The 112660-nt window shown below is 64.3% G+C and carries 105 protein-coding genes, 1 tRNA gene, 3 pseudogenes and 1 riboswitch (2 of these 110 running past the window's edge); of the genes and pseudogenes, 79 read left to right on the top strand and 30 right to left on the bottom strand.

The window, feature by feature from the left end; all coding sequences use genetic code 11:
* The 3 genes in view from AC56LW_RS01810 to AC56LW_RS01800 are tightly spaced (each overlapping or abutting the next) and all read left to right on the top strand, a layout consistent with a single transcriptional unit that may run on beyond the window.
* Positions 1 to 792, top strand: the 3' portion of a protein-coding gene (locus AC56LW_RS01810; protein ID WP_499631052.1) for an ATP-binding SpoIIE family protein phosphatase. It extends 237 nt beyond the left edge of the window; 792 of the gene's 1029 nt are visible here — the last part of the coding sequence; its start codon lies off the left edge, out of view; its stop codon occupies positions 790 to 792.
* A complete protein-coding gene (locus AC56LW_RS01805; protein ID WP_499631050.1) occupies positions 789 to 2165 on the top strand; it encodes an ATP-binding protein in 1377 nt (458 codons plus the stop codon). Before AC56LW_RS01810 ends, AC56LW_RS01805 begins: the two co-directional genes overlap by 4 nt.
* Positions 2162 to 4057 (top strand): ATP-binding response regulator, encoded by a 1896-nt coding sequence (locus AC56LW_RS01800; protein WP_499631048.1) that lies wholly within the window; start codon positions 2162 to 2164, stop codon positions 4055 to 4057. The genes AC56LW_RS01805 and AC56LW_RS01800 overlap by 4 nt, the downstream gene beginning before the upstream one ends.
* Before the next feature lie 12 nt (positions 4058 to 4069).
* Here AC56LW_RS01800 and modC read toward each other — a convergent pair whose 3' ends face one another.
* From modC to modA, 3 genes are read right to left on the bottom strand one after another with little or no spacing between them, the layout of a single operon-like run.
* Positions 4070 to 5146, bottom strand: coding sequence for a molybdenum ABC transporter ATP-binding protein (modC, locus tag AC56LW_RS01795; RefSeq protein ID WP_499631045.1), 1077 nt, complete (start codon positions 5144 to 5146; stop codon positions 4070 to 4072).
* Positions 5143 to 5826, bottom strand: a complete 684-nt coding sequence (modB, locus tag AC56LW_RS01790) for a molybdate ABC transporter permease subunit (RefSeq protein ID WP_258834921.1) — start codon at positions 5824 to 5826, stop codon at positions 5143 to 5145. Before modB ends, modC begins: the two co-directional genes overlap by 4 nt.
* Positions 5827 to 5830: 4 nt before the next feature.
* On the bottom strand, positions 5831 to 6574 hold the full coding sequence (gene modA, locus AC56LW_RS01785; protein ID WP_499631042.1) for a molybdate ABC transporter substrate-binding protein: 744 nt from the start codon (positions 6572 to 6574) through the stop codon (positions 5831 to 5833).
* A gap of 61 nt (positions 6575 to 6635) precedes the next feature.
* Between modA and AC56LW_RS01780 the strand changes: the two genes are divergently transcribed.
* From AC56LW_RS01780 to AC56LW_RS01725, 12 genes are all read left to right on the top strand, one after another.
* The gene (locus AC56LW_RS01780; RefSeq protein WP_499631039.1) at positions 6636 to 7442 is read left to right on the top strand and encodes a TOBE domain-containing protein; all 807 of its coding nucleotides are present in this window, start codon (positions 6636 to 6638) and stop codon (positions 7440 to 7442) included.
* 43 nt (positions 7443 to 7485) lie between these two features.
* Positions 7486 to 8094, top strand: a complete 609-nt coding sequence (locus AC56LW_RS01775) for a PH domain-containing protein (RefSeq protein ID WP_499631036.1) — start codon at positions 7486 to 7488, stop codon at positions 8092 to 8094.
* 477 nt (positions 8095 to 8571) lie between these two features.
* Complete coding sequence (locus tag AC56LW_RS01770; RefSeq protein WP_499631033.1) at positions 8572 to 8703, top strand: hypothetical protein; 132 nt, start codon at positions 8572 to 8574, stop codon at positions 8701 to 8703.
* A gap of 294 nt (positions 8704 to 8997) precedes the next feature.
* Positions 8998 to 9366, top strand: coding sequence for a DNA-binding transcriptional response regulator (locus AC56LW_RS01765; protein ID WP_332531020.1), 369 nt, complete (start codon positions 8998 to 9000; stop codon positions 9364 to 9366).
* A gap of 117 nt (positions 9367 to 9483) precedes the next feature.
* Entirely contained in the window at positions 9484 to 10725 is a 1242-nt protein-coding gene (locus tag AC56LW_RS01760) for a Gfo/Idh/MocA family protein (RefSeq protein WP_499631030.1), read from the top strand.
* 97 nt (positions 10726 to 10822) lie between these two features.
* Positions 10823 to 11083 carry a hypothetical protein gene (locus AC56LW_RS01755; protein ID WP_332531022.1) on the top strand — a complete coding sequence of 87 codons (261 nt, stop codon included), beginning with the start codon at positions 10823 to 10825 and terminating at the stop codon, positions 11081 to 11083.
* Between the two features lie 91 nt (positions 11084 to 11174).
* Complete coding sequence (locus AC56LW_RS01750; RefSeq protein WP_499631027.1) at positions 11175 to 12524, top strand: amidohydrolase; 1350 nt, start codon at positions 11175 to 11177, stop codon at positions 12522 to 12524.
* 22 nt (positions 12525 to 12546) lie between these two features.
* Positions 12547 to 13704 carry a branched-chain amino acid ABC transporter substrate-binding protein gene (locus AC56LW_RS01745; RefSeq protein WP_499631024.1) on the top strand — a complete coding sequence of 386 codons (1158 nt, stop codon included), beginning with the start codon at positions 12547 to 12549 and terminating at the stop codon, positions 13702 to 13704.
* Between the two features lie 170 nt (positions 13705 to 13874).
* Positions 13875 to 14126 (top strand): hypothetical protein, encoded by a 252-nt coding sequence (locus AC56LW_RS01740; RefSeq protein WP_499631021.1) that lies wholly within the window; start codon positions 13875 to 13877, stop codon positions 14124 to 14126.
* Positions 14127 to 14488: 362 nt separating this feature from the next.
* On the top strand, positions 14489 to 14842 hold the full coding sequence (locus tag AC56LW_RS01735; protein ID WP_499631017.1) for a hypothetical protein: 354 nt from the start codon (positions 14489 to 14491) through the stop codon (positions 14840 to 14842).
* A gap of 129 nt (positions 14843 to 14971) precedes the next feature.
* A complete protein-coding gene (locus tag AC56LW_RS01730; RefSeq protein ID WP_183557602.1) occupies positions 14972 to 15199 on the top strand; it encodes a hypothetical protein in 228 nt (75 codons plus the stop codon).
* A gap of 5 nt (positions 15200 to 15204) precedes the next feature.
* Positions 15205 to 15564: a translation initiation factor Sui1 gene (locus AC56LW_RS01725; RefSeq protein WP_499631015.1), complete on the top strand. Its 360-nt coding sequence runs from the start codon at positions 15205 to 15207 to the stop codon at positions 15562 to 15564.
* A gap of 16 nt (positions 15565 to 15580) precedes the next feature.
* Here the strand turns inward: AC56LW_RS01725 and AC56LW_RS01720 are convergent, their stop codons facing one another.
* Positions 15581 to 16057 (bottom strand): hypothetical protein, encoded by a 477-nt coding sequence (locus tag AC56LW_RS01720; RefSeq protein WP_332531028.1) that lies wholly within the window; start codon positions 16055 to 16057, stop codon positions 15581 to 15583.
* Positions 16058 to 16170: 113 nt separating this feature from the next.
* Positions 16171 to 16527: a cupin domain-containing protein gene (locus AC56LW_RS01715; RefSeq protein WP_499631012.1), complete on the bottom strand. Its 357-nt coding sequence runs from the start codon at positions 16525 to 16527 to the stop codon at positions 16171 to 16173.
* Positions 16528 to 16602: 75 nt separating this feature from the next.
* On the opposite strand from AC56LW_RS01715, the gene AC56LW_RS01710 reads away from it, so the two are divergent.
* Complete coding sequence (locus AC56LW_RS01710) at positions 16603 to 17448, top strand: AraC family transcriptional regulator (RefSeq protein WP_499631009.1); 846 nt, start codon at positions 16603 to 16605, stop codon at positions 17446 to 17448.
* On the opposite strand, the gene AC56LW_RS01705 is transcribed toward AC56LW_RS01710, so the two are convergent.
* Positions 17419 to 18381: a LysR family transcriptional regulator gene (locus AC56LW_RS01705; protein ID WP_499631006.1), complete on the bottom strand. Its 963-nt coding sequence runs from the start codon at positions 18379 to 18381 to the stop codon at positions 17419 to 17421. The genes AC56LW_RS01710 and AC56LW_RS01705 overlap by 30 nt on opposite strands.
* Positions 18382 to 18489: 108 nt before the next feature.
* On the opposite strand from AC56LW_RS01705, the gene AC56LW_RS01700 reads away from it, so the two are divergent.
* The 4 genes from AC56LW_RS01700 to AC56LW_RS01685 all read left to right on the top strand — a co-directional run bounded on the left by AC56LW_RS01700 (position 18490) and on the right by AC56LW_RS01685 (position 21997).
* Entirely contained in the window at positions 18490 to 19698 is a 1209-nt protein-coding gene (locus AC56LW_RS01700; RefSeq protein WP_499631003.1) for an MFS transporter, read from the top strand.
* A 5-nt stretch (positions 19699 to 19703) separates the two neighbouring features.
* Complete coding sequence (locus tag AC56LW_RS01695) at positions 19704 to 20684, top strand: LLM class oxidoreductase (RefSeq protein ID WP_499631000.1); 981 nt, start codon at positions 19704 to 19706, stop codon at positions 20682 to 20684.
* Positions 20685 to 20729: 45 nt separating this feature from the next.
* Complete coding sequence (locus tag AC56LW_RS01690) at positions 20730 to 21728, top strand: EthD domain-containing protein (protein ID WP_332531033.1); 999 nt, start codon at positions 20730 to 20732, stop codon at positions 21726 to 21728.
* 68 nt (positions 21729 to 21796) lie between these two features.
* Positions 21797 to 21997: a globin family protein gene (locus tag AC56LW_RS01685; protein ID WP_183557631.1), complete on the top strand. Its 201-nt coding sequence runs from the start codon at positions 21797 to 21799 to the stop codon at positions 21995 to 21997.
* A 76-nt stretch (positions 21998 to 22073) separates the two neighbouring features.
* Here the strand turns inward: AC56LW_RS01685 and AC56LW_RS01680 are convergent, their stop codons facing one another.
* The 4 genes and pseudogenes from AC56LW_RS01680 to AC56LW_RS01665 all read right to left on the bottom strand — a co-directional run bounded on the left by AC56LW_RS01680 (position 22074) and on the right by AC56LW_RS01665 (position 25614).
* A complete protein-coding gene (locus tag AC56LW_RS01680; protein ID WP_499630998.1) occupies positions 22074 to 22256 on the bottom strand; it encodes a hypothetical protein in 183 nt (60 codons plus the stop codon).
* A gap of 21 nt (positions 22257 to 22277) precedes the next feature.
* Positions 22278 to 22472, bottom strand: a pseudogene (locus AC56LW_RS01675) (helix-turn-helix domain-containing protein); the annotation flags it as partial.
* 318 nt (positions 22473 to 22790) lie between these two features.
* A complete protein-coding gene (locus tag AC56LW_RS01670) occupies positions 22791 to 24197 on the bottom strand; it encodes a M16 family metallopeptidase (RefSeq protein WP_499503086.1) in 1407 nt (468 codons plus the stop codon).
* A 10-nt stretch (positions 24198 to 24207) separates the two neighbouring features.
* Positions 24208 to 25614: a M16 family metallopeptidase gene (locus tag AC56LW_RS01665; RefSeq protein ID WP_499630995.1), complete on the bottom strand. Its 1407-nt coding sequence runs from the start codon at positions 25612 to 25614 to the stop codon at positions 24208 to 24210.
* 311 nt (positions 25615 to 25925) lie between these two features.
* Here AC56LW_RS01665 and AC56LW_RS01660 point away from each other — a divergent pair, with 311 nt between their 5' ends.
* From AC56LW_RS01660 to AC56LW_RS01510, 31 genes are all read left to right on the top strand, one after another.
* On the top strand, positions 25926 to 26702 hold the full coding sequence (locus tag AC56LW_RS01660; RefSeq protein WP_332531036.1) for a GIN domain-containing protein: 777 nt from the start codon (positions 25926 to 25928) through the stop codon (positions 26700 to 26702).
* Between the two features lie 74 nt (positions 26703 to 26776).
* On the top strand, positions 26777 to 27400 hold the full coding sequence (locus AC56LW_RS01655) for a tetratricopeptide repeat protein (protein ID WP_499630992.1): 624 nt from the start codon (positions 26777 to 26779) through the stop codon (positions 27398 to 27400).
* Between the two features lie 116 nt (positions 27401 to 27516).
* Complete coding sequence (locus AC56LW_RS01650) at positions 27517 to 28020, top strand: Rv1443c family protein (RefSeq protein ID WP_499630989.1); 504 nt, start codon at positions 27517 to 27519, stop codon at positions 28018 to 28020.
* Positions 28021 to 28114: 94 nt separating this feature from the next.
* Positions 28115 to 29083: an MYG1 family protein gene (locus tag AC56LW_RS01645; protein WP_183557657.1), complete on the top strand. Its 969-nt coding sequence runs from the start codon at positions 28115 to 28117 to the stop codon at positions 29081 to 29083.
* A gap of 94 nt (positions 29084 to 29177) precedes the next feature.
* Complete coding sequence (locus AC56LW_RS01640) at positions 29178 to 30164, top strand: NAD(P)H-quinone oxidoreductase (protein ID WP_499630986.1); 987 nt, start codon at positions 29178 to 29180, stop codon at positions 30162 to 30164.
* A gap of 147 nt (positions 30165 to 30311) precedes the next feature.
* A complete protein-coding gene (gene tpiA, locus AC56LW_RS01635) occupies positions 30312 to 31073 on the top strand; it encodes a triose-phosphate isomerase (protein ID WP_499503082.1) in 762 nt (253 codons plus the stop codon).
* A gap of 86 nt (positions 31074 to 31159) precedes the next feature.
* A complete protein-coding gene (gene secG, locus AC56LW_RS01630; protein ID WP_332531042.1) occupies positions 31160 to 31603 on the top strand; it encodes a preprotein translocase subunit SecG in 444 nt (147 codons plus the stop codon).
* 301 nt (positions 31604 to 31904) lie between these two features.
* Positions 31905 to 31989 (top strand) — tRNA-Leu (locus AC56LW_RS01625).
* Between the two features lie 172 nt (positions 31990 to 32161).
* Positions 32162 to 32521 (top strand): NADH-quinone oxidoreductase subunit A, encoded by a 360-nt coding sequence (locus AC56LW_RS01620; protein WP_183557670.1) that lies wholly within the window; start codon positions 32162 to 32164, stop codon positions 32519 to 32521.
* A 3-nt stretch (positions 32522 to 32524) separates the two neighbouring features.
* Positions 32525 to 33001 carry a NuoB/complex I 20 kDa subunit family protein gene (locus AC56LW_RS01615; RefSeq protein WP_147933132.1) on the top strand — a complete coding sequence of 159 codons (477 nt, stop codon included), beginning with the start codon at positions 32525 to 32527 and terminating at the stop codon, positions 32999 to 33001.
* An 18-nt stretch (positions 33002 to 33019) separates the two neighbouring features.
* Positions 33020 to 33613, top strand: coding sequence for an NADH-quinone oxidoreductase subunit C (locus tag AC56LW_RS01610; protein WP_258834892.1), 594 nt, complete (start codon positions 33020 to 33022; stop codon positions 33611 to 33613).
* On the top strand, positions 33613 to 34866 hold the full coding sequence (locus AC56LW_RS01605) for an NADH-quinone oxidoreductase subunit D (protein WP_183557677.1): 1254 nt from the start codon (positions 33613 to 33615) through the stop codon (positions 34864 to 34866). The genes AC56LW_RS01610 and AC56LW_RS01605 overlap by 1 nt, the downstream gene beginning before the upstream one ends.
* A gap of 20 nt (positions 34867 to 34886) precedes the next feature.
* Complete coding sequence (gene nuoE / locus AC56LW_RS01600) at positions 34887 to 35363, top strand: NADH-quinone oxidoreductase subunit NuoE (RefSeq protein WP_183557680.1); 477 nt, start codon at positions 34887 to 34889, stop codon at positions 35361 to 35363.
* Positions 35360 to 36655: an NADH-quinone oxidoreductase subunit NuoF gene (gene nuoF / locus AC56LW_RS01595; RefSeq protein ID WP_332531043.1), complete on the top strand. Its 1296-nt coding sequence runs from the start codon at positions 35360 to 35362 to the stop codon at positions 36653 to 36655. Before nuoE ends, nuoF begins: the two co-directional genes overlap by 4 nt.
* 21 nt (positions 36656 to 36676) lie before the next feature.
* Complete coding sequence (gene nuoG / locus AC56LW_RS01590; protein WP_499630980.1) at positions 36677 to 39019, top strand: NADH-quinone oxidoreductase subunit NuoG; 2343 nt, start codon at positions 36677 to 36679, stop codon at positions 39017 to 39019.
* A complete protein-coding gene (gene nuoH / locus AC56LW_RS01585) occupies positions 39019 to 40110 on the top strand; it encodes an NADH-quinone oxidoreductase subunit NuoH (protein ID WP_332531045.1) in 1092 nt (363 codons plus the stop codon). The genes nuoG and nuoH overlap by 1 nt, the downstream gene beginning before the upstream one ends.
* Positions 40111 to 40120: 10 nt before the next feature.
* On the top strand, positions 40121 to 40609 hold the full coding sequence (gene nuoI / locus AC56LW_RS01580) for an NADH-quinone oxidoreductase subunit NuoI (RefSeq protein WP_183557692.1): 489 nt from the start codon (positions 40121 to 40123) through the stop codon (positions 40607 to 40609).
* Positions 40610 to 40640: 31 nt separating this feature from the next.
* Entirely contained in the window at positions 40641 to 41324 is a 684-nt protein-coding gene (locus AC56LW_RS01575) for an NADH-quinone oxidoreductase subunit J (protein WP_258834888.1), read from the top strand.
* Entirely contained in the window at positions 41321 to 41629 is a 309-nt protein-coding gene (gene nuoK / locus AC56LW_RS01570) for an NADH-quinone oxidoreductase subunit NuoK (RefSeq protein WP_183557698.1), read from the top strand. Before AC56LW_RS01575 ends, nuoK begins: the two co-directional genes overlap by 4 nt.
* A gap of 39 nt (positions 41630 to 41668) precedes the next feature.
* Positions 41669 to 43783 (top strand): NADH-quinone oxidoreductase subunit L, encoded by a 2115-nt coding sequence (gene nuoL / locus AC56LW_RS01565; protein ID WP_258834887.1) that lies wholly within the window; start codon positions 41669 to 41671, stop codon positions 43781 to 43783.
* A gap of 22 nt (positions 43784 to 43805) precedes the next feature.
* On the top strand, positions 43806 to 45308 hold the full coding sequence (locus AC56LW_RS01560; RefSeq protein ID WP_332531048.1) for an NADH-quinone oxidoreductase subunit M: 1503 nt from the start codon (positions 43806 to 43808) through the stop codon (positions 45306 to 45308).
* A 15-nt stretch (positions 45309 to 45323) separates the two neighbouring features.
* Positions 45324 to 46829, top strand: a complete 1506-nt coding sequence (gene nuoN / locus AC56LW_RS01555) for an NADH-quinone oxidoreductase subunit NuoN (protein ID WP_499630977.1) — start codon at positions 45324 to 45326, stop codon at positions 46827 to 46829.
* Positions 46830 to 46832: 3 nt separating this feature from the next.
* Positions 46833 to 47159 carry a DUF2818 family protein gene (locus tag AC56LW_RS01550; RefSeq protein ID WP_499557171.1) on the top strand — a complete coding sequence of 109 codons (327 nt, stop codon included), beginning with the start codon at positions 46833 to 46835 and terminating at the stop codon, positions 47157 to 47159.
* 56 nt (positions 47160 to 47215) lie between these two features.
* A complete protein-coding gene (locus AC56LW_RS01545; RefSeq protein WP_499632851.1) occupies positions 47216 to 47773 on the top strand; it encodes an NUDIX domain-containing protein in 558 nt (185 codons plus the stop codon).
* Between the two features lie 17 nt (positions 47774 to 47790).
* A complete protein-coding gene (locus tag AC56LW_RS01540; protein WP_499630974.1) occupies positions 47791 to 48474 on the top strand; it encodes a hypothetical protein in 684 nt (227 codons plus the stop codon).
* The gene (ispD, locus tag AC56LW_RS01535; protein ID WP_499630972.1) at positions 48467 to 49213 is read left to right on the top strand and encodes a 2-C-methyl-D-erythritol 4-phosphate cytidylyltransferase; all 747 of its coding nucleotides are present in this window, start codon (positions 48467 to 48469) and stop codon (positions 49211 to 49213) included. Before AC56LW_RS01540 ends, ispD begins: the two co-directional genes overlap by 8 nt.
* 21 nt (positions 49214 to 49234) lie before the next feature.
* Positions 49235 to 49750: a 2-C-methyl-D-erythritol 2,4-cyclodiphosphate synthase gene (ispF, locus tag AC56LW_RS01530; RefSeq protein WP_258834881.1), complete on the top strand. Its 516-nt coding sequence runs from the start codon at positions 49235 to 49237 to the stop codon at positions 49748 to 49750.
* A 52-nt stretch (positions 49751 to 49802) separates the two neighbouring features.
* Positions 49803 to 51059 carry an MFS transporter gene (locus tag AC56LW_RS01525; protein ID WP_499630969.1) on the top strand — a complete coding sequence of 419 codons (1257 nt, stop codon included), beginning with the start codon at positions 49803 to 49805 and terminating at the stop codon, positions 51057 to 51059.
* Positions 51060 to 51061: 2 nt separating this feature from the next.
* Positions 51062 to 51367 carry a hypothetical protein gene (locus AC56LW_RS01520; protein WP_332531054.1) on the top strand — a complete coding sequence of 102 codons (306 nt, stop codon included), beginning with the start codon at positions 51062 to 51064 and terminating at the stop codon, positions 51365 to 51367.
* 72 nt (positions 51368 to 51439) lie between these two features.
* Positions 51440 to 51994 (top strand): NADPH-dependent FMN reductase, encoded by a 555-nt coding sequence (locus AC56LW_RS01515; protein ID WP_499630966.1) that lies wholly within the window; start codon positions 51440 to 51442, stop codon positions 51992 to 51994.
* On the top strand, positions 51991 to 52890 hold the full coding sequence (locus AC56LW_RS01510) for an ion transporter (protein ID WP_499630962.1): 900 nt from the start codon (positions 51991 to 51993) through the stop codon (positions 52888 to 52890). Before AC56LW_RS01515 ends, AC56LW_RS01510 begins: the two co-directional genes overlap by 4 nt.
* Before the next feature lie 10 nt (positions 52891 to 52900).
* Here the strand turns inward: AC56LW_RS01510 and AC56LW_RS01505 are convergent, their stop codons facing one another.
* Complete coding sequence (locus tag AC56LW_RS01505) at positions 52901 to 53875, bottom strand: Bug family tripartite tricarboxylate transporter substrate binding protein (RefSeq protein ID WP_499632848.1); 975 nt, start codon at positions 53873 to 53875, stop codon at positions 52901 to 52903.
* A 264-nt stretch (positions 53876 to 54139) separates the two neighbouring features.
* Here AC56LW_RS01505 and leuC point away from each other — a divergent pair, with 264 nt between their 5' ends.
* The 4 genes from leuC (at position 54140) to AC56LW_RS01485 (ending at position 57854) form a co-directional block, all read left to right on the top strand.
* Positions 54140 to 55567: a 3-isopropylmalate dehydratase large subunit gene (gene leuC, locus AC56LW_RS01500; RefSeq protein WP_499630959.1), complete on the top strand. Its 1428-nt coding sequence runs from the start codon at positions 54140 to 54142 to the stop codon at positions 55565 to 55567.
* The gene (gene leuD / locus AC56LW_RS01495; protein ID WP_499630956.1) at positions 55567 to 56205 is read left to right on the top strand and encodes a 3-isopropylmalate dehydratase small subunit; all 639 of its coding nucleotides are present in this window, start codon (positions 55567 to 55569) and stop codon (positions 56203 to 56205) included. Before leuC ends, leuD begins: the two co-directional genes overlap by 1 nt.
* 77 nt (positions 56206 to 56282) lie before the next feature.
* Positions 56283 to 57200: a LysR substrate-binding domain-containing protein gene (locus AC56LW_RS01490; protein WP_332531060.1), complete on the top strand. Its 918-nt coding sequence runs from the start codon at positions 56283 to 56285 to the stop codon at positions 57198 to 57200.
* A gap of 39 nt (positions 57201 to 57239) precedes the next feature.
* Positions 57240 to 57854 (top strand): flavin reductase family protein, encoded by a 615-nt coding sequence (locus AC56LW_RS01485; RefSeq protein WP_499630952.1) that lies wholly within the window; start codon positions 57240 to 57242, stop codon positions 57852 to 57854.
* A gap of 50 nt (positions 57855 to 57904) precedes the next feature.
* Here the strand turns inward: AC56LW_RS01485 and AC56LW_RS01480 are convergent, their stop codons facing one another.
* From AC56LW_RS01480 to AC56LW_RS01465, 4 genes are all read right to left on the bottom strand, one after another.
* Positions 57905 to 58702 (bottom strand): hypothetical protein, encoded by a 798-nt coding sequence (locus tag AC56LW_RS01480; RefSeq protein ID WP_499630949.1) that lies wholly within the window; start codon positions 58700 to 58702, stop codon positions 57905 to 57907.
* Positions 58703 to 58821: 119 nt separating this feature from the next.
* Entirely contained in the window at positions 58822 to 60039 is a 1218-nt protein-coding gene (locus AC56LW_RS01475; RefSeq protein ID WP_499630946.1) for an acyltransferase family protein, read from the bottom strand.
* 79 nt (positions 60040 to 60118) lie between these two features.
* Positions 60119 to 60847: a LytR/AlgR family response regulator transcription factor gene (locus AC56LW_RS01470; RefSeq protein ID WP_499630943.1), complete on the bottom strand. Its 729-nt coding sequence runs from the start codon at positions 60845 to 60847 to the stop codon at positions 60119 to 60121.
* Complete coding sequence (locus tag AC56LW_RS01465; protein ID WP_499630940.1) at positions 60835 to 61899, bottom strand: sensor histidine kinase; 1065 nt, start codon at positions 61897 to 61899, stop codon at positions 60835 to 60837. Before AC56LW_RS01465 ends, AC56LW_RS01470 begins: the two co-directional genes overlap by 13 nt.
* A 65-nt stretch (positions 61900 to 61964) precedes the next feature.
* Here AC56LW_RS01465 and AC56LW_RS01460 point away from each other — a divergent pair.
* Together AC56LW_RS01460 and AC56LW_RS01455 are read left to right on the top strand one after the other, a co-directional pair.
* Positions 61965 to 63220 (top strand): annotated as a pseudogene (locus AC56LW_RS01460) (sensor histidine kinase); the annotation flags it as partial.
* A gap of 144 nt (positions 63221 to 63364) precedes the next feature.
* On the top strand, positions 63365 to 63706 hold the full coding sequence (locus tag AC56LW_RS01455; protein ID WP_499632845.1) for a response regulator: 342 nt from the start codon (positions 63365 to 63367) through the stop codon (positions 63704 to 63706).
* A gap of 9 nt (positions 63707 to 63715) precedes the next feature.
* Here the strand turns inward: AC56LW_RS01455 and AC56LW_RS01450 are convergent, their stop codons facing one another.
* The 3 genes from AC56LW_RS01450 to ribA form a co-directional block, all read right to left on the bottom strand.
* Positions 63716 to 64663: an FHA domain-containing protein gene (locus AC56LW_RS01450; protein WP_499630937.1), complete on the bottom strand. Its 948-nt coding sequence runs from the start codon at positions 64661 to 64663 to the stop codon at positions 63716 to 63718.
* Entirely contained in the window at positions 64660 to 66126 is a 1467-nt protein-coding gene (locus AC56LW_RS01445) for a S1 family peptidase (RefSeq protein WP_499503057.1), read from the bottom strand. Before AC56LW_RS01445 ends, AC56LW_RS01450 begins: the two co-directional genes overlap by 4 nt.
* Before the next feature lie 78 nt (positions 66127 to 66204).
* A complete protein-coding gene (gene ribA / locus AC56LW_RS01440; RefSeq protein ID WP_499630934.1) occupies positions 66205 to 66888 on the bottom strand; it encodes a GTP cyclohydrolase II in 684 nt (227 codons plus the stop codon).
* Between the two features lie 254 nt (positions 66889 to 67142).
* On the opposite strand from ribA, the gene AC56LW_RS01435 reads away from it, so the two are divergent.
* Positions 67143 to 69434: an ATP-binding protein gene (locus AC56LW_RS01435; RefSeq protein ID WP_499630931.1), complete on the top strand. Its 2292-nt coding sequence runs from the start codon at positions 67143 to 67145 to the stop codon at positions 69432 to 69434.
* Between the two features lie 7 nt (positions 69435 to 69441).
* On the opposite strand, the gene AC56LW_RS01430 is transcribed toward AC56LW_RS01435, so the two are convergent.
* From AC56LW_RS01430 to AC56LW_RS01420, 3 genes and pseudogenes are all read right to left on the bottom strand, one after another.
* Positions 69442 to 71145, bottom strand: coding sequence for a hypothetical protein (locus AC56LW_RS01430; protein WP_499630929.1), 1704 nt, complete (start codon positions 71143 to 71145; stop codon positions 69442 to 69444).
* 50 nt (positions 71146 to 71195) lie between these two features.
* Positions 71196 to 71597 (bottom strand): response regulator transcription factor, encoded by a 402-nt coding sequence (locus tag AC56LW_RS01425; RefSeq protein WP_332531072.1) that lies wholly within the window; start codon positions 71595 to 71597, stop codon positions 71196 to 71198.
* A 101-nt stretch (positions 71598 to 71698) separates the two neighbouring features.
* Positions 71699 to 71902: pseudogene (locus tag AC56LW_RS01420) on the bottom strand (DUF3820 family protein); the annotation flags it as partial.
* Between the two features lie 43 nt (positions 71903 to 71945).
* Between AC56LW_RS01420 and AC56LW_RS01415 the strand changes: the two are divergent.
* Positions 71946 to 72383 carry a DUF1810 domain-containing protein gene (locus tag AC56LW_RS01415; RefSeq protein ID WP_499630926.1) on the top strand — a complete coding sequence of 146 codons (438 nt, stop codon included), beginning with the start codon at positions 71946 to 71948 and terminating at the stop codon, positions 72381 to 72383.
* An 18-nt stretch (positions 72384 to 72401) separates the two neighbouring features.
* On the opposite strand, the gene AC56LW_RS01410 is transcribed toward AC56LW_RS01415, so the two are convergent.
* A complete protein-coding gene (locus tag AC56LW_RS01410; RefSeq protein ID WP_499630924.1) occupies positions 72402 to 72824 on the bottom strand; it encodes a DUF7684 family protein in 423 nt (140 codons plus the stop codon).
* Positions 72825 to 72897: 73 nt separating this feature from the next.
* Positions 72898 to 73287 carry a MerR family transcriptional regulator gene (locus tag AC56LW_RS01405; protein ID WP_499630921.1) on the bottom strand — a complete coding sequence of 130 codons (390 nt, stop codon included), beginning with the start codon at positions 73285 to 73287 and terminating at the stop codon, positions 72898 to 72900.
* Between the two features lie 64 nt (positions 73288 to 73351).
* On the opposite strand from AC56LW_RS01405, the gene AC56LW_RS01400 reads away from it, so the two are divergent.
* Entirely contained in the window at positions 73352 to 74281 is a 930-nt protein-coding gene (locus AC56LW_RS01400) for an alpha/beta fold hydrolase (RefSeq protein WP_499630919.1), read from the top strand.
* On the opposite strand, the gene AC56LW_RS01395 is transcribed toward AC56LW_RS01400, so the two are convergent.
* Both AC56LW_RS01395 and curA read right to left on the bottom strand, forming a co-directional pair.
* Positions 74254 to 76185, bottom strand: coding sequence for a PAS domain-containing hybrid sensor histidine kinase/response regulator (locus AC56LW_RS01395; RefSeq protein ID WP_499630916.1), 1932 nt, complete (start codon positions 76183 to 76185; stop codon positions 74254 to 74256). The genes AC56LW_RS01400 and AC56LW_RS01395 overlap by 28 nt on opposite strands.
* A gap of 93 nt (positions 76186 to 76278) precedes the next feature.
* Positions 76279 to 77289 (bottom strand): NADPH-dependent curcumin/dihydrocurcumin reductase, encoded by a 1011-nt coding sequence (gene curA / locus AC56LW_RS01390; protein ID WP_499630913.1) that lies wholly within the window; start codon positions 77287 to 77289, stop codon positions 76279 to 76281.
* A gap of 177 nt (positions 77290 to 77466) precedes the next feature.
* Between curA and AC56LW_RS01385 the strand changes: the two genes are divergently transcribed.
* From AC56LW_RS01385 to AC56LW_RS01345, 9 genes are all read left to right on the top strand, one after another.
* A complete protein-coding gene (locus AC56LW_RS01385; protein WP_499630910.1) occupies positions 77467 to 79089 on the top strand; it encodes an NYN domain-containing protein in 1623 nt (540 codons plus the stop codon).
* A 96-nt stretch (positions 79090 to 79185) separates the two neighbouring features.
* Positions 79186 to 79617 (top strand): hypothetical protein, encoded by a 432-nt coding sequence (locus tag AC56LW_RS01380; RefSeq protein WP_499630907.1) that lies wholly within the window; start codon positions 79186 to 79188, stop codon positions 79615 to 79617.
* A 56-nt stretch (positions 79618 to 79673) separates the two neighbouring features.
* Positions 79674 to 81143, top strand: coding sequence for a sodium:solute symporter (locus AC56LW_RS01375; protein WP_332531082.1), 1470 nt, complete (start codon positions 79674 to 79676; stop codon positions 81141 to 81143).
* Between the two features lie 43 nt (positions 81144 to 81186).
* Positions 81187 to 83043, top strand: coding sequence for a signal peptide peptidase SppA (sppA, locus tag AC56LW_RS01370; protein ID WP_499630904.1), 1857 nt, complete (start codon positions 81187 to 81189; stop codon positions 83041 to 83043).
* A 289-nt stretch (positions 83044 to 83332) separates the two neighbouring features.
* Positions 83333 to 84655, top strand: coding sequence for an efflux RND transporter periplasmic adaptor subunit (locus AC56LW_RS01365; RefSeq protein WP_499630901.1), 1323 nt, complete (start codon positions 83333 to 83335; stop codon positions 84653 to 84655).
* A 31-nt stretch (positions 84656 to 84686) separates the two neighbouring features.
* Positions 84687 to 87782, top strand: coding sequence for an efflux RND transporter permease subunit (locus AC56LW_RS01360; protein WP_499630898.1), 3096 nt, complete (start codon positions 84687 to 84689; stop codon positions 87780 to 87782).
* Positions 87779 to 91060 (top strand): efflux RND transporter permease subunit, encoded by a 3282-nt coding sequence (locus AC56LW_RS01355; protein ID WP_499630894.1) that lies wholly within the window; start codon positions 87779 to 87781, stop codon positions 91058 to 91060. Before AC56LW_RS01360 ends, AC56LW_RS01355 begins: the two co-directional genes overlap by 4 nt.
* Positions 91061 to 91065: 5 nt before the next feature.
* Positions 91066 to 92520, top strand: coding sequence for an efflux transporter outer membrane subunit (locus AC56LW_RS01350; protein WP_499630891.1), 1455 nt, complete (start codon positions 91066 to 91068; stop codon positions 92518 to 92520).
* 46 nt (positions 92521 to 92566) lie between these two features.
* Positions 92567 to 93529, top strand: coding sequence for an HDOD domain-containing protein (locus AC56LW_RS01345; RefSeq protein ID WP_499630888.1), 963 nt, complete (start codon positions 92567 to 92569; stop codon positions 93527 to 93529).
* On the opposite strand, the gene AC56LW_RS01340 is transcribed toward AC56LW_RS01345, so the two are convergent.
* Positions 93526 to 94833 (bottom strand): GGDEF domain-containing protein, encoded by a 1308-nt coding sequence (locus tag AC56LW_RS01340; RefSeq protein ID WP_499630885.1) that lies wholly within the window; start codon positions 94831 to 94833, stop codon positions 93526 to 93528. The genes AC56LW_RS01345 and AC56LW_RS01340 overlap by 4 nt on opposite strands.
* Before the next feature lie 175 nt (positions 94834 to 95008).
* On the opposite strand from AC56LW_RS01340, the gene AC56LW_RS01335 reads away from it, so the two are divergent.
* From AC56LW_RS01335 to AC56LW_RS01310, 6 genes are all read left to right on the top strand, one after another.
* Entirely contained in the window at positions 95009 to 97147 is a 2139-nt protein-coding gene (locus tag AC56LW_RS01335) for a S46 family peptidase (protein ID WP_499630881.1), read from the top strand.
* A gap of 15 nt (positions 97148 to 97162) precedes the next feature.
* Positions 97163 to 97756, top strand: a complete 594-nt coding sequence (gene pnuC / locus AC56LW_RS01330) for a nicotinamide riboside transporter PnuC (RefSeq protein ID WP_332531091.1) — start codon at positions 97163 to 97165, stop codon at positions 97754 to 97756.
* Complete coding sequence (locus AC56LW_RS01325) at positions 97753 to 98283, top strand: AAA family ATPase (RefSeq protein WP_499630878.1); 531 nt, start codon at positions 97753 to 97755, stop codon at positions 98281 to 98283. Before pnuC ends, AC56LW_RS01325 begins: the two co-directional genes overlap by 4 nt.
* 172 nt (positions 98284 to 98455) lie before the next feature.
* Entirely contained in the window at positions 98456 to 99424 is a 969-nt protein-coding gene (locus AC56LW_RS01320) for an HDOD domain-containing protein (RefSeq protein ID WP_499630876.1), read from the top strand.
* A 598-nt stretch (positions 99425 to 100022) separates the two neighbouring features.
* Entirely contained in the window at positions 100023 to 101327 is a 1305-nt protein-coding gene (locus AC56LW_RS01315; RefSeq protein ID WP_499630874.1) for a DUF6630 family protein, read from the top strand.
* Between the two features lie 73 nt (positions 101328 to 101400).
* On the top strand, positions 101401 to 102708 hold the full coding sequence (locus AC56LW_RS01310; RefSeq protein WP_499630871.1) for a DUF6630 family protein: 1308 nt from the start codon (positions 101401 to 101403) through the stop codon (positions 102706 to 102708).
* 137 nt (positions 102709 to 102845) lie between these two features.
* Here AC56LW_RS01310 and AC56LW_RS01305 read toward each other — a convergent pair whose 3' ends face one another.
* Both AC56LW_RS01305 and AC56LW_RS01300 read right to left on the bottom strand, forming a co-directional pair.
* The gene (locus tag AC56LW_RS01305) at positions 102846 to 104975 is read right to left on the bottom strand and encodes a TonB-dependent siderophore receptor (protein ID WP_499630868.1); all 2130 of its coding nucleotides are present in this window, start codon (positions 104973 to 104975) and stop codon (positions 102846 to 102848) included.
* 82 nt (positions 104976 to 105057) lie between these two features.
* Positions 105058 to 105155, bottom strand: a riboswitch (TPP riboswitch).
* Positions 105156 to 105210: 55 nt separating this feature from the next.
* Complete coding sequence (locus AC56LW_RS01300) at positions 105211 to 105984, bottom strand: DUF535 family protein (protein ID WP_499630865.1); 774 nt, start codon at positions 105982 to 105984, stop codon at positions 105211 to 105213.
* 306 nt (positions 105985 to 106290) lie between these two features.
* Between AC56LW_RS01300 and AC56LW_RS01295 the strand changes: the two genes are divergently transcribed.
* The gene (locus tag AC56LW_RS01295) at positions 106291 to 106599 is read left to right on the top strand and encodes a hypothetical protein (protein ID WP_499630861.1); all 309 of its coding nucleotides are present in this window, start codon (positions 106291 to 106293) and stop codon (positions 106597 to 106599) included.
* A 94-nt stretch (positions 106600 to 106693) separates the two neighbouring features.
* Positions 106694 to 107407 carry a glutathione S-transferase gene (locus tag AC56LW_RS01290; RefSeq protein ID WP_332531101.1) on the top strand — a complete coding sequence of 238 codons (714 nt, stop codon included), beginning with the start codon at positions 106694 to 106696 and terminating at the stop codon, positions 107405 to 107407.
* A gap of 5 nt (positions 107408 to 107412) precedes the next feature.
* Here the strand turns inward: AC56LW_RS01290 and AC56LW_RS01285 are convergent, their stop codons facing one another.
* On the bottom strand, positions 107413 to 108618 hold the full coding sequence (locus AC56LW_RS01285) for an MFS transporter (protein ID WP_499630858.1): 1206 nt from the start codon (positions 108616 to 108618) through the stop codon (positions 107413 to 107415).
* 98 nt (positions 108619 to 108716) lie between these two features.
* On the opposite strand from AC56LW_RS01285, the gene AC56LW_RS01280 reads away from it, so the two are divergent.
* Complete coding sequence (locus AC56LW_RS01280; protein ID WP_499630855.1) at positions 108717 to 109613, top strand: LysR family transcriptional regulator; 897 nt, start codon at positions 108717 to 108719, stop codon at positions 109611 to 109613.
* A 1-nt stretch (position 109614) separates the two neighbouring features.
* Here AC56LW_RS01280 and AC56LW_RS01275 read toward each other — a convergent pair whose 3' ends face one another.
* A complete protein-coding gene (locus AC56LW_RS01275) occupies positions 109615 to 112107 on the bottom strand; it encodes a TonB-dependent receptor plug domain-containing protein (protein WP_332531104.1) in 2493 nt (830 codons plus the stop codon).
* A gap of 259 nt (positions 112108 to 112366) precedes the next feature.
* On the opposite strand from AC56LW_RS01275, the gene AC56LW_RS01270 reads away from it, so the two are divergent.
* Positions 112367 to 112660, top strand: the 5' end (the start) of a protein-coding gene (locus tag AC56LW_RS01270) for an alpha/beta fold hydrolase (protein ID WP_499630851.1). 600 nt of this gene lie beyond the right edge of the window; 294 of the gene's 894 nt are visible here — the first part of the coding sequence; its start codon is at positions 112367 to 112369; its stop codon lies off the right edge, out of view.

The following is a 112660-nucleotide window of genomic DNA, read 5'->3' as shown; positions in this document are numbered from 1 at the left end:
GACGTGCTGGCGCTCGACAAGGGCCCCGGCATCGCCGACATCGACAACTGCCTGCTCGATGGGGTTTCGAGCGCCGGCACCGCCGGCACCGGCCTGGGCGCGCTTTTGCGCCTGTCCGATGAATTCGACGTCTACACGCGGCGCGGCGAGGGCACGGCGTTCTTCATGCGCCTGTGGCGCGACGAACCGGCGCCGCATCCGAGCGGCGTGGAAGTGGGCGCGCTGTGGGCGCCGATCGCCGGCGAAGATGAATGCGGCGACGGCTGGGCCGTCTCGTGCGGCGACGATGGCGCCACCATCCTGGCGTGCGATGGCCTGGGCCACGGCCCGAATGCAGCGGCGGCCACGAATGCGGCGATCGATGCGCTGGCCAAGTGCGGTCCGGTTGGTGCCGGCGAGATGGTGCACGTGGCGCACGACGCATTGCGCGGCACGCGCGGCGCGGCCCTCGCGGCGGCGCGCATCGATTTCTACAAGGACGAACTGAGTTTCGCCGGCGTGGGCAATATCGCCGGCGTCGTGATCGACGACGACCGGCGCGCGCTGGTCTCGCACAATGGCATCGTCGGCGCCAATATGCGCAAGGTACAGGAGTTCGCGGTGCCGTTTCCGGCCGGGGCGCTGTGCATCCTGTGCTCGGACGGCATCCAGACCCAGTGGGATCTGCACAAGTATCCGGGCCTGCACGGGCGCGCGCCGGCGCTGATCGCCGCGGTGCTGATGCGCGACTTCATTCGCGGCCGTGACGACGCGATGGTCGTTGTCGTGCGCCGGGCAGCGAGCCTCCCATGACATCCCTGCGCATCCTCAGCGTTGGCCTGGACAGCGAGCAGGATGTGGTACTGGTGCGCCAGCGTGCGCGCCAGATCTCGGCCATGCTGGGATTGTCGCAGCAGGACCAGGTGCGGGTTGGCACGGCGGTGTCCGAAGTAGCGCGCGGCGCCAGCTACCAGGGCCCCGGCGGGCGCGCCGTGTTCCAGCTGTGTGAACGCGACGGGCGCCAGCATCTCGAAGTCCTGGTCAGCGCCGGGCGGCCCCGCAATGGCCGTGCAGGCGACGCCACGTTTGGCGAAATTGGCCCCGAGTCGCTGCGCGAACTGGCGATCGTCACCGCCCATCGCCTGATGGACGCGTGCGAAGTCGATCCCGGTGAAACCGGCGCGGCCAACGTCACGGTGCGCAAGGCGCTGCCGGCGCACGAGCGCATCACGCCGGCGCGGCTGGCTGAAATCGGCGCGCGCCTGGCCGACAGCCCGGATGCCACCCCGCTGCACGAGCTGCAGATGCAGAACCAGGAGCTGCTGTCGACACTGGCCGAGCTGCGCGAACGCCAGGAAGACCTGATGTCGCTCACGCGCGAGCTGGAAGACACCAACCGCGGCATCGTGGCGCTGTACGCCGAGATCGAGGACAAGGCCGAGCGCCTGCGCCGCGCCGACGAAATGAAGTCGCGCTTCCTGTCCAACACGAGCCACGAACTGCGCACGCCGCTGTCGTCGATCCGCGCGCTGGCCCAGTTGCTGCTCAACCGGATGGACGGCGACCTGACCGAGGAACAGGAGCGCCAGGTGAGCTTCATCGCCACCGCGGCCAACGACTTGTCCGAGCTGGTGAATGACCTGCTCGACCTGGCCAAGATTGAAGCGGGGCGGGTGCAGGTACAGGTCGAGCCAGTGGTGGTCGAGAACCTGTTCCGCGCGCTCAAGGGGATGCTGCGTCCGCTGGTGGACGAGGCGCGCGTCGAACTGGTGTTCGAGCCGTCCGGCGTGAGCGAGCCCCTGTATTCGGACGAAGGCAAGATTTCGCAGATCCTGCGCAACTTCATTTCGAACGCGCTGAAATTCACCGAGCAGGGCTCGGTGCTGGTGTTTGCCGCGCACGATCCCGAGGCGGACACCATTGCATTTGCCGTGGCCGATACCGGCATCGGCATCAGCCACGACAACCTGCAACTCATTTTTGAAGAATTCAGCCAGATCGAGCATCCGCTGCAACGGCGCAGCAAGGGCACCGGTCTCGGTCTGCCCCTGTGCCGCAAGCTGGCCGAACTGCTCGGCGGGCGGGTCGACGTGGCCAGCACCGTCGGTGTCGGTTCGACCTTCACGCTGACCCTGCCGCGCAGCCTGGCGCCGACGCCATCAGCATTTGACACCACAGGATCATGAACTCCCATCCGACCCAGATTCTCAACGTTGACGACAACGACGGCGCGCGCTACGCCAAGACCCGCATCCTGCAAAGCGCCGGCTTCGAGGTGCTGGAAGCGGCCAATGGCACCGACGCGCTGGAAATCGTGCGCAACACGTTGCCGGCGCTGGTGCTGCTCGACGTGAAACTGCCCGACATCAACGGCATCGAAGTGTGCCGCCGCATCAAGGCCGAATCGGACAGCAGCACGGTGCTGGTGCTGCAGACGTCGGCCGCGCTGACGGGCCGCGCCGACAAGATCCGCGGCCTGGAAGGCGGCGCCGACAACTACCTGGCCGCGCCGATCGAGGCCGATGAACTGATCGCCAACGTCAATGCGCTGCTGCGCATGCGCCAGATCCAGGTTGACCTGCGCGACAGTGAAGAGCGCTTCCGCCAGCTGACCGACAATATCGACGACGTGTTCTGGATGTTCTCGGTGCCGGCGCGCGAGGTGGTGTATGTCAGCCCGGCGTATGCCACCGTGTGGGGCCGCAGCGCCGAGGCGCTGGGCGAGCAGCCCGACGACTGGCTCGCGGCCGTGCACCAGGAAGACCGCGCGCGCATGGCGGCGCGCTGGGAACGCGTGGCATTCGAAGCGCATTACGACGACGAGTTCCGCATCGCCGGTGCCGACGGCCAGGTGCGCTGGGTGCGCGACCGCGTGTTCCCGGTGCGCGATGCACGCGGCCAGGTGGTGCGGGTGGCGCGCGTGACCAGCGACATCACGGGCCGGCGCGAGATGGAGGCGCTGCTGCGCGCCGCCGACAGCAACAAAAACCAGTTTTTGGCGACGCTGGCGCACGAGCTGCGCAATCCACTGAGCCCGATCCGCAACGCGGCCGCGCTGCTGGGCGCCATCGGTGAAGGGGCGGCCGAGCGCCAGGCGCATGCACGCGACGTGATCACGCGCCAGGTCGATCACCTGGCGCACCTGGTGGATGACCTGCTGGATGTGGCCCGCATCTCCGAGGGCAAGATCGTGCTGCGCAATGAAGAAGTCGACATCAACGGTGTGATCGCCCAGGCCATCGAGACGGCTGCGCCTTTGATTAACGCGCGCGGGCACCACTTGAGCGTCGAGCAGCCGGACCACCAGATCTGGGTCTCGGGCGACCCGGTGCGCCTGGCCCAGTCGGTCGGCAACCTGCTGCACAACGCCGCCAAGTTCACGCCCACCGGTGGCCAAATTCACCTGGCCGTGCGCGTCACCGACAGTGCGCGCGTGTGCATTTCGGTGCGCGACAACGGTATCGGCATCGCCAAGGACAACCTGCCACGCATCTTCGGCATGTTCACCCAGGTCGAGGTGCCGCCCGACCGCGCGCCGGAGGGCCTGGGTATCGGCCTGTCGCTGGTGTCGCACCTGCTTGAACTGCATGGCGGCCATCTGTCGGCTACCAGCGAGGGCATTGGCCTTGGCAGCACGTTCATGGTCGACCTGCCGCTGCTGCATGTCGGCGCCGGCGCAGACGATGCGACGGCAACGCAACCAACTCCCGAGTCGCAGAGCGGCGGCATGCGCGTGCTGCTGGTGGACGACAACGTCGATGCGATGGAGATGATGGGCTTTTTGCTGGCCGAGATGGGCTACGAGGCGCACACCACGGCCGACGCCAACGAGATCGAAGAGTTGGCCGCGCGCCACGAGCCGCACGTGATCGTGCTCGATATCGGCTTGCCGGGCGTGGATGGCTACCAGGTGGCGCGCCGCATCAAGAGCAATCCGCAACTGGCGCATATCCGCCTGGTGGCGCATACCGGCTACGGCTCGCCGGAAGACCGCCGCCGCGCGCAGGAGGCCGGATTCGATGCGCATCTGGTCAAGCCGGCCGAGTTGTCCGATCTGGAAGCGGCGCTGCGGGGATAACCCGGTTCAGTTTCAGGCCAGCAGCGCCACGGCCTTCACCTGTGCCCATACCGCACAGCCCGGCGCGATCGCCAGTTCGCGCCGCGAACGCTCGGTGATCCGCGCCAGCAGCGCCGTGTCACCGACCAGCAGGCGCACCAGCACCTGGCCGGGCGTGCCGCTCGGGCCCACCGCATCGACCCGCGCCGGCAGGATGTTCGTGATGCTGCTGCCGCGTGGCCGTTCCAGCGCCAGGCTCACATCGCGTGCATGGATGCGGCAGCGCACGCGGGTGCCGACGGCGACGTCGCGCTGGCCCACCAGCAGCACGCCGCCGGCAAATGCCAGGTGCGACAAGCCATCGGCGTCGTGCGTCTGCAGCGTCGTTTCCAGCATCACACCGGCGTCGTCCTGAAAATTTGCCGCCAGGTCCAGCCGCGCAAGCGTCGCGGCCAACGGGCCGCTGGCCAGCACCCGGCCTTCTTCCAGCACCACCAGATGATCGGCCAGGCGTGCCACTTCGTCGGCCGCATGGCTGACGTACACGACCGGCAGCGCCAGTTCGTCGTGCAGGCGTTCGAGGTAGGGCAGGATCTCGAGTTTGCGCCGCATGTCGAGCGCAGCGAGCGGCTCGTCCATCAACAGCAGGCGGGGCGAGGCAAGCAGCGTGCGCGCAATGGCCGCGCGCTGGCGCTCGCCGCCCGACAGCGTGGCGGGACTGGCATCGAGCAGGCGTTCGATGCCGAGCAGTTCGGCCACCGCCAGCAGGTCGAAGCGGCGCTCGGCGGGTTTGAGGCGTTTGCGTCCGAACTCGAGATTGGCGCGCACGGAGAGATGCGGGAACAGGCTCGCTTCCTGGAACACGTAGCCAATACCGCGTTCGTGGGTCGGCACGAATAGCTTGCGCGCATCGTCCTGCCACACCTCGTCGCCCAGCGCGACGCGGGCGCCGGCCACGCGCTCCAGGCCCGCCAGCACGCGCAGCAGCGTGGTCTTGCCGGAGCCGGAGTGGCCGAACAGCGCGGTCACGCCGCGCCCGGGCAGGGTCAGGTCGACATCGAGATCGAACGTGCCGCGGTCGATCCGGCATGCGAGCGAGATGGGCTTCATCGCTGCGTTCCCCGCATCGACTGCGGATACAGCGTGTACAAGGTGAGCAGCACGACAAAGCTGAACACTAGCATGCCGCCGGCCAGCCAGTGGGCCTGCGCATATTCCATCGCTTCGACGTGGTCGTAGATTTGCGTGGAGACGACGCGCGTCTTGTCGGGGATGTTCCCGCCGATCATGAGCACGACACCGAATTCGCCGATCGTGTGCGCAAAGCCCAGGATCGCGCCGGTGACGAAGCCGGGGCGCGCCAGCGGCACGACCACCGACCAGAAGGTGTCCCACGGCCCGGCGCGCAGCGTGGCGGCCACTTCGAGCGGGCGTTCACCGATGGCCTCGAACGCGTTCTGCAACGGCTGCACGACGAACGGCAGCGAATAGAACACCGAGGCGATCACGAGGCCCGTGAAGGTAAAGGCAAGGGTGCCCAGGCCCAGCGCGCCGGTGAGTTGCCCGAGCGGGCCGTTCGGCCCCATCGCCAGCAGCAGATAAAAGCCGATCACGGTCGGCGGCAGTACGAGGGGCAGGGCGACGAGCGCGCCGACCACGCGCTTGGCGCGTGAGCGGGTGCGCGCAAGCCACCAAGCCAGCGGCGTGCCAAACAGCAGCAACAGCAGCGTGACGAGGGTCGCGAGCTTGAGCGTCAGCCAGATCGCGGCGAAGTCGGACGCGTCCAGCATGTGCCTAGACTTCGTAGCCGTAGGCGCGGATCAGCGCCTTGGCCTTGTCGGTGCGCAGATAGTCCAGCAGTGCCTGCGCAGCCGGATTCTTCGCGCCGCGGGTCAGCAGCGCGGCATCCTGGCGGATCGGCGCGTGCATCGTCGCGGGGACGATCCAGCCCGAACCGGCCGTGAATTTGCCGTCGCGCCAGACCTGTGCTTGCGCCACGAAACCCAGTTCGGCGTTGCCCGTGCTGGCAAACTGGAAGGCTTGCGCGATGTTTTCGCCCTGGACGAGGCGTGGTTGCAAACGCGCGGTCAAGCCCAGCTTGTCGATGACGGCGACGGCCGCCGCGCCGTACGGGGCCGTCTTTGGATTGGCGACGGCCAGGTGTTTGAAGTCGCCCGTCTTGAGCACGGCGCCGGTTGCATCGACGTAGTTGGCCTTGGCTGACCACAGCACGAGGCGGCCGACCGCGTAGGTGAAGCGGCTCCTGGCGACGGCATGGCCTTCGGCTTCCAGCCGCGCCGGCGTTTCATCATCGGCCGAGAGCAGCACCTCGAACGGCGCGCCGTTGCGGATCTGCGCATAGAATTTGCCAGTCGCGCCGCTGGCGACGACGGCCTTGTGGCCCGTGTCTTTCTGAAATTGCTCGGCCAGCTTTTCCATCGGGCCGGCAAAGTTGGCGGCCACCGCCACCTGGACTTCGCCAGCGTGGGCCGTTCCCAGGCAAGTCACCACGGCGAGCACACTGGCAAGGTATTTCATGTCGTTCCTCAGTCGTAAAAAGCGCTATAGTCGCAAGTATATAACGGATTCTGGAGCGCACATGGATGACAGGCACATCGCTCTCGGGGGCACCGTCTGGATGACGGTCGGTGGCGAGCAGCTCGGCGGCACGAACCGCGTCGGCTTGCTGGCGGCGCTGGCGCAATGCGGTTCGATCACCGCAGCCGCGAAACAGGTTGGCCTGAGCTACAAGGCGGCGTGGGAGGCGATCGACACGATGAACAACCTGGCCGGCGAACCGCTCGTGCAGCGCTCGACGGGCGGCAAGGGTGGCGGCGGCACGCGCCTGACGGCGCGCGGCGCGCAGCTGGTCGAGAACTTCGCCATGATCGAGCAACTGCACCATGATTTTCTGGAGCGGCTTAATCGACAGGCAGAGGGCGTGGCCGACGATGTTTCACTATTTTCGAGGTTCAGGATGCGAACGAGCGCACGCAATCAGTTCTTTGGCACCGTGACGCGCGTTACGGCGGGCGCGGTCAATGACGAGATCGAACTCGCCATCGCCGGCGGACACAGGATTGTCGCCATCGTCACGCGCGAGAGCGCTGACAACCTGGCGCTGGCGCCGGGCCGGCAAGTGTTTGCGCTGATCAAGTCGTCGTCCGTGATCGTCATGACGGCGGGCGAGGGCGTGCGGCTGTCGGCGCGCAACCAGCTGGCCGGCACCGTCACGCGCCTGACGCGCGGCGCCGTCAATGCCGAGGTCGTGATTGCGCTTGGCGGCGGCGGCACGGTTGCCGCGACCGTGACCAACGAGAGTGTCGATACGCTGGCGCTGGCCGAGGGCACAGCTGCAACCGCCGTGTTCAAGGCGTCGAGCGTCATTCTTGGGGGGCCCGAATAAACGGTGGTAATGTATCTTTTTTCCCCACCTCTGAAAGGCGATCATGTTCAAGCGTATGGCGGCAGAAGCACTCGGCATCAGCGATATCGGCGTCATTGTCGGCCCGGCCGACTACGGCAATGTCGATGCGGATGACTACCTGTTCACCGAAGACGGAGAACAGATCTTCTTTCTCATCAAAAGCAAGAAGGACGAATACTGCTTTACCAATCTTGGCCTGATCCATGTGGATGGCGACTCGGCCATTTCGTCGAAGCGCGCGATCAAACGCTACGATTACGCGTCGCACCAGATCAGTGGCGTGACCATCGAAACGGCTGGCACGCTCGATATGGATATCGAACTGAAATTCAATCTGGACGACACGAAGTTCTCCATCGACGTCAAGAAAGCGTTCATCGAACAGCTCAAGGACATCTATAAAGCCTTGATCTCGATCGGCAAGCGCCAGCAGCGCGATGCAATATGCCGCAACAACGCGCTGCGTACGCTGGACGCTACTGCATCGGTGCACAAGCTCAATATCGCACCGGGCGCCGGTGGTCTCGTCAGTCAGTTCGATGAATTGCTGACGGCGTTGAATACCGCGATGCTCGATACCTATACCAAGCGCGATTTCAGCGACGTGTACACCAAGTACATTCACAACTGATCAGGGGGTGGTGGCGGGCCTGAAAGGCTCGCTACTGAACCATGGCGTACCCCACGGTGACAAGGGCCGCAGGTTCATAGCCGTTGTGCTGCGCAGAACTGATGTCGGCTGTGGCAATAGTCTGTGACTTTTCCGTACTGTCAGCCTGATACACTAAACCAAGCTTTCAAGGGGTACAGATTTGAATATTGAAAAGAAATGGTGGTTCGTTGGCATGGTCTCTTTTGTCACTGCGCTTACGTCAATTCCCTTGTTGATTGGCGCTGGCACGTGGCCTGTCACAGGATTCGCTCAGGGGGTGGTCTCCCTCATGTGTTTTTTCACCCTCAATCGCCTCTTTTCCGCTATGGGGCGGGTTATTGTGGTGTCCGCATTCCAATCAAAAAATGGCAATAGCTGAGCGATCATCAGCTTCGGATTGGCAGACGTAGGCGAACAACCCACTCAGTCACTGCTGAAGAGACCAAAGGAAGAAGTATGCTGGCTGACCTGATCTTGAATATCCTCGGTCCAATCAGTGCGAAACGGTATCCAGTCGTGCGGATCGCGTTGTGGTTGATCGTTGCTGTCTTTTTAATCCTCCTGATTTATGGTGCATTTGCCCGTTGAACCTCGTCAGGGCCCGGCCCGACACGGGAGCGATGCTGAACGTGCGTATATAAAATCCTCCTTGTCTGCAAAGATTCTGTGTTCACGATGAATGGGCAGGGTCAGGCCTGACATTTGGACGAGGGCTCTTGCTTAGTACCTTCACTTGGGCATGCATGGACAGAGCTTTTGTTGAGCTCGTGTCTGAATGTCAGACCTGACCCCCGCTTGTTTTTCTGTTGATATGTTGAGAACGGCCGCATTTTGCGCGCCATGAGAGTAAGCTCGACCACCAGTCATCAAGAAAGCCGATCCATGCGATGCTATGTCTTGATAGTCGAACGAGACCTTCTCATTCGCGAGACCATTCTCGATCTGTTGACGGCACTGGGTCACTCTGGTCTGGGCGCATCGTCACCCGTTCGCGGCCTCAAAATGCTTGAGGTGATGGTGTTTGACGCAATGATGATTAGCCCGGGCGCCACATTGCTTGGCGAGCCGAGCTATGCGATCGATGCAAAAAAGATCCAGCCGCACTTGAAAGTGATCATGGCCGCCGCAGTCGAGCTGCCCGAGTATTCGGCGCCGCCAATCGATGCGTTCATTCAAAAACCATTTTCACTGCTGTCACTGGAAGCGACATTGCAAAAGATATTCATCGTGGGCGCGCCACCTGCTGATTGACGTCGGTGTGCGCTGACACCATACATCGAGGCGTGAGCGGTTTTCTGCCCGGCAAGCGAGCGCTGCTGTTCCGAGTCGCATGCGAGGATCCATTCCCCCTACGCGAAAGGAATCCTCATGAAGCACGATCAGCCGCCGCGCCGCGATTTTCTGCGCTATGTCGGTACCGTGGCCGCCCTGTCCACGCCAGCGCTGCAGGCCGCGGCCAGCGAACAAAACCGGGTCAGCTTCCCGCCCATCTTCGACAAGTCCGAAAAGCCCGAGAAGACCGAGCCGCCGGGTGACTCGTGGGATGAGCGGGTGGGCATCGCCGTGGTCGGCCTGGGCCGCATCGCCATCGACGAGATGCTGCCTGCCTTCCAGCGAAGCAAGCATGCGAAGGTCGTGGCGCTGGTCACGGGGGACCGCGAAAAGGGCCTGAAGGTTGCGCGCCAGTACAACATCCCGGAAAGCGCGGTGCTCGACTACAAGGATTACGACAAGCTGGCCCAGATGGCGGACGTGAAAAGCGTCTACATCGCGCTGCCCAACAACATGCACCTGGAGTACACCGTGCGTGCGGCGCGCGCTGGCAAGCATGTGCTGTGCGAAAAGCCGATGGCCAACAGCGCCGCCGAGTGCCGCCAGATGATCGACGCGTGCCGCAAGGGCGGGCGCCAGTTGATGATCGCCTATCGCAGCCAGTACGAAGCGCTCGATCGCACCCTGGTGAACATGATTCGCGAGAAAAAGCTGGGCGCGCTGAAGGAATTCAACTCGGTTAACTCGCAGAATATGGGCGACCCGCAGCACTGGCGCCTCAAGAAAGCGCTGGCGGGTGGCGGCGCGCTGCCGGACATCGGTATCTATTGCATCAATGCCGCGCGCTTTCTCAGCGGCGAAGAACCGACCGAGGTATTCGGCAGCATCTGGTCGACGCCAGGCGATGCGCGTTTTCGCGAAGTCGAGGAATCGTGTCAGTTCGTCCTGCGCTTTCCCAGCGGCTTTTCGGCTACCTGCAGCACCAGCTATTCGGCGCACAAGTCGCAGATGTTCCGCCTGAATGGGTTTGAAGCCTGGGCCGACATGGATCCTGCCTACGCCTATCACGGTAACAAGCTGCGGATCACGCGCGTGGTCGACGGCAAGGACCTGACCACCGAGATCCCGGCCGGCAAGACCAACCAGTTCACGCTGATGATCGATCACTTCGCCAGCTGCATCCAGCAAAACAAGGACGTTCACACGCCGGGCGAGGAGGGGTTGCAGGACCAGCGCATCATGGATGCGATCTACGAATCGGCGCGCAGCGGCCGGGTGGTCAAGCTCAAGCCGCCGGCGGGCAAGACGCGCGGGCCGGAGCCTGACAGCGCAGATTGAACACCGCTGCCGCCTGCTGCACCGCATTCAGTGGAAAATCGTGGCTGCGGCGTTCATGTTATGTTGAAAACTCATTCCCTTCGAGATAAAAAACACCATGAAATTCAACCTGCAATTTCTTGAACACGATGTATCGATCGACCAGGATACCTGGACTGCATTGGCCACCACGGGCAGTGATGTGTCGCTTGAAAACGTTCGGGCCGCCATTCTGGGCGTACTGGAACGCGGCGGGGTATTCACGGTTGACGACAGCAATGACCAGGTCGTGCGACGCATCGAGACGTCTGCCGAGTTCGAAGGCTATATGCAGGAAATCGGGACCCAGCGCACCCAGTTCCAGCAGGAACAAGCCTGAGTTCGGTGGCGCGCCGCCAGCCTCGTGCGCGCCAGCGCGCAGTCAGAATGAATTTGGAACTGCCTCTTCCCAACTCTTGAAGCGAGTCACGATGTCATTTTCACGCACCATCCGCAGCACCTTCCGTCACACCATCCTCGCCGCCAGCCTGCTCGCTGGCCTGTCCCAGGTTGGCGCGCACGCCGCGTCGCTTCCGGCGCCATTCGACACCCAGCTGGCCGCCGACTTTCCCAAGCTCGAAGCCTTCTACCGTGATCTGCACGCCAATCCCGAGCTCGGCTTTGCGGAACACAAGACTGCGGCCAAGCTGGCCGAACGGGCCAAGGCGCTTGGTTTCGAGGTGACCACCGGCGTCGGTGGCACTGGCGTCGTGGCGATCCTCAAGAATGGTCCGGGGCCGACCGTGATGCTGCGCACCGAGATGGATGCACTGCCGGTGCTGGAGAAGACCGGCCTGCCGTTTGCCAGCAAGGTCACGACAAAAAATGCCGCCGGCGACACCGTCCCGGTGGCGCATGCCTGCGGCCACGACCTGCACATGGCTGCCTGGTATGGCACCGCAAAGCTGATGGCAGAGAACCGCAAGGCCTGGAGCGGTACGCTGATGCTGATCGGCCAGCCGTCCGAAGAAGCGTTAACGGGCGCCGCCGCCATGCTCAAGGACGGCTTGTTTACGCGCTTCCCGAAACCGGATTACGCGCTGTCGATGCATGACGACGCGTCGATGGCATCGGGCACGGTCATGTGGCACGCCGGGCCATTTCGCGCCTCGGCCGACACCGTCACCATCACGATGTTCGGGCAGGGCGGCCATGGCGCCGTGCCGCATGAAACGCGCGACCCGGTGGTGATGGCGGCGCGCCTGGTCATGGCGTTGCAAACGCTGATCTCGCGCGAAAACAATCCGCTCGATCCGGTCGTGATCACGGTCGGCAGCATCCAGGGCGGCACCCAGGCCAATATCGTGCCGGATCAGGTCAAGCTGGCGCTCACGGTGCGTACCTTCCGGCCCGAAGTGCGCCAGCGCGTGCTGGCCAGCATCGCGCGTGAAGCCAAGGGTGAGGCGCTCGCTGCCGGCGCGCCGAAGGAGCCGCTGGTGGAAGTCAAGACGGGCACCGACTCGGTCGTCAACGATCCGCAGTTGGTGGCGCGCGCCGTCAAGGCGGTCGAGCAGGCCGTCGGGCCCGATTTTGCGAAAGAAATGCCGGCCAAGATGACGTCTGAAGACTTCGCCATGTACGGCCAGCAGCCCGGCGTCAAGGCGTTGCTGCTGCACGTGGGCGCGGTCGATGCCGGTCGTCTCGAGGCAGCGAAGAAAGCAGGCAAACCCTTGCCGGGCACCCATTCGCCACAATGGGCGCCGGATCTGAAGCCGACGCTGACCAATACCATCAAGGCCGAGACGGCGATTCTGCTCGACCTGATGGCACCACAGCGCTAGGCGCACCATCATAAGGCCCGTCATGCATTTTCTTGTCCTCGCCGCTGCGTCCTCGCTCGTCCTTGCCACCGTACCGCTTGCCCAGGCCCAGCCTGCAGGCAAGGTTGTGCAAGTCAAGATCGGTACGGTATCTCCGCTGTCCGGCCCCAGCGCCCATGCGGGCAAGGACATTGAAAACGGCGCCCGCATGGCGATTGATGACCTCAACGTGAAAGGGATCGTGCTTGGCGGCAGCAAGGTCCAATGGGTCTTGCAGCCTGAGGACGACGGCGCCGATCCCCGCACCGGCACGACGGTCGCGCAAAAGCTGGTCGATGCGAAAGTGGCGGCCGTTGTGGGGCACCTCAATTCAGGCACGACCGTGCCGGCTTCGAAAATCTATGCCAACGCCGGCATTCCGCAGATTTCGCCAGCGGCCACGACGCCCGTCTACACCAACCAGGGTTTCAAGACGGCGTTTCGTGTCGTCGCCAATGACAACCTGATCGGCCGCACGCTGGCCACGTATACGCTCGGCACCCTGAAGGCCAAGAAGATTGCCGTGATCGACGACCGCACCGCCTTCGGCCAGGGGCTGGCGGACGAATTCGTCAAGGGCGTCAAGAAGGCGGGGGCCGGCACAAGCGTCGTCAGCCGCCAGTTCACCAGTGACAAGGCAACCGATTTCAGCGCCATCCTGACCCAGATCCGCGCGCGCGATCCGGACGTGATTTTTTATGGCGGCATGGATGCGGTGGCCGGCCCAATGCTCAAGCAGATGAAGGCGCTCGGGCTGCGTGCCAAGCTCATTTCGGGCGACGGCGTCTGCTCGGAAAAAATGCCGCTGCTGGCCGGCGATGCGCTGGTCGACGACAAGGTGTATTGCGTCGTAGCAGGCGGCGTTGGTGCCGCGCAGGAAGCGGGCCTGAACGCCTTCACGCAGCGTTACCAGCAGCGCTACAAGCTCCCGGTGCAGACGTATGCGCCGTATGCCTACGATGCGGTAATGGTATTCGCGAAAGCGATGCAGGCAGCAAATTCGAGCGATCCAGTCAGGTTCCTGCCGGCGTTGGCCGCTGTCAGGCACGAGGGCGTTACTGGCAGTATCGCCTTCGATCAGAAGGGCGATTTGCGCGACGCGGCGATGACGATTTATACCTTCCGCAAAGGCAAGAAGGTCAGGCTGGCCGTGCTGCGCTAACGCGGAGAATTCAAACGACAGCCATGCCGATAATGGCTGGCCGGCCATTTCCCAACGCGACCAGCAATTCGCTGGTGATATATCGACATTTTGATCCAGCGCCAAAGGTAGTCATTGTGACATTCTGTGACTTATGGAACTTGTGTGTCTGCTATGCTGGATAAAGTCGGATGACGCTAGCGCTCATCTCTGAAAAAAAAACAACGCAGATTCAGTATGGAAAACAGGGCATGAATATTACAAAAAAATTGATTTTCCAGAGCGTGCTTGCTGGATTGCTTGTAGCTCTGCTTGTTCTCATCTACGAGTATGTCGTTGGACCGATATCTGCCAATTTTTTGGTGCGAGGTATTGGTATAGGAATACTTTGCGGTTTTGCATCGGTCACCTTTTTATTACTTGGGAATCGAAAAAGATCTTGAATATCTGCTCTCGGTAGATTACTGACTTCACGTCAAGATGACTTTTGCAAACGATGAAAAACTTTTTCTTTAATGCGTCAGGAGTTGCCGTTGGCACACTTCTTTACACCGGTTTCCTGAGCAGTACAGACGAACTCGATTGGGGCCGTGCTGCATTCGTGGGGATTTTCTGTGGAATATGCTTGGCTATATGGCCTGGCAAAAACAGAAAAAAGTAAGCCAACAGACGCAGTGTCAGTGAATTTCCCAGCGCATCACCTGCTTTTCTGTCTGTGTTGCCAGCTGGCCGGCTGCGCTACCGGCAGCTATTCGGAAACCGTCTGAACCCGGCAACGTTGAGCAACGAGCCGTCAGGCAATCTCGTGGCCCTGTTCGACGCCGCCAGCCTGGCCGCTAACGACAACCCGGTATCGTCAGCAGTCGACGACATGCTACAGGCTGACCCCGAACTCCAGCGGCGTTTGCAACAGGTACATCTCATGTTGGTCACTGCCCCCAACGCACCCATCGACACGCATCTGATCAGCGAGTGGAACGGCGTCAATCCGTCGATGGCAATCCACGCGCCGTATAGTGCCGCGCAATGGGAGGGCATCGACGTGACAGGCATACCGTCCTTTTATCTGCTCAGGAACGGCAAGGTCGTCGACCGGCGCACCGGCTGGTCAGACACCGGCAAGGCGGATCTCCTCAAATTGATCGATGCCGCCGAATAAGTCGATTGCCATGCGACGAGGATCCATCGACGTTCAGGCAGCGTGCCTGCGATGCGTCATGCATGGCGAGGTTACGCGACGGTGACCGGTGGTAGGATGCTGATTTCGTTCAGAAGTCCAGAGGAAGCAATGACCATATTCGCCATGTCCGTCTTCGATGCAACCGTGATCTACGACGGCAAGGAACTCTTCAAGGGGCAGGGCGCCGCCACTGGCTGGGCCGAGAAGCTTGCGAAGGAAATCGAGAGCCGCGTCACCGTCGAAAAAATCGGCACCGGCTGGGCGCTGGTCGGCCGGGTCGACGGCGTGGACTGCCGTTGGGGCATCATGGGGCAGCGCCTCAAGCGGCTGGACTGATCGTCATGCGTAGTTCGAACGGCGGTCTCGTCTATTCCACGGAAACGGGCCGCATGTGTCCCACCTGTCGCCAGCCTGCGGCGCAGTGCACGTGCAAGGCGGGCGCCAGTGCTGCGCCGGTCGGCGATGGGAATGTGCGCGTGTCGTTGCAGAGCAAGGGGAGGGGCGGCAAAAGCGTCACGCTCGTCAAGGGCGTGGTGCTCGATCCGATGGCCCTGGCCGTGCTCGGCAAGCAATTGCGCACGGCCTGCGGCGCCGGCGGGACCGTCAAGGACGGTGTGATCGAAGTGCAGGGCGATCATTGCGACACCGTTCTGCAGGCACTGACCAAACTCGGGCACCGGGGGAAGCGGGCCGGCGGCTGATGCCGGCCCAGGTATATCAGTAGTCGCGTGCAGCGCGCGTTGCCAGCGCTACCACGGCAATGCCTGCCGTGACAATCAGGGCATCTTCGATCAGGCCGCTGCGGGTCTGGCCCATCTTGGCCATCGCCTGTTTGCGGGCGGCCAGCGTCGCATACGCCAACGGCACGGCGGTCGCGACGGCGACTGCGGCGCCTGCCTTTTCACGACCCTCTGGCGCCAGCGCCGCACCGGCAATGCCCGCGCTGGCGATGCGCGCCAGCAGGCCCAGGAACACGGTGCGGTCCGGCGCCGACTTCATCTTGTCGCCGTACAGTTCACCGGCGCCCATGGCCAGTGCGCCGTACTTGAACAGGGGGCGGTCCAGTAGCATGAGGTTGCCAGATGTGTGACGGCCGGCAAGGCGTGCGGCGGCAAGCGTGGCCATCGGCGTCATCGAGCGGGCGCTGGCGACAGCGCCAATCAGGGCGGAAGAGAGCAGGCTGGTAGATTTCATCGTAAGTCCTAAGGAAATAGTGTTGTTCGATACGTTGTTCAACTGAATACAAGATTGATTCAGTTGCCTTATTTTTAACACAAAATCGAAAATCAGCCTGTTCTGTAAGGACGCTAGATGACCCGGCGCGGGGCCGCCGTGGCTAGGTCGCCGCTGTTGGGCGTGCCAGTGCGCTCGATCAGCATGATCTGCGCTTCGTGGGGCGCGCGGGGCCGGTGCCGCATGCCTTGCGGCACGACATAGAGCTGACCCTGTCCCAGCGTCACGGTCGTGCCGTCGTCAAGGTCGATCTCGAGACTGCCGGCCAGCACCAGGAAAAAATCGTCCGAATCGTCGTGCACATGCCAGTGGTATTCGCCACGCAATTTGGCGACCATGACGTCGTGGCCGTTGAACAGGCTGACCGTGCGCGGCTGCCAGGCTTCGTTGAATGTGGCCAGTTTGCCGGCCAGATCGATTGCAGCGTTCATGGGTTCTCCTTGAGTGAAAAAGTGAAAACGTCATGGTGCGCCTTTGGGTGGCCAGGGGTCTTGTACAATTGTTGCATGCACCCCGCACCCGCCCGGCCAGTCAACGATGCCACCTTTTCGGCGCTGACCGGCGGCGTCACGCTGATGCAGGCAAGCTTCACCGATCACGCGTTCGAGCGTCACAGCCACGATGGTTTCGCGATCGGCGTGACCACCGCCGGCGTGCAGCGGTTTCGCTGCAAGGGCGCGCAGTACGACAGCCAGGTAGGCGACCTGGTCCTGTTCAATCCGGATGAAGACCATGACGGCAGCGCCGGCACGGCCGACGGTTTCCGCTATGCGATCTGGTATGTACCGGATGCGTTCGTGGCAAGCTGCATCGCGCCCGAGGGCGAGCGCGCCGATGGCCGGTATTTCGCCCGGCCATGCGTGACTGATCACCGGATGGCGGCGACGTTTGCGCGGCTGTCCAGCAGTTTGCTGGCAACGCCAGCCGAGTCGTTGCGCGCGGAAACGATGCTGCGTGCGTTTCTCGGAACGATGCTGGCGCGCCATGGCGAGCGGCCCGGGGCGCACCTCGAACGGGCGGGTACCTATGCCGCCGATGCGCGCATGGCGCAGATCAGGGACTATATCCGCATGTACTTCCAGCGCGATATCACGGTGGCCGACCTGGCCGCCGTGGCCGGGATGTCGCGCACGCATCTCACGCGCGCGTTCAGCGCGGCGTATCACACGCCGCCGCACGTGTACCTCAATTCGGTGCGCGTCGCCCATGCCTGCACGCTGATCCGGGGCGGGATGCCGCTCGCGGCGGTGGCGATCGAATGCGGCTTTGCCGACCAGAGTCACCTGACCCGGCGCTTCAAGGGTTGTGTCGGCGTGACCCCGTCAGGCTGGCGCGACAGGCTGCGACGCTAGCGCGCCCCGCTCGTCGGCCGCTGCAGGCCGGATCGTCAGCGTCTGCGCAAAGTGCGCAATCAGCGCCGTCACCTTGGGCGCGTGCTGGCGGCTGCGCTGCCACACCAGATACAGCGGCAGGCCGGACGTCGCCAGCTCGGGCAGGATTTTCACCAGGCTGCCGTCGCGCAGTTGCTGCTCGACGAGCCAGGTCGCCAGTTGCGCGATTCCCAATCCCATTTCCACCGCCGTGACCTGCGCCTCGGCCTGCCCCAGCACGATGCGGCTCTTCACGTGCTGGCGCGCCAGTGGCAACTCGCCATCCTTGATCAGCCATGGACTCGTGCTGCCGTCCGCGCGACCGTACAGAATGGCGTCGTGGCCCAGTAACGCCTCCAGCGTCGCCGGTGCACCGTGGCGCGCCACATAGGCGGGCGACGCACAGAAGACGAGTTCTTCGTCACCCAGGTGCTGGTAGCACAGCGCCGCCGGCCAGGTGTCCGAGCCGCCGATGCGCACCACCACGTCCAGGCCATCCTCGACCGGGTCGACAAAGCGGTCGGTGAACGACGCATGGGGCTGCACCTGCGGATATTGCTCGGCAAACGCCAGCAATGACCGCACGGCGTGCATGCGGCCGAAGGTGGCCGGCATGTCCACGCGCAATCGGCCCGACGGGGCGATATGGTCGTGCGCCAGCAGGCGCTCGGCCGCTTCGAGTTCGTCCAGCACCCGCACGCAGACCTTGTAGAAGACGTTGCCGGCGTCCGTCATCTCGAGCTTGCGCGTGGTGCGGTCGAACAGTGGCCGTTTCAATCGCCCTTCCAGTCGGGCGATGGCCTTGCCGACGGCGGAATTGGTCAGGTTGAGCCGGTCAGCGGCCGCCGTAAAACTGCCGGCGTCGGCGACGACAACGAAGGTTTCAAGGCCTTTCAGGCGTTCTGCGGGTGTCATTGACTTGCTCCTGGAATTTTATTCCACATGATGCGGGAATTCTTATCCAACACGAGAATTTTTATCTTTTATATCATGTTAGATAACTGTCCACAGGAGTTTTTTGCAATGCCCAATTCATCTACTACGACCGTCGACGCGATGGCCGACAAGCCCCAGGCCACCGGCGGCGCGCTATCGATCACGATTCTTGCCATCGCCGCGTTTGTGATCGTGACCACCGAGTTCCTGATCGTGGGCCTGCTGCCGGCACTGGCACGTGACCTGTCCATCACGGTGGCCACGGCCGGCCAGCTGGTCACGCTGTTTGCCGTGGTCGTCATGGTATGCGGCCCGTTCCTGACGGCGTGGCTGGCCAACGTCGACCGCAAGAAGTTGTTCATCGCCGTGCTGGTGCTGTTCGCGGCAACCAATGCGCTGGCGGCTGTCGCGCAAAACATCTGGGTGCTGGCACTGGCGCGCCTGCTGCCGGCGCTGGCGCTGCCCGTGTTCTGGGGTACCGCGAGCGACACCGCAGCCCAGATCGCTGGCCCGGAAAAAGCCGGTCGCGCCGTCTCGACCGTGTATCTCGGCATCTCGGCCGCGATGCTGTTTGGTATTCCGCTCGGCACGCTGGCGGCAGACGCGATCGGCTGGCGCGGCGCGTTCGGCCTGCTGGCCGCGCTGTCGCTGCTGGTGGCCGTGCTGATGTTCTTCAGCATGCCGACGGTGCGTGCGTCGCAACCGGTTGCCATGCGTGAACAGGCCAAGATCCTGAAAAGTCCGTTCTTCATGGCCAACGTGGCGTTGTCGATCCTGGTGTTCACCGCCATGTTCACCGGCTACACCTACCTGGCCGAGATGCTGGAGAAATCGGCTGGCGTGGCGCCGGCGCAGGTGGGCTGGTGGCTGATGGGCTTCGGCGCGGTTGGCCTGATCGGTAACTGGCTGGGTGGTCTCTGGGTTGACCAGAAACCATTGGCCACCACCGCCATCTTCAGCCTCGTGCTGGCAGCCGGCATGGCCGCGTCGATGCTGTTCGCCGGTCTGAGCATTGGGTTCGCCATCGCGCTGGGCGTGTGGGGCATTGCCAATACGGCGCTGTATCCAATTTGCCAGATCCGTGTGATGAAGGCGGCAACCGGCGCCCAGGCGCTGGCCGGCACCATCAATGTGTCGGCAGCCAACGGTGGCATCGCGCTGGGCGCCGTGATCGGTGGCCTTGCGGTGGCCAACTGGGGCGCTGGCAATGTCGGTTATGTGGCTGCGGGCATCGCCGTCCTGGCGGCACTGGCGACTGGCCTGGTCGCGCGTATGACCCCTGCAGTCAAGGCGTAACGATCATGACGATTGCACCCATTGGCCCGTTGCCGGCCGAACTGGCAAACCACGCCGGCTACCAGCGTATCTTCAAGCCGGGCAAGCTGACCTTCGGCTTCATCATGCCGCTCGAAGGCTATCCGGATTCGCCGTTTCCGACGCTGGCCAATCACCAGACGATGGCGCGCATGGCCGACGAGGCCGGTTTCTCGACCCTGTGGCTGCGCGACGTGCCGTTTTACGATCCCAATTTCGGCGACACCGGCCAGGTGCTCGATCCGATGGTGTACATGGGCTTTCTGGCAGCGCACACGAGCCGCATCGCGCTGGGCACCGCCGGCATCGTGGCGACGCTGCGCGAGCCGTTGATCGTGGCCAAGCAGGCGGTGTCGGTCGACCAGTTGCTGGGCGGGCGCCTGGTGCTGGGCCTGTCGACCGGCGACCGGCCCGTCGAGTATCCGGCGTTTGGTCTGGATTTCGACAACCGCGGCGAGCGTTTTCGCGAAGCGTTCGGCCTGATCAAGACCGTCACCGAACAGGACTTTCCGCATGCGCGCACGGCGCACTACGGCAACCTCGACGGGAACATCGATCTGGTGCCCAAGCCGGCGGCGCCGCGCCTGCCGATGATCGTCGTCGGCCGGGCGCGCCAGGACATGGCGTGGATCGCCCGTCACAGCGACGGCTGGATCTGGCACCTGAGCGACTTTACCCGCCTGCCGCAACTGATCGAGGCATGGCGCGCCAGCCACGAGCCGGGGCAGTGGGTGCGCCCGTACGGTTACGGCACGATGTTCGACCTGGCCGAAGACCCGCATGAGCCGATGCGCTTCGTGCGCAATGGCATTCGTAGCGGCCGCCATGCATTGATCGAGCTGTTTTACCATCAGCAGGAACAAGGCGTGAGCCACGTGGCGCTGAACCTGAAGCCGCTGCGCCGGCCGGCGCAGGATGCGCTGGCCGAACTCGCGGAGCACGTGCTGCCGCTGTTTAAGGCGGACTAATTTTTATCATTGTCTTTTAATGCACGATCAAGAAAAAGGAATGTCATGACCATTGATTTCGACCGTAGCGACAACCTGCAGCGCCCACCGATGGGCCAGACCCGCGATCCGATTACGCATCCACTGATCGTCACGGCGACCTTCGTCAGCCGTGTAGACAGCACGCCGCGCAGCGAGCGTCCGCAAGATGCGGGGTCGGCCAAAAGCAAGCACGGCAATGAGGTGCATCTGCCGAACTGGCGTCCCGGCGCGCTGGCGCTGGAAGGCAATGAAAACCTGGCGTTCGAGCACTGGGACGAATACTGGCGCAAGGTGCACGGCCCGAAATTCGCGTGGGACGAGCCGGGCAGTTCGTCCGAACGCGTGCTGCGCTACGACCAGGTGCACCGTATCGCATCGGGCCCGTCGTCGTTCTTCCCGCCACCGTACCGCGCGATGATCGGCGAGGACGGCAAGCTGCCGGCCGAGCCAGAAAAGTGCGTGCCGCCGTACGGGCGTCCGCGCTGGGATGGCCTGGCCTACATCACGTATGCCGAGCAGGACGATATCGAGCGCGTGCTGGGCCAGGAGAAATTTGCCGAGCGGATCATCGCCGATGAGCAGGTGGCGTTCCGCATGGTCACGCGTGAAATCACGCGCGAATACATCCTGATCCCGAGCGCGCGTCACCGCGATCCGGTCAGCCTGGTCAAGATCCACATGCGCAACCCGGACCTGTCGCGCGAAGAATTCCAGCGCCGCCTGCTGGACGAGCACGCGCCGCTGGTCATGGGCCAGTCTGCGACGACCGAGTTCGTGAAGCGCTACGCGGTGCTGCTCAATATCGGCTCGACCCAGAAAGACCCGGAGGGCAGCAAGATCGACGCGGTTTCGATCCTGTCGTTCGCGTCACTGAACGATGTCGAGGATTACCTGGTCAGCAGCGACCACGAGGCGATCGCGCAATCCGAAGCGGCGCTGACCGGCGAAGGCTCGGAGTGGTGGACGGCGATTAACTACAGCGTCATGAACCGGCTCATGCCGGAAGTGGCCACCGAGCGCTGACCGGCTACGGTAGAATCACGCCAACGCCGGTCGCGCCGACCGGCGGTAACGTGATACGGGGATTTGCCATGGCCAAGAAGGAAGAAGAACTCGACGAAGAAACGCTGGCGTTCGTCAACTGGTGTATCGAGGTCGAGGGGTTTTTAGTCGCGGGCGGTGCTACCGTACGGCAGGCGCAAGACCATATCGAGGAAGAAATCGAATGGTTCACCGACCAGTTCTACGATTCGCTCACGCCTGAAGAGGCGGCCAAGGAAGCACTGGCGTAACGACAGTACTACCAATGAAGACAGGCCTGCACCGCGTCACCGCGGTGCAGGCCTGTTTGCTTGTGCCCGTGGCTGTTCAGACGCGGGCGCCCGTGCGGCGGCGACGCACATCGACGGGCACGTCCGGTCCCATAATATTGCTGACGCCGGACTGTTCGACAACGGCGATGTCATTGGTGGTACTGAGGAACAAGGTATCGGCAGTCAGGAACGACAGTGCCGCCCAATAGCCAGTCCTTGAAGCGCTGGTGATAGGCATTCACGTTCTGTACGTGGACGTCTCGTCAGCCTCGACGATGCCATTCAGGGATGCGGGCCGGTCGAACTTGACCCAATCGAGGAAGCGGTGGCGCCACCGGAAGGCGGTATTCCGGTACACGCCAACCCGGTCTGCAGCCTTGCGCACCGACAGTGAGTCGAGCAGCACCTGGGAATACGCAAGCCACTTCGCCTTGAGCCTGAGCCGTGCCCGTGGCAGCGCCCATTGCCGCAGCGGGGACAGCAACGGCCAGGCGCTCTGGCCTGGGCGATCAGCGCCACCACCTGGGCGAGGCCGGCCACAGGATGCAAGGCGTCGGGCACGTGCCGGCGCTGCGGATGATTCAGCGATGGCAGCCTGGCGAACCAGCTCTTGAAACGTGGCGCTTTCATGATCGACTCCTGGCTTGGGGGCAGGGGTTGGACCACCGGGCTGCTCATCAGTTCAAAGCTCGCCTCTATTTAACGTTGACTGCGCCCGAAAAAAATGCCCCGTGAGTGACACGGGGCATGCATGGGTACTGCGCTGGTCGGGTTACTTGTCCTGCACCGTAAACTCGCCATACGGCGCCAGCTGCGCATCGAGCTTGGAAGGATCGCCGACGATCACGATCGACTGGTTCTCGGGCGCAAAATATTTCTGCGCTACCGTGCGCACCTGCTGCGGCGTGACCTTGCGGATCAGTGGCACGTAGTCGCCCAGGAATTCAGGCGGCAAACCCACCAGCCAGTTCGCGGCCAGCGTGTTGGCCACCGAGCGCTGCAACTGGTTATTCAGCAGGTAGCCGCCTGCGACGTAGCGCTTGTTCATGTCCATCTCGGCTGTCGTGACCAGCTCGCTTCCCAGGCGCTTGTACTCCTTGAAGTATTCGGCCAGCGCTGCGCCCGTCACCTCGTTGCGCACGTCGGCGCCGCCGACCATCATGCCGCCCGCGCGGCTCATGCGCGCCCCGGCCGAGGCGCCATAGGTGTAGCCTTTTTCTTCGCGCAGATTGGTGTTGATCCGGCTCGAGAAGCCGCCGCCGATGATGGTGCTGGTCAGGCGCAGCGGGATCTGGTCGGCGGCGCTGGCCGCGATGCCGGGGCTGCCCACGCGCAGCGTCGATTGCACGCTGCCGTCGCGCTTGAGCAGGATGCGCGCCGGCTTCACGTTCGTGGCGACGGCCGGGGTGTCCGGCAATGCGGCGCCGCTGGCCTTCCAGTCGCCAAACGCAGCTTGCGCCAGCTTCATTGCTTCGGCTTCGGTAATGCGGCCGGTGATGACCAGCAGCGCGCGGTCCGGACGGAAGCGTTTCGCGTGTTCGGTGCGCAGCAGCGCGGCATTCACGGCATTGATCGACTCGACCGTCGGATCGGTGCGGCTGTAAGGGTGATCGAGGTAGACGGCTTTCTTGATCGCACGCTCGGCGCGGAAACCCGGCTGGGTTTCGGCCACGCGCAGCGCCTGCAGCGCATTGGCTTTCGCCAGCGCCACTTCGTTCTCGGGGAACGATGGCTGGCGCGCGATCTCGGCCATCAAATCCAGCATGCCGCCCGCCTGCGAGGCGACGGCGTTGGCCGACAGGATGATGCCGTCGGAAGCCGGACTGGCGGCCACTTCACCGCCCATGCCTTGCGCCGCTTCGGCAATCGCGCGCGAATCGCGCTTGGCCGTGCCTTCGTTGAGCATCCCGGCGAGCATCGCCGCGAAGCCGCCCTGGGCCGGGGCGTCGGCAGCGAAGCCGGCGCCGCGCAGCGCCAGCACGAAGTCCACGCGGGGCAAGCCCTGGCGCGGCACGACCCAGACGGTCAAGCCGTTGGCCAGCGTCTGCTTGGCGATCTTCGGTGCGGGAATCGATTTTTCCTGGCCATAGGCAGGCATGCCGTTTGGCGCCTTGGTTTGTGCATGCAGTGGCGGCGCGAACGCCAGCGAAACGGCAAGCGCGAGCATCAATTTGTTCATGATGCGCTCCTTATTTGTTCGCGCCGGCAGGCGCAGTGGTGGCGGTGGCGGCGGTCTTTGCGGCCTCGATCATCGCAGCCGGTTTGCGGTCGATGACGGTGCGGTTGGTCGGCACGAGATACGTCTTGACGACGCGCTGGATGTCGCTCGAGGTCACGCCATCGATCCAGCCCGGAATCTTGTTGACGACATTGGCGTCGCCCCACAGCACCTGCAGCTTGGCCATCGTGTCGGCGCGGTTGACGAAGCTTTCCAGCTTGTTGTTCCAGTCGGCCAGCATGCGCGTCTTGACGCGCTTGAGGGTGGCGTCGTCGACGCCGTCTTTTGCCACCTTGGCGATCTCTTCATCCATGGCCTTGAGGATGGCGTCCGCGCTGCTGTCGGGCTTGTACAGCGCATGCACGGTCATCAGGGTAGGGCCGTTGTATTCCCACGGGCTGGTCAGGCCAAACAGGATGTCGACGTTCAGCGCGATCTCGCGGCCCTTGACCAGGCCCTGGTAGAACAGCGACGCATCGCCGCCGCCCAGCAGTTCGGCCAGCACGGCGACCGGCGCCTGGTCGCGGCTGCCGCGCTCGGGCACCTTCCAGGCCGCCGCGATCGCCGGCACCTGGGCCAGCGCATCGCTTTGCTGCAGGCGCTTTTCGGCCGTGTTGAGGGGCTCGCTGAAATCGGTTCCTTTCGGTACCGGCCGCGCGGGGATGGCGCCGAAGTATTTCTGGGCCAGTGCGAAGCCCTGCTGCGGCGTGATGTCGCCGGCAATGGCCAGCACCGCATTGTTCGGGCCATAGTAATCGCGGTGGAATGCGCGCACGTCGTCCAGGCTGGCGTTTTCCAGGTCTTCGAAGCTGCCGTAGCCGTCGTGGTTGTTTTCCCATTTCTGGAAAGCGTGCTGGCTGATGTCGATCCACATGAAGCCGCCATACGGCTGGTTCTTCACGTTGACGCGGATTTCTTCCTTGACGACGTCCTGCTGGTTCTTCAGCGTGGTTGCGCTGAAGTCGAGTGTCTTCATGCGGTCTGCTTCCAGCCACAGGATCGGCTCAAGTGCCGAGCTTGGCACGGTCTCGATGTAGTTGGTGAAGTCAGGGCGGGTCGAGCCGTTGTTCCAGCCACCGCCGCCCGTGATCGTCGTGTCGAAGATGCCTTTCGGTGCATTCGGCGTGCCCTGGAACATCAGGTGTTCGAACAGGTGCGCAAAGCCGGTGCGGTTCTTCGGCTCGAGGCGCATGCCGACGTGGTAGACGACCGAGACGCCGACGGTGGGCGAGGTGCGGTCTTCCGACACGATCACGGTCAGGCCGTTGTCGAGTTTTTTCATGGTGACCGGCAAGGTCCACCCGTCGGCCGGTGCGGCAAATGCCGACATCGACAGGGTGAACCCGGCCAGCAGGGCGGGGTAGTGGCGCATGCGCATGGGGACCTCGAAATGGATCGCAATGAAATGAATGTGACCGGGGCGGGGTGCGCCACCGGCGAAACATCTTAGCGCAATGGCATGCTTTAAAAGAATGTTTTTGTTGTTGCAGCGCAGGACAATGTGCGTGCATGCGTGCTGCATGGCCCCCCCCCCCCCTCGTTCTGATGCAAACCGCCACCGCCGCGCAGCTCGGATGCCGTTTTTTGCAGTTCATCGCACGCATTGCGGCGGGGCTTGACTTTCGGGCTATAGTTTCATCATGACAAGTCCCGGCATTGGCCCGGGCCGCAACACACTGGAGAACCTCGATGAATCACCTTTTCAAGCTGGGCGCCGTGGCTGCCTTGTTGGGCGCTACGGCCGGCCTCGTGCGCGCCGCGCCGGACGCGGCCAGCGAGACGCGGCCCGTCGATGCCCAAGTCGTGCGCGTGACGCTCGAAGGGGTCGGGGATCTGGTGATCCGCCAGGGCGCGACGGCCACGCTGGTGCTGACGGGCGACGCGCGCCTGCTGTCGCGCACCACGACCACGCAGCGCGGCGACACGCTCAATATCGAGACCGAAGGCCGCCGCGGGGGCTTCAACTTCGGGCGTTCATCGGGCATCCAGGCCGAACTCGTGCTGCCGAACCTGCGCGCCGTATCGTCCGAAAGTATCGGCGCCACCACGGTCAGCGGCTTTGCCGGCCAGTCACTGGACATCAATCTCGATGGCGCCGGGTCAATGTCGGTATCATCATCGAATTATCGTTTTATTACCGCCAACCTGGGCGGCGTGGGCAACCTCAAGATCCACGGGATCGACAGCGAGGGCATCGATTTGAACCTGGGCGGCGCCGGCTTCGTGACACTGACCGGCCGCAGCAAACGCCTGAAGGCCGAGCTGGGCGGCCTGGGCGGGCTCGATGCGCAGGGCTGCAGCGTCGACTCGGTCGCGCTCGATCTGTCGGGGCTGGGCAATGCCACCGTGAATGTGCGCCAGAGCATCAATGTATCGCTGTCGGGCATGGGATCGGTGACGGTACTGGGCAAGCCGGTCAACCGCAAGGTGGCGCTCGACGGGCTGGGCAAGGTCAACTGGAAATGACGGACACGCGACAACCACGCTGGCCGGGGACACCCCGGCGGCACCGGCAACGATCTGGATTCTGTGTGCGAACCATGAAGACACCATTCTTTGCAGTTCTCCTGGCGCTGTGCCTGCAGTTCGGCCTGCATGGCAGCGCCCACGCCGGTTTTCCCGAATGCGCCAGTGCCTACAATGCCCGCAACTATGCGCTTGCGCTGAAGGAAGTCACGCCGTTGGCCAAGGCCGGCCACGCCGAAGCGCAGCATCTGCTGGGGCTCATGTACTACATGGGGCGGGGCGTGGCGCGCGACTACAAGCAGGCATTTGCCTGGCACCAGAAGGCCGCGCTGCAGGGCAAGGCCGATGCGCAGTACGTCGTCGGCGCCATGTATTACACCGGCAACTCGGTGCCGCAAGACCAGAAGCACGCCGTGACCTGGTTCCGCAAGGCCGCCGAGCAGGGCCATGCCGAGGCACAGAATGCCCTCGGGCTGATGTACCGCTACCATGTGGCCGGGGTGCCGCAGGATGTCGTGCTGGCCTACATGCTCTACAACCTGGCCGCGGCCGGCGGCAACCGCAACGCCGTCGACCAGCGCGCTGCCATTGCCAAACGCATGACGCAGGAGCAGATCGAAGAAGCGCAGGCGCTGTCGCGTACCTGGAAACCTGGCACGCCGCTGCCGACGACGTCGAAAACGGGCGGTGACGCATAACGCGCCAGCGCGGCCGGCACAATCGCCTGGCAATCGTCCTGTTATGCGGGTTGGCGAACCGAACCGGGGTGCAGGGCAAGCCATGATGGTGTGAACACACTGTCAAGGAGCCCCCGATGGCCAAGGTAACACTGACGATGACGACCCACGTACCGGTCTCGACCGGCGAAGCCTGGGCCTGGTCGACATCGCTCGAAGGCGTGCGCACCGAAATGCGCCCGTTGCTCAAGGTCGTCTTTCCCAAGGCAATGACGCATATCGGCCCCGATACCGCGCTCAACACGGTCCTGGGCCGCTGCCAGTTTTTGCTGTTTGGTTTGTTTCCCATCGACATGTCCAAACTGCGCTTTACCGAGATGGAACCGGGCCATCGCTTCGTCGAGGAATCCGATCTGCTGTCGATGCGTTCCTGGCGCCATGAGCGTGTGATCACGCCGTCGGGCGATGGCCGGGGCGCCCAGGTCACCGACCATCTGGCGTTCACGCCACGCCTGGCTACGCCGGTGGTGCGCTACCTGGTCAAGCTGTTTTTCGCGCACCGTCACAAGAAGCTGGCGCAGGCGCTGGGTGTCCGTGGAGCTACCGTCGCAGCCCGCGGCGCAGCCGGCAGAGCACGCTGAGACAGGCTGAGATACGTCCCCGCATGGTAGGCTTCGGCTTTGACTCATTCGCGCGCCCGATTGCATCGCGGCGTTGCAGCAATTTGGAGCTTGTATGTTGATTGCCACTCACGGCGGAAAATTCCACGCAGATGATGCGTGGGCCGTCGCCGTCCTGAAGGTGCTGTTCCCCGATGCCGACGTGATTCGCACCCGCGAGCAGGCCCGGATCGATGCCGCCGACTTCGCGATCGACGTTGGCGGGGTCTGGGACCCGGCCACCGGCCGGTTCGACCACCATCAGAAGGAATTCAATGCCACCCGGCCGTCCGGCGTGCCGTATGCCAGCGCCGGCCTCGTCTGGCGTGACCACGGCGCGCGCTGTGTTGCTGCGCTGGCGCTGCGGCACACGGGCGAGACCTTGTCCGACGATACCGCCCAGCAGATCGCGTACGCCATCGACGTCGATATCGTCCAGTATCTCGATCTGTCGGACGTCGGCGTGGCCAAGAACGCGCCGGGCAGCTACGGCTTGTCGGCCGTGGTCTCGGGCTTCAATCCGGGCTGGCTCGACGAGCAGCGCCTGGGCTATGGCGAAGCGGTCGACGTGTATCGGATGGGTCAGTTCATGCGCGCCGTGGAGTTTCTCACCGACATCATGGGCAACGCCGTGCGCTACCGCGTGGGCGCCATGCTGGCTGTCACGCAAGTGCGCCAGGCCGAGGTGCTCGAGGGCGGCAAGCTGCTGTTCCTGAAGAATGCGGCGCTGCCGTGGAGCAGCATCGTGCGCAAGGAAATGCCGAAGATCCTGTTCGTCATCAGCCACAGCCTGACCGAGAACCGCTACATCCTGCACACGGTGTCGGTCGACACCGAAAGCTTCGATGCACGCGCCGACCTGCCCGAAACCTGGGCGGGCCTGCGCGAAGCGGACCTGGCCGCTGTGACGGGCGTGCCGGACGCCGTGTTCTGCCACACGGGCCGCTTCATCGCCGCCGCGCGCAGCTACGACGGCATTCGCACCATGGCGCGCCAGGCGCTCGATGCGGTGGAGCAGGGCGTGACCGTTACGACGTATTCGTAGGCATGGTATTTACGGCGCGCACGATCGCCGGGGTGGCCGGCAAGCCACCGCCGACTCCCGTACAATTGCGGTTTTGCTAATGCGGGAGCTTTCCATGCGCGCCATCGAGATCACCAAGCCGGGCCAGCCCGACGTCTTGCAACTGTGTGAACGGCCATTGCCGGTCCTGAAAACCGGCGAAGTCCTGATCAAGGTCCATGCTGCCGGTATCAACCGCCCTGACGTGTTTCAGCGCCTGGGCAAGTACCCGGTGCCGCCGGGCGCCTCTGACCTGCCGGGCCTCGAAGTAGCCGGCGAGATCGTCGACGGCGACATGAAAGACAGCGGTTTTGCCAAGGGCGACCTCGTCTGCGCCCTGGTGCAGGGCGGCGGTTACGCCGAATACTGCGCCGCGCCACTCGAGCAATGCCTGCCTGTACCAGAAGGGCTGACCCCACTGGAAGCAGCCACCTTGCCGGAAACCTATTTCACGGTCTGGAGCAATGTCTTTGACCGTGCCCGCCTGAGCGAAGGCGAGAGCCTGCTGGTGCAGGGCGGCAGCTCGGGCATCGGCGTGACCGCTACCCAGGTCGCCAGCGCGCTGGGCCACCGTGTGTTCATCACCGCCGGCAGCGACGACAAGTGCCGCGCCGTCGAAGCGCTCGGCGCCGAGCGGGGCATCAATTACCGCGATGAGGATTTTGTCGCCGTGGTCAAGGAACTCACGGACGGCCGTGGTGTCGATGTGATTCTGGACATGGTTGCGGGCGACTATGTGGCGCGCGAGATCGAGTGCCTGGCCGACGATGGTCGCCTGGTCGTCATCGCGCTGCTGGGTGGGCCGCAGGCCAACCTGGACATGAACCATGTACTGCGCCGCCGCCTGACGATTACCGGTTCGACGCTGCGTCCGCGTCCGGTTACGTTCAAGGCGGCCATTGCGCGCCAGTTGCGCGAGCAGGTCTGGCCGCTGTTTGCGCAGAAAAAGATCAAGCCGGTGATCCACCACGTGTTCCCGCTCGAAGAAGCCGCGGCAGCGCACACGATGATGGAATCGAGCACCCACGTGGGCAAGATCGTCCTGCAAGTGCTGGCCGACTGACCATAAAAACAACAGGCGCGCCGGTGGGGCCGACAGGCCCTGCGCGGTGCATCCACGAGCGGCTTCAAGCAGCTTGGCACTCCCAGCCATTGTTTGACCGCCACAATATCGACCGCTAGAATAGCGGGTTATTTGACATGGGGTAGTATGCGTCCCACACTCGTAGTAGGTAACTGGAAAATGAACGGCAGCCGGGCAGTCAATGCCGAGCTGCTGCAAGGCATTCTCGCTGGTCTCGACGCTGATGCTGGCGCTGGCACGCAGGCGTCGTGCGCGGTGTGCGTCCCCGCGCCGTACCTGTTCCAGTGCGAGCAATTGTTGGCCGGTAGCAGCGTGGCCTGGGGCGCGCAGGATGTCGCGACCGAGCCGTGCGGCGCCTTCACCGGCGAAGTGTGCGTCTCGATGCTGCAGGATTTCGGTTGCCGTTACGTGATCGTCGGCCACTCCGAGCGCCGCGGCTATCACGGCGAGTCGAACGAGCTGGTCGCGCGCAAGGCGAAAGCGGCGCTGGACGCCGGCCTGACCCCGATCGTCTGCATCGGCGAAACACTGGAGCAGCGCGAAGCGGGCGAGACCAACGACGTCGTCGGTGGCCAGCTGCACGCAGTGCTGGAACTGGTAGGGTTTGAAGATGTCGCGCGTCTGGTGCTCGCTTACGAGCCGGTGTGGGCAATCGGTACCGGCAAGACGGCCACGCCCGAGATGGCGCAGCAAGTTCACGCCGACATGCGCGCGTTAGTGCGCAAGTGCAACGTTGATGCCGCAGAAACCGTACAAATCCTTTACGGCGGCAGCATGAAGCCGGAGAATGCACGCGAGCTGCTGGCGCAACCGGACATCGATGGCGGCCTGATCGGCGGGGCGGCGCTGAAAGCGGCCGATTTCCTCGCCATTCTGCGCGCCGCATAACGACATAATCTCGCGCATATAGTTTTGCGAAGATTTTGGAATTACAAAAAATTTGAAACGCTGTTAAACCTTGGAATGGAATTGCAATGATCTGGTCTAATCTTATTATCGTCGTGCAGGTTATCTCGGCCCTGTCCATTATTGGCCTGGTCCTGATGCAGCATGGCAAGGGCGCTGATATGGGTGCGGCCTTCGGTTCCGGCGCCTCTGGCAGCCTGTTCGGTGCATCCGGATCGTCGAACTTCCTGTCCAAGGCAACTGCAGTGGCCGCCGCCGTGTTCTTCGGCACCACGCTGACGCTGGCCTATATCGGCAACGATCGCAGCGGCGGCGACAACGCCGGCGTGATGGGTCGTGCCCAGGCGCCTGCAGCCGGTATCCCGGTCACGGCCCCGGTGCAGACGGCGCCAGCCGACGTGCCGACGCTGCCAGCGGGCAGCGCCGTTCCGGCAGCACCGGCAGCGGGTGTCCCGGCTGTTCCGGCAACCCCGGCGCCAGCCCCGGCAGCCCCGGCACCAGCCACGAACTAAGCCACGCAGTCCCGGCGCCATGCGCGCCATTGCTGTTCCAAAACAATGCGCCTTTTTATCGGGCGCATTGTCGTTTTTAGGCGTAGAATACTGCGGCGCGTGACAGGGTTGAACAACCGGTCTGTGCAGCCTCGCAATATTGACGGTCGTGTCGCAACGAACTTTGTCATGCTCATGTCAGTAAAAGAGCGTCCAATAGATTGTTCGGCGATATGATTCAAATAAATGGCAAATATCTTTGTGATTGCGCAATTTGAGCATTGAAAGATAGTGCTAAAGCAGGTTAAAATACTGTTCTCCAGCCGACGTGGTGAAATTGGTAGACACGCTATCTTGAGGGGGTAGTGGCGCAAGCTGTGCGAGTTCGAGTCTCGCCGTCGGCACCAAAATTTAGAAAGAAAGCCAGCAAGGGCGCACGAGTTTTTACCTCATGCCTGAGCTGGCTTTTTTACGAGGATCTGTCGTACGATCCTGGCGGCAGGCTCGAGGCCAGGTTCGCACGATTCGGTGCTGCATCTCTGCAGCGTTCCATTAACCGATCGTTCAGAAGGCTTCATCGTGAACCTCGAAAGTTATCTCCCCGTTCTTCTCTTTATCCTGGTTGGCATCGGTGTCGGTGTCGCCCCTCAGGTGCTTGGTCGCCTGCTCGGGCCGCACAAACCCGACGATGCCAAACTGTCCCCGTATGAATGCGGCTTCGAAGCCTTCGAAGACGCGCGCATGAAGTTCGACGTCCGGTACTACCTGGTCGCGATCCTGTTTATTTTGTTTGATCTTGAAACGGCATTCTTCTTCCCATGGGGCGTCTCGATGCGCGAACTGGGGTTCACCGGTTTCATCACGATGATGGTGTTCATCGCCGAATTCGTCGTGGGCTTCTGGTACATCTGGAAGAAAGGTGCCCTTGATTGGGAATAAGCCATGGCTATTGAAGGCGTACTAAACGAAGGTTTCATCACCACCACAGCCGACAAGCTGGTCAACTGGGCACGTACCGGGTCGATGTTCCCGATGACGTTCGGTCTGGCCTGCTGCGCGGTCGAGATGATGCACGTGGGCGCGGCCCGCTACGACATGGACCGTTTCGGTATCGTGTTCCGTCCGTCGCCACGCCAGTCCGACGTCATGATCGTTGCCGGCACGCTGTGCAACAAGATGGCGCCGGCGCTGCGCAAGGTCTACGACCAGATGGCCGAGCCGCGCTGGGTCATCTCGATGGGCTCCTGTGCCAACGGTGGCGGCTACTACCATTATTCGTATTCCGTCGTCCGTGGCTGCGATCGCATCGTCCCGGTCGATGTCTACGTGCCAGGCTGTCCACCGACCGCCGAAGCTCTGCTGTACGGCATCATGCAGCTCCAGAACAAGATCAAGCGCACCAATACCATCGCGCGCTAAAAACGGACGGCGTACTCCATGACGACAAAACTCGAAACCCTTCAACTCGCCCTGCAGACTGCATTGGGCGAGGGCGCCGCGATTTCGGCGGCGCTGGGTGAAGTCACGGTGGTGGTCAAGGCCGCCGACTACATCCGCTCGATGACGGCCCTGCGCGATACCCCTGCGCTGGCCTTCGAGCAGATGATCGACCTGTGCGGCGTCGACTATTCGGAATATGGCGAAGGCACCTACGAAGGACCGCGCTTTGCGGTCGTCGTGCACCTGCTGTCGCTGACCCACAACTGGCGCGTGCGCGTGCGGGTGTTCTGCCCGGACGACGACATGCCGCTGGTCGAATCGATTACCCCGATCTGGCGCGCCGCCAACTGGTTCGAGCGCGAAGCGTTCGATCTGTTCGGCATCCTGTTCGACGGCCACGGCGACCTGCGCCGCATCCTGACCGACTACGGTTTCATCGGCCACCCGTTCCGCAAGGACTTCCCGATCTCGGGTTATGTCGAGATGCGCTACGACCCCGAGCAGAAACGCGTGATCTATCAACCCGTCACGATCGAACCGCGCGAGAACATTCCCCGCGTGATTCGCGAAGAGACTTACGGGACGAAATAATGGCTGAGCTTAAGAACTACACCCTGAACTTTGGTCCGCAGCACCCGGCAGCGCACGGCGTGCTGCGCCTCGTGCTCGAACTCGACGGCGAGGTGATCCAGCGCGCCGACCCGCACATCGGCCTGCTGCACCGCGGCACCGAGAAGCTGGCCGAAACCCGCACCTACCTGCAATCGGTGCCGTACATGGACCGTCTCGACTACGTGTCGATGATGTGCAATGAACACGGCTACGTGCTGGCCATAGAAAAGCTGCTTGGCATCCAGGCGCCGATCCGCGCCCAGTACATCCGCACGATGTTCGACGAAGTCACCCGCATCCTGAACCACCTGATGTGGCTCGGCGCGCACGCGCTGGACATCGGCGCCATGGGCCCGTTCCTGTACTGCTTCCGCGACCGCGAAGACCTGTTCGACGTCTACGAAGCGGTATCCGGCGCGCGCATGCACGCGGCCTACTACCGCCCGGGCGGCGTGTACCGCGACCTGCCGGACACGATGCCACAGCACAAGGCTTCGCCGATCCGCAGCGCCAAGGCGATCGACGCACTGAACGAACACCGCCAGGGCTCCGTGCTCGACTTCCTTGACGCGTTCACGAAGCGCTTCGACGGCTATGTCGACGAATACGAAACCCTGCTGACCGATAACCGTATCTGGAAACAGCGTACCGTTGGCATCGGCGTGGTCACGCCGGAAGACGCGAAAGCCATGGGTTTCACGGGCGCCATGCTGCGCGGCTCGGGCATCGCCTGGGATCTGCGCAAGACGCAGCCGTATGCAGCGTACGACAAGGTCGAGTTCGACATCCCGGTCGGCACCAACGGCGACTCGTACGACCGCTACCTGGTGCGCGTGGAAGAGATGCGCCAGTCGAACCGCATCATCAAGCAATGCATCACCTGGCTGCGCGCCAATCCGGGCCCGGTCATGATCGACAATAACAAGATTGCGCCGCCGAACCGGATGGACATGAAGTCCAATATGGAATCGCTGATTCACCACTTCAAGCTGTTCACCGAAGGCTTCCACGTCCCAGAGGGCGAGGCATACGCTGCGGTCGAGCATCCGAAGGGCGAGTTCGGCATCTATATCGTCTCCGACGGCGCCAACAAGCCATACCGCCTGAAAATCCGCACGCCGGACTATGTCCACCTGCAGAGCCTCGACGAAATGGCACGCGGACACATGATCGCTGATGCCGTCGCCATCATCGGTACGCAAGACATCGTGTTCGGCAGTATTGATCGCTAGTCCGAAAGGCAGAGAAGAATATGTTATCCCCGCAGTGCTATCAAAAAATCGATCGGGAGCTGGCCAAGTACCCAGCCGATCAACGCCAGTCGGCCGTGATGGCCTCGCTCGCCCACGCCCAGGTCGAACTGGGCTGGCTGTCGCCAGAGACGATGCAGGAACTCGCCGATTACATCCAGATGCCGGCCATTGCCGTGCAAGAGGTGGCGACTTTCTACAATATGTTCAACGTCAAGCCGGTTGGCCAGCACAAGATCACCGTGTGCACCAACCTGCCATGCGCATTGTCGGGCGGCGAACGCGCAGCCCAGCGCATCAAGGACGCCCTGAACATCGACTTCCGTGACACCACGGCGGACGGCAAGTTCACGCTGATGGAAGGCGAGTGCATGGGCGCCTGCGGCGACGCACCCGTCATGCTGGTGAACAACCACCGCATGTGTTCGTTCATGAGCGACGCCAAGATCGACGCCCTGCTTGAGGAACTGAACAAATGACCAGCCTGCACGATCGTCACATCAAGCCGCTGATCCTGAAGGATCTGAACGGCACCAACTGGCACCTGACCGACTACGTCAACCGTGGCGGTTATTCGGCGCTGCGCCGCATCATCGAAGAAAAGATCACGCCCGAGCAGATCATCGCCGACATGAAGGCGTCGGGCCTGCGCGGCCGCGGCGGCGCCGGTTTCCCGACCGGCCTGAAGTGGAGCTTCATGCCGCGCCAGTTCCCGGGCCAGAAATACCTCGTCTGCAACACCGACGAAGGCGAGCCAGGCACGTTCAAGGACCGCGACATCATTCGCTACAACCCGCATGCGCTGATCGAAGGCATGGCCATCGGTGCCTACGCGATGGGCATCACCGTGGGTTACAACTACATCCACGGCGAGATCTTCGAAGACTACCTGCGCTTTGAAGAAGCGCTGGAAGAAGCGCGCGCCGCGGGCTTCCTGGGTGACAACATCCTGGGCAGCACGTTCTCGTTCCAGCTGCACGCGCACCACGGTTATGGCGCCTACATCTGCGGCGAAGAAACCGCGCTGCTCGAGTCGCTCGAAGGCAAGAAGGGCCAGCCGCGCTTCAAGCCGCCGTTCCCGGCCTCGTTCGGCCTGTACGGCAAGCCGACGACGATCAACAACACCGAGACCTTCGCTGCGGTCCCGTTCATCCTGAACATCGGCGCCGAGAACTACATGGCGCTGGGCAAGCCGAACAACGGCGGCACCAAGATCTTCTCGATCTCGGGCGACGTCGAGCGGCCAGGCAACTACGAAGTCCCGCTGGGTACGCCATTTGCGACCCTGATGGAACTGGCGGGCGGCATGCGCGGTGGCAAGAAGATCAAGGCCGTGATTCCAGGCGGTTCGTCGGCGCCAGTGGTGCCGGGCGAGCAAATGATGCAAACCGATCTCGACTACGATTCGATCGCCAAGGCTGGCTCGATGCTGGGTTCGGGCGCCGTGATCGTGATGGACGAGACGCGCTGCATGGTCAAGTCGCTGCTGCGCCTGTCGTACTTCTATTACGAAGAATCGTGCGGCCAGTGCACGCCATGCCGCGAAGGCACGGGCTGGATGTACCGCATGGTTCACCGCATCGAGCATGGCCAGGGCCGACCGGACGACATGGATCTGCTGAACAACATCGCTGACAACATCAAGGGCCGCACGATTTGCGCGCTCGGCGATGCGGCCGCGATGCCAGTGCAGGCCATGATCAAGCACTTCCGCGAAGAATTTGAATATCACATTGAGCACAAGCACTGCCTCGTGCCCTCATACCTTTAAACCAGGTCAGGTAACGATCCCATGGTTGAAATTGAATTAGACGGCAAGAAAGTTGAAGTCCCACCGGGTTCGATGGTGATGGACGCCGCAAACAAGCTCGGAACGTACATTCCGCACTTCTGCTATCACAAGAAATTGTCGATCGCTGCGAACTGCCGCATGTGCCTCGTCGAAGTGGAAAAGGCGCCGAAGCCTTTGCCAGCGTGCGCGACCCCGGTCTCGCCGGGCATGATCGTGCGCAGCCACAGCGACAAGGCCGTGCAGGCCCAGAAGTCGGTGATGGAATTTTTGCTCATCAACCATCCGCTCGACTGCCCGATCTGCGATCAGGGCGGCGAATGCCAGTTGCAGGATCTGGCCGTGGGCTATGGCAAGAGCGGTTCGCGCTACGAAGAAGAAAAGCGCGTGGTGGCCCCGAAGGAAGCGGGCCCGCTGATCTCGATGGAAGAGATGTCGCGTTGCATCCAGTGCACCCGTTGCGTGCGTTTCGGCCAGGAAGTGGCCGGCGTCATGGAATTCGGCATGCTGGGCCGCGGCGAGCATTCCGAGATCACGACGTTCGTCGGCAAGACCGTCGACTCGGAAGTCTCGGGCAACATGATCGACCTGTGCCCGGTCGGCGCGCTCACGAGCAAGCCATTCCGTTATTCGGCACGTCCATGGGAACTGCAGCGCCGCAAGTCGGTCTCGCCGCACGATTCGCTGGGCGCGAACCTGATCGTTCAGGTCAAGGGCGGCCGCGTCATGCGCGTGCTGCCGCTCGAAAACGAAGCGGTCAACGAATGCTGGCTGTCGGACAAAGAGCGTTTCTCGTACGAAGCGCTGAACAACACCGACCGCCTGACCAAGCCGATGATCAAGCAGGGCGGCATGTGGCAGGAAGCCGAGTGGCAGACTGCCCTTGAATACGTCGCTCACGGCCTGCGCAATATTCGTCACGAACACGGCGCCGATGCGATCGCTGCTGTCGCGACTGCGCATTCGACCGTTGAAGAACTGCACCTGCTGAACAAGGCCGTGCGCGGCATGGGCTCGGACAACGTCGAGTTCCGCCTGCGCCAGAGCGATTTTTCGCTCGACGGCCAGGTCACGCCATGGCTCGGCATGCCGATCGCCCAGCTGAGCACGCTCAAGCGCGCACTGGTCATCGGTTCGTTCCTGCGCAAGGATCACCCTTTGGCCTCGACGCGTCTGCGCGCCGCCACCAAGTCGGGCCTGCGCCTGTCGCTGGTCGCTGGCGCAGACGACGAACTCTTGATGAAGGTCGCGCACAAACTGATCGCTGCACCGAGCGACTGGCTCGTCGCGCTGTCGGAAATCGTCGTTGCCATCGCTGCCGACAAGGGCATCGCGGCGCCAGCCGGTTTCGAACAGATCGAAGCATCGGACATCGCCAAAGCGATTGCCGCATCGCTGGTCGTCGTTGGCGACGTTGAACTGCCAGGCGCGATCCTGCTGGGCAACGCTGCTGCGCAACATCCGCAAGCATCGAAAATCCACGCCGCCGCGCAGTGGATCGCCGAGCAGACCGGTTGCTCGTTCGGTTACCTGGTCGAGTCGGCCAACACGATCGGCGGCCACCTGGTGGGCGCCACGTCGGGCAAGAACGAAGCACCGTTCGCCACGCCGAAAAAGGCTTATGTGCTGCTGAACGCCGAGCCGCAACTGGACGCTGCCAATCCGCAGCAAGCCAGTGCGGCCCTGGCCGGCGCCGAGATGGTCGTCGTCATGTCGGCCTTCAAGCATGGCCTGGACTACGCCGACGTGCTGCTGCCAATCGCGCCGTTCTCGGAAACTTCGGGCACGTTCGTCAATTGCGAAGGCCGCGCACAGAGCTTCAACGGCACCGTGCGTCCGCTGGGTGACACGCGTCCCGCCTGGAAAGTGCTGCGCGTGCTGGGTAACCTGCTGGGCCTGCAGGGCTTCGACTACGACACGTCGGAATCGATCCGCGACGAGCTGTTCGGCAAGGGTGTGACCGATCTGTCGGGCAAGCTGAACAACAAAGCCACGCTGGCACCGACCGTTGGCGCCTATGCGCCAGCCGGCCAGCTGGAACGCGTGACCGACGTGCCGGTGTACTTCACCGATGCGCTGGCACGCCGCGCCGAGCCGCTGCAGCGCACCGCCGACGCGAACGCGCCGCTGGTCACGCTGTCGAAAGCGGTGGCTGAATCGATCGGCGTCAAGGCCGGCGACAGCGTCACCGTCACGCAGGGCGCTGGTTCGGCCGTGCTGGTGGCCGATGTCGACGCCACGCTGCCATCGAACGCAGTGCGTGTCGCCGCGGGCCATCCGGCCGTGGCAGGCCTGGGCGCCATGTTCGGTTCCATCCAAGTTGCAAAAGCAGGGGAGAGCAAGTAATGGCCGCGCCCGGTTACATTGATTCATTCAACGCCGGCGGTGCAGACCTGCTCGGCCCGGTCTGGCCGATTGTCTGGACCCTGATCAAGATCATCGCGGTGCTGGCACCGCTGATGATCGCGATCGCCTACGCCACGCTGTGGGAACGCAAGTTCATCGGCTGGATCCAGATCCGCGTGGGTCCAAACCGCGTCGGTCCTGGCGGCCTGCTGCAGCCAATGGCCGACGGCCTGAAGCTCCTGATCAAAGAGATCGTGATCCCGGCCAAGGCGAGCAAGAGCCTGTTCGTGATCGGTCCGGTCATGACGATCATGCCGGCACTGGCTGCCTGGTCGGTCATTCCATTCGGTCCGCAATTTGCGCTGGCCAACGTGAACGCCGGCGTGCTGCTGCTGATGGCGATCACCTCGGTCGAGGTCTACGGCATCATCATCGCCGGCTGGGCGTCGAACTCGAAGTACTCGTTCATGGGCGCCATGCGCGCATCGGCCCAGATGATCTCGTACGAAATCCCGATGGGCTTCGTGCTGGTGGTCGTGCTGATGGTCACGGGCAGCCTGAACCTGTCGGACATCGTTGCCGGTCAGCAGATGGGCACGTTCGCCGGCTGGGGTGTCAACTTCCTGTCGTGGAACTGGCTGCCGCTGTTCCCGTTGTTCATCATCTATCTGGTGTCGGGCCTGGCCGAGTGCGGCCGTCACCCGTTCGACGTGATCGAAGGTGAATCCGAGATCGTTGCCGGTCACATGGTCGAATACTCGGGCATGTCGTACGCGATGTTCATGCTGGCCGAATACGGCAACATGATCCTGATCGCCTGCCTGGCGTCGCTGTTCTTCCTCGGCGGCTGGTCGGCACCATTCAGCTTTCTCGAAGTGGGCGGCACCCTGGGCGGCTTCATCGGCTTCTTCTGGCTGTTCCTGAAAACGTTCTGCCTGGTCACGTTCTTCATCTGGGTGCGCGGTACGTTCCCACGTTACCGTTACGACCAGATCATGCGTCTGGGCTGGAAAGTGTTCATTCCGATCACGCTGATCTGGCTGGTGTTCATCGCCGCCTGGATGCAGACGTCGTGGAATATTTGGAAGTAAGGGGACGCACATGTCACGTATGAAAGAAATCCTCGGCAGCCTGATGCTGACCGAGTTGATCAAGGGCCTGGCCCTGACCGGCCGCTACGCTCTGTCGCGCTCGATCACGGTCCAGTACCCGGAAGAAAAGACCCCGATGTCGAACCGCTTCCGCGGTCTGCATGCGCTGCGTCGCTACCCCAATGGGGAAGAGCGCTGCATCGCCTGCAAACTGTGCGAAGCAGTCTGCCCGGCCATGGCGATCACGATCGAGTCGACCCAGCGCGAAGACGGCACCCGCCGCACCTCGCGCTACGACATCGACCTGACCAAGTGCATCTTCTGCGGCTTCTGCGAAGAATCGTGCCCGGTCGATTCGATCGTCGAAACGCACGTGCTGGAATATCACGGCGAAAAACGCGGCGACCTCTATTACACCAAAGAGATGCTGCTGGCCGTGGGTGACCGCTACGAAACCGAGATTGCCGCTGCCCGCGAGGCGGACGCCAAGTTCCGCTAAGTGTTAATTACAAGAGGCTCCTGGGTTAGTCATGACATTTACTGATATTTTGTTCTACGTGTTCGCGGCCGTGATGGTGCTGGCAGGCCTGCGCGTCATCACCGCCAAGAACCCGGTTCACGCCGCGCTGTTCCTGGTGCTGGCTTTCTTTAACGCCGCCGGTATCTGGCTGCTGCTGAAGGCCGAATTCCTCGCCATCGTGCTGGTGCTGGTCTATGTCGGCGCCGTCATGGTGCTGTTCCTGTTCGTCGTCATGATGCTCGATATTAATATCGACCGCATGCGCGAAGGCTTCTGGGGCTTCCTGCCACTGGCCGCCGGCGTCGGCGCCCTGATCGTGCTCGAAATGGGCGCGGTGCTGTGGCACGGCTACAGCAACTTCCAGCAAACGCCGGAAGCGGCTGCCCTGAACATCGGCGGCACCAAGGAACTGGGCCTGCAGATCTACACCCGCTATATCTACGGCTTTGAAATTGCCGCCGTGGTGCTGCTGGTGGCGATCATCGCTGCTGTCGCCCTGACGCTGCGCCGCCGCAAGGACAGCAAGGCCATCGATCCAGCCGACGCCGTGCGTGTGAAACGCAACGACCGCCTGAAGATCATCAAGGTCGCGACCGTGAACCAGCCGGCGATCGATGCCGCGAACGTGGCCAAGGCCGCTGCAGCCGCTGCTGCTGCCGCGCCAGCTGCTGCCGAACCGAAGGAAAGCAAATGACCGTCTCCCTCGCACACTATCTGATCCTGGGCGCGATCCTGTTCGCGATCTCGGTGGTCGGTATCTTCCTGAACCGGAAGAACATCATCATCTTGCTGATGGCCATCGAATTGATGCTGCTGGCGGTGAACCTGAACTTCATCGCGTTTTCCCACTACCTGGGCGACGCGGCGGGGCAGATCTTCGTGTTCTTCATTTTGACCGTCGCGGCCGCCGAAAGTGCAATCGGCCTGGCGATCCTGGTGGTCCTGTTCCGCAATCTGGACACGATCAACGTGGAAGACCTCGACAGCCTCAAGGGCTGATCGGTCTCGCTCGATAACTTATAACGAATAAGGTTCAACATGGCGGGGCAAATTTCAACCTCACTCTTACTGGCAGTGCCACTGGCACCGCTCGCAGGCTCGGCAATTGCCGGTCTGCTGGGTACCAAGTTCCTGGGCAATGTCGTCGGCCGCAAGGTGTCGCATACCGCGACCATCCTCGGCGTGGCGATCGCGCTGGTCATCTCGGTCATGACCCTGATGGCCGCGCTCGACGGCTTCACGCTCAACCAGGACCTGTACACCTGGATGACCGTCGGCACGCTCAAGCTGGCCGTCGGCTTCCAGATCGACACCCTGACTGCGATGATGATGTGCGTCGTCACGTCGGTGTCGCTGATGGTCCACATCTACACGATCGGCTACATGGCCGAGGATGACGGCTACAACCGCTTCTTCTCGTACATCTCGCTGTTCACGTTCGCCATGCTGATGCTGGTCATGTCCAACAACTTCCTGCAGCTGTTCTTTGGCTGGGAAGCAGTGGGCCTGGTCTCGTACCTGCTGATCGGCTTCTGGTACACGCGTCCAACGGCGATCTTCGCCAACATGAAGGCGTTCCTGGTCAACCGCGTCGGCGACTTCGGCTTCATCCTCGGTATCGGCCTGATCCTGGCCGCTGCCGGCACGATGAACTACGCCGAAGTGTTCGCGCAGGCCGACCAGCTGGCACTGATGACCGTGCCGGGCACCGACTGGCCGCTGCTGACCGCCGCCTGTATCTGCCTGTTCATCGGCGCGATGGGCAAGTCGGCGCAGTTCCCGCTGCACGTCTGGCTGCCTGACTCGATGGAAGGCCCGACCCCGATCTCGGCACTGATCCACGCCGCAACGATGGTTACCGCCGGCATCTTCATGGTGTCGCGCATGTCGCCGCTGTTCGAACTGTCCGATGGCGCGCTGTCGTTCATCATCGTCATCGGTTCGATCACCGCGCTGTTCATGGGTTTCCTGGGCATCATCCAGAACGACATCAAGCGCGTGGTTGCTTACTCGACGCTGTCGCAGCTTGGCTACATGACCGTCGCACTGGGCGTGTCGGCCTACTCGGTCGCCGCATTCCACCTGATGACGCACGCGTTCTTCAAGGCGCTGCTGTTCCTTGGCGCCGGCTCGGTCATCATGGGCATGCACCACGACCAGGACATGCGCAACATGGGCGGCCTGCGCAAGTACATGCCGATCACCTGGATCACTTCGCTGATCGGTTCGCTGGCCCTGATCGGTACGCCGTTCTTCTCGGGCTTCTACTCGAAGGATTCGATCATCGAAGCAGTGCACGCAAGTAACCTGCCAGGTACCGGCTTCGCGAACTTCGCAGTGCTGGCCGGCGTGTTCGTCACGGCGTTCTACTCGTTCCGTATGTACTTCCTCGTGTTCCACGGCGAAGAGCGTTTCGGCAAAGCGCATGCGCATGATCATCATGACGATCACGCACATCACAAGGCAGCTGCCAACGATCATTCGGATCCGCATGCACTGCACGATTCGGGTTCGCACCACGAAGAAGACGCGCACGACGACCATGGCCACCACGGCCTGGCCCCGGGCCAGAAGCCGCACGAGTCCCCATGGGTCGTGACGGTGCCGCTGGTCCTGCTGGCAATCCCATCGATGCTGATCGGTTTCTTCACGATCCAGCCGATGCTGCATGGCACGTTCTTCGATGGCGTCATCACCGTGAACCCGAACCACCCGGCCATGGCCGAACTGGGCGAGATGTTCCACGGCGCTGCCGCGATGGCCCTGCACGGTCTGCAGACCGCACCGTTCTGGCTGGCACTGGCTGGCGTCGTTGCCGCCTACTACTGCTACATGATCAACCCACGCGTGCCGGCCTGGTTCTATGCCAAGTTCAAGCCGCTGCACACCCTGCTGGACAACAAGTACTACATGGATGCGTTCAACCAGAAAGTCTTCGCCGGCGGCTCGCTGCTGCTGGGCGGCGGCCTGTGGAAAGTGGGCGACCGCGGCCTGATCGACGGCCTGGTCGTCAACGGCAGCGCCAAGGCAGTCGGCTGGTTCTCGACCATCACCCGTAAAGCACAGACCGGTTACATCTACCACTATGCGTTCGTGATGATCGTTGGCGTGCTGGCGGCCATGCTGTACTTCTTCCCGTTCTGGCGCGGTTAATCACAGGCAGAGATAACGAAAAATGATGCAGTCTACAATTTCAACATTTCCACCGTACCTGAGCCTGGCCATCTGGCTCCCGATCCTGTTCGGCGTGCTGGTCCTGGCCGTCGGCCGCGACAAGAACGCCGGCATGGTACGCATGCTCTCGCTCGTGGGCGCCATCGTCAGCCTGTTGCCGACGATTCCCCTGATCACGAACTTCGACAACGCCGCCCACGGCATGCAGTTCTTTGAAGAAGCGGCCTGGATCGATCGCTTCAACATCTTCTACCGCCTGGGTGTCGATGGCCTGTCGCTGTGGTTCGTGCCGCTGACCGCCTTCATCACGATCATCGTCGTGCTGGCGGCCTGGGAAGTGATCCAGGAACGTGTCGCCCAGTACATGGGTTCGTTCCTGATCCTGTCGGGTCTGATGATCGGCGTGTTCTGCGCGCTGGACGGCCTGCTGTTCTACTTCTTCTTCGAAGCGACGCTGATCCCGATGTTCATCATCATCGGCGTGTTCGGTGGCCCGAATCGCGTGTACGCGGCGTTCAAGTTCTTCCTGTACACGTTCTTCGGTTCGCTGCTGACGCTGGTCGCGATCATCTATCTGTACAACGCCTCGGGCTCGTTCAACATCCTCGAATGGCACCTGCTGCCACTGACGATGAAAGAGCAGATCCTGATCTTCTGCGCGTTCTTCATGGCGTTTGCCGTCAAGGTCCCGATGTGGCCAGTGCACACGTGGCTGCCGGATGCCCACGTCGAAGCGCCAACCGGCGGTTCGGTCGTGCTGGCTGCGATCATGCTGAAGCTGGGCGCCTACGGTTTCCTGCGCTTCTCGCTGCCGATCACCCCGGACGCAAGCCAGTACCTGGCGCCGGTCGTCATCGTGCTGTCGCTGATCGCCGTGATCTACATCGGTCTGGTTGCACTGGTCCAGAAGGACATGAAGAAACTGGTGGCGTACTCGTCGATTGCTCACATGGGCTTCGTCACGCTGGGCTTCTTCATGTTCAACGACCTGGGCGTGCAGGGCGGTCTGATGCAGGCAATCTCGCACGGCTTCGTGTCGGGCGCGATGTTCCTGTGTATCGGCGTGCTGTATGACCGTGTCCACTCGCGTGAAATCGCTGCCTACGGCGGTGTCGTCAACACGATGCCGAAGTTCGCTGCCTTCGCAGTGCTGTTCTCGATGGCCAATGCCGGCCTGCCGGCGACGTCGGGCTTCATCGGCGAGTTCATGGTCATCCTGGGCGCGGTCGAGTTCAACTTCTGGACGGGTCTTGCTTCGGGCACCGCGCTGATCCTGGGCGCCGCCTATTCGCTGTGGATGGTCAAGCGCGTCATCTTTGGCCCGGTCGCCAACAAGCATGTCGCCGAACTGGTCGACCTGAACGGCCGCGAGTTCGCCATCCTGTCGGTGCTGGCCATCGCCACCCTGGCCATGGGCCTGTACCCGGCGCCGATCGCCGAGACCCTGCAGGTGTCGGTCACCGATCTCCTGCAACATGTCGCAGTCAGCAAAGTGCCTCAATAAAACGCCATGAACGAGATGAACACAACCCTGTTATCGGCGGTCGACACCAATCTGGTGCCGGTCTACGCCGAGATCTTCCTCCTGATCGCCACCTCGGCGATCCTGCTGATCGACATGTACCTGAAGGCCGGCAAGCGCAACCTGACGTATGCGCTGTCGCTGCTGGCAATCGCCGGTTGCGCCGTGTTCTCCTTCGTCGATTTCAATGCCGGCACGACCGTCTTCACCTTCAACGGGATGTACGTGTCCGACCCGATGTCGAACCTGCTCAAGCTGTTCACGTACGCAGCCACGGCCATGACCCTGGTCTACTCGCGCCAGTACATTGGCGAGCGCGACATGATGTCGGGTAATCTGGGCGGCGAGTTCTATGTGCTCGCGCTGTTCGCGATGCTGGGCCAGATGATCATGATCTCCGGTAACAGCATGCTGTCGATCTACCTCGGCCTGGAACTGATGTCGCTGTCGACCTACGCCCTCGTGGCCCTGCGCCGCGATCACGCGATCTCGACCGAAGCGGCGATGAAGTACTTCGTCCTCGGCGCACTGGCCTCGGGCTTCCTGCTGTACGGCATGTCGATGATCTACGGTGCAACCGGTTCGCTGGACATCACCACGATCGGCCAGGTCACCAGCACCGGCGAAGCCGATCCGATGATCCTGGTCTTCGGCCTGGTATTCCTGGTGGCTGGCCTGGCGTTCAAGCTCGGCGTCGTGCCATTCCACATGTGGGTACCGGACGTGGTGCAGGGCGCCCCGACGGCTGTCACGATCCTGCTGGGCGGCGCGCCGAAGCTGGCGACGTTCGCCATCATCATCCGCCTGCTGGTCGAAGCGCTGCCATCGATGGCCTTTGACTGGCAGCAGATGCTGATGGTCGTGGCCGTGCTGTCGCTGGCCTTCGGTAACATCACCGCGATCGCGCAGACCAATCTCAAGCGCATGCTGGCCTACTCGACCATTGCCCAGATGGGCTTTGTCGTGCTGGCCCTGGTGGTGGGCAATATCGGTGGCGATACGACCGATGCCGCTGCTGCCTACAGCGCCGGTATGTACTACACGATCATCTATGTGCTCACGACGGTCGGTACCTTTGGCCTGATCATGATGCTGGCGCGCGCCGGCCATGAAGCCGAGCTGATCAGCGACTTTAAGGGTCTCGGCAAGCGCAGCCCATGGTTCGCGATTGTCATGACCATCCTGATGTTCTCGCTGGCTGGCGTGCCGCCGATGGTGGGCTTCATCGCCAAGTACGCGGTGCTGCAGGCCGTGGCCAATGCCGGCATGGTGTGGCTGGCTGTCGTTGCGGTGATGTTCTCGCTGATCGGTGCGTTCTACTACCTGCGCATCGTCAAGACCATCTGGTTCGACGAAGCAATCGACACCTCGGCCATCTCGACCCCGCTGGACATGCGCATCATCATGTCGCTCAACGGTGTGGCGATCGTGGTGATGGGCGTGATTCCAGGCAGCCTGCTGGCCGTCTGCTACAGCGCCATGCAAGCCACGCTGGCCAAGTAAGGCGTGGATCTGAACCTGGCCGCCTGGCTGGTGGTGCTGCTTGCACTGGCCGCCGCCAATCTGCCGTTCATCAACGAGCGCCTTTTCGGGCTCGTGACGCTCCCCAGCCGCAAGCCGGCCGGGGAGCGCCGCACCAAGCCGTTCCCGGTGCGGTTGCTCGAGCTGATCGTCCTGTACTTCGTGGTGGGCTTCATTGCCCGCCTGCTCGAATCGCGCATCGGGTCGGTGGCCGTGCAGACCTGGGAGTTTCATGCCGTGACCGGGTGCCTGTTCCTGGTACTGGCGTTTCCCGGCTTCGTGATGCGGTATCTGCACAAGCCACGCAGGTAGAGATCGGGCGGTTCGCTTATGATGCTTCGTATCGCAGCCTCAACGATAAGGAGCACATAGTGTCGGAACTGAAAGAAACCCGCCTCGATGGCGGCGTCGTCTACGATGGTCACTTCCTGAAGGTCGAACGCGACCGCATTCGTCTGCCGGATGGCAAGGAAAGCCACCGCGAATTCATCCGCCACCCCGGCGCCGTTGTCATCCTCCCGCTACTGCCCGATGGGCGCATCCTGCTGGAACGCCAGTTCCGCTACCCGAACGGCAAGGTCTTCATCGAATTCCCGGCCGGTAAAATCGATCCGGGCGAAGACCACCTCGATTGCGCCAAACGTGAACTGGTCGAAGAGACCGGCTACACGGCTGCCAAGTGGCGCTTCGTCTGCACCATCCACAATGCCATCGCCTACTCGGACGAGCACCTCGAGATCTTCCTGGCCGAAGACCTGACGCACGGCGAGCAACGGCTCGACGCCGGCGAATTCCTCGAACTGTTCAGTGTCACGTTGCCCGAACTGCTCGAACTCGTGCGCCGTGGCGAGATCACCGACGTCAAGACGATCATCGGCACGTTCTGGCTCGAGAAGATCCTGGCCGGCGACTGGACCCCCGCCTGAACACGATGCAGCCCTGGTTGTTTTCAGCAGTACTAATCCTGTTGGCCTCGTCGGTGTCGGCGCAAACCCGCACGCCGCTGCAGGCGCGCTGCGAAGACACGATCGGCGAGAGCATCTCGGTGCTGTCGACGCGCGAGCAGGGCTTTCGCATCGACAACACGCGCTCGTATCATGACCTCACGCGCCTGATGCCCAGCGTGCGGCGCGGCTCGTGGGTGCTTGGCCTGACCCACACCGAAGCACGCGTGCGCATCAAGGTCGACGGGCGCATGCTGATCGACGCGGCGACGGGCTATGAATGCGTGGCGCCGCGCATTGACGTCAGTCTCGATTACGCGCCCATCGTTGTGTATGTGAGCCGTGAATTCCCGCCCGCATCGTGCGCCTACCGCGAAGTGCTGGCCCACGAAATGCGCCACCTGACGACCTACCAGACCTTCATGCCGAAAGCCGAAGCCACCGTGCGCGCCCGACTGGCGGCGCGCTTTGCCGGCAAGCCGCTGTACGCGCCCATCGGCCAGGCGCGGGGTCTGCTGCAGCGCGAGATCGACCGCAGCTGGATGCCCTACATTAAGGGTGAGATGGCGAAAGTGGAAGTGCTGCAGGGCGCGATCGATACGCCGCAGGAGTACGCCCGCCTGGGCAAGGTTTGTGCAGGTGAGGTACAGTCGTTGTTGAGACCTGCACGTCGTAATGGATGACAACCAGCTGTTGATGACAATGAACGAACAACCCGACGTAACCCGCCACGTGGCCCTGATTCCGGCCGCCGGTGTCGGCGCCCGCATGGCTGCCGGCAGTCCCAAGCAATACCTGCCGATCGGCGCCAAGCCCATGCTGCGCCACACGGTCGACGCCTTTCTATCCAGCCCGCTGATTGCGCACACCTATGTGGTTGTCAGCGCGGACGACCCGTTCATCGACACCGTGCTGCCGGACGCCAGCGATGACTCGAGCCGCGTGACGGTCCTTCGCTGCGGCGGCGCGACGCGCATGGAATCGATCCGCAACGGCTTGCACGCCGTGCGCGCCGCGCTGGCCGATACCGACCACGTTCTCGTGCACGACGCCGCGCGCCCCGGCCTGAACGCGGCGCTGATCGAACGCCTGATCACCGAGACAGGCGACCATCCGGCCGGCGGCCTGCTGGCCCTGCCGGTGGTGGATACCGTCAAGCGCAGGGGCGACGGCGGCCTTGCCACCGTCGATCGTGCCAACCTGTGGCTCGCCCAGACCCCGCAAATGTTTACCTACGCGCTGCTGTGCCGCGCGCTCGACGCGGCGACCGACCCTGCCGCGATCACCGACGACGCCAGCGCCGTGGAAGCTCTCGGCCTGGCCCCCAGGCTGGTCGAAGGGCACCCGCGCAATCTCAAAGTCACGCTGCCATCGGACATCCGCATCGCCGAGATGTACCTGGCCGCCGACGCCTCCATTTGACCAAGACAAGAAACGACCATCATGGCACTCGCATCCTACAATCCCACTCCACCGTTTCGCATCGGTACCGGCTATGACAACCACGCGCTCGTCGAAGGGCGCAAGCTCATCGTCGGCGGCGTGACGATCCCGCACCGCCTGGGCCTGCAAGGCCATTCGGATGCCGACGTGCTGCTGCACGCGATCATCGATTCGCTGCTGGGCGCGGCCGCGCTGGGCGACATCGGCAAGCACTTCCCGGACACCGACCCGATGTTCGCCGGCGCCGATTCGCGCACGCTGCTGCGCGAAGTGGGGCACCGCGTGCTGCAGTCCGGCTACACGATCGGCAATATCGACGCGACCATCATCGCGCAGCAACCGAAGATGGCACCGCACATCCCGCTGATGGTCTCGCGCATTGCCGAAGACCTGGGCGTCTCGCCGCAGCAGGTCAACATCAAGGCCAAGACCAACGAGAAGCTGGGCTATCTCGGACGCGAAGAAGGCATGGCTGCGCAATCGACCGCCTTGCTGATCCGCGCGCCAGCCGACTGATCCCCCGACGGATGGTTGCCCATGGCAGGGGTGGTGGCTCTATAATTGCCAAATGACAAACGCCTCCGCCCACCTGTCGCCGCGCGCGGCCTGGACCCTGATCCTGGTGGCCAGCGCCGTCATGATGATCACGACGGGGACGCGTCTCACGAGCGGCCTGTTCCTGTCGCCGCTGAACACGGCCACCGGCCTGGGCGTGGCCACGATCAGCTTCGTGATGGCGGTGGCGCAGCTGATGTGGGGCGTGGCGCAGCCGGTCTTTGGCGCCGTGGCCGACAAGTATGGTCCGGGCCGCGTCATCGCGCTGGGCGGCGTGATGCTGGCGGTCGGCACGGCCGCCACGCCGTTCGTCGGGTCCGAATGGGCGCTGCTGCTGACAATGGGTTTCCTGTCGGCGGCCGGAGCAGGGGCGGGCAGCTTCTCGATCCTGATCGGCGCCACGGCCCAGCGCCTGCCGCCCGAGCGCCGCGCGTTCGCGTCCGGCTTCATCAATGCCGGTGGCTCGTTCGGCCAGTTCGCGCTGGCCCCGCTGATGGGCGCGATCATCGCCGGCGCTGGCTGGATCGTGGCGATGCTCACGCTGGCGGCCACCGCGTTGCTGACCATTCCGCTGGCCTGGCCGCTGCGCCGCAAGCGCGCCGCCGTTGCGCCAGCATTGCCGACGGCAGCACCGGCAGCACCGGCAGCATCCACCATTGCCCTCGGCCAGCAACTGCGCCAGGCACTGCGCGACCGCAGCTACCTGTGCCTGCATGCAGGCTTCTTCACCTGCGGCTTTCACATCGCCTTTCTCGTCACCCACCTGCCAGGCGAAGTCGCCATGTGCGGCTTGCCGACGACCGTGTCGGCCACGGCGCTTGCGCTGATCGGGCTGTTCAACATCGCCGGCAGCCTGTCGGCTGGCATGCTGGGCTCGCGTTACCGGATGAAGTCGCTGCTATTCTGGATCTATGCGAGCCGCGTCGTCATCGTCGGCCTGTATCTGCTGGCGCCAAAGACGGCCTGGACCTTTTACATCTTCGCCGGCGCGCTGGGCTTTACCTGGCTGGCCACGGTGCCGCCAACCGCAGGGCTGGTGGGCAAGCTGTTTGGTGTGCGCTACCTGGCCACGCTGTTCGGCATGACCTTGCTGTCGCACCAGATCGGCGGCTTCTTCGGCGCCTGGCTGGGCGGACTGGCCGTCGTGCACACGGGTGACTACAGCTGGATGTGGTACGCCGACATGGCCCTGGCGGCGGCTGCCGCACTGATCAATCTGCCGATCCGCGAGGCGCATGTGGTGCGCGCACCCGCGCTGGCGAAGGCGTAACGATGGCGCGCGATGCATGGGCATACCGCGAGGTGGCGGTGGAGTCAAGGCTGGACTGGCGCGGCCGGCCGTGCATTTCGCCTGTCTCGGGGCAGGCGTTTTCAACGGGCATGCGGGTGCAATGTTCGCGCCGCCTGCTCGACCTGGCGCAGTACCCGCTTGGCACGGCGTTCCTGCTGTCGGTGCGCATCAGCGACCGCCAGGGCGGCGCGCCGTTCCTGTATGCCTGGCATGGCGACCCGGTGGTGGTCCTGACCAAGGCAGGGCGCAAGCGCTTCCTGCAGATGTACCGGCGCCTGCGCCTGTAACGGCCCAGCGTCGCAGTGAAAATGGGTATCATGAGAGATCGATAACACATCATGCATAATCAAAGGATCCCCATGACCACCAAGAAAATCGCCGTCCTCGTCGGCAGCCTGCGCAAGGAATCGTTCACCCGCCGCGTTGCCAACAGCCTCATCGCGGTGGCCCCGGACGGCTTTGAACTGACGATCGTCGAATTGCGCGACCTGCCGCTGTACAACGAGGACGACGAAACCGACACGCCGCCGCCGGCATTCACGGTGTTCCGCGAGGCGATTCAAAGCGCCGACGCCATCCTGTTCTGCACGCCCGAATACAACCGCTCGGTGCCAGGTTCGCTCAAGAACGCGATCGACGTCGGCTCGCGCCCGTATGGCAAGGCGGCGTTCGCCGACAAGCCATGCGCCGTGGTCAGCGTCTCGCCCGGCGCCCTGGGCGGCTTCGGCGCCAACCACCACCTGCGCCAGATGCTGCCGTTCCTGAACATGCCGACGATGCCGGCGCCAGAGGCCTATATCGGCGGCGTCGCCAGCAAGTACGAGGGCGACCGGCTGGTCGACGACAGCGCGCGCGCCTTCTTTGAAAAATTCATGGCCCCATTTGGCGCCTGGGTCACGCAGCACGCCCGATGAGCCGGGCGACTGACAGCCACGCCGTACCGACCGCGCCGCGCGATATGCCAACCCTGCTGGGCCGCCCGCCCGGCGGCTGGCGCGCGCGCATGTTCGACGTCATCTTCGGCACCGACACGCCGGCCGGGCGCCGCTTCGACCTCGCGCTGGTGGCGATCATCCTGCTCAGCATCCTCACCGTGGTGCTCGACAGCGTGCCTGCCATCGGCCGGCGCTACGCGGCGCAGATGTCGGTGCTCGAATGGACGTTCACGATCTTCTTCACGCTCGAGTACATCGCGCGTCTGGTCTGCGTCCAGCGCCCGATGCGCTATGCGCGCAGCTTCTATGGCGTGATCGATCTGGTCTCGGTGCTGCCGACCTGGATTTCACTGCTGGTCCCGGGCAGCCAGGTCTTTCTCGACGTGCGCATCCTGCGGCTGCTGCGCATCTTCCGCATCCTCAAGCTCACGCGTTATGTCGACGAGTACACGCGCCTGGGCGAGGCGCTGGTGGCCAGCAAGCGCAAGATCATGGTGTTCCTGTCGGTCGTGCTGATGCTGATCCTGATTCTCGGCACCGTGATGTACGTGGTCGAGGGCCCCGAAAGCGGCTTCACCAGCATCCCGATGGCGATGTACTGGGCCACCGTGACGATCACGACGGTCGGCTATGGCGACATCACGCCGCACACGCATCTGGGCAAGGCAATCGCGTCGTTCATGATGCTGCTCGGCTGGGGCATCCTGGCGGTGCCGACCGGGATCGTCAGCGCCGAGATGACGTCGCAGAAACTGGCGCGTCACGCGCCGCGCGGCGAACCCCGCAGCTGCAGCGCCTGCGGCAGCACGGGACACGATCCGCGCGCGCAGTTCTGCAAGGATTGCGGCGCCGGCCTGGCGGCAGACCAGGCCTGACGGCAGCGCATCAATCGAGCGTGATGTTCGCCTTCTTGATGACTTTGTTCCAGTAATCGAGCTCGCCCGTCACGAGGCTGGCGACGGCAGGCGGATTCAGGTAATGGATCTCGACGCCCTGTGCATCCGCCTGCTTTTTCGCTTCCGGCGTGTCCAGCGCGCCCTTCACGCCATTGGTCAATTGCGTGACGAGAGCGGGCGGTGTGCCCGCCGGCGCGAACAGGCCTACCCAGGCTTCGAGCGTGAACTCGGGATAGCCGGCTTCGGCCGTCGTCGGTATCTGCGGCAGCATCGGATGACGCGCCTTGCCGGCGATGGCCAGCGCCTTCAGTTTGCCGGACTGGACATGCTGCATCACCGACGGTGGCGTCGTGATGAACACGTGCACGCGCCCTGACAGCACGTCCGCGATTGCCTGGCCGGAACCCTTGTACGGGACGTGCAGCATATTCGTGCCGGTCTGCTGCTTGAACAGCTCGGTGCCGATATGCGACAGCGAACCGTTGCCCTGCGACGCGTAGCTGAATTTGCCGGGATTCTTTTTCAGGTACGCCACCAGTTCACCCAGCGTGTTGACCGGCAGGGACGGGTGCACGGCCACGACATTGGTCGCGGTGACCAGCAGCGCGACGGGCGTGAAATCCTTCGGTGCCCATGGCAGCTTCGTCATCAGGGACGGATTGGCAGTGTGATACGCCGAATACGACACCAGCAGCGTGGCGCCGTCCGGCGCCGAGCGGGCCACCGTCTGGTAGGCGATATTGCCGCTGCCGCCAGGCCGGTTGTCGACGACGACCGTGTGCTTGAGCAGCTGCCCGAGCGGTTGCGCGACCACGCGCGCGGCCGTGTCGACGACGCCACCGGGCGGGTTGGGAACGATCAGCGTGATCGGCTTGGATGGCAGCGATTGGGCAAGGGCTGTGGCTGAAGCGAGCAGCAGCAGGCTGCCGGCAAAGGTGCGAAGCATCGTACGTCTCCTGTGAATGTGTCTGTCATGACCCGCTCTCGGGGGCGGGCTTTGGGTGCAGCAAGGTACAAGCCAATGTACTGACTTATCGCCGGGCTGGCATTCGTATTATCGGTCGTGCAGTCTTCGCATTCCGCGAAGCCTTCGTCATCCGCGAAACGGGAATTGCCGATTCAGGGATTCCCTGGTCATCGCAATCCGGGCCACACTCGGTCCACCGGCAACGCCGCCGCAGAGCGGGCAGTGCCGGCAATCGAACGATCGCGATGGAGACGACTGATCATGGCAGACAAGCCAGGCGACACGCTATACGACACGCTGTATGACAAATTATGGGCACGGCACGAAGTGCATGTCGAGGACGACGGCACGACGCTGCTGTACGTCGACCGCCATCTGCTCAATGAAGTCATGAGCCCGCAGGCCTTCGAAGGCCTGCGCACGCACGGGCGCAAGGTCTGGCGCATCGCGTCGAACCTGGCCGTGGCCGACCACAATATTCCCACCACCGACCGCGCGGCCGGCATCGACGATCCCGTCTCGCGCCTGCAGGTGGAGACACTGACGAAAAATTGCGGCGAATTCGGGATCGACGAAATCGGCATGACGGACCGGCGCCAGGGCATCGTCCATGTGATCGGGCCGGAGCAGGGCGTCACGCTGCCGGGCCTCTCCGTCGTCTGTGGCGACAGCCACACGAGCACGCACGGCGCGTTTGCCTGCCTGGCATTCGGCATCGGTACGTCCGAGGTCGAACATGTGCTGGCGACCCAGTGCCTGCTCGGCAAGAAGTCGAAGAACCTGCTGGTGCGCTACGACGGCGTGCTGCCGCCCGGCGTGACGGCCAAGGACATGGCGCTGGCCATGATCGGCAAGATCGGCACCGCAGGCGCAACGGGCTATGCGATCGAGTATGCCGGCGCGGCAGTCACCGGCTTGTCGATGGAAGGTCGCATGACCTTGTGCAATATGACGGTGGAGGCAGGCGCGCGCTGCGGCATGATCGCAGTGGACGACAAGACGCTCGCCTACCTGGAGGGCCGGCCGGAAGCGCCGCGCGGTGCGCAATGGGAACGTGCCGTCGCGTACTGGCGTACCCTCGTGAGCGACCCTGGCGCCGTGTTCGATGCGGTGGTGACGATCGACGTGGCCACGATCAAGCCCCAGGTGACGTGGGGCACGTCGCCCGAGATGGTCACGACCGTCGACGGCGTGGTGCCCGATCCCGCGCACGAGCCGGACCCGACCCGGCGCGCCGGGATCGTGCACGCGCTGTCATACATGGGCCTGGCGCCCGGTACGCGCATCACCGACATCCATGTCGATGTCGTTTTCATCGGCTCGTGCACCAACTCGCGGATCGAGGATTTGCGCGCTGCCGCTGCCATCGTGCGCGGCCGGCAGGTCGCGCACAACGTGCAACTGGCGATGGTGGTGCCGGGCTCGGGGCTGGTCAAGCAGCAAGCCGAGAAAGAAGGGCTGGACGCCGTGTTCCGTCAGGCCGGCTTCGAATGGCGCGAGCCGGGCTGCTCGATGTGCCTGGGCATGAACGCCGACCAGCTGCAGCCCGGCCAGCGCGCGGCCTCGACCTCGAACCGCAATTTCGAAGGGCGGCAGGGCGCGGGCGGTCGCACGCACCTGGTCAGTCCGGAAATGGCAGCGGCCGCTGCCGTCATGGGGCATTTCGTTGATATCCGGGAGTGGTGCTGATGGAACAATTTACCGTACACGAAGGACTGGTCGTGCCGCTCGATCGCGGCAATGTCGATACCGACGCCATCGTCCCCAAACAGTTTCTGAAGTCGATCCGCCGCGCCGGTTTCGGTGTGAACCTGTTCGATGCCTGGCGCTATCTCGATACCGGCGAACCCGACCAGGACTGCAGCGGCCGGCCGCTCAACCCGGATTTCGTGCTGAACCAGCCGCGCTACCAGGGCGCCAGCATCCTGCTGGCGCGCCACAACTTTGGCTGCGGCAGTTCGCGCGAGCATGCGCCGTGGGCGCTGGCCGACTTTGGCATTCGCGTACTCATCGCACCGTCGTTTGCCGAGATTTTTTATAACAACTGCTTCAAGAACGGCTTGCTGCCGATCGTGCTCGCGGACCACGAGGTCGATGCGCTATTCACGGCATGTGATGCCACGCCCGGATTTTCGCTGAAGGTCGACCTGCCGGCGCAGACCGTCACCTGGCCGGGCGAAGCACGCGTCAGCCGGTTCGAGGTGGACCCGGCGCGCAAGGATCGCCTGCTGCATGGCCTCGACGATATCGCGCTGACGATCGGCCACGCCGACAAGATCAAGGCCTACGAGGCATGGCGCAGGAAGGAAGAAGACTGGGTGTTCTGAAGCGGCGCGCAACGACGCCGCCTGCTTGTGGCAAGATGCACGCTGTCCACCATGTCGGCCATCCAAGGAGAGTGCTGTTGAACTACGCGCGTTTTGATCTGGTCACGCTCAACTTGTTCATCGAGATTGCGCGCACCGGCAGCATCACGCGCGGCGCCCAGCAATCCAATCTCGCCGTCGCCGCAGCGAGCAAGCGTGTATCCGACCTGGAGGCGCATCTGGGCACCCGGCTGCTGTACCGCCACGCCAATGGCGTTACGCTGACCGAGGCGGGCCGCTCGTGTTTCCAGCATGCGCTCGGTATCCTGCAGGATGTCGACCGGATGTCGGGCGACCTGTCCGACTTTGCCGCGGGCGGCCGGGGCCAGGTGCGCATCTGGGCCAACACCTCCGCGGTCACGCAGTTCCTGCCGGACGACCTGACGCGTTTTCGGCGCGAGCATCCGGGCATCCGCGTCAGCCTGGAAGAGCGCAACAGCGGCGACGTGGTGGCGGCAGTGCGCGAGAACCGCGCCGACATCGGCCTGTTCGCTGACCGCACCGCCGTCGGCGATATCGACGTCTTCGATTACCGGCAGGACCGGCTGGTCCTGATCGTGTCGCACGATCATCCGCTGGCCACGTACGACAGCGTACGGCTGGCCGATGCGCTGGACTATGAATTCGTCAGCCTGTCCGAAGCGACGTCGCTGGCCGAGCGGCTGCGCACCGAATGCAGCCGCCTTGAAAAGCCATTGAAGCTCAGTATCCAGGTGCGCAGCTTCGACGCCGTCTGCCGCATGGTGATGGTGGGCCTGGGCATCGGCGTGCTGCCGCGCCTGGCCGCCGAACCCCACGTGCGCTCGATGGGCCTGAAGCTGATCACGCTGACCGACGACTGGGCCGAGCGCACGCTGCTGCTTGCGCTGCGCAGCACGCTGGCGCTGCCGGCCCCGGTCAGGTTGCTGGCCAGCTGTCTGAGCGCCGATGCGGCCCGCGCCATCAACGCGCCCTGAACGCACACCATTTCAATCCATTCACGAAAAAACCAACCCATGTCGATCCATTTCTATGAACCCCGTCAGGGCCACGGGCTGCCCCACGATCCCTTCAATGCCATCGTCGGCCCACGGCCCATTGGCTGGATCTCGTCGCTGAGCGCATCCGGCGTACGTAACCTGGCACCGTACAGCTTCTTCAACGCGTTCAACTACGTGCCGCCGATCGTCGGGTTTGCCAGCATCGGCGCCAAGGACACGCTGCGCAATGTGCAGGAGACGGGCGAATTCGTGTGGAATCTCGCAACCCGCCCATTGGCCGAGGCGATGAACGCGTCGTGCGCCGCCGTCGGCCCCGAGGTCGATGAATTCACGCTGGCCGGGCTGACGCCCACGCCGTCGCGCCTGGTCGCAGCGCCGCGCGTGGCCGAAAGCCCGGTCGCGTTCGAATGCAAGGTCACGCAGATCATCCAGTTGCAGCAGGTCAGCGGCGAGACGGTGCCGACCTGGCTCGTATTGGGCGAAGTGGTGGGCGTGCACATCGCGGCAGCGTCGCTGAAGAACGGCATCTACGACACGGCCACTGCCGGCCACATCCTGCGCGCGGGCGGGCCGGCGGATTACTTCTCGGTCGGGCCGGAACAGCTGTTCCAGATGCACCGGCCACGCTAGATAAAATCCGGTGCGCACCACGGTGGCGTGCGGCGCACCGGATTGGTGGTTTACGGCATGGCCGCGTGGTGGGCAAAGCGTGGTGCAGCGCGGCCCGGCAATGGTGCACTCGGGCGCGTCAGCGTGACCGCTGGCGGGGCAGCGGCGTCGCGTTCGAGCCAGTAATTGAATTGGCCGAAGCTCGGCAGGCCGCCTGCATCCTGGCCCTGGAAGAAGTCGCCCAGCATCTGGCGGTACGCTGCGCGGCGCGAAAAATCGTCGTGGCTCGCCGCGTAGCGCGCCGCAGCGGCGCGGAAGATTGCGCGCATCCGTTCGTCCGCATTGGTGCCGGTGGCCTCGCCCTTGCGTGGCCGGCCGCGCTTGATGCCGGCGGTGACGGCGCGGGTGCGGCCCGGTGCGCCCGAGTTGCCGTAGTCGGGCAGCAGCGCATCCGCCGTCTGGCCCCGTTCCCAGTAGCGGCGCAGGTAGCGCAGGATGCTGGACTTCGAGATGCCGTGCGCCGCAGCATACCCGGCCATCAGGATGGCGCGATCACGCGGCTGGTACAAGGCCTGGCGGTCGGCGTGCAGGGCGCGCACGGCCGACCAGGCCTTGGCCTGCAGGGCCAGATAGCCTTGCGGTACCGGCTCTTGCGGCGGCGCGGCCGCGAACGGATCGACCAGCAACCGGCGCACCCCGCCAGCGCGCAGTGCTTCCTCGAGTTCGTGCAACAGCACCGGCTCGGGCAGGGCCGCGTGGCTGCCCAGGCGGTACGTCCAGGCCAGCGCCTGTGAACGGTCGATCCACAGCACGCGGATCATATGGCCATGCATGCCCGTGTATTCGAGCACATCGTTTTGGGTAAACATCGACTTCTCCCGCAGTTCAGTGTGCTTTTATACATGCAAGGATCGGGCCAGCCCGGTTGACCGGCTGACCCGCCTTGATGCGACCACTTTTGGTGCGCGCCGAATGCCCGGGATGCGGCTTACTGCGGCACTGCGGTTCTCGTCACGGATCCGCTCGGCCGAACGGGGCGCGCTTGCCGCGCCAGTCCAAACAGCGGCCGCATGGGCGGCACGCGCCGCACCACCTCGTACAGCGCGAAGCTGCCGCAGGCGGTCAGGATCATCAACAGCACCGCTTCAAGGCCAGGCGCCAGCTGCAACGGCTTGAAGGCGTGCGCTATCGTGATGATCAGCGTCTGGTGCACGATATAGACGGGGAACACCGCGTCAGTCAGGTAGCGCCGGGCCGTCCCGTCACGGTTCAGGTGGCAGCGGGCGAAGCCGCAGGCAGCGATGATGGCGCTCCAGGCGCACAGCGCGTACACGAACCGCATGCCAGTGCGCCAGCGTTCGATGTCGTGCGGCGTCATGGTTTCGTGTGGCCCCAGCAGCCACAGCACGATCCCGACCCAGGCCGCCAGGGCGAGGCATAGCGCAGGCCAGCGCTGCGCCATCATCGTGGCCCAGATCCGTGGCGTGCGCGCCAGCAGCGCGCCGAGAACGAAGACGGGCAGGTAGGTGGCATGGTTGTACCAGTCGTTCGTCAGCGAATGGTCTTGCGGAAAACGGTCGAGCAACAGGATGCGCACCAGGCCCAGGAACACGACCGGCAGCAATATCAGGCGCCAGCCATCCAGCACGGCGCCGACCCGGCGCGCGAGCGCGGCGCTGCGTAGTTCTCCCAGCAGCGCCGCGCCGGCGGCGAGCACCACCGTGTAACACCATAGGTACAGCACGAACCACAGGTGGTTCCAGGTGGGCAGCGACAGGCAATCTTCGCGGCAGAAGCCGTCGTAGCCGACGATATACAGCCGCATGAATGCCAGGTAATCGCCCGTGTAGCCGAGTTTTTCGACGACTTCGAGATAGGGCTGCGGCGGCACGATCACGAGCATCCCGAACAACAGCGGCACCAAGAGGCGCAGGCTGCGCCGGCGCAGGAACATTCGCGGGCCCAGGCGCCCCAGCATGAAATGCGAGGCAACGCCGGCCACGAAGAACAGCAGCGTCAGGCGCCAGGGCGACGACAGCAGCATGAAGGGCTCGGCCGCTTCGCTGGCGTGCGGACTTTTCACGTGCCAGTCCCAGCTCACGTAATACATCCCCACGTGATACGCGATCAGCACGAAGAACGCCAGGATGCGTACCCAGTCGAGAAAGTACAGGCGCTCGCTGGTGGCAGGAACAGATGGCTGCATGGGGTGTCCTCATCGTTTGAAGGCCTCAGCATCGCGCAGTCCTGCGTGGCCGCGCCAGCGCGATGGGGCGAACCGGACTTCAGGCGGGGCGAAGCGGATCGAGCAGGGCAGCCCGGTATTGCCGGCTGCACGGCACGACGGCGCCGCTGTGCAGCACGAGTGTGCAATCGCCTTTGCTGTGCGGGACGATGCGGTTGACAGCGGTCAGGCGCACCGCAGCGCACCGGTGGCAGCGCACGAACGCGGGGCCGAGTTGCCCGAGCAGCGTGCCCAGGGACTGGCGCAGCAAGGGCGCGCCGTCGCGCGTATGCAGCGCGACGTAGTTGTCGGCCGTTTCGAGCCACTCGATATCGGCGACCTGCACGATGCGGGTGGCGCCGCGCTCGGTCATTAGCAACTGGCGCGGTGGCGTACAGGTGAGTGCCGGCGCGCGTGTTGCTGCTGTCAGCCGGCTCTGCAGCCGACTTTGCAGCCGGTCGAGCGTGCGCCGCAGCCGCGCGCCATCGAACGGCTTGAGCAGATAGTCGACCGCCTCGGCATCGAACGCACGCAGCGCGTAGTCGTCATACGCGGTCACGAACACCACCAGTGGCGCCGGCGCCACCAGCGAGGCAGCCACATCGATGCCCGACAGTTCCGGCATCTCGATATCGAGCAGCAGCGCGTCGGGCGCGTCGCGCGCGACCAGCGCCAGCGCTTCCACGCCGTCCGCGGCTTCCGTCACTGACGTGACGCCCGGTTCGTGCGCGAGCATGCGGCGCAGGCGCTCGCGCGCCGGCCGTTCGTCGTCGACGATCAGGAGGCGCATGGCACCCTCAGTTCGGCGCGCACGCCGGCCGGCTGCAGCGCGTGCAGCGCCAGGCCCGCGCGATCGCCATGCAGCGCGGCCAGACGGGTGCGCAGGTTGATCACCGTGATGCCGGGCGTGCCGGGCGTGCCGGATGGCGCCAGCACGCCGCCATCGTCCTCGATCGACAAGTGCAGCGCGCCGTCCACGATCCGGGCCTCGACCCGGATCGCCGTCGACGCGCGCCGGTGCGCCACCGTGTGCTTGAACACGTTCTCGAGCAGCGGCTGCAGGCTGATGGCCGGCAGCCGCACCGTGAGAGCCGCCGGCTCGATGGCCCAGGTCAGCGTCACGCGCCCGTCGAAGCGTTCCTGCATCACGGCGGCGTAGCCCTGGGCCAGGCGCAATTCGTCATCCAGGCTCGCCTGCGGCTTGTCGCCCAGCGCCAGCGTCGCGCGCAGCACGTCGGCCAGCCGCACGAGGGTCGCATCGGCGCGCGCCACGTCGGTATGCATCAGCGATGAAATCGTGTTGAGCGCATTGAACAGGAAGTGTGGCTGCATCTGGCGCGTCAGGCGTTCGAGCTGGGCTTCGCGCAGCAGGGCGCCAGCCTGCTCGGCGCGCACGCGCTCCTTCATCATTTCGCGGTACGACAGCAGGCCAAAGCCGATCGTCGTGAAGATGCCGAAGAACAGTGAGATCTTGAGCGCCTCGTAGACAAACACCTCGGCCCAGGCCTCGTGCTCATAGCGCTCGCCCGCCAACGCATAGACAGCGTGGCGCAGCGCAAACACGATCGGCGTGAAGCCGAACCAGTACAGCGGCAGCCAGCGCGCCTGCTGGCCGAACCAGCGCCAGGGCGTGGCGACCAGCACGTCATGCTGCGCGCTGAAGCGGCGCTGGATCACGAACAGACAGGTTGCCACCAGTGCCGACGAGGTCTCCCACAAGACCGGCTGCCAGGGCGCGCTTCCCCCGTCGCGCCGGTAGTCTTCCACGGCGACGAGCACCATCAGCGTCCAGAACAGGAGCCAGGCAATGCCGGCGACGAGCATGGTGCGGCGTGATGGCATGGGGCGGACCGGATAGGTGAAGGCCGATCTTCCAGCATTCGTGATCGCATGTCAAAGCGCCATGCATGCTGCGTACAGTTGCTGCATACGGTTGCTGCGAAACTGCATCATCCAAGGATCAATTGCCTACCGTCAATTGGAGTTCATGCGACAATCAAGCCATGAGCGATCCGGGCCGACCTTCTTCCATGTCCTCCGATAATCGAGGCATGCGCGCGCTGGTGCGCAACCACGATTGGGCAGCAACTGCACTGGGCGACGCGGCCGGCTGGCCGCCCGAACTGCGGGTGGCCGTCGATCTGATGCTCGACGCGCGGCAGCCGGCGCTGGTTGGCTGGCGTACGCCTGCATCGGACGCCATGCCGGTGCTGTTCAACGATGCCTACGCCAGCCTGCTGGGCGAACAACCCGCCCAAGCGCTGGGCCAGCCGTTGGCCGACATTCTCCCCGCCGCCTGGCCATGTCTCGCGCCGCTGGTCGACAGTGCGCTTGCCGGCGCGCCGGCCTGGCTGGATGACGTGCTGCTCGGGCCTGGCGCGCGCCACGTCAACATTGCTTTCTCGCCGTTGCGCGATGCCGCCGGCACGGTGCACGGGTTCTTTCATACCGCTTGCGCGCTCGACGCCGGCGAGCACGGGCGCGTCGAGGCTGCGCTGCAGCGCCAGGCGCACGAATCGGCCGAGGCCAGCCGTCACCGCAGCGAATTCCTGGCTGTGCTGGCCCACGAACTGCGCAACCCGATGGCCCCGATCCGCACCGGCCTGGAAATCATGCGCCTGCGCGCCGACAGTCCCGAGACGATCGAGCGCGTACGCGAAATGCTCGAGCGCCAGACGCGCCAGATGACGCACCTGATCGACGACCTGCTCGACGTCGCCCGTGTCACCAGCGGCAAGATCGAGATCCGCAAGCAGCTGGTCGACCTCAACCGCGTGGTGGCGAGCGCGGTCGAGACCAGCACGCCGATGATTCAGGGCGCGCGTCACGTGCTCGACGTGGAGATGTGGGGCGAGCCGCTGCTGCTCGACATCGATCCGACCCGCGTCGCGCAGGTGATCAACAATCTGCTGACCAATGCGGCCAAGTACACGCCGCCCGGCGGCAGCATCCGCCTCACGGTGCACAAGGAACGCAGCGACGGCAACCGCGGCGGGCAGGCCGTGGTGGCAGTGACCGACAGCGGCGTGGGCATCCCGCCCGAACACAAGACACGATCTTCGAGATGTTCAATCAGGTCGGCCGTAATAGCGGCCTGGCGCAGGGCGGGTTGGGCATCGGCCTGTCGCTGGTGCGCCAGCTGGTGGCGCTGCATGGCGGCAGCGTCAGCGCCGAGAGTCCCGGCGCCGGCCTTGGCAGCACGTTCACCGTGCGCCTGCCGCTGGGCGCGCGAATGGCGGTGGCGGGCGACGACACGGCGCGCCAGGACCGCCGCACGGCGCAGCGCCGCACCTATCGCATCCTGGTGGTGGACGACAACACCGACGCCGCCGAAAGCCTGTCGCTGCTGCTGCAACTGAACTCACATGAGATCCGCACCGCGACCAATGGCCGCGATGCGCTGGCCCTGGCCGAGGCGTTCGTGCCGGACGTGGCGTTCCTCGATATCGGCATGCCTGGCATGACGGGCTTCGAGCTGGCCACGCGCCTGCGCGCGATGCCGGCGCTGGCGCGGATGACCATCGTCGCCGTGACGGGCTGGGGTTCGGAAGAAGATCAGGCGCGCTCGCGCGAGGCCGGCTTCGACCAGCACTTCACCAAGCCGATCGCAGCCGAAACGGTGAGCCGCCTGCTGGCGGCGCTGGACTAGGTCTTTACCTTACTCGGCGTTGCCACGGCGCTCGGCGTCGATCTCGCGCTTCATCGCGCCCACGCTGCCCATGTACTCGGCCACCGGCACATCGGGACTGGCGCGCAGTTCGGGCGGCAGCAGCACCGGCATGTACAGCTCGTCGGCGGTGCGGCCGTTGCGCTGCATGTTCCCGGCCAGGATCAACAGCGAAACCAGCACTGCGATCCCGGCGCAGGACAGGCGCAGGCGGCGCCGGAACTGCGGCGTCACGGTGGCCAGGTGGAAGTAGATCATCATCGACACCGTCACGACGACCGCATGCGAGCCGTAGCCGGTCAGCCATTCGAGCGACCACGCATAGGCCACCACGCTGGCCAGCAGGCGCACCCCGACCAGCGCGGCCAGGCCAAAGCCGACAATGAACAGATGCCGCCCGAGGCGCGCGCGGCGTCCGAACAGGCGGTTGGAAAACGCCCACATGCCGCTCCAGGCCAGCCCGGCGCCCACCGCCACCGCCGGATACACCCCATAGCGTTCGGGGTCGGCGCCGGCGTCGAGCAGCCATGCGACGAGCAGCGCGGTCAGCAGGCACAGGACGATGCCGGCGCCGCCCGGCAGCATGCCTTCCCAGCCGTGCATCGTGCGGTCGACCAGCTCGGGCGGCACCGGGTGCGCGGCCGGGCGGATGCGCAGCGACGTGTGCCCCATGCGCACGACGGTGTCGCCGCCCAGCGTCAGTTCCTTGACGCGCCGGCCCTTGTGGTTGATGCCGTTACGCGTATCGAGGTCGCGCAGCAGCAGGGCGCCATCGGCGCCAAGATCGACCAGTGCATGGTGCGCGGCTGCGTACTCGTCGTCGACGATGAAGTCGTTGTCGTAGGCGCGGCCAAGGCGGATCGGGAGCGTGGTCACGCGATGCCGGTGCAGCACCTCGCCATTGCGCGCCAGCGTCTCGATGGTCCAGGGGCCGCTCATTTGCGTACCGGGCGCCCGAAGGCGCCAAGATAGGCGCGCGTGACGCGCATGCCGTTTTCGTACGATACGCCCGACACATCGAGCCGGCTTTGCAGGCTGGCCTGCGACGCATCGGTGCTGGCCGTGAGCAGCGTGAAGTTGTACAGTCCTTCGAACTTGCGGTAGGCGCGCACGCAGGTCACGGCGCGCAGCGGCAGCGTGCGCGTGTGCACGAAGCGCTCGGTGCAGAATGGCTTGGTCAGGCGCGGATCGCCCGTGCTGCCCAGGTTATCGACCTGAAAGATGTCGGTGGCCAGCGCGGCAAAGCGCATCGGGTCCATCGTTCCCGAGCGGATGTAGCGATGGGTCATCGAGACATTACCGGTCTGCTGGACGTCCGAGACAAACACTGCCGACTGCATCACGCAACTCATGGCGTCGACCGCGTAGGCGGCGCCCCGCGCATTGGAGCGCCCCCAGCAGCGCACCTGGCCGGACTCGCGCACCGGCACCAGGTACGGCCCCATGCCCTTGAGCGTCAGCGGCTCTTCGAGCAGCCGGTCGACCATGCCCGCCTGGTGCGCCAGCAGCTGCTTGCCGATCAGCGGATTGAAATCAGGCGGCGGCGCGGCTTGCTCGGCCACCTTGCGCAGCAATTCCTGTGCGTACATCACGGGCACCAGGAAGCTGACCGATTCGCCATCGCGGCGGCGCGAGACATTGATGCCGGCCACGGTGCCGCTGGCGGTCACGCTCGGGCCGCCGCTCATGCCCGAGTTGATCGGGCCGCTGAAGATCAGGCGATCGTAGAAGCTGCGCGTGAGCACGCCGTTGTAGGCGCCTTCGGAAATCGCAAATCCCAAGTCGAGCGGATTGCCCAGCGAGTACAGCGGCTGGCCCTGGCGCAGTTTCACTTTCTGCTCGGGCACCTTGAAGAAACCGCTGCCGTTGCGGTTGATGCGCACCACGGCCAGGTCGTGCAGCACGTCGACCGCCAGCAGTTCGACCGGGCCGGTATTGCCGTCGGTGTCGATGTATTCGGCTGTATAGATGGCCGGGTCGAGGGCCATTTGCGAGACCACGTGGTAATTGGTCAGCGCGAGATTGCTGGTGCCGACCAAAAAGCCTGAGCCAACCGTGGACTGTGTACGGCCGTTCTTGAGCAGCATGCGGATCTGCAGCAGGTCGCTGCGCGCCGATTCATACAGGTCCTGCGCAGCCGACGAAGGCTGGGGCAGGGCGTCCTGCGTGTCGGCCTCGCCCGCAATCAGCTCGGTCGGCGTGGCGGCCGGCGGCGTGTCGACGGCGATCTGCGGCACGGGTGCGGCGACGGGGGCACCTGCCGGTGCAGCCAGTCCGGCGCGCGCGACGGTGCCCGCGCCCGTCTGCGCGCTCGCTGGCCGCGTGACGAGATCGAGCCCCGCGCCAAGCGCCAGGCAGGTGGTCAGGAGTGCGGCCAGGCGTGCCACGACGGTCCGGTTCATGCAGTTACCAGGAAGCAGAGGGAAGCCGCTATCTTGCCATCGGGGCGGCCAGCGCTGCGCGCGTTAGCGCGCCCACGGTCAGGCAACCGGAGCAGACGTGGCCGGGGCAACCGGCTCGCCCTGCTCGAGCGACGTGAGGGGCGCCATCATGTGGCCCAGCTTGGCCTGCTTGGTATTGAGGTAGCTGTTGTTATGGGCGTTGCGGTTCACCAGCAGCGGCACGCGTTCGGTGACCGTGATTCCCAGGCGGGTCAGGGCGTCGATCTTGCGCGGGTTGTTGGTCATCAGGCGCACCGCCTTGATGCCGAACTGGGCCAGCATCGGCCGGCACAGTTCATAGTTGCGGGCGTCGGCATGAAAACCGAGTTGCAGATTGGCTTCCACCGTGTCGGCGCCGGCTTCCTGCAGGCGGTAGGCGCGGATCTTGTTGAGCAGGCCAATGCCGCGGCCTTCCTGACGCAGGTACAGCACGATGCCGCGGCCTTCCTCGGCGATGCGGCGCAGCGCGCCTTCCAGTTGTGCGCCGCAATCGCAGCGCTGTGAGAACATCACGTCGCCGGTGAGGCATTCGGAATGTACGCGCGCCAGCACCGGCTCGCTGTTGCCCAGGTCGCCCAGTGCCATCGCCAGGTGTTCCTTGCCGGTGGCGGCCTCGACCCAGGCGTGCAGCGTGAACTCGGCCCACGGCGTCGGCAGCGCGCACGAGGTGGCGTAGTCGAGCAGGGCGGGCGGGACGTTGGCGGGAATGGCGGCGGCTTGCATGACGGTGTTTCCAATCGATGACGATAGACTTGTAAGGCGCAAGTTTATCGGAAATCGGGCGTGGCCGTGCGGAATCACCCCGACCGCCGCTGCAACACCACGGCTGCAGGTATGTTCGTACAAGGCGGTCTCGCAACACATTTAGGCAGAATGGGTAATTACCCGGGGTTTTCCTGTAACTATCGGTCGATTACCAAGTGTAGTATTGCCCTGTGCCATCATCTGCGTGCTACGCTCGGAGAATCGACACAGTCATGTCTTCCATGCAGAATCCCCAATCCTTCTGGCATCGCCTGACCCCGCGCGGGCTGGGTGCACGGCTTGCTCTCGCGTTCACGCTGATGAGCGGCATTCTCACGCTGCTGCTGGTCGAAGTGGTCGAACGCTCCGCGACGGCGCAGGTCAAGACCAGTATCGGCGGGGGCCTGGGCGAGATGGCGATGCAGACCGCCGACAAGCTCGATCGCGGCATGTATGAACGGTTCCGCGAAGTGCGCCTGATGGCGCGCCGCAATGACTTGATCTCCCCCGCGACGAGCCAGGCTGAACGGCGCCGCATCCTGGCTGACATGCAGTCTACCTACGGTTATTACGAATGGATCGGCCTGGCCGCCATGGACGGCACGGTGCTGGTCGAGGCGCGCGGGCTGCTCGAAGGCAAGAACGTCGCCAAGCGGCCCTGGTTCAGCAATGCACTGGCAGGTAAACATGTCGGCGACGTGCACGAGGCAGTGCTGCTGGCCAAGCTGTTGCCGGTGCAGCAGGGCGAGCCGCGCAGGTTTGTCGACGTGGCCTTTCCCTACTTGGATGCCAATGGCCAGCCGGCCGGCGTGATGGGCACGCACCTGTCGTGGGAATGGGCACGCGAGGTCGAGCGTTCGATCATCGCGCCGGTTCAGACCCGCAACAAGGTGCAGGCGCTGATCGTCAGTGCCGAAGGCGTGGTGCTGCTCGGGCCGCAAGACCTGCTCGACACGACCGTCAGACTGGGCAGCCTGAATGCGGCGCGCAAAGGGCGCACCGGGTATGCAGTCGAGCGCTGGCCGGATGGGCATGACTATCTGGTCGGCTACGCGTCAACCAAGGCCGTAGGCGACTACCCTGGCCTGGGCTGGCATGTGCTGGTACGCCAGGATCTCCAGGATGCCTACGCGCCGGTACGGCAATTACGCTCGCGCGCCCTGTGGAGCGGCGGCGCACTTGCGCTGCTGTTCTCGCTGGGCGGCTGGCTGCTGGCGCGCCGCATCACGCGCCCGCTGGCGGCGCTGGCCCATTCGGCCGACGGCCTGCGCCGCGGCGACACGCATGAACTGGTGCCGGCCGGGAGCAGCTATACCGAAGTGCATCAGCTGTCGGGCGCGCTCAATGCGCTGGTGACGGCGCTGGTGCAACGCCGCGCCGATCTGCAGACCCTGAACGACGCGCTGGAACAGCGGGTCGATCGCCGCACCCGTGAACTGGAACGCGCGCTGGTCGCGGTGCGCGCCAGCGAGGGCCGCATCATCGCCATCGTCGAGGCGGCGCAGGATGCATTCATTGCGGTCGACCTGCGCGGCATGATCGTCGACTGGAATCCGGCCGCCGAGCGCATGTTCGGCTGGACGCGGCACGAGGCCGTGGGCTGGCCGCTGGCGGAAATGATCCTGCCCGAACGCTACCGCGACAGCATCGGCAAGGCGCTGCAGGCATTCCGCCAGAACGGCCAGTTCATGCTCGCCCGCCGCATGGAACGCACCGTGATCAACCGCCAGGGCTTCGAGTTCACGGTCGAGAGTACGGTGACGCTGGCTGGCGAGGGCGAGGATGCGTTCTTCTCGATCTTCCTGCACGATATTTCCGATCGCAAGAAGGTGGAGCGCATGAAGAACGAATTCGTCTCGACCGTCTCGCACGAGCTGCGCACGCCGCTTACGTCGATCCACGCGTCGTTGTCGATGCTCGACGGCGGCATGGCCGGCAACCTGCCGCCCGATGCGGCGCGGCTGGTCGCGATTGCCAGCCAGAGCTGCGATCGGCTGATGCGGATGGTGAACGACCTGCTCGACATCCAGAAGATCGAAGCAGGGCATATGGAATACCAGCGCACCGCCCAGTTGCTGGCGCCGCTGATGCATCACGTGGCCGATGCGATGGAAGGTCAGGCACGCCAGGCGGGCGTGACGCTGCGTCTCGACATGCCGCCAGGCGCCGAATTTGTCCAGGCCGAGATCGACCACGACCGTATGGTGCAGGTGCTGACCAATCTGGTATCGAATGCGATCAAGTTCACGCCGGGCGGCAAGGACGTCATCCTGGGCCTGGCGCAGCGGCCGGGCTGGGCGCGCCTGAGCGTGACCGATGAAGGGCCGGGCATTCCACCGGCGTTCCAGAGCCGCGTGTTCGAACGCTTCGCGCAAGCCGACGCCGCCGACTCGCGTCAGCGCAGCGGCTCGGGCCTGGGCCTCTCCATCAGCAAGGCGATCGTCGAAGAGCATGGCGGGTCGATCGGATTCGAAACCCGCGCCGGCGCAGGGACGCGGTTTACGGTGGAGTTACCGCTGGCCTGACCGTGACTTAACGCAGGTCGTGCAGCGCCATGCCACCAAAACTTTCCCAGGCCCCGAAGGTGCGTTCGAGCTGTGGCAGCAGCCGCAACAGCGCGCCCTTGTCGGAATGGAAGCTGGCGTCGGCGGCATCGATCTCCTGGCTGGCGGCCAGCGCATAGGCCTGCGCCTTGTCGTGCGCTGCCGGCACCTGCTGCAGCAGCAGGATCTTCTGGCCACCCAGTGTGAACACGAGCAGGTCGCCGCGCGCGCCCGGAGGACGACGTTCGTAGCGGCGCTGAACACCGGCGCCAATCGGCCCTGCATCGAGCGCCACGCGCACGGTCTTGCCATGCTCGACGCCCCAGTCGAGGAACGGGACGGCCAGGCGGTAGATCTGCGCCGGATCGGTGCGGGGACTCTTGACGGTCAGGATGTCAGCGTGCTTTGCCAGCCCGGTCAGCAGCGCGCCCTTGTCGGCCCACCAGTGGGGCACGACGAAGTCCAGCGTCAGCGGGCCGGCCGCCTGGCGCAGTTTCGCCGCCAGTTCGAGGTAACGCCGATCGCGCTGCGCCTGTGGCAGCACGTGGGCCGGGACCAGGTACGGTTCAATATGGTATTGGACACCTTTCAGGCGCGCCCCTTCGGCAGCAGACGCGTTGTAGGCGGCGTAGGCACGCATGCGGGCGACGGCCGCATCCTGGGACGCCGGCAGCACCATCTCGGGGGCGCCTTCCATCGCGCTGACCGCGATGCCGCGGCTGCCGGCCTGACGCACGAAGGCGCCCAGCTGCGCCGCGTCGTCGACACTGCCGTCCCGCAGCGGGACCGTGATGAAGACCGCGCCGATCTTTTGCTGGACCGCCCAGTCGAGCAGCGCTGCGCCGCGTTCGCGCCATTCGTTCGGACTCCAGGTCCAGGTCGCGCGCGCTGCCGCAGCCGCATCGGCGTCATTGGCAGGCTGGAGCGTCAGCGCGGCGACCGTGAGTTTCGCGGCGCCTTGCGGACAGGCCAGCGACAGCGCGCGCCAGTTGGCACGGTCCAGTTTTTCGGGCAGGTCGAAGCGCGCTGTCTGCACGGGTTGGCCGGCATCCAGGCTGCCCAGATCGAACGTCTGGTCCGGCTTGCCCGGCGCGCCGCTTGAAACCTGCAGCGCAAAGCGGCCTTCGCCGGAATACGCGGCCTGCAGTACGGCGCGTGCGCGTGGCATGAACCACGGGCCGAGCAGTGTGACACTGGCCGGTTTGGCGCCGGCGCGGCAGGTCAGGTACAGCCGGCCGTCCTTGACGTCAGCGCTGATGCGCGCCGTATCGCCATGGGTGCGGGTCTGCATCGCGCCCAGCAGGCTGGCGCCAAACGGCATCGGGGTCTGCGGCCGCGGGGCCGGCTGGTCGCTCACCAGCGTGTGTTCGCTGACGCTGAACGACTTGCCCTTGTCGGCCTCGATCCCGCGCAGCAGGATGGTCTTGCCAGGGCTGGCGTCGGGCGGCAGGAAGTGCAGCGCCTGCACACCCATGACGGCCGTCGGCAGTGGCAGCACGCGGCAGTTCGCTTGCTGCTTGCCGGGTTCTTCGGTCACGATGGCGTGCAGGATGGTGCCGTCGGGCGCGGTGGTCTGCGCGGTGATGGCGCCGGGGGAGACGACCAGCGGACCCGGGCACAGCTGCAGGCTGGCAGCAAACGCGGGTGTGATCGACAGCGAGACAATAAACAGGAGTGGGAGCGAACGGGACATGACTTGATTTTAAGTCAAGAGCCCGAATTGGCGCGTACGGTTCGGCCCCGTCAGGCGCCCTGGACCTGGATCAGGCGCCGCACGCGCGCCAGCAGGGCATTGGGCTCGAACGGCTTGCTGACGAAATCGTTGGCGCCGGCGTCGAGCGCGCGCACCGTATCGCGTTCGGTATTTTTTGCCGTCAGCATCAGGATCGGCACGGCGTTCCAGTCGGGCCGTGCACGCACCAGCGCAACCAGCTCGAAGCCGTCCAGGTAGGGCAGCATCACGTCGAGCAGGATCAGGGCCGGTGCCTCGGCGGCGGCGGCGATGTGCGCGCTCGCGACACGGCCGTCGGCCAGGTGCGTGACACGGTAGCCCTGGCGTTCGAGCATGAAGCGCAGTACCTGGGCGATATGGTCATCGTCTTCGACAACCAGGACCAGCGGCGATGATGCTTGTTCGTTCGGCATGATGAACCCGTCAGTGAATGTTCGATTATACCGATGTGGATGCCCGGTATGTCACGGAAATTGCCACAAAGTATCAATTGCCGGCGACGGCCGGGCGCGCCGCGCAGCGGATCGAGCAAACCGCGCAAATCGTTGTGATCGAGTTCATACATCAGGGCCAGCAGTTGGCCCAGTTCGCCGCGTGGAAAGCCCTCGCGGGCGAGCCAGCCAAGGTAATGGCCGGGCATATCGGCAATCTTGCGGCCTTTGTATTTACCGTAAGGCATTTCCCGAACCAACAGGAGGGCTAAATGGTCAGCATTCATTGTGCGGCACTTTAGCAAACAACGGCGACGTTGTAGCATTTCGATGACAAGGGAGGCCACCCTGAACAATCAATTTGATCTCGACCGTTTTGTGCAGGCGCAGGATCCGGTATATGCCGCGGTGTTGACCGAGCTGCGCGCCGGCCACAAGCGCACGCACTGGATGTGGTTCGTGTTTCCGCAGATCGCCGGCCTGGGCACGAGCGCCATGGCGCAGCGCTATGCAATTGCGTCCGCCGACGAAGCGGCCGCGTATCTGGCGCACCCCGTGCTGGGAAAGCGCCTGCGCGAATGTGCCGGCATCGTCGCCGCGCTCGACGCCGATTCGGCCGGCGCCATCTTCAGTCATCCGGACGAGCTGAAATTTCACTCGTCGATGACGCTGTTCGCCGACGTGGCGCCGGATGAAGCCGTGTTCCAGGCCTGCATCGACAAGTACTTCGACGGCCAGGCCGACCCGGCCACGCTGGCCCGGCTGTAACGGTGTGACTGCAGGGACTCAGGCCTCGGCCAGCTGCGCCAGCAGGTCGTCCGGGCGCCCGCGCATGGCCACGTGCAGGATCACTGCCGTGTTCAGGCGCAGCGCCGGATGGCTCGCGCGGTGGCGCGCAAACCAGAACACCTCGTCGAGGTCTTCGTCGGCGTGCTGCGACACCGTCACGATCTGCTCGGGTGGGATGTCGTCGTAATCGAATGCTTCGAGGGCGGCGTCCTCGACGGCGTCGTGCCAGCTTTCGCATTCCTTGCCCCAGGCCAGCATGCTGCGGCAGCCCGACGCGACCAGCCAGCGCGCCACGTCCCAGCGCCACATTTCGTCGCTGTCGTCATCGATGACGACGATCGCCATGAACGGCGCCAGGGCGGTCAGGTCGGGCAGGGCGTCGTGGGGCCGTAGTTGCAGGTAATGGGCTTTGGCTTGCATGGTGTCGGTGCCGGGTCGGTGGTTCAAAGGCGTCATTATCGCAGCTGGCGGGCGCTGCGACGATCGCCGGTGCTCAATCGGCGGGGATGCTGCCATCGATCAGCATGGCGCGCAGGCGCAGGCGCCGGTGTTCGAGCGCGCTCATTTCGGCTTCAATGGCGGCCAGTAGCTTGCGTCGTGCTGGCGCGGTTTCCGGACACATGGCGGCGCCGTCGACGGCCAGCATGCAGTTCGGGAACGCCGCGATGTCGGCCAGGCTGAACCCGGCCGCGATCAGGCGGCCGATCCGGCGCACCTGCGTGACGGCGGCAACCGGGAACACCCGATAGCCGTTGTCTGCCCGGCCCGATGTCAGCAAGCCCTGCGCATCGTAGTGACGGATCGAGCGCACCGAAGCGCCGCTGCGGCGCGCCAGTTCGCCGATCGACAACCTGGCCTGCTCGTCCGATGGCATTGCATACATATCGCTTGACCCTCACACTAATGTCAGGCTCGAGGATAGCAGTTCATCGACTCTGGAGTACATCATGCCTCTGCTTTCTTCATCCATCCGCGCCCTGGTGCAGATATTGTTTCTTGCGCTGCTTGGCGCGTCGTCGCTCGTGCATGCGGCAACGCGGCAGTTCACCGTCACCGCCCCCGACGGCGTGACGCTGGCGGTCCAGGAGTCCGGCAATCCAGCCGGCCCGGCGATCGTCTTCATTCACGGCCTGTTGGGCAGCCACATGAACTGGGAGGCGCAGCGCGCTAGTCCGGCCCTGCAGGGGTACCGCCTGATCAGTTACGACCTGCGCGGCCATGGCCGCTCCGGCCAGCCGCGCGCCGCCACTGCGTACAGCGAAGGACGACGCTGGGGTGACGACCTCGCCGCCGTCATCGCTGCCACCGGAGCACGCCGGCCGGTACTGGTCGGCTGGTCGCTGGGCGGCGTCGTGATCTCGAACTATCTGGCGGCGCACGGCGACCGCGGTATTGGCGGGGCGGTCTATGTCGATGGCGTGATCGAGCTAGGCCACCCCCAGCAGATCAAGCCACATCCGGCGGTGTATCGCGATCTGAATGCAAGCGTGCTGACCACGCGGCTGGACGCACAGCGGGCCTTTCTCGCGCTGTGCTTTGCCACACGGCCCGACCAGCCCCCGTTCGAGAGATTGCTGGGCGCCGCGGCGATGGCGTCGTGGGACATGCAGGCAGCGGTGTTCAAGCTCGATGCGCCGCTGGGCGGCCTGGCGCAGGCGCGCGTGCCGGTGCTGCTGCTGTATGGCGCGCGCGATGCGCTGGTCGCTCACGACGCTGCCATGGCGCGTGCGCGGGAGGTGAATCCGCGCGTGACGCAACTTATCTACGCCGCGGCCGGACATGCACCGTTCGCGGAAGAACCGGAGCGCTTTTCACGTGACCTGGCAGCCTTTGTGGCTGCGGCGAAAGGTCAAGTGGCAGGGAGCGCTGCTGAGTAGACACCGTCCAGCAGCGTGTACAGCTGCGCGATATCGATCGGCTTGACCAGATGATGGTCAAACCCAGCCTGCAGGATCTGCTGGCGGTCGCTCTCCTGGCCATAGCCGGTGATGGCGATCAGCAGCGCGTGGGCGGTGCCGGGGCGGGCGCGCAGGCGGCGCGCCAGTTCGAGGCCGTCGATGCCGGGCAGGCCGATATCGAGCAGGCATACCTGCGGCGGGTTGGCCAGCGTGGCGGCCAGTGCCTCGAGCGGATCGTGTTCGACCTGCACCTGGTGCCCGTTTGCTTCCAGCAGCATCGCCAGCATGACGGCAGCGTCGATATTGTCGTCGACAACCAGCACGCGCAGCAGCGCCGTGTCCGCGCCCGGCTGCGCATCGGGCATTGGCGCAGTCGCCGCCGGCGCATGGATAAGCGGCAGGCAGACCGAGAACCGGCTGCCCTGGCCCGCGCCTGCGCTGTCGCAGGCGACTTCGCCCCCATGCAGCCCGATCAGGCTTTTCACGAGCGCCAGGCCCAGCCCCAGTCCGCCCGATGAGCGGTCCGAACTGCGCTCGGCCTGCGTGAACAGGTCAAAAGCGCGCGCTGCCAGCTCGGGCGCCATGCCGATGCCGTTGTCGAGGACGTCGATATGCAGCCGGTCGCCGCGCGCGAAGGCGCTGACGGCGAGGCGACCGCCTTCGGGCGTGTACTTGGCGGCGTTGCCCAGCAGGTTGGCGACCACCTGCACCAGGCGCTTGCGGTCCCCCAGCACCTGCGTGCCGGGCGGTGGCAGGTTCAGCGTCAGCGAATGGCCACGTGAATCGATCAGCGGCGTGACCTGTTCCACCGCTTCGTGCAGCACGGCGCCCACGTCCAGCACGGTCTGGTCGAGCTCCACCAGCCCGCGGGTGACGCGCGAGACGTCGAGCAGGTCGTCGATCAGCGCCGTCATGTGTTTCACCTGGCGCCCGATAATCTGGCTGGTGCGCTTGAGCATGCCGTCGTCGAGCTTCGTGCGCTGCAGCAGTTCGGCCGCTGCGCCGATCGGCGCCAGCGGGTTGCGCAACTCATGCGACAGCATCGCGAGAAACTCGTCCTTGCGACGGTCGGCTTCGCGCAGCTTGTCTTCCCATGCCTTGCGCTCGCTGATGTCGCTGGCCGCGCCAATCCATTCATAGAGTTCGCCAGCCGCGTCGAACATCGGCACGGCGCGCGACAGCGTCCAGCCGCAACTGCCGTCGCTGCGCCAGACCCGGTGCTCGAGTTCCAGGACCGCGCCGCCCTCCATTGCCCGTGCGATCCCGGCCTGGACGAGCGCATGGTCGCCGGGCGGAATGTAGTCGTCAAGCCAGTTGCCCGTGGGGGACTCCGTGTCCTTCATGAAGCCGCGTCCTTCGAGGCGGCGCATCTCGGACCAGTCGGCGCTCATGCGGTAGATGACGTCGGCCGTCGCATTGGTCAGCGTGCGGAAGCGTTTTTCGCTTTCGCGCACGGCCGCTTCGGAATTGACCTGGTCGGTGACGTCGATGTTGCTGTGTGAAATGCAGACCAGTTCACCATCGGCGCCGAAGATCGGCGTGCTGGTGGCGGTCCAGAAGCGTTCTTCGAACCCCGTCTCGCCATTGGGCAGCACGACCGGAATCGGATAGCGGATGGCGGGCAGGGTGTCGGGATGCCTGCTGGTGCGGACCCGGGCCAGGGAGTCGCGCAGCAGCACTTCGCCGGAATCGCCAGGGTCGGCCGGATTGCTGGGGAATGCCGTGAACAGGCTGAGGCCCACGAGTTCAGTGCGCGTGCGCGCCGAGGCCTTCAGGAACGCGTCGTTCACGGCCAGGATCGTCGCTTCGGGCGTAGGAGACAGCAGGTAATGCCCGAAGGGCGATCGGTTGAAGACAGACTCGAACAGGTTGGTGGGCAGCATCGATGTTCGACAAATGGTTGCAAAAGGTTAAATAATTATAGGCCACATTTGACGGATGCTGCACCAATTCCAAATGTCAACTGTGGCCTTTGATCATTCGGCGACGCGCACCACCAGCTTGCCGAAATTCTTGCCGTCAAGCAGGCCAATGAATGCCTCGGGCGCCTTGTCCAGCCCTTCGACGATGTCTTCACGGTAGCGCAGCGAACCATCCTTGATCCAGCCTGCGGCTTCTTTCAGGAAGGTCGGCTCGAGCCGCTCGACAAATTCGTTCTGCAGGAAGCCGCGCACGGTCAGGCTTTTGAACAGCGTGAGGCTCAGGTCGATCGAGGCGCCCGCGCCGGCATCGTTGTAATGCGACACCAGGCCGCACACAGGAATGCGCGCGAAGTTGTTCAGTAGTGGCTTGACGGCTTCGAGCACCTGGCCACCGACGTTCTCGAAATACACGTCGATGCCGTCCGGGCAGGCCTTGGCCAGCTGCTCGGCGAAGTCCGGTGCGCGGTGGTCGACGACAGCGTCGAATTTCAGCTCGTCCTTGATGAACGCGCATTTCTCGGGCCCGCCGGCGATCCCCACGGCGCGTGCGCCCTTGATGCGGGCGATCTGGCCGACGACCGAGCCGACGGCGCCGCTGGCGGCGGCCACGACGACGGTTTCACCTTGCTTCGGCTGGCCGATTTCGAGCAGGCCGGCATACGCCGTAAAGCCTGGCATGCCGAGCACGCCGACGGCGGTGGACACAGGCGCGCTGTCCGGATCGACGCGGCGCAGATTGCTGCCGTCCGAGATGGCAAACGATTGCCAGCCGGAGTAGGCCACGACGATGTCGCCTTCTTTCCAGTCCGGGTGGTTCGACTGCTTGACGCGGGCGACGGTGCCGCCGACCATCACGTCGCCCAGCTCCAGGGCGGCGGCGTAGGTGGCGGTGCCGTTCATGCGCGTGCGCATGTACGGGTCGAGCGACAGGAACAGTGTTTCAAGCAGCAGTTCGCCAGCGCCCGGCGTCGGGATCGGCGCATCCTCGATACGGAAGTTCTCTGCGGTCGGCTTGCCCTTCGGGTGCGACACGAGGACGATGCGGCGGTTGGTTGTTGCGGTCATGTGGAGAGCTCCTTGAAGTGGATCGGATGGCATAGCATAAAGAACCTTGACCGATGCTGCCCACGCGCCACACCCGATCGTTGAAACTGGCCGCCAGGCAATGTCATACGGCGCGAAACGGAAGGGCGTGCGTATAATCGCCATACGTTTGCCCTATCACTACAGAAAAAACAACTCATGGCCTCTTCTTCCGACAACATCAGCATGGCGGTGTTCTGCGACTTTGAAAACGTCGCACTGGGCGTTCGCGACGCCAATTACGAAAAATTCGACATCAAGCCAGTGCTGGAACGCCTGCTGCTCAAGGGCAGCATCGTGGTCAAGAAGTCGTACTGCGACTGGGACCGCTACAAGGGCTTCAAGGCGGCGATGCACGAGGCGAACTTCGAGCTGATCGAGATCCCGCACGTGCGCCAGTCGGGCAAGAATTCGGCCGACATCCGCCTCGTCGTCGATGCACTCGATCTGTGCTACACGAAGTCGCACGTGAACACCTTCGTCATCATCAGCGGCGACTCCGACTTCTCGCCGCTGGTCTCGAAGCTGCGTGAAAATAACAAGCAGGTGATCGGCGTGGGCGTCAAGCAGTCGACCTCCGACCTGCTGGTGGCAAACTGCGACGAATTCATCTTTTACGATGACCTGGTGCGCGAACAGCGCCGTACCGCCGCCAAGCGCGACGAGCGCAAGGCCGCGCCACAACCGCGCCGCTCGAATGCCAGCAACAACACCAACACGAATGTCGGCGACGACAAGCGCAAGGAAGAACTCGAAGCGCGCAAGGTGCAGGCGCTCGACATGGTGGTCGAGACGTTCGACGCGCTCACGTCCGAGCGCGGCGACACCGGCAAAATCTGGGCCTCGCTGCTGAAAGACACGCTCAAGCGCCGCCGTCCCGATTTCTCGGAAACCTATTACGGCTTCCGCACCTTCGGCAACCTGCTCGAAGAAGCGCAGACCCGTGGCCTGTTCGAATTCGGTCGCGACGAAAAATCCGGCACCTATGTGTTCCGCAGCGCGCATGCGGGCAATGTGGCGTCCAGCCAGGAAGCCCAGCAGGACGGCACGCAGGCGCCGGACGCCGTGGTGCAGGACATGCTCGATGCGGCAGCGCCGGTCGAGGGCAACGACGAGCCGGTCAAGAACGATGGCCGTCGTGGCCGTGGCCGCGGTGGCCGCAAGGGCGGTAACCGCAATGAAGCGTCGAACGTGCCGGCGCTGATGGAGCCGGTGGCGGTTGAGCCGGAACCACAGGAAGAACTGTTCGAGGAACCGGCAGCGCAGCCGGAATCGCAACCGCAATCGCAACTGGAATCGCAACCGGCCAGGACCGACGGCCGTCGTGGCCGTGGTCAAGGCGGGCGCAAGGGCGGCAACCGCAACGATGCGTCGAACGTGCCGGCGCTGCTGGCGCCGGTTGCCTACGAGCCGGAAGCACAGGACGACACCTTCGACGAACCGGCATCGCAACCGACGCTGGTCGTGAGCGACGCCGAGCTGGTGGAAGCTGAAGCAGCGCCGGCGCCGGTCGAGAAGGAACGTCGCCGCGCGCCACGCAAGCCGTCGGCCAAGAAGCTGGCGGAGCAGGCTGCGGCCGAAGCTGCTGCTGCGGCAGCCGAAGCGGAAGCACAGGCTGCTGCGGCTGCTGAGGCGCAGGAAGAGGTCGCGCCTGAGCCAGAGGTGGAGGCAGAAGCAGAAGACGCCAAGCCGGCACGCACCAAGGGCGCACGTCCGGCGCGCAAGGCCGCACCGCGCAGCCGTCGTCCGGCCAAGCCAAAGGCCGGTTCCGACAACGGCTAATCACAGACTGGCGCGCGCCGCGCGCCCTTGCGCGATGCCATAATCACGACGCCTGTCCGGTTTTCGGGCAGGCGTTGTCGTTTGATGGAGCCTCGCATGCGCACACGTGCCGTCCTGTTCCTGCTGTCCTGCCTGGGCGCGCCTGCGCTGGCCGCTGCGCCGGCGGACGTCGCCGCCGGTCATCCGATCCTTGGCATCTGGCGGCTGACGGTGCCCGGCACCGAATGCGCCGAGACCTACCGCTTTCGTGCCGACGGCACCACATTCGTCACCAGCGCCGCTGAAGTCTCTGAAAGCGTCTATACCATTTCCGCACAGCCCGACAAGCAGGGCTTTTATCGCCTGCAGGACCGCATCGTCAAAGACAACGGCAAGCCCGATTGTTCGGGCAATGTCATGAAACCGGGCGCGCAGGTCATCAACTTCATTCAGTTTCACCCGTCACGCACCATTTTTCTGATGTGCGCCGACCAGACCATGCAAACCTGTATCGGGCCATTCCGGCGGGTGCGCAGCGAAGAGGTTTGAGCGCCGGTTGCCCGGCAGTGTATATTGCTGGGCAAAACGATCATCCCCGGCTTTTCATGTCCCCGTTACTCCTGTTTTGCATCCTCATCGGCTACTTCGCCTTGCTGCTGGCCGTGGCCTGGGCCACGTCGCGCGGCGCCAACAACGACAGCTTCTTCATCGGTAACAAGAGCAGCAACTGGGTGCTGGTCGCCTTCGGCATGGTCGGCACCACGCTCTCGGGCGTGACGTTCGTCAGCGTGCCGGGCGCCGTTGGCGCCGATGGCTTTGGCTATGCGCAGATCCTGATCGGCTACGTGATCGGCTACCTGGCCGTCACCTGGCTGCTGCTGCCGCTGTACTACCGCCTGCAGCTGACGTCCATCTACCACTACCTCGACGTGCGCCTTGGCCGGCGCGCCTACCAGAGCGGGGCCGGGTTCTTTATCATCTCGCGCCTGCTGGGCGCCACCGCGCGCCTGTACCTGGTGGTGAACATCCTGCAGGCGATCATCCTCGACAGCCTGGGCGTGCCGTTCTGGCTCAGCACCCTCGTCGTGCTGGGGATGATCCTGCTCTACACTTACCAGGGCGGCGTCAAGACCATCGTCTGGACCGACACGCTGCAGACGACCGGCATGCTGTTCGGCCTGTTCGCGTGCGCCTGGTTCCTGCTGGGCGAACTGAACCTGTCGGTGCCCGATAGCCTGGAGCAGATGCGCTCGAGCGGCCTGGCAAGCGTGTTCACGACAGACCTGAACAGCCCGAATTTCTGGCTCAAGCAGATCGTTGCAGGCGCGCTGATCACCATCACCATGACGGGGATGGACCAGGAAATGATGCAAAAGACCATCTCGGTCAAGACGCTGGCCGACTCGCAAAAGAACCTGCTGGCGCTGACGGCCGTGCTGGTCGTCGTGCTGCTGTCGTTCCTGTTCCTGGGCGGCCTGCTGTACCTGTACGCGCCGACCGTGGGCGTGACCGCCACCGGCGACAAGATCTTCCCGGCCGTCGTGATGGGCCACCTGCCACCGGCGCTGCAGATCATCTTTCTGATCGCGCTGATCTCGGCGCTGTTCCCGAGCGCCGACGGCGCGATCACGGCGCTGACCTCGTCGACCTGCATCGACCTGCTGGGCATCAAGCGCAGGACGGATTTGACGCAGGCGCAGGCCGAGGGCCTGCGCCGCCGCGTGCACCTGGGCTACGCGTTCCTGTTCCTGCTGCTCGTGATGGGCTTCAAGGCGGCCGACAATCCCAGCATGATCGGCGTGATCCTCAAGCTCGCGGCGTACACCTATGGCCCGCTGCTTGGCCTGTTCGCGTTCGGCATGTTCACGGCGCGCGTGCCGCGCAATCGCCTTGTACCGCTGGTCACGATCGGTGCGCCGGTCCTGTGCGCGATCCTTGAGTACAATCAGGCGTATCTGCTCGGCTCGTACCGACTCGGGCTGGAACTCTTGATGATCAACGGCATGCTGGTGTTTGCGGGGCTGTACGCGATTTCGCTGCGCCATCAGGGCCGTCATGCCATGCAGTCTGCTTAATCATGCATCAACCTTCCATGCAACAACCTTTTATGGAGTATCGATGGCCTTCAAGCCCCTGAGCGCCCTGCGGCGCGGGTTCGTCATGCTGTGGACCGCGCTCGACGTGACCCGCCGCACCTTCGTCAACCTGCTGTTCCTGCTGATCGTGATCATCGTCGTCTCGCTGTTCTTCAGCGGCGGCGTCAAGCCGCTCTCGAACAAGACGGCGCTGGTGCTCGAGATCCGGGGCGACCTGGTCGAGCAGTATGAAACCACGCTGCGCGACGCGGTGCTCGACAACGTCGGCGGCGATTCCAAACGCACCGTGCGCCTGCGCGACGTGATCGTCGTGCTCGACGCGGCAGCGCGCGATCCGAACATCTCGAGCGTCGTGCTGTTGCTCGACGAGATGCAGGGCGGCGGCATGGCCATGCTGCGCGAGATCGGCGCGGCGGTCGACCGCGTCAAGAAGAGCGGCAAGACGGTCGTTGCCTGGAGCGGCAGCTACGACCAGAAGCGCTACCTGGTCGCGTCGCACGCCAGCGAAGTCTATGTCCATCCGATGGGCATGGTCATGATCGAAGGCTTCGGCGGGCGCCGCAACTACTACCGCGACGCGCTCGACAAGGTCGGCGTCACCGTCAACCTGATCAAGGTCGGCACCTACAAGAGCGCCGCCGAGCCGTACATCGCCAACGGCCCGTCCGACGCCGCGCGCGAAGCCGACGCCTATCTGTACAACGCGTTGTGGTCCGGCTACACGGGCCTGGTCGAGAAAAACCGCAAGCTGCCCGATGGCGCGATTGCCGGCATGATCGAATCGCTCCCCGAGCGCATGGACAATGCCGGCGGCAGCGCCGCCAAGGTGGCATTGCAGGCAAAACTGGTCGATGGCCTGAAAACCCGCGACGAACTGCGCGACCTGATGATCAAGCGCGGCGCGCCGGACGACGACAACAAGTCGTTCCGCCAGATCGGCTTCTACGACTACCTGTCGCGTCATCCGCAGAAGCAGTTCGGCGATGCGGTCGGCGTCGTGGTTGCCGCCGGTTCCATCACCGATGGCGACGGCGGCCCTGGCGTGATCGGCGGGCGCAGCATGGCCAACCTGATTCGTCAGGCGCGCGAAGACGACAACATCAAGGCGCTCGTGCTGCGCGTCGATTCGCCGGGCGGCAGCGCCTACGGGTCTGAACTGATCCGGCGCGAGCTGGAACTGACGCGCGCCGCCGGCAAGCCTGTGGTCGTGTCGATGGGCAGCGTGGCAGCGTCCGGCGGCTACTGGATCTCGATGGCGTCCGATGAAGTGATCGCCGACCCGGCCACCATCACCGGCTCGATCGGTGTATTCGCGCTGCTGCCGACGGCCGACAAGGTCGCCGCCAAGCTGGGCATCCACACCGATGGCGTGACCACCACCTGGCTGGCCGACGCCTACAACCCGCTGCGTCCACTCGATCCGCGTTTCCAGCAGCTGGTCCAGTCGAGCATCAACAACGTCTACAGCGACTTCACCACCAAGGCGGCAGCGGCGCGCAAGACCACGCCGGCCAAGATCGATGAAGTGGGGCAGGGTCGCGTCTGGACCGGTGTCCAGGCCAAGGAACGCGGCCTGGTCGATCGCCTGGGCGGCTACAACGATGCGCTGGCATCGGCTGCCGGTCGCGCCAAGCTGGGCAAGGATTACCGTGTCGTGTATGTCGAGCGTCCGGTGACGCGTGTCGAGCGTTTCCTGCAGATGGCGGGCGCCTCGGCGGCCCAGGCCATGACGATCCAGGTCAAGCTGGGCCTGATCGAGAACGCGATTCCGGCAGGCCCCGTGAACCAGGTTGCCGCCGATATGGCGTTCCTGTCGGAACTGACCACCGAGCGCAAGCCGTTTACGGCCGTCACGCACTGCTTCTGCGGTAACTGGTGATGTACGCTGGCGTGGGCATGCTCCACATGCAGCGACTTTGTAACTGATTGAGACAAGGGCGGGACGGGCGCGACACGCTGGTGTTGCGCCCGTTTGCCGTTTACGGCTGCCATTCAGGGGCTAACCGTGTAAATCGGTGTTAAGTGAGTTGGCAAGGTGCCGTTTCAAGGCCGGTTCGCCCCCTATTCTATGTACGTTACGAAACATTCCATGTGAAATTCGCATGCTACAGTCATCGTGAGTAGTAGTGCGTAGCACGCATTGACAAAAAAAATCGACAAGGACAAGCATGGACCAGCATTCTCCGATCCCTCCCGCCACCAGCCGCCCGCCGCGCAAGAAGCGCACCCGTGTCATTGGCGGCACCATTGCCGTGCTGTCGATGGCCGCCCTGGGCTATCTGGCCTGGACGCTGATCAACCCGGCACCTGCCAGCGGCCCGGGCGGACCGGGGATGTCGGCAGGCGGCCCTGGTGGCGGTGGCGGTCGTGGCCCTGGTGGCCCCGGCGGTGGCAGGGGCGGCCCGGCGACGACGGTCGGTGTCGCTACTGCGACGGTGGCCGACATTCCGGTGACGCTCGAAGCGCTGGGCACCGTGGTGCCGGCCGCAATCGTGACGGTACGCCCGCAGGTCTCGGGCGTGGTCCAGAAGATCCACTTTACCGAGGGCGAGCTGGTCAAGCCGGGCCAGGTACTCGCGACGATCGACCCGCGCCCGTTCCAGATGGCGCTGCTGCAGGCGCGTGGTCAGCGCCAGCGCGACGAAGCGCAGCTCGACAGCGCGCGCGTCACGCTCAAGCGCTTCCAGACGCTGCTCGAACAGGATTCGATCGCACGCCAGGAAGTCGACACGCAGGCCGCGCTGGTCAAACAGCTCGAAGGCACGGCGACGATCGACCGCGCCGCCGAAGGCACGGCCCAGCTCAATCTCGATTACGCCACCGTCCGCGCACCGATCGGCGGGCGCGTTGGCCTGCGCACGGTCGACGTGGGCAATCTGGTCGGCAGCGGCGACACGGCCGGCATCGCCGTGATCACGCAACTGGCCCCGATCGACGTCGAATTCGCGGTGCCGCAGGATGGCTTGCCGGTGCTGCAGCAGCGCATCACGCAAGGCGCGAAGCTGCCGGCCACCGCGCTGGACCGCACCCGCACCGATGCACTGGCGACGGGCAGCTTCATCGCGCTGGACAACCAGGTCGACACGTCGACCGGCACCGTGCGCGCCAAGGCCCGCTTTACGAATACGGATGGCAAGCTGTTCCCGAGCCAGTTCGTCAACCTGCGCCTGACCGTCAACACGATCCAGAACGCGGTGCAGGTGCCGGTCACGGCGCTGCGCCATGGCACCGACGGCGACTTCGTCTATGTCCTCGACGCCGCCAAGCGCACCGTGTCGCTGCGCACCGTCAAGCGCGGGCAGGCGACCGTGGACAAGGTGCAGATCGCCAGCGGCCTGAAAGCCGGCGAGCAGGTGATTACCGAAGGCGCCGACCGCCTGCGCGATGGCGCCAGCGTCGTGCTGCCGGGCGACAAGCCAGGCGGCGGGCGTGGCGCGGGGCAGGGCGGACGCGAAGGCGCAGGCCGGCCGGCGCGGGGAGCACCGCAATGATGGTGCCGTATCCGGTGCACGGGAGCAACGCGTGAGTCCCTCGACCCCCTTCATCCAGCGGCCGGTCGCCACGGCCCTCCTGATGCTGGCGATCGTGCTGTCCGGCCTGGTGGGCTACCGCTTCCTGCCGCTGGCCGCGCTGCCGCAGGTCGACTTCCCGACCATCCAGGTGCAGACGCTGTATCCGGGCGCCAGCCCCGAAGTCATGGCGCGCACCGTTACTGCGCCGCTCGAACGCCAGTTTGGCCAGATGTCCGGCCTGACCCGCATGAGTTCCACCAGCGCCGCCGGCGTGTCGATGGTCACGCTGCAGTTCGCGCTGGGCGAGACGCTCGACGTGGCCGAGCAGGAAGTCCAGGCCGCGATCAATGCCGGCGGTTCGCTGCTGCCGACCGACCTGCCGGCGCCGCCTGTTTACGCCAAGGTCAATCCGGCCGATGCGCCGGTGCTGACGCTCGCGATCACGTCCGACACGCTGCCGCTGACCGAAGTCCAGAACCTCGTCAACACGCGCCTGGCCCTGAAGATCAGCCAGGTCTCCGGTGTGGGCCAGGTGTCGCTGTCGGGCGGCCAGCGGCCGGCCGTGCGCATCCAGGCCGATACCGACGCTCTCGCATCGTATGGCCTGGGCCTCGATACGCTGCGCACCGCGATCACCGCCGCCAACGCCAACAGCGCCAAGGGCAGCTTCGACGGCCCGACGCGCTCGTACGCGATCAATGCCAACGACCAGCTGGTCACGGTGCCCGACTACCAGAACCTGATCGTCGCCTACCGCAATGGCGCGCCGGTCAAGCTGCTCGAAGTGGCCAAGGTCGTCGACAGCGCCGAGAACGTGCGCCTGGGCGCCTGGGCCAATATGAAGCCGGCGATCATCCTGAACGTGCAGCGCCAGCCGGGTGCGAACGTGATCGCCACCGTTGACGCCATCAAGGAACGCCTGCCCGAACTGCAGGCCGGCTTGCCGAGCGCGCTGCGCATGGATGTGCTGAGCGACCGTACCACGGGCATTCGCGCCTCGGTCAAGCATGTGCAGATCGAGCTGGTGCTGGCCGTGATCATGGTGGTGCTGGTGATCTTCGCGTTCCTGCACGACCTGCGCGCGACCGTGATTGCCAGCCTGGCCGTGCCGATCTCGCTGATCGGCAGCTTCGGCGTGATGTACCTGCTCGGCTACAGCCTGAACAACCTGTCGCTGATGGCGCTGACGATCGCCACCGGCTTTGTCGTCGACGATGCGATCGTCATGATCGAGAACATCGCGCGCTACATCGAAAAGGGCGAGGCCCCGATGGCCGCCGCGATCAAGGGCGCCACGCAGATCGGCTTCACGATCATCTCCCTGACCGTCTCGCTGATCGCCGTGCTGATCCCGCTGCTGTTCATGGGCGACGTGGTCGGGCGCCTGTTCCGCGAATTTGCCGTCACGCTGGCCATCACCATCCTGATTTCAGGCGTGGTCTCGCTCACGCTCGTGCCGATGATGGCCGGGCGCTGGCTGCGCAGCCACGAGAATGAAAAACCAAGTCGCTTCGCCGTCAAGTTCCAGGCCTTCTTCGACCGCGTGATTGCGCGCTACGACGTGATGCTGGGCTGGGTGCTGAAGCGCCAGGGCCTGACGCTGCTGGTGGCCCTGGCCACCGTCGTGCTGACCGCCGTCATGTGGACGATCATCCCGAAAGGCCTGTTCCCGACCCAGGACACCGGGCAGCTGCAGGCGCGCGTCCAGGCACGCCAGTCGATTTCGTACACCGACATGGCCAAGCTGCAGCAGGAAGCCGCGCGCCGCATCATGCAGGACGAGGCGGTCGAGTCGGTCGCATCGTATGTGGGCGTCGACGCAGCCAACAACACGATGCTCCATACCGGCACCATGCTGATCAACCTGAAGGCCGACCGCGGCGACCAGGCCGAGACGATGTTGCGGCTGCGCCAGCGTGTCGCTAATGTCGCGGGCCTGCAGCTGTTCCTGCAGCCGACGCAAGACCTGACGATCGATGCCGAAAGCGGCCCGACCCAGTACCGCTTCTCGGTCGAAGGCGCCGATACGGAGCTGGTCAACGCATGGGCGCGCAAGCTCACGACCAAGATCGGCACCTTGCCCGAGCTGCGCACGGCGGTCACCGATGCCGGCGCGACCGGCGCGGCTGCCTTCATCGACATCGACCGCGACACGGCGTCGCGTCTGTCGATCACGGCCGCTTCAATTGACGATGCGCTCTACAGCGCCTTCGGCCAGCGCATTGTCTCGACGATCTTCACCGAGACCAACCAGTACCGCGTGATTTTGGAGGCGCAGCGGGACGAGGCGATGTCGATCGCCGCGCTGGGCCGGCTGCAACTGCGTACCGGCTCGGGCCAGTCGACGCCCCTGTCGGCGGTGGCCACGATCACTGAACGCCAGGCGCCGCTGCAGGTGATCCACGTAGCGCAGTACCCGGCTGCCACGGTCGGTTTCGATACGGCAGCCGGCGCCTCGCTGGGCGATGCCGTGGCTGCGATCCGCACCGCAGCCGTGGACATCGGGATGCCGGCGTCGGTCAGCATGACGTTCCTGGGCGCATCCGGCGCCTACGAGTCGTCGCTGTCGAACCAGCTGTGGCTGATCATGGCGGCAGTCGTCTGCGTCTACATCGTGCTGGGCGTGCTGTATGAAAGCTATATCCACCCGCTGACCATCCTGTCGACGCTGCCGTCGGCCGGCGTGGGTGCGCTGCTGGCGCTGTGGGTCAGCGGCCAGGGGCTGGGCGTGATCGGCATCATCGGCATGATCCTGTTGATCGGCATCGTCAAGAAGAACGCGATCATGATGATCGACTTCGCGATCGAGGCCGAGCGCGAAGAAGGCAAGTCGCCGCTGGACGCGATCCGCCAGGCGGCCTTGCTGCGCTTCCGCCCGATCCTGATGACGACGCTGGCGGCGCTGTTCGCGGCGGTGCCGCTGATGCTGGGCACGGGCGAGGGCGCCGAACTGCGGCGCCCACTGGGCCTGGCGATGTTCGGTGGCCTGGTCCTGAGCCAGCTCCTGACGCTGTTCACCACGCCGGTGATCTACCTGGCGTTCGACCGCACCGCGCGGCGCCTGACGGGCAAGGCGCCGCACAAAACCGAGGGAGCGGGCGCATGAACCTGTCGCGCCCCTTCGTCGAACGGCCGATCGCCACGGTCCTGCTGACCATCGGCATCGCGCTGGCCGGCATTGCCGCCTTCTTCGTGCTGCCAGTGGCGCCGCTGCCGCAGGTCGACTATCCGACCATTTCGGTGTCGGCCTCGCTGCCGGGCGCGAGTCCCGACACGATGGCATCGAGCGTGGCCACGCCGCTCGAGCGGCGCCTGGGCGCGATTGCCGGCGTCAACGAAATGACGTCCAGCAGCGGCACCGGCTCGACCAGGATCAACCTGCAGTTCGAACTGAATCGCCAGATCGATTCCGCCGCGCGCGAAGTGCAGGCGGCGATCAGCGCCTCGCGCGCCGACCTGCCGGCCACGCTGCGCAGCAATCCAACCTACCGTAAAGCCAACCCGTCGGATGCACCGGTACTGATCCTGGCGCTGACGTCCAAAACCAAGGCGCCGGCGGAGATTTTCGAGTCGGTCTCGAATCTCGTGCAGCAGCGCCTGGCCCAGGTCAAGGGCGTGGGCGAAGTCGAAATCGGCGGTGGTTCGCTGCCGGCCGTGCGGGTCGAGCTGGTGCCGTATTCGCTGAACCGCTATGGCGTCTCGGCCGAGGACGTGCGCGCCGCGATTCAGGCGACGAACCCGAACCGCCCCAAGGGTGAGATCGACAGCAATGGCAACCGCCTGCAGATCTATTCGCAGCCAGCCGGGGGCGATGGCCGTAGCGCCGCCGATTACAAGGACCTCGTGGTCGCGTGGCGCAATGGCGCCGCCGTGCGCCTGTCCGACGTGGCGAGCGTGTTCGACGGCCCCGAGAACATCTACACGCTGGGCCTGTTCAACGGCCAGCCGGCCGTGATCGTGCTGGTCACGCGCCAGCCCGACGCCAACGTCATCGAAACCGTCGATGGCATCCGCGACCTGCTGCCGTCGCTGCAGGCGCAGCTGCCCGGGGACATCCAGCTGGCGATCGCATCGGACCGCACCAACTCGATCCGCGCCTCGCTGCACGAGATCGAATTCACGCTGGTGCTGTCGATCGTGCTGGTGGTGGCCGTGGTCAGCGTGTTCCTGCGCAGCCTGCGCGCCACCGTGATCCCGGCAGTGGCGACGGTCGTCTCGCTGCTGGGCACTTTCGGCGTCATGTATGCGCTGGGCTTTTCGCTCAATAACCTGTCGCTGATGGCGCTGACCGTGGCGGCCGGCTTTGTCGTCGACGATGCGATCGTGGTGCTGGAAAATACGGCGCGCCATATCGAAAATGGTATGGACCGCATGGCGGCGGCCTTGCTCGGCGCGCGCGAAGTGGGCTTCACGGTGCTGTCGATTTCGCTGTCGCTGGTGGCCGTGTTCATCCCGCTGCTGTTCATGGGCGGGCAGGTGGGTCGCCTGTTCCGTGAATTTGCCGTCACGCTGTCGGCCGCGGTGCTGATCTCGCTCGTGATCTCGCTGACGACGACGCCGATGATGTGCGCCTGGCTACTGCGCCCCGAAGACAAGGACAAGAAGCCGGGGCGTCTTGCGCGCTGGTCCGAAGGCGGCTTCGCGCGCGTGCTGCGCGTCTACGAACATGCCCTTGACTGGGCGCTGGCCAGCAAGGTGCTGGTCATGATCATCCTGCTGTTTACGGTCGGCCTGAACATCTACCTGTTCACCAATGCGCCGAAGGGCTTCTTCCCGCAGCAGGATTCCGGCCAGATGAATGGCGGCATCCGCGCAGACCAGAGCATTTCGTCGCAGGCCATGCAGAAGAAGATTTACCAGCTGGTCGAGATCATCCGCAAGGATCCGGCCGTCGAAACGGTCGTCGCGTTCACGGGCGGCGGGCGCGCTGGCGGCGGCTTCATGTTCGTCAACCTGAAGCCGGTGAGCGAGCGCGATGTCGCGGCGCAGGCCGTGATCGCGCGCCTGCGGCCGCAACTGGCCAAGGTCACCGGCATCACGATCTTCCTGAATCCGGTGCAGGACTTGCGCATGGGCGGGCGCTCGAGCAACTCGACCTACCAGTACACGCTCAAGAGCGACAACGCGGAAGACCTCAAGCAGTGGGCCGCCAAGCTGGCCGAGGCCATGAAAGGGCAGCCGGCGCTGGTCGACGTCGACACCGACCAGGCCGAAAACGGCGTGGAAACCTATGTCACGATCGACAAGGAGAGTGCAGCGCGCATGGGCATCACCACGCGCGACGTGACCAATGCGCTGTACAACGCGTTCGGCCAGCGCCAGGTGGCGAACATCTACGATGAGCTGAACCAGTACCATGTGGTGATGGGCGTGGCGCAGAAATATGCGCAGTCGCCCGAAGCCTTGAAGGATGTGTACGTGCCGGCGCGGGCCGCCGGCGGAAGCGAGAACGTCGTGTCGTCCAGTACCGGCACGGCCGCCGCTGCCGGTGCTGCGGGCGCGGCGACCTCGGCGACCGCAAGCCTGACGGCGGCGCGCGATCCGTCCGGTGGCCAGGCGCTGGCCGACAACGCCGCGACAATGGTGCCGCTGTCGGCGATTGCCCGCTTCGCCGAAAGCGCGACCGCGACCTCGGTCAGTCACCAGGATGGCGAACTGGCCACCACGGTGTCGTACAACCTGAACGAGGGCTTCACGCTGACCGACGGCGAAGCCGCCGTGCGCCAGGCCGAAGCCGACATCGGCATGCCGATCAATGTGCGCGGCAGCTTCCAGGGCACCGCTGCGGCAGCGCAGGCGTCGAGCCAGGAGCAGCCGCTGCTGATCCTGGCCGCGATCGTCGTCATCTACATCGTGCTCGGCATCCTGTACGAAAGCCTGATCCACCCGATCACCGTGCTCTCGACGCTGCCGTCGGCCGGTGTGGGCGCGGTGCTGGCGCTGCTGATGTTCAAGATGGAGTTCTCGATCATTGCGCTGATCGGCGTATTCCTGTTGATCGGCATCGTGAAGAAGAATGCGATCCTGATCATCGACTTCGCGCTGGAGGCCGAGCGTGCACGCGGCCTTACCGCAATGGAAGCGGTGCGCGAAGCCTGCATGCTGCGCTTCCGCCCGATCCTGATGACGACGCTGGCTGCCGCGCTGGGCGCTTTGCCGCTGGCGATTGGCTTCGGCGAAGGCTCCGAATTGCGCCGGCCGCTGGGCATCGCCATCATCGGCGGCCTGGTCGCGAGCCAGCTCCTGACACTGCTTACCACGCCGGTCGTGTATGTCTTGCTCGACAAGCTGCGCACCCGCAAACCCGATGAACACGCGTTGAGCCGCCATCCGCACGACGTCGATCCGACGCCGGGTGCCGGCCCATCGCTCGCCAAACCATGATGCCCATGCAAATCTCGACTTCCCTGCGCCTGACCCTCCTCGCCATGGCCCTCGGCCTCGGTGGCTGCGCCGTCGGGCCCGTTTACGAACGGCCTGCCGCGCTGCCGGCCGGCCCGGTACCGACAAGCTACAAGGGCGTCAACGCGCCCTTGCCGGGCTGGGAGCCTGCCGCGCCCGCCGACGCACTCGAGCGCGGTCCCTGGTGGCAGCTGTTCAACGACCCGGAACTCGATCGCCTGAGCCGTCAGGTGGAAGCGGCCAACCAGAACATTGCCGTCGCCGTGGCCAACTATGCCCAGGCGCGCTCGATCGTCGCGCAGCAGCGCGCGTCGCTGTTCCCGGTGGTGTCGCTTGGCGCCGGCGGCGACCGTGCCGGCGGTGGCAGCGGCGACAATAATCGCGGCGCCGCCAGCGCCTACCGCCTGCAAATCGGCGCAAGCTGGGAGCCGGACGTGTTCGGCCGCCTGCGCACGGCGGTCGATGCGGCCGAAGCCAGCGCCCAGGCCAGCGCCGCCGACTTGGCCAGCGTGCGCCTTGCGGCGCTTGGCGAGCTGGCGATCAACTACTTCTCGCTGCGCCAGACCGACGCCCAGATCGGCATGCTCACGGCCACCATCGAGGGCTACGAACGGGTGCTGCAGATCACGTCGAACCGCTTCGCGGCCGGCGTCTCGGCGCGCTCGGACGTGCTGCAGGCGCAAACGCAGCTGGCCACGGCGCGCAGCGATGCACTTGGCCTGCAGCGCTCGCGCGCCGAACTCGAACACGCGATCGCGGTGCTGGTTGGCCAGAGCCCGTCGAGCTTTGCGCTGGCAAGCACGCCATGGCAGGTCGTGGTGCCGGCCGTACCGGTCGGCGTGCCATCCACACTGCTGCAGCGCCGGCCCGACATCGCCGCCGCCGAACGCGATGTGGCGGTGGCCAATGCCAACATCGGCATCGCCCGCTCGGCCTACTTCCCGACCTTCGGGCTGTCGGCTTCGTATGGCAACAACACGAGCCGCGTGGGCGACCTGTTTTCGCTGTCGAATGCGGCCTGGTCGTTTGGCCTGTCGGCAGCGCAGACGCTGTTCAATGCCGGCGCCACGCGCGCCAGCGTCGAAGGCGCCGAGGCACGCCAGCAGGCCACCGTGGCCAACTACCGCCAGGTGGTCCTGACGGCGTTCGCCGATGTCGAGAATGGCCTGGCCGCCACGCACGTGCTCGAACAGCAGCAGCAGTTGCGCGTCGAGGCGGCAGAAGCGGCCGGCCTGGTCGAGCAGCAGATCCTGAACCGCTACCAGGCGGGGCAGGTGAGCTATACCGAGGTGGTGCAGGCGCAGGTCACGGCGCTCAATGCGCGTCGCCAGCTGGTGCAGGTGCAGGCCGACCGCCAGACGGCGGCGGTGTCGCTGATCCAGGCGCTGGGCGGCGGCTGGACCGACGCAGAGGTGAACAACGCACCGCCAATTGTCAATTAAGCCGGGCCAGGGCTTACAATGACGCATCCGAGGCCCGAGCGACTTTATGAAAAAATGGATTGACCGTATGCTGGGCGCCGACAAGGCGCCGGCCCCTGATGCCAGCGAAGCGCCGGCCGGCGAAGCGGCGCACGACCTTGCGGTGCAGGTCGACGCCGCGTATTACCGCTGGCTGACCGCTTCGGCCGGCTACGATGCCACGCCCGAGGTCGAGGAGCACCTGCTGGACCTGGTACGCACGCTGGCGCTCGACCCGGGCGCGGCCAGTGGCCTGGTGCCGCGCATCCCCGAACTGATCCCCGAACTGCTGCGCGACCTGGCCGACGACGCCGTGTCGCAGGGCGCGCTCGCACGCTCGGTCGAGCGCGACACGGTGCTGGTGGCCGAGGTGATCCGCGAAGCCAACAGTGCCTATTACCGCCCGCTGCAGCCCATCAAGTCGCTCGATGCCGCGCTGTTGATGCTCGGTCAGAACGGCCTGCGCATGCTGCTGGCGCGGATCGCGTTCCGGCCGCTCTTGCGCATGGCCGACACCGGCTTTGCACGCCACGCTGCGCCGCTCGTGTGGCACCAGGCCGAGAAGTGTGCGCTGGCGTCAAGCCTGATGGCGCCGGGCATGGCTGCCGGTGTGTTCGAAGCGTACCTGGCTGGCCTGATGCAGAACCTGGGCTTGCTGGTGGCCTTCCGCTTGGCCGAGCGCGCGGCCGAAGCGGGCAAGATTCCCGGCTCGAGCGAATTCGGCGCCCGGCTGTTTGCCGTCAGCCGGGGGCTGTCTGCGTCGATCGCGGCGCATTGGGAGTTTCCGCCGGATGTCGTGCAAGCCATCGCCACTTCCAGCACGCCGGCCGCCTCGGCGCTGGCCCGGGCGCTGGAGCGGGGCGACCAGATCGCCAAGCTGCGCCTCTTGATCGACGCGCATGTCGTCGCGGAGGACGACAGCCTCGTCAGCGCTGGTCTGGACAGCTTTGAACGGCGCTGCCTGGGCAAGCTGGCTGACATCCGCGTTTAGGGCGCCGGGCAGATCCGGTTGCGCCCACCTTGCTTGGCCGTGTAGAGCATCGCGTCGGCCTGGACAAACAGCTCGTTTTCGCTGCGCTGCGCCGGAAACGCGGCCAGGCCGCCGCTGAACGAAAAGCGCCGCTCGTCGCCCGGCGCCACCTGGAACGCGATGGCGCCGAAGGCGGCGCGCAGCGCGTCCAGCCGCGGCCAGGCCTGCGCCAGCGTGCAGTCCCAGAATACCACCACGAACTCCTCGCCGCCAAAGCGGCTGAGCAGATCGCGCTCGCCCATCTGCGGCGCCAGGCACAGGCATAGCCGCTTGATGACGATGTCGCCGAAATGGTGGCCCCAAGTGTCGTTGATGGTCTTGAACTTGTCGATGTCGATGACGCCAAATGCCAACGGTTTGTCTTCCAGCGTGGCCTGGCGGATCAGGTCCTGTGTTTTACGCCGCAGCCCGACCTTGTTGAGCAGGCCGGTGGCGCGGTCCTTGCCGATCAAATCCTTGTTGACGCGGATCTTGGCCGCGCGGTTGGCTAGTTGCGCTTCGAGCATGCCCGAGCCGGTGTCGGGCAGGACGGCGTCAAAGCCATCGCCCAGCGCGCGCCGGGCCAGGGCGTCGTCGGGCCGGCGCTGCAGCAGCACGATTTCGCGCACCGGGTCAGCCTCGATATTCTTTTGCATCACGCGCGCCAGGGCGTCCACCCGCAGGTAGTCGCTGTCGGGGATCAAGACCAGATCGGGCTGCAATTCCTTGACGCGCAGGTGCAACGTGGATGGGTCGGCGTGGTAACTGACGTCGATGCGCTGGTCGCGCAGCGCCGCGTCATCCAGGCTGCCGGGCAGGCCGAGCGTGACCAGTGTGACGGCGTCGCCCCGCTTGCTCTGCACGAACAGGTTGAACAGCTTGTCGACCAGCACATCGTTGGCGATCGGCTTTTCGGCATACGCCAGGCAATGGCTGTCGACCAGCCGTTGCTGCAGCAGGAAGCGGCTGCCCTGGCGGCTCGATTGCAGGTACACATAGCTGTGACCGGGCGGCAGGCGCGCCAGCAATTCACCCAGCATCAGCGTCTTGCGCCCATCCTGCAGGTCGGCCTGCATATTGTGCAGGGTATCGAGGTCGATCACGAACAGGCTGGTGCCGCGATCGGCGTCGACGGCTGCGATAAATTGCGCCAGTTCGCTGAAGAAGCGGATGTCGAAATCGTATTTGTGCGCGTGCAGCAGCAACTCTGCCCGGTTGTCCTTGATGAAGAAACTCTGGCAGAGATACAGAACAGTATGTCGGTACAGTGATGCCTCGCTTGTCATGTTTGCATGCCTTTCCTGGATGCCCGTCTTGCAAAACGACAATATTACATCTTGCCAGACCAATATGACGCAGTGTTGACGCGACCGGTGCGGCGGTCGCATCGCCATAAATCGACACGGTGGGGATACAACGGCGATATACTCCCGCATTGCTTTTTTCATCCAGGGTGTTGTCTTGTTCAAATCGATTTTCCTGCCTGTCGTCCTCCTGGGCGCCGCGACCGCCGCCTTTGCCGACGAAGGCCAGTGGCAACCGCACCAGCTGCCGCAGCTCTCGTCCGAACTCAAGCGCATCGGCATCACGATGCCGGCTTCGAAGCTGGCCGACCTGAGCAAGCATCCGATGAGCGCCATGGTGTCGCTCGGTGGCTGCTCGGCCTCGTTCGTCTCGCCCGATGGCCTGGTGGTCACGAACCACCACTGCGCCTACGGCGCGATCCAGCGCAATTCGACCCCGGAACAGAACTACATCGTCAATGGCTTTTTGGCCAGGACCCGCGCCGAAGAACTGCCGGGCGGCCCGAACACGCTGATCTACGTGACCGAAAAGGTCGAGAACGTCACCAAGCGCGTGCTGGATGGCCTGAGCCCCACGCTGTCGGGCAGCGAGCGCCATGCACTGGTGGCCGCGCGCGTGAAGGCCTTGATCGCCGAATGCGAGACCGACAAATCGACGCGCTGCTCGGTGCCGGCGTTTCACCGCGGCCTGGAGTACTACCGCATCAAGCAGCTGATGATCCGCGACGTGCGCCTGGTGCACGCGCCGTCGGACCGCATCGGCAACTTCGGCGGCGACATCGACAACTACGAGTGGCCGCGCCAGACGGGCGATTACTCGTTCCTGCGCGCCTACGTTGGCAAGGACGGCCGTCCGGCCGACCCGTCGCCGGACAACGTGCCATACCGTTCGAAGGACTTCCTGGTGGTGTCGGCCGAAGGCCTGAAGAACGGCGATCCGATCCTGCTGGCCGGCTATCCGGGCCGCACCAGCCGCTACAAGCTGCCAAGCGAGATCCGCTTCGCGCGCGACGTCGATTTCCCGGCCAAGGCAGCCACGATCACGGCCGACCTGGCCACCATCGCCGCCGCAACCAAGGATAATCCGGCCTGGGACGTGCGCTATGCGAGCGTGGCCAAGAGCCTGAACAACGTGCTGAAAAAGACGCAGGGCCTGATGGACGGCTTCGCGCGCAAGGACATCGCCGCCATCAAGGACGTGCAGGACGCCGAGTTCCGCACCTGGCAGCAAAGCCATGCCGGCGCGAACAAGAACCTGCTGACCGAACTGGACGCCGTGATCGCCCGCGACATGGCCCTGCAACGCCAGGAATCTGCGTGGAATGAAGCGACCCACAGCGACCTGCTCAAGAGCGCACGCACGCTGTACCGCCTGGCCCTCGAACGCCAGAAGCCGGATGCGCAGCGCGAAGGCGGCTACCAGGAACGCGACCTGTCGTTCATCAAGGCGCGCCTGACGCGGCTCGAGCAATCGTTCGTCCCGAGCGTGGACGAAGCGCGCTACAAGGCCGCGCTGGCCCGCTACGCGCGTATCGATGGCGCCGTGCGCCCGCAGGGTCTCGACGCGCTGCTGCCGACCGAAGCGGCGCTGCCGGCAATGTACCGCAGCAGCGAGCTGGCCGACACCGCCAAGCGCCTGGCCTGGATCGGCAAGGACCCGCAGGCCTTCCGCGCCTCGAACGATCCGTTCATCGCGCTGGCCGTGCGCCTGCACGACGCCGGCATGGTGCTGGAAAACGGGCGCAACGAGATCGACGGCAACCTCGAACGCGTGATCCCGCAATACATGGCGGCCGTGATCGCGTTCAAGACGTCGCAGGGCAAGCCGGTCTACCCGGACGCCAACTCGACGCTGCGCGTGACCTACGGCACGGTGTCGCCGTACTCACCGCGCGACGGCCTGCTGAAAGGCCCGTTCACGACCGTCGAAGGCATTCTTGAGAAGGAAACCGACAAGGATCCATTCATCGTTCCGGCCGCGCTCAAGGAAGCGATTCAGGGCAAGCGCTACGGCGTGTTCAAGGACAAGGCGCTGGGCACCGTGCCGGTCAACTTCCTGTCGAGCGCCGACACCACGGGCGGCAATTCGGGTTCGGCCGTGATGAACGGGCGGGGCGAGCTGGTGGGCCTGAACTTCGATTCGACCTATGAATCGATCACCAAGGACTGGTACTTCGACACCGCCATCACGCGCGCGATCCACGTGGATATCCGCTACATGCTGTGGGTGATGAAGGAGGTCGACCATGCCGACAACCTGCTCAAGGAAATGACGATCAAGTATCCGAAGAAGTAAGCCGGGTACGTCCGCATGAACGAACCCCTTGTCCTTGCCGGCCTGACGACGTCGCCACTCGAACTGATCTCGTTCCTGCTGGCCGTCATCACCGTCGTGCTCAACATCCGCCAGAAACACTGGGCCTGGCTGTTCTCGATCGCGTCGTCCGCCACCTACGCGGTGGTGTTTTTCGACGCGCGGCTGTATGGCGACATGGGGCTGCAGTTCGTGTTCATCATCGCGTCGATCTGGGGCTGGACCATGTGGCTGCGCGGCGCCGGCAATGGGCCGCTGGTTGTCAAGCGCCTCAATCCCGGTACCCGCGCCTGGGTACTCGTCGCCTGGTTCGCCGGCTTCGTGGTGCTCTCGACCTTCCTCGATCATTTCACCGACACCGACGTGCCACACGCCGATGGCTTCCTCACCGCCGGCAGCCTGATGGGGCAACTGCTCCTGGCGCGCAAGAAGCTCGAGAACTGGCACATCTGGATCGCGGTCGACATCCTGTATGTCGGCCTGTATGTCTACAAGGGCCTGATGCTCACGGCGGTGCTGTATGGCGTGTTCGTGCTGCTGGCTATTGCCGGGCTGCGTGCCTGGGCGGCGCATGTGGAGCAGCGGACATGAACATGCCGGTGGCCGGTGTGGCCAGGATTGCAATCCTGGGCGCGGAATCGTCGGGCAAGTCCACGTTGTCCGAAGCGCTGGCGCGCCGCTACGACACCGTCTGGGTGCCGGAATACCTGCGCGAATTCGTCGACGTCCATGCGCGCGTGCCGCGTGAGGAAGACCAGTTCGGCATCGCGCACACGCAACTGGCGCGCGAAGATGCAGCAGCCGGCGTCGCGCGGCGCTACCTGTTCTGCGACACGACGGCGCTGATGACGGCGCTGTACAGCCGCGTGTACTGGGACCGTGTGGACGCGCAACTGGCGCAGCTCGCCGCGCGTCACGCCTACGCCATCACGCTGGTGACGGCGCCCGACGGCCCGTGGGAGCCCGATGGCCTGCAGCGCGAATCCGAGGAGGTGCGCCAGATGGTGCACCGGCTGCTGCTCGAGACGCTCGCCACGCGCGGCATTGCCTACACCTTGCTGGCAGGGGACCTGCCGCAACGCTTGCGGCAGGTGGAACAGCTGCTGGGTGCACCGTAAGTCATATCGTCGGCAAGCTTTCCACGACGCTTGATCGCCATCATGTGCTTGTCGCGCGCTGCGCCGATAAGACAGAGACGTGCAGGGTGACGGCAAATAGTTTCATGGCCACGTCGCTTTGTTTCTTTGTGGCATTACAATATGCCACTTTCTGAACACGGGGCGGGACGCGATGAAAAATTGGATTGGTCGCTTGCTGGGTAGCGCCGAGAAGGAAACCATCGCGCCGGCGCCGGTCAGCGCAACGCTGACGTTTGACGACGATCAAGCCATCGCGACCGAGGTCCAGGCTACCTATTACCGTTGGTTGACGGCCAGCAGCCGCTGCAAGGCGTCGCCCGAACAGGAGACACAAATCCTGCGCGAAGTGCGCTCGCTCGCCGCCGATCCGGTCTGCGCGGCCGGCCTGGTGCCACGTATCCCCGAACTCATCGCGCAGCTTTTGACCTCGCTGTCGGACGAGAACATCTCGACCGGCGCGCTGTCGGCCCAGGTGGGACGCGACCTGGTGCTGGTCGCCGAAGTCATCCGCGAAGCGAACAGCGCCTATTACCGCCCGGTGACGCCCATCGAAACGCTGGAAGGGGCGGTGACGATGCTGGGCCTGAACGGCCTGCGCATGCTGCTCGCGCGCATCGCATTCAGGCCGCTGCTGCGCGTGACAGTGCAGGGCGTGGCGCGCCAGGTCGCACCGATCGTGTGGAAGCATGCCGAACGCTGCGCATTCGCCGCCAGCGTCATGGCGCCGGGGCTGTCAGCCGGCGTGTTCGAAGCCTACCTGTCCGGCTTGATGCAGAACCTTGGTTTGCAGGTGGCGTTTCAGGTGGCCGACCGCGTCTGCCAAGGCAAAGTGCCGGGGTCCGGCGAATTCGGCATCGCGTTCTTTGCCGCCAGCCGCGAGCTGTCATCGGTGATTGCCAGCCACTGGGATTTTCCACCGGATGTCGTCAAGGCGATCGCGCAGGCGCATGAACCGGAGGGTTCGCATCCGGCGCAGGCGCTGGCGCTGGGTGACCGGATCGCGACGCTGCGCTTGCTGCTGGACGCTGGGGTGATCGGTGATGATGATCCGCTGGTGATGCAGGGGTTGAACGGATTTGAGCGGCGGTGTCTGGGCAAGTTGCTGGAGTTGTCGGAATAAGTCCTGCGTGAGTCAAGGCGTGCGGCAGGAGAGCGTGGCATCACGCTCGAGCCCCTCCTTGTCCAACCGACAGATCGGTCAATAGCTGGCACTTTGGTATTCCCGTGCACGGGCAGTCAGTTACATCAAAGTAGTGATCTGTTCCGTTCTGCGATGCGGAGCAGGATCATATCGACCGGAAAGCGCGTCCCATCGAAGTTGTGCCTGTCAAGGGATCCTGGGTTGGACACTGCAGTTCACCGGACCGTCTCGCCAGGGTTTGCCAATTCGACAGAACCGACTTTATTCACTGTGAATATAAAAAGCCCGATCAATCGATGATGACTGGTCTATCAACAGACTTGGCATCACCGTTTCTATTCGCGATGCATATTCCACGATAGCTCACGCAGGGAATGTCAGTCGTCCGATGGTCTGCAATGCTCGCGAGATGGGCCACTATTATTTTTACGCGACTGTGGAAATCACGGCCAATTAAAATTCCGTATGCCCACGCAATCGCCGAAGAGCGTGGGACGATCTATCATAATATAATTCGGGATAGCCAAAGAGGTGCAGAGGTCAAGGGAAAATGGACTCCTCAGGAACGAAAAAAATCATGCGTGATCCAGTCGGGAATCTTGATCGCTACAATCAATTTTTGATGGAAACGTTGCATACAGAGAAAATAATTACGACGTATAAACCTGAGTCTTTGAAGCAAGAGGTGTGGTTTAAGCTGCAAACGATAGGAACGTACCGGGATCTCGTTCTGCATCAATATGGAATCGGTGATGCGATACAGGTGATCCAACAAGAGATCGTGGCTCGCGCCCCAGTTATGGCAACCAACAGCGAGTTCGTCCGTCTCAATGGTGCAGATGATCATAGAAATTTCTACGCAGTTGAAGACGAGAGGCGTGTCGATACCGCTTTTACTGCGCTGGCGCTGTTACTGCTGCCGGAGCCAGATCATCTCGATCTGTTCCGAAAACTTCTTGCTCCCGATGGGAGGCGGCAGTCTTGCCTCATGGATGTTCTGATCAAGGCCTTTGTCCCCGATCACGCTATTCAACAGACATACAAGACCGATAAAAATGCGGCCATATGGATGGAGCCGGTATTGCGGATAGTCGCTTCTGCACCCGAAAAGCGCGCCGAAGGACTGGAGCGCCATATGAGAAATTGGTGCCGAATGCTGCGCCCGTGGGGATGCAAACCTGGTCTGGTGTCCCGGTCTGCCAAGGACAGGATTTTCTGCGATTTTGCGTTTGAAGTGGCCCTGGTCGTGTGTGCCTACGATATCGATGATCGTACTTTCAGCGACCATCCTTATTACCCACGCGATCTTGTGGAATATTATCGCGCTCATCTGCGTCACACGCGTGATGCATGGCGTGCCGAAGGTGTTGGCGCCAGTGTCGCGGTCACTGCGCCGCCGCTACCGAAGAAGGCCGACCTTACCAAGACCAGGCGCAAGGGCATCGCGCGTTGGATTGAGCTAGTCTGCGACGGTAATATCGACGTCACGGAGTCTGTTCTTGATGCAGTTGGAAAACCGCGCAAGCTGGAACGTATCGATGCACTATTGGAGGCCCTCAGCGATGAGATTCAGGCTATCCACGCGGATATCAAGGACGACGAAACGGCGCTGCATCAGGCTGGTGAGCTGGCCGAGCAGCGTGATGTCGGTGAATTCGACGGGCCCTCCGGCCCACCGTTCGGTCCAGCCCGATGCAGTGCCGGCCTGTTGGCATTCGCACAATGGCTACAGCCGCGCGGCTACTGCCTGGTGGACCTCGATAACGACGACGATTCCTGGCACGCCGTTGTCGTCAAAACCGAATACCACGCCGAACTGATTGAGCTGAGCAACAGCCTGGGCATACGCACGCGCGCGCCCGAAACCGTCTACCAGGACTGACCACAAGGAGAAGGCCAATTAAGGGGGCAGGGGATCCTTGTGATCCCAAACAGGGAATATAAAGGAAACTTGAATGCGTGATCCTACAGGTAATATGACGAGTTACGCGGAATTTTTCGAACATTACGATCGCCATATGGGGTGGCGCAAAGAAAAGTTCGCCACGCTCACATTGGAGCGGCAGATCTGGTATAGCTACGAGCAGATGGGCTTGTCCCAAAAGATGGTGTTACACCGCTATGGAAGAGGTGATCGCCTTGACGAGATTCAGTCGACAGTCCGGTCGCATACGAGTTTATTGATAGGCGACGCAGAATTTTTGCGAACGAACGCGGAAGAAGGAATGAATCAGGTGTATCCCATTGATGGCACCTGGCGGGGCAACATCTCGTTTGCTGGTTTGGCATTGCTGCTTGTAGAGGCGCCGGAATATCCTGAGCTATTGCATAAAATAATTGACATCGACTTGCAGCGACGTGCTTATCTGACTGATATCCTTTTTAAAGCATTCATCCCGAACTATTCGCTGGCCAGCAAATACAGAATTGATAAATATTCTGCGGTATGGATGGACCCGATCCAGCGCTCGCTCGCATTGCCTGCCGGTGAGCGTGCCCAGGCACTCGCCACGCACATGAAGAACTGGTGCCGGATTATGCGCCCTTGGGGATGGAAGCCCAACCTCAAGCCGGTGTACGGCGGTGACAATCTGTTCTGTGATTTTGCGTTTGAAGTCGCTTTGGCGGTATGTGCCTACGACATCGACGACAGTGCCTTCAACGATCATCCATATTATCCGCGCGACTTGGTCGAACATTACCGCACGAAGATTCGCCACAACCGCGATGCCTGGCGCCCGCATGGGGCTGGCGCTGGCGTGCCGATTGTCACGCCGCCCCTTCCGAAGAGGGCGGACCTGTCCAGGTCGAAACGCAAGACCTTTGCACGATGGGTGGAACTGGTTTGCGACGGCGATATGGATGCCACTGAATCTGTGCTGGAAACGATCGGCAAACCGCGCAAGGTTGAGGATATCGACGAATTGATGGCGGCATTGGCCGCATCGAGCCAGGCGATTCAGTCTGACGTGAAGGATGACGCCACGACGCTGCTCCAGGCAGGGCGAATTGCCGAGCAACGCGCACTGGGTGATTTCGACGGACCGCCAGGTCCACCATTCGGCCCGGCTCGTTGCAGGGCGGGCTTGCTGGCGTTTGCAGATTGGCTGCAGCCGAGAGGTTACCGCCTGGTCGATCTCGACAACGACGATGACGCCTGGCATGCCGTCGTGGTCAAGGCCGAGTACCACACCGAATTCATTGAACTGAGCAATAGCTTGAAAATACGCGCGCGTGAACCTGACGCCGTCTACAACAACTAACCACGAAAAGAACGTACATGTTGGATAGTTCAAGAATCCACGTCGCGACCGCATCCTGATGTGCGACAGTGCAGACCCGTCGGCAACTGGTAGGAACTACAGTCACACCAATAACTGTAGTTCACTACCGGCTCAAATCAAAAATCAATCTGCGCCGACACCCTGAACGTCCTCGGCGCCCCTGGCAGCAAATACCCACCCAGCGACTGCGTCACGTCGCGCCAGTAGAATTTGTCGAACGCATTGTCCATCCGCGCCCGGATGATCGTGTTCAGACCACCCGCGCGCAGCAGGTACGACGCGCCAAACCCGGCCACGTGATACCCAGGGACCTTAACGCGATTGGCCGGATCGAACACCTTGTTGCCCGAATACTGCCACTGCGCGTCCAGCTTGAGCCCCGCCACCTGCGGCACTTCGTACTCGATCCACGCAGATGTGCGCAGCTCCGGTACATTGGTCACGCGCTTGCCTTCGGTGCTGGCGTCGCCCGTGTCCTTCTGGTCGGTATCGAGCGCCATCAGCGACAGGTTGTAGTTCAGGCCGGGCAGGGCGCGGCCCTGGGCCGACAGCTCGACGCCGCGGTGCGTCTGCTCGCCCGCGCGCACGAAGACGTTGGCGGCATTCGTGTACTCGAGGCCCTGGGTGATTTCAAACACGGCGCCCGACAATGCCAGCTGCTCGTTCACATTGCGCTTGACGCCAAATTCGAATTGCTTCGAGCGGCTTGGAGAGAGCACCGTGTTCTGGTTGACTGTCTCCATCGGTGCGATGCCGCCGTATTGCAGACCGTGGCTGATCGAGCCGTACACGCGCCAGTCCGGCGCCGGTGCATACACGAGCGCCACGTTCGGCAGCGCGAACGAGTCTTTCGATTTCACGCGCGCCTGGTCGATTTCTTCCAGCGCGTCGAGCTTGAGCTGGACGTAGCGCACGCCGGCGTGCAGCGTCCAGGCCGGTGACAGGGTCAGGATGTCCTGCACGAACAGCGAACGTTCTTCGGTCGCGCGGCGTTCCATCACCGGGCCGGTGACGCGGCTGCTGTCCACCGGCGGCACGATCTGGTTCTGCCAGATATTGCTCGAGCCGACGTAGTCGTAGACGTATTCGCCGAAGCTGTCGTGACGTTCGGCGTAAGCGCTGCCGATCGTCAGCGCGTGGCGTACGGCGCCCGTGTCGAAGCGGCCCTGCAGCATCGCTTGCGCACCCCATGGCGTCTTGCGCTCGCCGGTGCTCTGGAAGTCATACACGTCATAGTCGCCGTTCGAGCAGTAGCCCGGATAGTAGCCGTTGCCCTCGTTGCTGCAGCCGTACGGGAAGGCGGTGAAGTCGTCGCGCTTGAACCAGTGCTTGTTGGCGTTGACCGTCGCGGTCCAGGTGTCGCTGATGCGGTACTCGAAGCGCAATCCAAGGTTGCTGCTGTCGGTGTCGACGGGGCGTGTCCATGGCTGGTCGTTGAGCAGCGTTTTCGCCGAGATCCCGGTGGGCAGGACTTCGTTGCGCAGCAGTTGGTAGCCGGGGGCGGTGACCTGCTCCTTGTGCTGATGGTCGACATCGATCTGGAACAGCGCATCCGGCGACATCTGCCAGTCGAAGGCGGCCGAAATGAACTGGCGCTTGCCGTCGGCGCCGCGCACATACGATTTCAGGTCTTCGGCGGCCGCATTGAAGCGGTAGCCAAAGCGGCGGTCGGCGAAGCGTCCGCCCAGGTCGACCGCGCCGTACACGGTGCCGCGTTCGCGCACTTCGACGGTGGCCGAGCGCAGCGGCGCATTGGTCGGGCGCTTGGTGACGAAGTTGAGCATGCCGCCGGGCGCCGCGACGCCGGCCTGCAGGCCGGCCAGGCCGCGCAGGACTTCGATGCGCTCCTTGTTCTCGAGCGGGATCTGCGTGTCGCCCGAGATCGCGATCATGTCCTTGCGATAGCTGGTCGCGTTGTCGAGCGTGAAGCCGCGCACCGAAAACTGTTCGGCGTAGCCGATGGCGTTGTAGGCGTCGCCGATCGACGCGTCGTAGCGGCTCGCATCGCTGACGCTGCGGATCGACAGATCCTGCATCTGGCCCTGGCCGATCGAGGTAATCGACGCCGGCGCGTCGAGCAGCTGCGTTTCGGCGAAACCGCCGACGCTGGCGCGGTCGAGCGCGATCCATTTGCTGCTGGTGACGACGACCGAGGGAATGGCGTCCTGCGCAACTGCGGCAGGCGTAACAACGAAGGCCTGCACGATGGCGCAGGCAAGAACAGGGTGCTTCAGAGTGAAGGTCATGGTGTGCTCGTGTTTGCGCGCCACGAGGGCGCGCCGCTTAAATTCAAGCCGGAGCCAACGTGGGGGAAGGGCAAACGAACGGGAGGGCTGCTTTGCGCTTTCCTTCGCTGGCATTATCCAGATCAGGTACGAAGGGTATGTCTCACCCGGAACAACGTTCCAGGACCCCTAGCGAAGGCGCGAGTGTAGCACGGCGCTTGACGGCCGTGGTGAATCTGGCAAGCGTCGTGAAGCTTCAGGCTTGTGCGGTAGTGGGCGCTCTGGTCGCGGCGGCAGTCGTGGGGACCGACGCCATGCAGCGCAGCAGCGCGCTGTGGGCGGCTTCGGCAATCGCGCGCCATTGTTCGCGGCGCTGGGCGGCGCGCTTGCGGTGCTTCGATGGCATGTCGGCCAGTGGCTTGAGGTAGAACGGCAGCGTGATCTGATAGTGGCGCGCATCGTGTTCGGCGCCGCCGAGAATCCGCCAGAAGCCATCGTAGCCGCTCTCGAAGGTCGCGTGCTGGTCTGCCCGGTACGCAGGGTGCGCGGTGGCGCGCAGCGCGAGCACGCGGTCGATGCCCAGCGCTTGCGCCGCGCCCTGCAGGGCGGCGAACGCGAAGAAGCTGGGCGAGTTATTCGGGAAGGCGCGCTCGAATGCATCGAAGGCCGGACCGGCATTGCGCCACAGGCCCGCGTTGTGGGTCACCAGCGGCACGCTCGCCACTGGAAGCGCGAGTTGCGCGCCGTCGGTCCAGGTCCAAGACAGGCGATGCAGCACCGCGTCATTGGCGAGCAGCGTCAAGGTCAACCCATTCTGCGAATCGTCGCGCTGCGCCGTGCGCAGTTGCAGCGCAAAGCACCCATGCTCGCTATCGTGCTGCCACAAGATCAGGCCGGCGCTGCCATGTACCGCATCCCGGTACGTCCGGTTGAAGGTCGTCTCCTCGAAGCGCCCGTGGGAATCGAGGGACTGGTGCGCGCGCCAGTGGCGCAGGGCGTGCCAGCGTTGGGTCAATCGCGCGATGATCATGGGCGCTCCATTGGACAGAAAGTGACGGGCGAACTTTATTAAACTAGTTCCTCAGTGCAATTATGTTCCCGATTGCCAACGTGTGCTTGGATAAAGTGTAATGATTCGTCAGGAACCAACACGATTCGGGGCAGTGGCCCTGCTGACGGGGTTCAGTGCCCGAAAGGGCGTTGCTCAATAGCCACAATCGGTCCATGTCTGTGGCGCGCCACGCCTGTCGGGTTACGTTGACCGCCGCGAATGCCCGCTTGCTATCGGGAGCAGGTCATAATGGCGGCACTTATTTATCAGCACGAAAGAACATCCATGACGCACAACCAGCCGCCGGAAGGCGCCCTCGCGCAGGGCCCTGTGACCGGGAACGAATCTGTGAATGACACGCAGTCCCGCAGCATGCACCGCACGGCGTCCAGTCGCGTCGTCGGCCAGGCATCGCGCACTGCGACCGCCAAGACGGCCAGGGGCAAGGACAAGGACAGCACGGGCATTCCGCAAAGGCCGAACGCCAGCCAGGTTTCGGCGTGGAAGAAAGAAAACAAGGCCTCGATTGCAGAAACGGCGAAGCATTTCAACCTGCCGCCAACGATCGCCAAACGGTGGTGCGCCGTCGCCTGAAAGACAGGGAAGGTGCGCACGGCCGGCGTACCGTGCTTCCCGGCCTTCCGGATCGGTCTACCATGACTTTTCTCCATCAACAGGAAAAGCAATCATGGTGCAACCCTACGAACTGTTTTACTGGCCGTCGATCCAGGGCCGCGGCGAATTCGTACGACTGGCGCTGGAAGAAGCGGGCGCCGATTACGTCGACGTGGCGCGCCGCGATGGCGGTGTCGATCTGCTGATGTCCGCGCTCGAAGTCGGCGACCATCCTTCCTTTGCCCCGCCGTTCCTGAAAGCCGGTGAACAGACCATCGGCCAGGTGGCCAACATTCTGCTGTACCTGGGTGAACAGCATGGCCTGGCGCCACGCACAGAACCTGGCCGGCTCTGGGTCCACCAGCTGCAACTGACGATCGCCGACCTGGTCACCGAGGCGCACGACACGCATCACCCGATCGCCTCGATGCTGTACTACGAAGACCAGAAGCCCGAAGCCAAGCGCCGCGCGGCCGATTTCGTCGAGACGCGCATCCCCAAGTTCATGGCCTATTTTGCGCGACTGCTGGCCAATCCCGAGCCACGCGACTACCTGCTGGGCGAGCGCGTGAGCTATGCCGACCTGTCGCTGTTCCAGGTCATCGAGGGCTTGCGCTATGCATTCCCCAACGCGATGAAGAAGGTCGAGCAGGAGCATCCCGAGCTCACCGGCCTGCGCGACCGGGTAGCGGCGCGGCCAAGGATTGCGGCCTACCTGGCATCGCCGCGCCGCATCCCGTTCAACCAGGACGGCATCTTCCGTCGCTATCCCGAGCTGGACGCGTAAGCAGGTCAGTGCAACGCGACCGTCGCGGTGGTCATGCCTTTTGCAGGCACGCCGTCGCGGCGATCGAGCCAGCCGGCCAGTGTCGTGAGCAGCAGTGCGCCCACGACCACCAGCGCACCGATCCACGGCGTGGCCATCAGGCCGAGGTGCGCGACAATCAGGCCACCGCCCCATGCGCCCAGCGCGATGCCGACATTGAAGGCAGCGATGTTCAAGCCGGATGCCACATCGACCGCCTGCGGCGCATCGCGTTCGGCGCGCCGCACCACATACACCTGCAGGCCCGGCACGTTGCCGAAAGCGACTGCGCCCCAGGCCAGGACCGTCATCAACACCAGCGGTTTGCTGGGCGCCGTGAAGGCCAGCACGAACAGCACCAGCGCCAGCAGCGCAAACACGATCTGCAGTGCGCGCACCGGCCCGAGGCGATCGGCCAGCTTGCCGCCCCAGATATTCCCGGCTGCGACCGAGACCCCATACACCAGCATCACGAGGCTGACGGTCGACGCGGCGAAGCCGGACACTTGCTGCAGGATCGGCGCCAGGTAGGTGAAGGCGATGAAGCTGCCGCCGTAGCCGAGCGTCGTGATCGCATATACCAGGAGCAGGCGCGGCTTCCTCAGCACCGCCAGTTGCGTCAACAGCGGCGCCGGCTTGCTGCCGGCAATATCGGAAGGCACCAGGATGGCGCTGCCGATAACGGCAATCACGCCCAGCAGCGACACCGCGAGGAACGTCGCCTGCCAGCCGAAGTGCTGGCCGATGAAGGTCCCGAGCGGCACGCCGGTGACCAGTGCCACGGTCAGGCCGGTGAACATCAGCGCGATCGCACTAGCCGCTTTTTCCTTCGGCACCAGGCTCGTGGCGATGGTCGAGCCGATCGAGAAGAACACGCCGTGCGCGAGGCCTGTGAGCACGCGCGCGGCCATCAGCGCCGTGTAGTCCGGCGCCATCCAGGCCACCAGATTCCCGATCGTAAACAGCACCATCAGGCCAAGCAGCAGTTGCTTGCGCGGCACGCGGCCCGTCATGGCCGTGAGCAGGGGCGCGCCGATGGCCACGCCCAGCGCGTACAGGCTGACCAGAAGGCCCGCCGAGGGTACCGACACCTGCAGGCTGGCGGCGATGGTGGGGATCAGGCCGACGATGACGAATTCAGTCGTCCCGATGGCGAAAGCGCTCAATGCGAGTGCCCATAGTGCGAGTGGCATGGTGTTCTTTCTCAGAGATGGCAGGCGTGCAGTGTGCCGCCTTTGCCAGCCCGAAAAAACAGGTCCGGCTACAATGGACTTTTGATTCGGAGTCATCAATGATCGACGTGGATGCGCTGATTGTGTTTTCGGCAGTCATGGATGCGGGCTCTTTTTCGCGCGCTGCCGAGCGTCTGGGACAGACGCCGTCGGGCGTCTCGCGCACGATCTCGCGCCTTGAGGGCAGCCTGGGCATGACGCTGATCCAGCGCACGACGCGGCGCCTGCAACTGACCGAGGAGGGCGCCTGGCTGCTGGGCCGGGCGCGGACGATCCTGGCCGACCTGGCCAACACCGAGGCCGAAGCGGCGGCGCGCCGCTCACAGCCGGCGGGCCTGGTGCGCGTGAATGCCGCCACGCCGGCGCTGGGCCACCTGCTCGCGCCGCTGGTCACCGAGTTTCTGGATGCGTATCCGCTGATCGCGCTGGAACTGGTCAGCGGCGAAACCTATGTCGACCTGATCGAAGAGCGGGCCGACCTGGCAATCCGCATCGGCGCGCTTCCCGATTCGACGCTCAATGCGCGCCGCCTGGGCGCGGCGCGGCTGCGCGTGCTGGCCTCACCTGCCTATCTCGAGCGCCATGGCGCCCCGCCTGACACTGCGGCGCTGGCGAGGCATCGCACGCTGGGCTTCACGGCGCCGGCGTTGTTGAATACCTGGCCGCTGCGTCATGGTGGCGGCGAAGGCTGGACGATCACGCCGCAGGTGGTGGCGTCGAGCGGCGAGACGCTGCGGCAGCTGGCGCTGCATGGCGCGGGGATTGCATCGCTGTCGGATTTTCTGACGCGCGCGGATGTCGCGGCGGGGCGGCTGGTGCCGGTGCTGGAACAACACACCCTGCCGTGGACACAGCCCGTGTGGGCCGTGTTCTACAAGCAGGGTGCATTGGCGCCGCGGGTGGCGGCGCTGGTGGACTTCCTCGCCCACAGGCTGGGCGAGGTGCTGGAACGCTAGGTCAGAACGCGTAGGTGGCGCGGCCGTAGATATAGCGGCCCGACCGACCGAACGGCGCATACGTCGAGAATGGCGTGTTGCCGGTGGTGTTGAGCGACGGCGGCAGCGTCTCTGGATACTGGTCGAACACGTTGTCCGCGCCCAGCGCCAGGGTCAGCTTCGGCGTGACCGCCATGCGGCCTTCCAGGTCGACCGTGGTCCTGGCGCCCATCTCGAAGTCGAATGCCGCCGTGGTGCCTGGCGAGAGCACTTCGCCGTAGCGCGTGGCGCGCAGCGTCGCGCCCCACTGGCCCAGCTTCCAGTTCACGTTGGCGCTGACCTTGTTCTTCGGTTGGCCTTTTTCAAGCGACAGCACGTTGAGGCGATCGAACAGCACCGGCGCCGGGCTCAGGTTCGAGAGCTGCTCGGTCGTCGGCGTCTTGGTCACCTTGGTATCGGTGAAGTTGGCGGCCAGCGTAAAGTCCAGCTTGCCCGCATCGCCGGCGTTGTACGGCATGCTCAGCACGATGTCGACGCCCTTGGTGGTGGTGTCGACGCCGTTGATGAAGAAGCGCCCGCCGCCCACGCCGATGAAGCCCTGGCTGGCGATGTAGTTGCGAACGTTCGTCTGCGTCAGGTTTTCGGACAGGATGATGCGGTCGTCGATGTCGATGCGGTAGGCGTCGACCGTCAGACTCACGGCGCCGAACCGCATCACGGCGCCGAGCGACGCATTGATCGATTTCTCGGCGTCGAGCGGCTTGGCGCCCAGCGCGACGGCGACCGGATCGTCCGGGCGGAACGTGGTGATTTCGAACGGCACGCCGTTGATGAAGTTGGTCGAGGTCGCGGTGAAGTTCTGCTGCTGCGGCGAGGGCGCGCGGAAGCCGTTCTGGATCGCGCCGCGCACGGCGAAGTTCGGGTTGAAGTCGTAGCGCAGCGCGAGCTTGCCGGCCAGGCTGTTGCCGAAGTCCGAATAGCGCTCGCCGCGCACGGCCACCGATGCCAGCAGCTCGGGCGTGACATTCGCTTCGAGGTCGATGAAGGCGCCAATCGCGTTACGGTGCGCATCGACTTCGTTCGATGGCCGGAAGCCCGGGAACACCTGGGCGCCCGGCGCCGTCGGCGTACCGTTCGGCAGCAGCGCGCCGCCAAAGCTGTACGACTGCTCTTCGCCGGCAAACAGCTCATAGCCTTCGCGGCGCGCTTCGATACCCACGGCCACGTTCAGCGGCGACGAGAACGACGCCATCTCGACGCTGCGCACACCGGTCAGGTTCAGCACCGCCTGGTCGTACGAATAGCCGCCTGCGTAGAACGCCGTCTTGCTGGTCGGCCCGAGGGAGCGGTTCAGCGTGTTCTCGATGGTGTATTCCATCTTGTTCTTGCCGTAGCCGAGCGAGGCGTCCATGTCCCATGCGCCGGCAACCCAGGTCACGCCGCCGGTGGCCGAGAAGTCTTTCACGGTGGGCGAAATCAATGGCAGGAAGCCGTCCGGGTAGATCGACTGGATGTTGCGCGCATCCTGCGGGATGCGGGCATAGCCGGCCGACGTGGCATCGCGGTCCTGGTAGCTCGCCCAGCCGTACACCTTGACGCCGCCGCCCATGTCGTTGCCCGCATTGGCAAACAGCGTGGACTGCTTCATGTCGGGCTCACCCGTCCACGCATTGAAACGGTTGATCGTGTTCTCGCGCGGATCGAACGCGCCGTTGACCAGCGCGTACTGCTGGCGCATGTCGTAGCCGGCACGCTCGGTGCGGTTCTGGTCGCGGAATTCGCCGGCGATCGTCAGGTACCCAGTCTCGCCCAGCGCCAGGCCTTTCCAGATGCTGACCGTGGCGGTCTGGCCATCGGTGCGCTTGCGCGAGGCCGGCGCGGTCCAGGTGCCGCCGGCCGGTGGCGCTGCGTTGTACAGATCGTATTCGGTCTTGTTGGCGCCGTAGTTGACGGTCGCCTCACCGCCCGTGCGGTCGGTGCGCAGGCGCATGTTGACGACGCCCGAGATCGCGTCCGAGCCATACTGGGCCGCGGCGCCGTCACGCAGCACCTCGACCGATTTGACGATGGCGGTGGGGATGGTGTTCAGGTCGACCGCTGCCGAACCGCGGCCAATCGAGCCGTTGACGTTCACCAGCGACGACGCATGGCGGCGCTTGGAATTCACCAGTACCAGGGTCTGGTCAGGCGACATGCCGCGCAGCGTGGCAGGGCGGATGGTGTCGGTGCCGTCGGTCAGCGCCGGGCGCGGGAAGTTCAGCGAAGGCAGGGCCATCGACAGTGCCTGGGTCAGTTCGGTACTGCCCGAGTTCTTGAGGGTCTCGGCCGAGATCACGTCGACAGGTGCGGTGGTATCGAGCACGGTGCGGTTGGCCACCCGTGTACCGGTGACGACCACGGTCGCAGACGCTGCGGTGGTTTCGGCTTGCGGCGCCTCCTGGGCGTGGGCAAAGCCTGCGCACAGCGCGGCAATGGCAAGGGCAACTGCTGTCTTTTCGGTCTTGGCTCTCTGCATGATGCTGATCCTTTGATATTCGAACGCGGGTGTTCCACTGGGAAGGGCGAGGCCGGGACCTCCATTCCATACTGCTCAGCGCTTGCCATGGTGTCAATTCGTGCTAATCGCGAATGACGTAATTACAACAGTTGCCGAATGTCAGGTTCGTGTAAGGGCAAAGGCGCACGCGCGGACCGGTCTTTTTTTTTCATGCCGGCCCCGTGTATATTCGATAGCGCGGCAGGTTCCGCCAACCAGAAACCAACCACCAGAGACGATGACAGCCCTGTTCCCGAATTTCCGCGCCCTGCAAGTCGAGGTCAACCCGACCGTCACCATCAACGCCATCGTCGGTGGTTCCGGCCCGCCGCTCCTGCTGCTGCACGGCCACCCGCAAACGCACGCCATCTGGCACCGCGTCGCACCGCGCCTGGCCGAGCACTTCACGGTCGTGGCCTGCGACCTGCGCGGCTACGGCGATTCGTCCAGACCGCAGGGCGCGCCGGACCATGCCAACTACAGCAAGCGCGCGATGGCGGCCGACATGGTGGCGGTGATGCAGTCACTGGGA

Source organism: Telluria sp. LT2P80 (assembly GCF_059685955.1).
The sequence above is the reverse complement of the archived record's forward strand: the minus strand, read 5'-3'. Positions and strand labels throughout refer to the sequence as shown.

Bases quoted from the DNA above. Each gene is read 5' to 3' on its own strand.
- AC56LW_RS01805 (WP_499631050.1), top strand. From the start codon at position 789: ATGACATCCCTGCGCATCCTCAGCGTTGGCCTGGACAGCGAGCAGGAT.
- AC56LW_RS01800 (WP_499631048.1), top strand. From the start codon at position 2,162: ATGAACTCCCATCCGACCCAGATTCTCAACGTTGACGACAACGACGGC.
- modC (WP_499631045.1), bottom strand. From the start codon at position 5,146: ATGAAGCCCATCTCGCTCGCATGCCGGATCGACCGCGGCACGTTCGAT.
- modB (WP_258834921.1), bottom strand. From the start codon at position 5,826: ATGCTGGACGCGTCCGACTTCGCCGCGATCTGGCTGACGCTCAAGCTC.
- modA (WP_499631042.1), bottom strand. From the start codon at position 6,574: ATGAAATACCTTGCCAGTGTGCTCGCCGTGGTGACTTGCCTGGGAACG.
- AC56LW_RS01780 (WP_499631039.1), top strand. From the start codon at position 6,636: ATGGATGACAGGCACATCGCTCTCGGGGGCACCGTCTGGATGACGGTC.
- AC56LW_RS01775 (WP_499631036.1), top strand. From the start codon at position 7,486: ATGTTCAAGCGTATGGCGGCAGAAGCACTCGGCATCAGCGATATCGGC.
- AC56LW_RS01770 (WP_499631033.1), top strand. From the start codon at position 8,572: ATGCTGGCTGACCTGATCTTGAATATCCTCGGTCCAATCAGTGCGAAA.
- AC56LW_RS01765 (WP_332531020.1), top strand. From the start codon at position 8,998: ATGCGATGCTATGTCTTGATAGTCGAACGAGACCTTCTCATTCGCGAG.
- AC56LW_RS01760 (WP_499631030.1), top strand. From the start codon at position 9,484: ATGAAGCACGATCAGCCGCCGCGCCGCGATTTTCTGCGCTATGTCGGT.
- AC56LW_RS01755 (WP_332531022.1), top strand. From the start codon at position 10,823: ATGAAATTCAACCTGCAATTTCTTGAACACGATGTATCGATCGACCAG.
- AC56LW_RS01750 (WP_499631027.1), top strand. From the start codon at position 11,175: ATGTCATTTTCACGCACCATCCGCAGCACCTTCCGTCACACCATCCTC.
- AC56LW_RS01745 (WP_499631024.1), top strand. From the start codon at position 12,547: ATGCATTTTCTTGTCCTCGCCGCTGCGTCCTCGCTCGTCCTTGCCACC.
- AC56LW_RS01740 (WP_499631021.1), top strand. From the start codon at position 13,875: ATGACGCTAGCGCTCATCTCTGAAAAAAAAACAACGCAGATTCAGTAT.
- AC56LW_RS01730 (WP_183557602.1), top strand. From the start codon at position 14,972: ATGACCATATTCGCCATGTCCGTCTTCGATGCAACCGTGATCTACGAC.
- AC56LW_RS01725 (WP_499631015.1), top strand. From the start codon at position 15,205: ATGCGTAGTTCGAACGGCGGTCTCGTCTATTCCACGGAAACGGGCCGC.
- AC56LW_RS01720 (WP_332531028.1), bottom strand. From the start codon at position 16,057: ATGAAATCTACCAGCCTGCTCTCTTCCGCCCTGATTGGCGCTGTCGCC.
- AC56LW_RS01715 (WP_499631012.1), bottom strand. From the start codon at position 16,527: ATGAACGCTGCAATCGATCTGGCCGGCAAACTGGCCACATTCAACGAA.
- AC56LW_RS01710 (WP_499631009.1), top strand. From the start codon at position 16,603: ATGCACCCCGCACCCGCCCGGCCAGTCAACGATGCCACCTTTTCGGCG.
- AC56LW_RS01705 (WP_499631006.1), bottom strand. From the start codon at position 18,381: ATGACACCCGCAGAACGCCTGAAAGGCCTTGAAACCTTCGTTGTCGTC.
- AC56LW_RS01700 (WP_499631003.1), top strand. From the start codon at position 18,490: ATGCCCAATTCATCTACTACGACCGTCGACGCGATGGCCGACAAGCCC.
- AC56LW_RS01695 (WP_499631000.1), top strand. From the start codon at position 19,704: ATGACGATTGCACCCATTGGCCCGTTGCCGGCCGAACTGGCAAACCAC.
- AC56LW_RS01690 (WP_332531033.1), top strand. From the start codon at position 20,730: ATGACCATTGATTTCGACCGTAGCGACAACCTGCAGCGCCCACCGATG.
- AC56LW_RS01685 (WP_183557631.1), top strand. From the start codon at position 21,797: ATGGCCAAGAAGGAAGAAGAACTCGACGAAGAAACGCTGGCGTTCGTC.
- AC56LW_RS01680 (WP_499630998.1), bottom strand. From the start codon at position 22,256: ATGCCTATCACCAGCGCTTCAAGGACTGGCTATTGGGCGGCACTGTCG.
- AC56LW_RS01670 (WP_499503086.1), bottom strand. From the start codon at position 24,197: ATGAACAAATTGATGCTCGCGCTTGCCGTTTCGCTGGCGTTCGCGCCG.
- AC56LW_RS01665 (WP_499630995.1), bottom strand. From the start codon at position 25,614: ATGCGCATGCGCCACTACCCCGCCCTGCTGGCCGGGTTCACCCTGTCG.
- AC56LW_RS01660 (WP_332531036.1), top strand. From the start codon at position 25,926: ATGAATCACCTTTTCAAGCTGGGCGCCGTGGCTGCCTTGTTGGGCGCT.
- AC56LW_RS01655 (WP_499630992.1), top strand. From the start codon at position 26,777: ATGAAGACACCATTCTTTGCAGTTCTCCTGGCGCTGTGCCTGCAGTTC.
- AC56LW_RS01650 (WP_499630989.1), top strand. From the start codon at position 27,517: ATGGCCAAGGTAACACTGACGATGACGACCCACGTACCGGTCTCGACC.
- AC56LW_RS01645 (WP_183557657.1), top strand. From the start codon at position 28,115: ATGTTGATTGCCACTCACGGCGGAAAATTCCACGCAGATGATGCGTGG.
- AC56LW_RS01640 (WP_499630986.1), top strand. From the start codon at position 29,178: ATGCGCGCCATCGAGATCACCAAGCCGGGCCAGCCCGACGTCTTGCAA.
- tpiA (WP_499503082.1), top strand. From the start codon at position 30,312: ATGCGTCCCACACTCGTAGTAGGTAACTGGAAAATGAACGGCAGCCGG.
- secG (WP_332531042.1), top strand. From the start codon at position 31,160: ATGATCTGGTCTAATCTTATTATCGTCGTGCAGGTTATCTCGGCCCTG.
- AC56LW_RS01615 (WP_147933132.1), top strand. From the start codon at position 32,525: ATGGCTATTGAAGGCGTACTAAACGAAGGTTTCATCACCACCACAGCC.
- AC56LW_RS01610 (WP_258834892.1), top strand. From the start codon at position 33,020: ATGACGACAAAACTCGAAACCCTTCAACTCGCCCTGCAGACTGCATTG.
- AC56LW_RS01605 (WP_183557677.1), top strand. From the start codon at position 33,613: ATGGCTGAGCTTAAGAACTACACCCTGAACTTTGGTCCGCAGCACCCG.
- nuoE (WP_183557680.1), top strand. From the start codon at position 34,887: ATGTTATCCCCGCAGTGCTATCAAAAAATCGATCGGGAGCTGGCCAAG.
- nuoF (WP_332531043.1), top strand. From the start codon at position 35,360: ATGACCAGCCTGCACGATCGTCACATCAAGCCGCTGATCCTGAAGGAT.
- nuoG (WP_499630980.1), top strand. From the start codon at position 36,677: ATGGTTGAAATTGAATTAGACGGCAAGAAAGTTGAAGTCCCACCGGGT.
- nuoH (WP_332531045.1), top strand. From the start codon at position 39,019: ATGGCCGCGCCCGGTTACATTGATTCATTCAACGCCGGCGGTGCAGAC.
- nuoI (WP_183557692.1), top strand. From the start codon at position 40,121: ATGTCACGTATGAAAGAAATCCTCGGCAGCCTGATGCTGACCGAGTTG.
- AC56LW_RS01575 (WP_258834888.1), top strand. From the start codon at position 40,641: ATGACATTTACTGATATTTTGTTCTACGTGTTCGCGGCCGTGATGGTG.
- nuoK (WP_183557698.1), top strand. From the start codon at position 41,321: ATGACCGTCTCCCTCGCACACTATCTGATCCTGGGCGCGATCCTGTTC.
- nuoL (WP_258834887.1), top strand. From the start codon at position 41,669: ATGGCGGGGCAAATTTCAACCTCACTCTTACTGGCAGTGCCACTGGCA.
- AC56LW_RS01560 (WP_332531048.1), top strand. From the start codon at position 43,806: ATGATGCAGTCTACAATTTCAACATTTCCACCGTACCTGAGCCTGGCC.
- nuoN (WP_499630977.1), top strand. From the start codon at position 45,324: ATGAACACAACCCTGTTATCGGCGGTCGACACCAATCTGGTGCCGGTC.
- ispD (WP_499630972.1), top strand. From the start codon at position 48,467: ATGGATGACAACCAGCTGTTGATGACAATGAACGAACAACCCGACGTA.
- ispF (WP_258834881.1), top strand. From the start codon at position 49,235: ATGGCACTCGCATCCTACAATCCCACTCCACCGTTTCGCATCGGTACC.
- AC56LW_RS01525 (WP_499630969.1), top strand. From the start codon at position 49,803: ATGACAAACGCCTCCGCCCACCTGTCGCCGCGCGCGGCCTGGACCCTG.
- AC56LW_RS01520 (WP_332531054.1), top strand. From the start codon at position 51,062: ATGGCGCGCGATGCATGGGCATACCGCGAGGTGGCGGTGGAGTCAAGG.
- AC56LW_RS01515 (WP_499630966.1), top strand. From the start codon at position 51,440: ATGACCACCAAGAAAATCGCCGTCCTCGTCGGCAGCCTGCGCAAGGAA.
- AC56LW_RS01510 (WP_499630962.1), top strand. From the start codon at position 51,991: ATGAGCCGGGCGACTGACAGCCACGCCGTACCGACCGCGCCGCGCGAT.
- leuC (WP_499630959.1), top strand. From the start codon at position 54,140: ATGGCAGACAAGCCAGGCGACACGCTATACGACACGCTGTATGACAAA.
- leuD (WP_499630956.1), top strand. From the start codon at position 55,567: ATGGAACAATTTACCGTACACGAAGGACTGGTCGTGCCGCTCGATCGC.
- AC56LW_RS01485 (WP_499630952.1), top strand. From the start codon at position 57,240: ATGTCGATCCATTTCTATGAACCCCGTCAGGGCCACGGGCTGCCCCAC.
- AC56LW_RS01480 (WP_499630949.1), bottom strand. From the start codon at position 58,702: ATGTTTACCCAAAACGATGTGCTCGAATACACGGGCATGCATGGCCAT.
- AC56LW_RS01475 (WP_499630946.1), bottom strand. From the start codon at position 60,039: ATGCAGCCATCTGTTCCTGCCACCAGCGAGCGCCTGTACTTTCTCGAC.
- AC56LW_RS01470 (WP_499630943.1), bottom strand. From the start codon at position 60,847: ATGCGCCTCCTGATCGTCGACGACGAACGGCCGGCGCGCGAGCGCCTG.
- AC56LW_RS01465 (WP_499630940.1), bottom strand. From the start codon at position 61,899: ATGCCATCACGCCGCACCATGCTCGTCGCCGGCATTGCCTGGCTCCTG.
- AC56LW_RS01450 (WP_499630937.1), bottom strand. From the start codon at position 64,663: ATGAGCGGCCCCTGGACCATCGAGACGCTGGCGCGCAATGGCGAGGTG.
- AC56LW_RS01445 (WP_499503057.1), bottom strand. From the start codon at position 66,126: ATGAACCGGACCGTCGTGGCACGCCTGGCCGCACTCCTGACCACCTGC.
- ribA (WP_499630934.1), bottom strand. From the start codon at position 66,888: ATGCAAGCCGCCGCCATTCCCGCCAACGTCCCGCCCGCCCTGCTCGAC.
- AC56LW_RS01435 (WP_499630931.1), top strand. From the start codon at position 67,143: ATGTCTTCCATGCAGAATCCCCAATCCTTCTGGCATCGCCTGACCCCG.
- AC56LW_RS01430 (WP_499630929.1), bottom strand. From the start codon at position 71,145: ATGTCCCGTTCGCTCCCACTCCTGTTTATTGTCTCGCTGTCGATCACA.
- AC56LW_RS01425 (WP_332531072.1), bottom strand. From the start codon at position 71,597: ATGCCGAACGAACAAGCATCATCGCCGCTGGTCCTGGTTGTCGAAGAC.
- AC56LW_RS01415 (WP_499630926.1), top strand. From the start codon at position 71,946: ATGACAAGGGAGGCCACCCTGAACAATCAATTTGATCTCGACCGTTTT.
- AC56LW_RS01410 (WP_499630924.1), bottom strand. From the start codon at position 72,824: ATGCAAGCCAAAGCCCATTACCTGCAACTACGGCCCCACGACGCCCTG.
- AC56LW_RS01405 (WP_499630921.1), bottom strand. From the start codon at position 73,287: ATGTATGCAATGCCATCGGACGAGCAGGCCAGGTTGTCGATCGGCGAA.
- AC56LW_RS01400 (WP_499630919.1), top strand. From the start codon at position 73,352: ATGCCTCTGCTTTCTTCATCCATCCGCGCCCTGGTGCAGATATTGTTT.
- AC56LW_RS01395 (WP_499630916.1), bottom strand. From the start codon at position 76,185: ATGCTGCCCACCAACCTGTTCGAGTCTGTCTTCAACCGATCGCCCTTC.
- curA (WP_499630913.1), bottom strand. From the start codon at position 77,289: ATGACCGCAACAACCAACCGCCGCATCGTCCTCGTGTCGCACCCGAAG.
- AC56LW_RS01385 (WP_499630910.1), top strand. From the start codon at position 77,467: ATGGCCTCTTCTTCCGACAACATCAGCATGGCGGTGTTCTGCGACTTT.
- AC56LW_RS01380 (WP_499630907.1), top strand. From the start codon at position 79,186: ATGCGCACACGTGCCGTCCTGTTCCTGCTGTCCTGCCTGGGCGCGCCT.
- AC56LW_RS01375 (WP_332531082.1), top strand. From the start codon at position 79,674: ATGTCCCCGTTACTCCTGTTTTGCATCCTCATCGGCTACTTCGCCTTG.
- sppA (WP_499630904.1), top strand. From the start codon at position 81,187: ATGGCCTTCAAGCCCCTGAGCGCCCTGCGGCGCGGGTTCGTCATGCTG.
- AC56LW_RS01365 (WP_499630901.1), top strand. From the start codon at position 83,333: ATGGACCAGCATTCTCCGATCCCTCCCGCCACCAGCCGCCCGCCGCGC.
- AC56LW_RS01355 (WP_499630894.1), top strand. From the start codon at position 87,779: ATGAACCTGTCGCGCCCCTTCGTCGAACGGCCGATCGCCACGGTCCTG.
- AC56LW_RS01350 (WP_499630891.1), top strand. From the start codon at position 91,066: ATGCAAATCTCGACTTCCCTGCGCCTGACCCTCCTCGCCATGGCCCTC.
- AC56LW_RS01345 (WP_499630888.1), top strand. From the start codon at position 92,567: ATGAAAAAATGGATTGACCGTATGCTGGGCGCCGACAAGGCGCCGGCC.
- AC56LW_RS01340 (WP_499630885.1), bottom strand. From the start codon at position 94,833: ATGACAAGCGAGGCATCACTGTACCGACATACTGTTCTGTATCTCTGC.
- pnuC (WP_332531091.1), top strand. From the start codon at position 97,163: ATGAACGAACCCCTTGTCCTTGCCGGCCTGACGACGTCGCCACTCGAA.
- AC56LW_RS01325 (WP_499630878.1), top strand. From the start codon at position 97,753: ATGAACATGCCGGTGGCCGGTGTGGCCAGGATTGCAATCCTGGGCGCG.
- AC56LW_RS01320 (WP_499630876.1), top strand. From the start codon at position 98,456: ATGAAAAATTGGATTGGTCGCTTGCTGGGTAGCGCCGAGAAGGAAACC.
- AC56LW_RS01315 (WP_499630874.1), top strand. From the start codon at position 100,023: ATGCGTGATCCAGTCGGGAATCTTGATCGCTACAATCAATTTTTGATG.
- AC56LW_RS01310 (WP_499630871.1), top strand. From the start codon at position 101,401: ATGCGTGATCCTACAGGTAATATGACGAGTTACGCGGAATTTTTCGAA.
- AC56LW_RS01305 (WP_499630868.1), bottom strand. From the start codon at position 104,975: ATGACCTTCACTCTGAAGCACCCTGTTCTTGCCTGCGCCATCGTGCAG.
- AC56LW_RS01300 (WP_499630865.1), bottom strand. From the start codon at position 105,984: ATGATCATCGCGCGATTGACCCAACGCTGGCACGCCCTGCGCCACTGG.
- AC56LW_RS01295 (WP_499630861.1), top strand. From the start codon at position 106,291: ATGACGCACAACCAGCCGCCGGAAGGCGCCCTCGCGCAGGGCCCTGTG.
- AC56LW_RS01290 (WP_332531101.1), top strand. From the start codon at position 106,694: ATGGTGCAACCCTACGAACTGTTTTACTGGCCGTCGATCCAGGGCCGC.
- AC56LW_RS01285 (WP_499630858.1), bottom strand. From the start codon at position 108,618: ATGCCACTCGCACTATGGGCACTCGCATTGAGCGCTTTCGCCATCGGG.
- AC56LW_RS01280 (WP_499630855.1), top strand. From the start codon at position 108,717: ATGATCGACGTGGATGCGCTGATTGTGTTTTCGGCAGTCATGGATGCG.
- AC56LW_RS01275 (WP_332531104.1), bottom strand. From the start codon at position 112,107: ATGCAGAGAGCCAAGACCGAAAAGACAGCAGTTGCCCTTGCCATTGCC.